At 54.4% G+C, this 115,343-nt stretch carries 105 protein-coding genes and 2 tRNA genes (2 of these 107 cut by a window edge); 39 read left to right on the forward strand and 68 right to left on the reverse strand.

What is annotated here, in order from left to right; genetic code table 11:
- Both SQ11_RS11390 and SQ11_RS11395 read left to right on the forward strand, forming a co-directional pair.
- On the forward strand, positions 1-122 hold the 3' portion of the coding sequence (locus tag SQ11_RS11390) for a hypothetical protein (protein ID WP_041514295.1). Its footprint begins 211 nt before the window's first position; 122 of the gene's 333 nt are visible here — the last part of the coding sequence; the start codon falls outside the window, past its left edge; the stop codon is at positions 120-122.
- A gap of 319 nt (positions 123-441) precedes the next feature.
- The gene (locus SQ11_RS11395) at positions 442-675 is read left to right on the forward strand and encodes a hypothetical protein (protein ID WP_041514296.1); all 234 of its coding nucleotides are present in this window, start codon (positions 442-444) and stop codon (positions 673-675) included.
- Positions 676-944: 269 nt separating this feature from the next.
- Here the strand turns inward: SQ11_RS11395 and SQ11_RS11400 are convergent, their stop codons facing one another.
- The 5 genes from SQ11_RS11400 to SQ11_RS11420 form a co-directional block, all read right to left on the reverse strand.
- On the reverse strand, positions 945-1,472 hold the full coding sequence (locus SQ11_RS11400) for a DUF4142 domain-containing protein (RefSeq protein WP_041514297.1): 528 nt from the start codon (positions 1,470-1,472) through the stop codon (positions 945-947).
- 123 nt (positions 1,473-1,595) lie between these two features.
- A complete protein-coding gene (locus tag SQ11_RS11405) occupies positions 1,596-2,150 on the reverse strand; it encodes an acyloxyacyl hydrolase (protein WP_041514298.1) in 555 nt (184 codons plus the stop codon).
- 323 nt (positions 2,151-2,473) lie between these two features.
- Positions 2,474-3,607: a PEP-CTERM sorting domain-containing protein gene (locus SQ11_RS11410; RefSeq protein WP_084226852.1), complete on the reverse strand. Its 1,134-nt coding sequence runs from the start codon at positions 3,605-3,607 to the stop codon at positions 2,474-2,476.
- Positions 3,608-4,011: 404 nt separating this feature from the next.
- On the reverse strand, positions 4,012-4,311 hold the full coding sequence (locus tag SQ11_RS11415; RefSeq protein WP_041514300.1) for a hypothetical protein: 300 nt from the start codon (positions 4,309-4,311) through the stop codon (positions 4,012-4,014).
- An 83-nt stretch (positions 4,312-4,394) separates the two neighbouring features.
- Entirely contained in the window at positions 4,395-4,613 is a 219-nt protein-coding gene (locus tag SQ11_RS11420) for a hypothetical protein (RefSeq protein ID WP_041514301.1), read from the reverse strand.
- A 332-nt stretch (positions 4,614-4,945) separates the two neighbouring features.
- On the opposite strand from SQ11_RS11420, the gene SQ11_RS11430 reads away from it, so the two are divergent.
- Positions 4,946-5,851, forward strand: coding sequence for a phage tail protein (locus tag SQ11_RS11430; protein WP_041514303.1), 906 nt, complete (start codon positions 4,946-4,948; stop codon positions 5,849-5,851).
- An 84-nt stretch (positions 5,852-5,935) separates the two neighbouring features.
- On the opposite strand, the gene SQ11_RS11435 is transcribed toward SQ11_RS11430, so the two are convergent.
- A complete protein-coding gene (locus SQ11_RS11435; protein ID WP_041514304.1) occupies positions 5,936-6,859 on the reverse strand; it encodes a mechanosensitive ion channel family protein in 924 nt (307 codons plus the stop codon).
- Between the two features lie 329 nt (positions 6,860-7,188).
- Here SQ11_RS11435 and SQ11_RS11440 point away from each other — a divergent pair, with 329 nt between their 5' ends.
- From SQ11_RS11440 to nhaA, 3 genes are all read left to right on the forward strand, one after another.
- Positions 7,189-7,455 (forward strand): hypothetical protein, encoded by a 267-nt coding sequence (locus tag SQ11_RS11440; protein WP_041514305.1) that lies wholly within the window; start codon positions 7,189-7,191, stop codon positions 7,453-7,455.
- A 203-nt stretch (positions 7,456-7,658) separates the two neighbouring features.
- Positions 7,659-7,973 (forward strand): hypothetical protein, encoded by a 315-nt coding sequence (locus SQ11_RS11445; RefSeq protein ID WP_156972479.1) that lies wholly within the window; start codon positions 7,659-7,661, stop codon positions 7,971-7,973.
- Positions 7,974-8,084: 111 nt separating this feature from the next.
- Complete coding sequence (nhaA, locus tag SQ11_RS11450; protein ID WP_041514307.1) at positions 8,085-9,929, forward strand: Na+/H+ antiporter NhaA; 1,845 nt, start codon at positions 8,085-8,087, stop codon at positions 9,927-9,929.
- A 62-nt stretch (positions 9,930-9,991) separates the two neighbouring features.
- Here the strand turns inward: nhaA and SQ11_RS11455 are convergent, their stop codons facing one another.
- Positions 9,992-10,312: a hypothetical protein gene (locus tag SQ11_RS11455; protein WP_041514308.1), complete on the reverse strand. Its 321-nt coding sequence runs from the start codon at positions 10,310-10,312 to the stop codon at positions 9,992-9,994.
- Between the two features lie 198 nt (positions 10,313-10,510).
- Between SQ11_RS11455 and SQ11_RS11460 the strand changes: the two genes are divergently transcribed.
- Positions 10,511-11,521 (forward strand): NAD(P)-dependent alcohol dehydrogenase, encoded by a 1,011-nt coding sequence (locus tag SQ11_RS11460; RefSeq protein WP_041514309.1) that lies wholly within the window; start codon positions 10,511-10,513, stop codon positions 11,519-11,521.
- Between the two features lie 113 nt (positions 11,522-11,634).
- Here the strand turns inward: SQ11_RS11460 and SQ11_RS11465 are convergent, their stop codons facing one another.
- Complete coding sequence (locus SQ11_RS11465; protein ID WP_041514310.1) at positions 11,635-11,922, reverse strand: hypothetical protein; 288 nt, start codon at positions 11,920-11,922, stop codon at positions 11,635-11,637.
- A gap of 20 nt (positions 11,923-11,942) precedes the next feature.
- Here SQ11_RS11465 and SQ11_RS11470 point away from each other — a divergent pair, with 20 nt between their 5' ends.
- From SQ11_RS11470 to SQ11_RS11485, 4 genes are all read left to right on the forward strand, one after another.
- Positions 11,943-13,214 carry an NAD(P)/FAD-dependent oxidoreductase gene (locus tag SQ11_RS11470; protein ID WP_041514311.1) on the forward strand — a complete coding sequence of 424 codons (1,272 nt, stop codon included), beginning with the start codon at positions 11,943-11,945 and terminating at the stop codon, positions 13,212-13,214.
- A 151-nt stretch (positions 13,215-13,365) separates the two neighbouring features.
- Positions 13,366-14,031, forward strand: a complete 666-nt coding sequence (locus SQ11_RS11475) for a polysaccharide deacetylase family protein (RefSeq protein ID WP_232297984.1) — start codon at positions 13,366-13,368, stop codon at positions 14,029-14,031.
- Positions 14,032-14,034: 3 nt separating this feature from the next.
- The gene (locus SQ11_RS11480) at positions 14,035-14,532 is read left to right on the forward strand and encodes a hypothetical protein (protein WP_041514313.1); all 498 of its coding nucleotides are present in this window, start codon (positions 14,035-14,037) and stop codon (positions 14,530-14,532) included.
- A 266-nt stretch (positions 14,533-14,798) separates the two neighbouring features.
- Positions 14,799-15,407, forward strand: coding sequence for a hypothetical protein (locus SQ11_RS11485; RefSeq protein ID WP_041514314.1), 609 nt, complete (start codon positions 14,799-14,801; stop codon positions 15,405-15,407).
- A 190-nt stretch (positions 15,408-15,597) separates the two neighbouring features.
- Here the strand turns inward: SQ11_RS11485 and SQ11_RS11490 are convergent, their stop codons facing one another.
- The 8 genes from SQ11_RS11490 to SQ11_RS11525 all read right to left on the reverse strand — a co-directional run bounded on the left by SQ11_RS11490 (position 15,598) and on the right by SQ11_RS11525 (position 26,108).
- Complete coding sequence (locus tag SQ11_RS11490; protein ID WP_041514315.1) at positions 15,598-16,791, reverse strand: hypothetical protein; 1,194 nt, start codon at positions 16,789-16,791, stop codon at positions 15,598-15,600.
- A 138-nt stretch (positions 16,792-16,929) separates the two neighbouring features.
- Positions 16,930-20,145 carry a hypothetical protein gene (locus SQ11_RS11495; protein WP_052494221.1) on the reverse strand — a complete coding sequence of 1,072 codons (3,216 nt, stop codon included), beginning with the start codon at positions 20,143-20,145 and terminating at the stop codon, positions 16,930-16,932.
- A 177-nt stretch (positions 20,146-20,322) separates the two neighbouring features.
- Entirely contained in the window at positions 20,323-20,973 is a 651-nt protein-coding gene (locus SQ11_RS11500) for a flavodoxin family protein (protein WP_198140859.1), read from the reverse strand.
- 187 nt (positions 20,974-21,160) lie between these two features.
- Positions 21,161-23,170, reverse strand: coding sequence for a multicopper oxidase family protein (locus SQ11_RS11505; protein ID WP_052494195.1), 2,010 nt, complete (start codon positions 23,168-23,170; stop codon positions 21,161-21,163).
- 154 nt (positions 23,171-23,324) lie between these two features.
- Complete coding sequence (locus SQ11_RS11510) at positions 23,325-23,705, reverse strand: hypothetical protein (RefSeq protein ID WP_156972480.1); 381 nt, start codon at positions 23,703-23,705, stop codon at positions 23,325-23,327.
- 48 nt (positions 23,706-23,753) lie between these two features.
- Entirely contained in the window at positions 23,754-25,466 is a 1,713-nt protein-coding gene (locus tag SQ11_RS11515) for a tyrosinase family protein (RefSeq protein ID WP_041514465.1), read from the reverse strand.
- A 96-nt stretch (positions 25,467-25,562) separates the two neighbouring features.
- Positions 25,563-25,730 (reverse strand): hypothetical protein, encoded by a 168-nt coding sequence (locus SQ11_RS11520; RefSeq protein ID WP_156972481.1) that lies wholly within the window; start codon positions 25,728-25,730, stop codon positions 25,563-25,565.
- Between the two features lie 60 nt (positions 25,731-25,790).
- On the reverse strand, positions 25,791-26,108 hold the full coding sequence (locus SQ11_RS11525; protein ID WP_041514318.1) for a DUF190 domain-containing protein: 318 nt from the start codon (positions 26,106-26,108) through the stop codon (positions 25,791-25,793).
- Positions 26,109-26,487: 379 nt separating this feature from the next.
- Here SQ11_RS11525 and atpD point away from each other — a divergent pair, with 379 nt between their 5' ends.
- The 11 genes from atpD to SQ11_RS11580 all read left to right on the forward strand — a co-directional run bounded on the left by atpD (position 26,488) and on the right by SQ11_RS11580 (position 38,404).
- Complete coding sequence (atpD, locus tag SQ11_RS11530) at positions 26,488-27,957, forward strand: F0F1 ATP synthase subunit beta (RefSeq protein WP_041514319.1); 1,470 nt, start codon at positions 26,488-26,490, stop codon at positions 27,955-27,957.
- Positions 27,954-28,343, forward strand: a complete 390-nt coding sequence (locus SQ11_RS11535) for a F0F1 ATP synthase subunit epsilon (RefSeq protein ID WP_041514320.1) — start codon at positions 27,954-27,956, stop codon at positions 28,341-28,343. The genes atpD and SQ11_RS11535 overlap by 4 nt, the downstream gene beginning before the upstream one ends.
- A complete protein-coding gene (locus tag SQ11_RS11540; protein ID WP_084226834.1) occupies positions 28,336-28,716 on the forward strand; it encodes an AtpZ/AtpI family protein in 381 nt (126 codons plus the stop codon). Before SQ11_RS11535 ends, SQ11_RS11540 begins: the two co-directional genes overlap by 8 nt.
- Entirely contained in the window at positions 28,713-29,072 is a 360-nt protein-coding gene (locus SQ11_RS11545; protein WP_232297985.1) for an ATP synthase subunit I, read from the forward strand. The genes SQ11_RS11540 and SQ11_RS11545 overlap by 4 nt, the downstream gene beginning before the upstream one ends.
- Positions 29,062-29,790: a F0F1 ATP synthase subunit A gene (locus tag SQ11_RS11550; protein ID WP_041514321.1), complete on the forward strand. Its 729-nt coding sequence runs from the start codon at positions 29,062-29,064 to the stop codon at positions 29,788-29,790. The genes SQ11_RS11545 and SQ11_RS11550 overlap by 11 nt, the downstream gene beginning before the upstream one ends.
- A 135-nt stretch (positions 29,791-29,925) precedes the next feature.
- Entirely contained in the window at positions 29,926-30,207 is a 282-nt protein-coding gene (locus tag SQ11_RS11555; protein ID WP_041514322.1) for a F0F1 ATP synthase subunit C, read from the forward strand.
- 3 nt (positions 30,208-30,210) lie between these two features.
- Entirely contained in the window at positions 30,211-31,137 is a 927-nt protein-coding gene (locus SQ11_RS11560; protein WP_052494197.1) for a F0F1 ATP synthase subunit delta, read from the forward strand.
- Positions 31,138-31,152: 15 nt separating this feature from the next.
- On the forward strand, positions 31,153-32,751 hold the full coding sequence (locus tag SQ11_RS11565) for an alternate F1F0 ATPase, F1 subunit alpha (RefSeq protein ID WP_041514323.1): 1,599 nt from the start codon (positions 31,153-31,155) through the stop codon (positions 32,749-32,751).
- Positions 32,748-33,698: a F0F1 ATP synthase subunit gamma gene (locus SQ11_RS11570; RefSeq protein WP_041514324.1), complete on the forward strand. Its 951-nt coding sequence runs from the start codon at positions 32,748-32,750 to the stop codon at positions 33,696-33,698. The genes SQ11_RS11565 and SQ11_RS11570 overlap by 4 nt, the downstream gene beginning before the upstream one ends.
- A 470-nt stretch (positions 33,699-34,168) precedes the next feature.
- Positions 34,169-37,501 carry a response regulator gene (locus SQ11_RS11575; protein ID WP_041514325.1) on the forward strand — a complete coding sequence of 1,111 codons (3,333 nt, stop codon included), beginning with the start codon at positions 34,169-34,171 and terminating at the stop codon, positions 37,499-37,501.
- Between the two features lie 9 nt (positions 37,502-37,510).
- Positions 37,511-38,404 carry a diguanylate cyclase gene (locus SQ11_RS11580; RefSeq protein WP_041514326.1) on the forward strand — a complete coding sequence of 298 codons (894 nt, stop codon included), beginning with the start codon at positions 37,511-37,513 and terminating at the stop codon, positions 38,402-38,404.
- A gap of 24 nt (positions 38,405-38,428) precedes the next feature.
- On the opposite strand, the gene SQ11_RS11585 is transcribed toward SQ11_RS11580, so the two are convergent.
- The 16 genes from SQ11_RS11585 to SQ11_RS11655 all read right to left on the reverse strand — a co-directional run bounded on the left by SQ11_RS11585 (position 38,429) and on the right by SQ11_RS11655 (position 56,652).
- Positions 38,429-39,508, reverse strand: a complete 1,080-nt coding sequence (locus SQ11_RS11585; RefSeq protein ID WP_041514327.1) for a hypothetical protein — start codon at positions 39,506-39,508, stop codon at positions 38,429-38,431.
- Between the two features lie 23 nt (positions 39,509-39,531).
- Positions 39,532-42,084, reverse strand: a complete 2,553-nt coding sequence (locus tag SQ11_RS11590) for a family 16 glycoside hydrolase (RefSeq protein WP_041514469.1) — start codon at positions 42,082-42,084, stop codon at positions 39,532-39,534.
- Between the two features lie 490 nt (positions 42,085-42,574).
- Positions 42,575-43,006: an OsmC family protein gene (locus SQ11_RS11595; RefSeq protein ID WP_368730367.1), complete on the reverse strand. Its 432-nt coding sequence runs from the start codon at positions 43,004-43,006 to the stop codon at positions 42,575-42,577.
- Between the two features lie 270 nt (positions 43,007-43,276).
- The gene (locus SQ11_RS11600) at positions 43,277-43,981 is read right to left on the reverse strand and encodes a bifunctional 2-polyprenyl-6-hydroxyphenol methylase/3-demethylubiquinol 3-O-methyltransferase UbiG (protein WP_198140860.1); all 705 of its coding nucleotides are present in this window, start codon (positions 43,979-43,981) and stop codon (positions 43,277-43,279) included.
- Positions 43,978-44,181 carry a PEP-CTERM sorting domain-containing protein gene (locus SQ11_RS18260; protein WP_084226835.1) on the reverse strand — a complete coding sequence of 68 codons (204 nt, stop codon included), beginning with the start codon at positions 44,179-44,181 and terminating at the stop codon, positions 43,978-43,980. Before SQ11_RS18260 ends, SQ11_RS11600 begins: the two co-directional genes overlap by 4 nt.
- 279 nt (positions 44,182-44,460) lie before the next feature.
- Complete coding sequence (locus SQ11_RS11605) at positions 44,461-45,666, reverse strand: HAF repeat-containing PEP-CTERM protein (RefSeq protein WP_052494200.1); 1,206 nt, start codon at positions 45,664-45,666, stop codon at positions 44,461-44,463.
- Between the two features lie 136 nt (positions 45,667-45,802).
- Entirely contained in the window at positions 45,803-46,948 is a 1,146-nt protein-coding gene (locus SQ11_RS11610) for an HAF repeat-containing PEP-CTERM protein (RefSeq protein ID WP_052494201.1), read from the reverse strand.
- 228 nt (positions 46,949-47,176) lie between these two features.
- Positions 47,177-48,814, reverse strand: coding sequence for a hypothetical protein (locus SQ11_RS11615; RefSeq protein ID WP_041514473.1), 1,638 nt, complete (start codon positions 48,812-48,814; stop codon positions 47,177-47,179).
- 427 nt (positions 48,815-49,241) lie between these two features.
- Positions 49,242-49,526 carry a DUF971 domain-containing protein gene (locus tag SQ11_RS11620; RefSeq protein WP_041514329.1) on the reverse strand — a complete coding sequence of 95 codons (285 nt, stop codon included), beginning with the start codon at positions 49,524-49,526 and terminating at the stop codon, positions 49,242-49,244.
- Positions 49,526-50,527: a HEAT repeat domain-containing protein gene (locus tag SQ11_RS11625; RefSeq protein ID WP_052494222.1), complete on the reverse strand. Its 1,002-nt coding sequence runs from the start codon at positions 50,525-50,527 to the stop codon at positions 49,526-49,528. The genes SQ11_RS11620 and SQ11_RS11625 overlap by 1 nt, the downstream gene beginning before the upstream one ends.
- Before the next feature lie 31 nt (positions 50,528-50,558).
- The gene (locus SQ11_RS11630; RefSeq protein ID WP_041514330.1) at positions 50,559-51,398 is read right to left on the reverse strand and encodes an ABC transporter ATP-binding protein; all 840 of its coding nucleotides are present in this window, start codon (positions 51,396-51,398) and stop codon (positions 50,559-50,561) included.
- Entirely contained in the window at positions 51,395-52,231 is an 837-nt protein-coding gene (locus SQ11_RS11635) for an ABC transporter permease (RefSeq protein ID WP_084226836.1), read from the reverse strand. The genes SQ11_RS11630 and SQ11_RS11635 overlap by 4 nt, the downstream gene beginning before the upstream one ends.
- Positions 52,232-52,243: 12 nt before the next feature.
- Positions 52,244-53,701 carry an ABC transporter substrate-binding protein gene (locus SQ11_RS11640; protein ID WP_084226837.1) on the reverse strand — a complete coding sequence of 486 codons (1,458 nt, stop codon included), beginning with the start codon at positions 53,699-53,701 and terminating at the stop codon, positions 52,244-52,246.
- 90 nt (positions 53,702-53,791) lie between these two features.
- Positions 53,792-54,025 carry a ferredoxin family protein gene (locus tag SQ11_RS11645; protein WP_041514331.1) on the reverse strand — a complete coding sequence of 78 codons (234 nt, stop codon included), beginning with the start codon at positions 54,023-54,025 and terminating at the stop codon, positions 53,792-53,794.
- A gap of 11 nt (positions 54,026-54,036) precedes the next feature.
- On the reverse strand, positions 54,037-55,794 hold the full coding sequence (locus SQ11_RS11650; protein WP_041514332.1) for a fumarate reductase/succinate dehydrogenase flavoprotein subunit: 1,758 nt from the start codon (positions 55,792-55,794) through the stop codon (positions 54,037-54,039).
- Between the two features lie 57 nt (positions 55,795-55,851).
- Positions 55,852-56,652, reverse strand: coding sequence for a GntR family transcriptional regulator (locus SQ11_RS11655; RefSeq protein WP_198140863.1), 801 nt, complete (start codon positions 56,650-56,652; stop codon positions 55,852-55,854).
- A gap of 845 nt (positions 56,653-57,497) precedes the next feature.
- Here SQ11_RS11655 and SQ11_RS11660 point away from each other — a divergent pair.
- From SQ11_RS11660 to SQ11_RS11685, 6 genes are all read left to right on the forward strand, one after another.
- Positions 57,498-58,001 carry a universal stress protein gene (locus tag SQ11_RS11660; RefSeq protein WP_052494202.1) on the forward strand — a complete coding sequence of 168 codons (504 nt, stop codon included), beginning with the start codon at positions 57,498-57,500 and terminating at the stop codon, positions 57,999-58,001.
- 648 nt (positions 58,002-58,649) lie between these two features.
- Complete coding sequence (locus SQ11_RS11665) at positions 58,650-59,051, forward strand: hypothetical protein (RefSeq protein ID WP_041514334.1); 402 nt, start codon at positions 58,650-58,652, stop codon at positions 59,049-59,051.
- An 811-nt stretch (positions 59,052-59,862) separates the two neighbouring features.
- Complete coding sequence (locus SQ11_RS11670) at positions 59,863-60,165, forward strand: urease subunit gamma (protein ID WP_041514335.1); 303 nt, start codon at positions 59,863-59,865, stop codon at positions 60,163-60,165.
- 236 nt (positions 60,166-60,401) lie between these two features.
- Positions 60,402-62,756, forward strand: coding sequence for a S8 family peptidase (locus tag SQ11_RS16505; protein ID WP_052494203.1), 2,355 nt, complete (start codon positions 60,402-60,404; stop codon positions 62,754-62,756).
- A gap of 183 nt (positions 62,757-62,939) precedes the next feature.
- Positions 62,940-63,398 (forward strand): PA2169 family four-helix-bundle protein, encoded by a 459-nt coding sequence (locus tag SQ11_RS11680; RefSeq protein WP_041514336.1) that lies wholly within the window; start codon positions 62,940-62,942, stop codon positions 63,396-63,398.
- A 178-nt stretch (positions 63,399-63,576) separates the two neighbouring features.
- Positions 63,577-64,122 carry a cytochrome c gene (locus tag SQ11_RS11685; protein WP_041514337.1) on the forward strand — a complete coding sequence of 182 codons (546 nt, stop codon included), beginning with the start codon at positions 63,577-63,579 and terminating at the stop codon, positions 64,120-64,122.
- Positions 64,123-64,193: 71 nt separating this feature from the next.
- On the opposite strand, the gene SQ11_RS11690 is transcribed toward SQ11_RS11685, so the two are convergent.
- The 4 genes from SQ11_RS11690 to SQ11_RS11705 all read right to left on the reverse strand — a co-directional run bounded on the left by SQ11_RS11690 (position 64,194) and on the right by SQ11_RS11705 (position 68,011).
- Entirely contained in the window at positions 64,194-65,591 is a 1,398-nt protein-coding gene (locus SQ11_RS11690; protein ID WP_041514338.1) for a hypothetical protein, read from the reverse strand.
- Positions 65,592-65,951: 360 nt separating this feature from the next.
- The gene (locus SQ11_RS11695) at positions 65,952-66,737 is read right to left on the reverse strand and encodes a M35 family metallo-endopeptidase (RefSeq protein ID WP_041514339.1); all 786 of its coding nucleotides are present in this window, start codon (positions 66,735-66,737) and stop codon (positions 65,952-65,954) included.
- A 360-nt stretch (positions 66,738-67,097) separates the two neighbouring features.
- Positions 67,098-67,298, reverse strand: coding sequence for a hypothetical protein (locus SQ11_RS11700; protein WP_041514340.1), 201 nt, complete (start codon positions 67,296-67,298; stop codon positions 67,098-67,100).
- Positions 67,298-68,011, reverse strand: a complete 714-nt coding sequence (locus SQ11_RS11705) for an NYN domain-containing protein (RefSeq protein WP_041514479.1) — start codon at positions 68,009-68,011, stop codon at positions 67,298-67,300. The genes SQ11_RS11700 and SQ11_RS11705 overlap by 1 nt, the downstream gene beginning before the upstream one ends.
- 62 nt (positions 68,012-68,073) lie before the next feature.
- Between SQ11_RS11705 and SQ11_RS17590 the strand changes: the two genes are divergently transcribed.
- Entirely contained in the window at positions 68,074-68,289 is a 216-nt protein-coding gene (locus SQ11_RS17590) for a hypothetical protein (protein WP_041514341.1), read from the forward strand.
- A 366-nt stretch (positions 68,290-68,655) separates the two neighbouring features.
- Here SQ11_RS17590 and SQ11_RS11715 read toward each other — a convergent pair whose 3' ends face one another.
- On the reverse strand, positions 68,656-69,324 hold the full coding sequence (locus tag SQ11_RS11715; RefSeq protein WP_041514342.1) for a thiopurine S-methyltransferase: 669 nt from the start codon (positions 69,322-69,324) through the stop codon (positions 68,656-68,658).
- A 276-nt stretch (positions 69,325-69,600) separates the two neighbouring features.
- On the opposite strand from SQ11_RS11715, the gene SQ11_RS11720 reads away from it, so the two are divergent.
- Positions 69,601-71,754: an N-acetyltransferase gene (locus SQ11_RS11720; protein ID WP_041514343.1), complete on the forward strand. Its 2,154-nt coding sequence runs from the start codon at positions 69,601-69,603 to the stop codon at positions 71,752-71,754.
- Between the two features lie 39 nt (positions 71,755-71,793).
- Here SQ11_RS11720 and SQ11_RS11725 read toward each other — a convergent pair whose 3' ends face one another.
- The 3 genes from SQ11_RS11725 to SQ11_RS11735 form a co-directional block, all read right to left on the reverse strand.
- A complete protein-coding gene (locus SQ11_RS11725) occupies positions 71,794-73,203 on the reverse strand; it encodes an FAD-dependent oxidoreductase (RefSeq protein WP_052494204.1) in 1,410 nt (469 codons plus the stop codon).
- A gap of 178 nt (positions 73,204-73,381) precedes the next feature.
- Positions 73,382-73,819: an SRPBCC family protein gene (locus SQ11_RS11730; protein WP_041514344.1), complete on the reverse strand. Its 438-nt coding sequence runs from the start codon at positions 73,817-73,819 to the stop codon at positions 73,382-73,384.
- A 66-nt stretch (positions 73,820-73,885) separates the two neighbouring features.
- Complete coding sequence (locus tag SQ11_RS11735) at positions 73,886-74,248, reverse strand: VOC family protein (protein WP_041514345.1); 363 nt, start codon at positions 74,246-74,248, stop codon at positions 73,886-73,888.
- A 157-nt stretch (positions 74,249-74,405) separates the two neighbouring features.
- Here SQ11_RS11735 and SQ11_RS11740 point away from each other — a divergent pair, with 157 nt between their 5' ends.
- The 3 genes from SQ11_RS11740 to SQ11_RS11750 all read left to right on the forward strand — a co-directional run bounded on the left by SQ11_RS11740 (position 74,406) and on the right by SQ11_RS11750 (position 77,550).
- Complete coding sequence (locus tag SQ11_RS11740; protein WP_041514346.1) at positions 74,406-74,852, forward strand: VOC family protein; 447 nt, start codon at positions 74,406-74,408, stop codon at positions 74,850-74,852.
- 273 nt (positions 74,853-75,125) lie between these two features.
- Positions 75,126-76,319 carry a tetratricopeptide repeat protein gene (locus SQ11_RS11745; protein ID WP_041514347.1) on the forward strand — a complete coding sequence of 398 codons (1,194 nt, stop codon included), beginning with the start codon at positions 75,126-75,128 and terminating at the stop codon, positions 76,317-76,319.
- A 166-nt stretch (positions 76,320-76,485) separates the two neighbouring features.
- The gene (locus tag SQ11_RS11750; RefSeq protein ID WP_052494205.1) at positions 76,486-77,550 is read left to right on the forward strand and encodes an alpha/beta fold hydrolase; all 1,065 of its coding nucleotides are present in this window, start codon (positions 76,486-76,488) and stop codon (positions 77,548-77,550) included.
- A 66-nt stretch (positions 77,551-77,616) separates the two neighbouring features.
- Here the strand turns inward: SQ11_RS11750 and SQ11_RS11755 are convergent, their stop codons facing one another.
- Entirely contained in the window at positions 77,617-78,393 is a 777-nt protein-coding gene (locus SQ11_RS11755) for a hypothetical protein (RefSeq protein WP_041514348.1), read from the reverse strand.
- Positions 78,394-79,666: 1,273 nt separating this feature from the next.
- On the opposite strand from SQ11_RS11755, the gene SQ11_RS11770 reads away from it, so the two are divergent.
- Both SQ11_RS11770 and SQ11_RS11775 read left to right on the forward strand, forming a co-directional pair.
- Positions 79,667-81,316 (forward strand): hypothetical protein, encoded by a 1,650-nt coding sequence (locus SQ11_RS11770; RefSeq protein ID WP_041514482.1) that lies wholly within the window; start codon positions 79,667-79,669, stop codon positions 81,314-81,316.
- A 69-nt stretch (positions 81,317-81,385) separates the two neighbouring features.
- Positions 81,386-82,633, forward strand: coding sequence for an NADH:flavin oxidoreductase/NADH oxidase (locus tag SQ11_RS11775; protein WP_232297986.1), 1,248 nt, complete (start codon positions 81,386-81,388; stop codon positions 82,631-82,633).
- Positions 82,634-83,130: 497 nt separating this feature from the next.
- Here SQ11_RS11775 and SQ11_RS11780 read toward each other — a convergent pair whose 3' ends face one another.
- The 16 genes from SQ11_RS11780 to SQ11_RS11855 form a co-directional block, all read right to left on the reverse strand.
- The gene (locus SQ11_RS11780) at positions 83,131-83,361 is read right to left on the reverse strand and encodes a hypothetical protein (RefSeq protein ID WP_232297987.1); all 231 of its coding nucleotides are present in this window, start codon (positions 83,359-83,361) and stop codon (positions 83,131-83,133) included.
- A gap of 40 nt (positions 83,362-83,401) precedes the next feature.
- Positions 83,402-83,635, reverse strand: a complete 234-nt coding sequence (locus tag SQ11_RS17310; protein ID WP_156972483.1) for a hypothetical protein — start codon at positions 83,633-83,635, stop codon at positions 83,402-83,404.
- A 176-nt stretch (positions 83,636-83,811) separates the two neighbouring features.
- Positions 83,812-84,483, reverse strand: coding sequence for an HNH endonuclease signature motif containing protein (locus tag SQ11_RS11790; protein ID WP_041514353.1), 672 nt, complete (start codon positions 84,481-84,483; stop codon positions 83,812-83,814).
- Positions 84,484-84,563: 80 nt separating this feature from the next.
- On the reverse strand, positions 84,564-86,585 hold the full coding sequence (locus SQ11_RS11795) for an AAA family ATPase (protein WP_041514354.1): 2,022 nt from the start codon (positions 86,583-86,585) through the stop codon (positions 84,564-84,566).
- A gap of 260 nt (positions 86,586-86,845) precedes the next feature.
- A complete protein-coding gene (locus tag SQ11_RS11800; RefSeq protein ID WP_041514355.1) occupies positions 86,846-89,218 on the reverse strand; it encodes a Tex family protein in 2,373 nt (790 codons plus the stop codon).
- Positions 89,219-89,464: 246 nt separating this feature from the next.
- Positions 89,465-90,031: a lipocalin family protein gene (locus SQ11_RS11805; RefSeq protein WP_041514356.1), complete on the reverse strand. Its 567-nt coding sequence runs from the start codon at positions 90,029-90,031 to the stop codon at positions 89,465-89,467.
- Between the two features lie 131 nt (positions 90,032-90,162).
- Positions 90,163-92,334 carry a transketolase gene (gene tkt, locus SQ11_RS11810; RefSeq protein ID WP_052494207.1) on the reverse strand — a complete coding sequence of 724 codons (2,172 nt, stop codon included), beginning with the start codon at positions 92,332-92,334 and terminating at the stop codon, positions 90,163-90,165.
- 78 nt (positions 92,335-92,412) lie between these two features.
- Positions 92,413-92,658 carry a hypothetical protein gene (locus SQ11_RS11815; RefSeq protein WP_156972484.1) on the reverse strand — a complete coding sequence of 82 codons (246 nt, stop codon included), beginning with the start codon at positions 92,656-92,658 and terminating at the stop codon, positions 92,413-92,415.
- A gap of 167 nt (positions 92,659-92,825) precedes the next feature.
- Entirely contained in the window at positions 92,826-93,191 is a 366-nt protein-coding gene (gene mnhG, locus SQ11_RS11820) for a monovalent cation/H(+) antiporter subunit G (RefSeq protein WP_041514357.1), read from the reverse strand.
- Positions 93,188-93,469: a K+/H+ antiporter subunit F gene (locus SQ11_RS11825; RefSeq protein ID WP_041514358.1), complete on the reverse strand. Its 282-nt coding sequence runs from the start codon at positions 93,467-93,469 to the stop codon at positions 93,188-93,190. Before SQ11_RS11825 ends, mnhG begins: the two co-directional genes overlap by 4 nt.
- Complete coding sequence (locus SQ11_RS11830; RefSeq protein WP_041514359.1) at positions 93,466-93,954, reverse strand: Na+/H+ antiporter subunit E; 489 nt, start codon at positions 93,952-93,954, stop codon at positions 93,466-93,468. The genes SQ11_RS11825 and SQ11_RS11830 overlap by 4 nt, the downstream gene beginning before the upstream one ends.
- Positions 93,951-95,657, reverse strand: coding sequence for a monovalent cation/H+ antiporter subunit D (locus tag SQ11_RS11835; protein ID WP_041514360.1), 1,707 nt, complete (start codon positions 95,655-95,657; stop codon positions 93,951-93,953). The genes SQ11_RS11830 and SQ11_RS11835 overlap by 4 nt, the downstream gene beginning before the upstream one ends.
- On the reverse strand, positions 95,654-95,998 hold the full coding sequence (locus SQ11_RS11840; RefSeq protein WP_041514361.1) for a Na+/H+ antiporter subunit C: 345 nt from the start codon (positions 95,996-95,998) through the stop codon (positions 95,654-95,656). Before SQ11_RS11840 ends, SQ11_RS11835 begins: the two co-directional genes overlap by 4 nt.
- Positions 95,998-98,988 (reverse strand): monovalent cation/H+ antiporter subunit A, encoded by a 2,991-nt coding sequence (locus tag SQ11_RS11845; protein ID WP_084226841.1) that lies wholly within the window; start codon positions 98,986-98,988, stop codon positions 95,998-96,000. The genes SQ11_RS11840 and SQ11_RS11845 overlap by 1 nt, the downstream gene beginning before the upstream one ends.
- A 432-nt stretch (positions 98,989-99,420) precedes the next feature.
- Positions 99,421-100,227: a family 1 encapsulin nanocompartment shell protein gene (locus tag SQ11_RS11850; RefSeq protein WP_041514362.1), complete on the reverse strand. Its 807-nt coding sequence runs from the start codon at positions 100,225-100,227 to the stop codon at positions 99,421-99,423.
- Positions 100,220-101,407, reverse strand: coding sequence for a Dyp-type peroxidase (locus tag SQ11_RS11855; protein WP_232297988.1), 1,188 nt, complete (start codon positions 101,405-101,407; stop codon positions 100,220-100,222). The genes SQ11_RS11850 and SQ11_RS11855 overlap by 8 nt, the downstream gene beginning before the upstream one ends.
- Positions 101,408-101,868: 461 nt before the next feature.
- On the opposite strand from SQ11_RS11855, the gene msrA reads away from it, so the two are divergent.
- Together msrA and SQ11_RS11865 are read left to right on the forward strand one after the other, a co-directional pair.
- A complete protein-coding gene (msrA, locus tag SQ11_RS11860; RefSeq protein ID WP_232297989.1) occupies positions 101,869-103,215 on the forward strand; it encodes a peptide-methionine (S)-S-oxide reductase MsrA in 1,347 nt (448 codons plus the stop codon).
- A gap of 119 nt (positions 103,216-103,334) precedes the next feature.
- Positions 103,335-103,796, forward strand: coding sequence for a universal stress protein (locus tag SQ11_RS11865; protein ID WP_041514364.1), 462 nt, complete (start codon positions 103,335-103,337; stop codon positions 103,794-103,796).
- Between the two features lie 58 nt (positions 103,797-103,854).
- Here SQ11_RS11865 and SQ11_RS11870 read toward each other — a convergent pair whose 3' ends face one another.
- The 4 genes from SQ11_RS11870 to SQ11_RS11885 all read right to left on the reverse strand — a co-directional run bounded on the left by SQ11_RS11870 (position 103,855) and on the right by SQ11_RS11885 (position 106,618).
- Complete coding sequence (locus SQ11_RS11870) at positions 103,855-104,271, reverse strand: hypothetical protein (RefSeq protein ID WP_041514365.1); 417 nt, start codon at positions 104,269-104,271, stop codon at positions 103,855-103,857.
- Between the two features lie 443 nt (positions 104,272-104,714).
- On the reverse strand, positions 104,715-105,215 hold the full coding sequence (locus tag SQ11_RS11875) for an NlpC/P60 family protein (RefSeq protein ID WP_232297990.1): 501 nt from the start codon (positions 105,213-105,215) through the stop codon (positions 104,715-104,717).
- 444 nt (positions 105,216-105,659) lie between these two features.
- On the reverse strand, positions 105,660-105,908 hold the full coding sequence (locus SQ11_RS11880) for a hypothetical protein (RefSeq protein ID WP_041514367.1): 249 nt from the start codon (positions 105,906-105,908) through the stop codon (positions 105,660-105,662).
- A 329-nt stretch (positions 105,909-106,237) separates the two neighbouring features.
- A complete protein-coding gene (locus tag SQ11_RS11885) occupies positions 106,238-106,618 on the reverse strand; it encodes a VOC family protein (protein ID WP_232297991.1) in 381 nt (126 codons plus the stop codon).
- A gap of 251 nt (positions 106,619-106,869) precedes the next feature.
- Here SQ11_RS11885 and SQ11_RS11890 point away from each other — a divergent pair, with 251 nt between their 5' ends.
- Positions 106,870-107,259, forward strand: coding sequence for a YegP family protein (locus SQ11_RS11890; protein ID WP_041514369.1), 390 nt, complete (start codon positions 106,870-106,872; stop codon positions 107,257-107,259).
- 65 nt (positions 107,260-107,324) lie between these two features.
- Here SQ11_RS11890 and SQ11_RS11895 read toward each other — a convergent pair whose 3' ends face one another.
- From SQ11_RS11895 to SQ11_RS11905, 3 genes are all read right to left on the reverse strand, one after another.
- Positions 107,325-107,645 carry a hypothetical protein gene (locus SQ11_RS11895; protein ID WP_041514370.1) on the reverse strand — a complete coding sequence of 107 codons (321 nt, stop codon included), beginning with the start codon at positions 107,643-107,645 and terminating at the stop codon, positions 107,325-107,327.
- 584 nt (positions 107,646-108,229) lie between these two features.
- The gene (locus SQ11_RS11900; protein WP_041514371.1) at positions 108,230-108,907 is read right to left on the reverse strand and encodes an HNH endonuclease signature motif containing protein; all 678 of its coding nucleotides are present in this window, start codon (positions 108,905-108,907) and stop codon (positions 108,230-108,232) included.
- Between the two features lie 344 nt (positions 108,908-109,251).
- Positions 109,252-111,036 carry an AarF/ABC1/UbiB kinase family protein gene (locus tag SQ11_RS11905; protein WP_041514372.1) on the reverse strand — a complete coding sequence of 595 codons (1,785 nt, stop codon included), beginning with the start codon at positions 111,034-111,036 and terminating at the stop codon, positions 109,252-109,254.
- Positions 111,037-112,120: 1,084 nt separating this feature from the next.
- Between SQ11_RS11905 and SQ11_RS11910 the strand changes: the two genes are divergently transcribed.
- Positions 112,121-112,321 (forward strand): hypothetical protein, encoded by a 201-nt coding sequence (locus SQ11_RS11910; RefSeq protein ID WP_041514373.1) that lies wholly within the window; start codon positions 112,121-112,123, stop codon positions 112,319-112,321.
- A gap of 246 nt (positions 112,322-112,567) precedes the next feature.
- Here the strand turns inward: SQ11_RS11910 and SQ11_RS11915 are convergent, their stop codons facing one another.
- The 4 genes from SQ11_RS11915 to gltX form a co-directional block, all read right to left on the reverse strand.
- Positions 112,568-112,768, reverse strand: a complete 201-nt coding sequence (locus SQ11_RS11915) for a hypothetical protein (RefSeq protein ID WP_041514374.1) — start codon at positions 112,766-112,768, stop codon at positions 112,568-112,570.
- A gap of 1,878 nt (positions 112,769-114,646) precedes the next feature.
- A tRNA-Glu gene (locus SQ11_RS11930) sits at positions 114,647-114,722 on the reverse strand.
- 52 nt (positions 114,723-114,774) lie between these two features.
- Positions 114,775-114,850 (reverse strand) — tRNA-Ala (locus SQ11_RS11935).
- Positions 114,851-114,937: 87 nt separating this feature from the next.
- On the reverse strand, positions 114,938-115,343 hold the 3' end of the coding sequence (gene gltX / locus SQ11_RS11940) for a glutamate--tRNA ligase (RefSeq protein WP_041514488.1). 986 nt of this gene lie beyond the right edge of the window; the window shows 406 of its 1,392 coding nt (coding positions 987-1,392); its start codon lies beyond the right edge, outside the window; the stop codon is at positions 114,938-114,940.

Consider the following 115,343-nt stretch of genomic DNA (forward strand, 5'->3'; position numbering starts at 1 on the left):
TTCATGACATTGTCGATTATTCGGTAATTTTGAAAGATGACAAGGTGATCGAATATGGTCCCGGCAGGGCGCAGCATCGGGAGTCGGGCGATATCCCGTTCAGACGGATTCCCTCCCGGTAACGCCGCACATCCCCACCCCCCCACCGTTTATGGCAGCCAGGCCCCTGTACAAGTTTTCTTGACAATTACAAGAATTACTTGTAATATTTGCCTGGTGTCGCATCCCATCGCGGCATCGGGCAACAAACCACGAAACAGACGTGCAGCCCGAACCGGCATAGCCTCGATCCAATAAGCCCCCGGTGGCATGGAAAGACAAGCGGTCGGCGACGGAAAAGCGCAAAGAAATGTCCAGGCCGTGCCTGGCGTGGAACTCGGCCCGATTTGAAAGGGCCCGGAATCACCTAAAACTTGTAATCAACATGCTGAGGACTTGACCATGGGACGCTGGGCTGAATTGTGGACTGAACACCGCCCGGCGCCCCTTTCCCTCACCGACACCGAAATACTCGACTGGCTGGGTGAATACTGCGATCAAGCCGTTTATAACCGCCCAACCCCGGAATATACCGGCGGATTCACCTTATACTGTAGCGATATCAAGACCAGCGCCGCCACCCTGCGCACCGCGGTCTGCCTGGCTGCGGCAAGGTGGAAGGAGGTGAATGAATAGCGCTCGTCGGATTACGCTGCGCTAATCCGACCTACAAATGCTGTATCTCCAAACACACTGTCTGGATCAGTTGGTATACTGATGATACTTGACACTCACCTGGCATCAAGCATAAGCAGAACCAAGAAAAAGCCCGGCACGCAGGGTCAATGCGTGCCGGGCTGGAACTCCAACTCTAATGAAGAGCAAGAGCCCCAGGTCGTATCTTACACGCTTCAGGCGGATCGGCTATTGGACTGAAGTCCACCACGATATCGTCTACACCACCGCTATTTCTTTCTGCCCAGCGAGGTTTTGATCAGCTTGGCCTGTTCAAAATGGCCGACAAGGCTCGCCCGCCACAGATTCAACAAACGCTTCAGCTCCTCATTTTTAGTGCCAGGGATCAGCTTTCCGTCCCATAAGTTAATTACCTGCTGGTGGGATTCCACTTCATGATTGATATAATCCAGATCAAATAATATGCCATGGAGCTTCTTTAGCCTCTCCAGATGTTTCTCCTCATCAGCCTTCAAGGTCTCGCTGATCGAACTGCTTCGAGGTGTTATGTTTGTTTTATTCGCCCAGTCATTGAATTGCGAGGTGGAATCATTATGCTCTTCGGTCAAGCGGTGGCCGAACGCTTTTACATCGGGGTGGGATGATGTGGATTGAGCCAGAATGCCGCCATTGATTTCAGCCTGATTCACGGCTAGGACGATACCCACGATTTCCGCGTCGCTAAGCGCTTCCATTTCAGCAGCGGCTGCAAAACCCGAGGTTATCATCGCGAGGATCAATATGAGTATTTTTTTCATGGAAAACTCCTATTTTGAATTTTGGGATTATCGAATGACTTTGAAAAGCAATCTCAGCCGGTATCTATAATTTGAACATCACTAGCCGACTCTGAGCCCACAGCGGGGATGGAACCCCGTCGCCTAAAAACGGTAGCCGTATCGCCCGCCCAGGGAATCCATGCCTTCATTGGCATCGGCAAAATTAGCATTGGAAACGTGATCAAAATATACGGATAACGAACTTCTGGCACCGACGCGATAGCCGACTTCAATTGGAATGTGGAACAAAACCCGTGATCCGAGCGCCTTGCGGTCATTGTGCAGCAAATGGAGATTGCCATTGTGGACCGCGCCACCGAAGCCAACGCCGAGAAATATGCCGCTTGCGTGATCGTATTGCCAGCGGATGCCCGAATACAGTTTGGACGTATCCCCGGCGGTACTAACCGAGCCCCCCAGTGCGGGACGTATAAATCCGCCCAGGATTTTGTATTGTGGCGAGAAAATGGCCTCGAGATTGAAATCGGCGCCGCTTTCGCGACGGAAGCCGCTCCACAAAGAGCCGGTGTCGTGGTGAAGCACGCCGAGCTTGACCTCATGCAGCCATGTTGATGCCTTCCACTCATTTGCGTGCCCATGGAATGGGGCAAGACAACCCAGGCTGAAAACCCATATCTTGATAATTTGCACGCGCATTATCAAATCCTTCGAATCAAAATCCGGCCGTTGGCAAGATAGAAAGAATGATCAGCTGCCGGTTTCATATTAAAGGCTTAACCTTCTCGCAAATCTCCCGCATTAGCTCAAGGAAGTGTGAGGGCTGTACTATGGCGTGGTCAAGCAATTTTAAATCCACCATGGGTGAATCTTTGCGATCCGCCCTGCTCGAGCAGGCAAAGTTTTGTAGATCGGATTAGCGTAGTGATCCGACGTCGTTTAGCCAACAGGAACCCCGCCATAGCGAGGCAAGGTAAAAAAAAGCCCGCCGAAGCGGGCCTGCCCTCACATATGGATAGGCTTTACGATTTCTTGCGACGGCTGAAACCCAGACCCGCCAAACCAAGGCCAAGCAGTGCAAAAGTGGTGGGCTCAGGTACCTCGCCGACCTGTGCTGCTGGATTCGGCAACTCATTTACCGTCCCAGTCAGGTTCAGGATGAGGCTATAGGCAGCCCGGCTGGATGCCGCGCCGACGTCCGCATCTGACAAGCCCAATGTGTAGCTGGCGTTGAAAATCCCGGCTGAGGAGGTGTCCAGCGTAGCCAGCCAGTCGTAGCTTGAACCCTGGCCCAGGCCGCTGAATCCCCCTAAATCGGTTAATAGCGTGCTGATATCGCCGCTGCCGGAAATACTGTCGAGATCGAGGCCGACCCGGTCGGCATTAACCATATTGAAGAGGCTGAATCCCAGGGTAGCGGCGTCGCCCACATGAAAAACACCGAAGTCCAGGTTCAGGGTTAACATCGTTGAGGAACCATCGAAGGATGGCGCGGCATGCAGCAGATAATCATAGGTGGCACCGACGTTGCCCGCCCAGTTGATGTCGTATTGCGTAGTTTCCGTGCCGGTAAAAACGCCGGCTGCCTGCGTCGCCTCCAGTACCGGAGCAGTACGTGCCAGCGTCACGTCACCGGTACCAACATAGCTATCAAGATTAGCGGAAGATACCGCTTGATGCAGGTTGGTAGAGGTCGCGGAACTTGTGGTAGCGCTGCCGGCACAGGCATCCTTAAGCTTGCCCGCGCATGTATCGCTATTGCTGATGGCGGATGCAAAGGCCCCATTTACACCGGGCGCCGAGACGCTGGCGGTGCTGCTGCCGCTACCGCTTGAGGTAACCGAGCTATTGGCACCCGTACCGCCGCCAGCGGTGGATTTAACCCAGGTACTTTGTGTCCGGGTCGAGGCGAGATCCAGGGTGGCACCCATGAGAACGCCCTGGTTCGAGTTGAACTGGCTGATGGCGCTGGTCCCAAGACTGGCGCCGTTGTTCTTGCTGGCGCCGCCGCCTTCGGTATCGGAAACGCTTGCGGAGTTGCTAAAGCTTACCGAAGAAGTGCTGATCAGAAGGGCATTGGCCGGCTGCGGCATCAATGCCAGAGCGCCCAATGCAAAAACGATCTTTTGGTTTAACGTACTGGGTGCGAGTCTCATTTCATTTCCTATCAAAGTTGTAAAAGGAGCAGTTTTAGGGGGATGTTCACAAACAATGATTTCATTCTTCCATATTCCCGGCGCATTGCCCATTGGACTGAAGTACAGCATGAAAAAACAGGGTATTTCCGGGAGTTAGCATAGATGCCGGGGTTCCTGCGAACAGTTCGCCCATCATAAAAAAAGCCCGGCTCGCAGGGTCAGTACGGCCGGGCCGGGCCGCTATCTTATGGAGGAAAGAGTAGGCACCCGAAGTTGCATCTTACAGTGTTTGAGCGTATTGCCCATTGGACCGAAGTACAGGATCGGTGTGTTATTTTGCAGGTCGGATTTATGTAATGTAATCCAGCAATGCACTTATATCATTCAATCCACCCTGACAGCCGATGCCCGGCATACCATGCCTATGATATGTCGCCATCATCATTTCTCTCCTGCCACATGAGATATAGAACCCCCATCACGATGATCGCCACCGGCATGATGACATATAAGCCAAGCGCATACCCTGCCCCATCATCATGATCATGAGGCGGCGGCGTGCTTATTATTTTATAACCATGCCCCATGCTGACGATCAGGACGAGAACAACACCTGCGATGCGGCGGTTACGGATCAGGATGCGGCCAACCGTCTGGTTGAGCAGGTGTGCCGCATAGTAGCCAATGAAATAGATTGCGATATAGAAGATCAACGCGCCCATGGGGAGCCTCTGAATAAGCCCATGCTTTTACGAGCAGAGGCACTATGGCTTTGCGGGGATAAATGGCGGGACGCGTTACTGACCTATTTGCCCTTCTTATTTTCGGAGTCTACTTTTTTCTCGGGTTTTTTGGCATCGGTCTCGCCCGGCTGCTCTATTTTTTTAGACCGCCCCGCTTTTGCATCATCCGCTTCGATACGTTTCGCGGCTTTCTCCCAAGGGTATTCCCGAGGTTCTTCTTTCCGCGCAAAAACCTGGCTGGAAAGCAATGCGGAGAATAAGATGAACAGGATTTTTCTCATGATATTTCTGGAAGTAGTCAGACTTGAATTGTCGAATAACAATAGGCGTAATTAATCGGCTGATGCGCCTTCATCGAAGTGACTGAAATAATCCCAATCTTATCCAAAATCTTTCCGTCCTTCAAGCTGCCGCAAAACGGCAATTCTGTCTGCTGAGGTGTGCAGCCAATACGAGAATTCCAAGCGAATTCCAGCTTCCGATCATAAAATGCCAGGCTGGAGAAACTCAATACCCTCAATAAGGTCATAATTTATATTGCTGCAGGTCGTTTGAATATTTCTTTATTCAACAAGAAGAACCGACCGATCATCCCTTGGTAAGGAGGCAAATCATGACTACCCATCACTTCTATGGCGCGGACCACTTCATACTCTATCTGGATGGAGGCCCCACAATCCTCAAAGACTTTGAAGGCGGCAACGTCAAGGGAGAGATTGAAACCGCCGGAACCGGTACCGGTTCTGGAGACCTGCCCAGCAAAAACATCGCGGCGTTGAAATTTGAACCCATCGTCCTCCACGCCGGCATATCCATGGGAAAAAGCCTGCGTGAATGGGTGATGGGCACGCTCGACCAGATAAACCTCCGGAAAAGCGGCTACGTCGTCGCTTGCAGCGTCGACTGCCAGGCTACGGCATTCCGGCACTTCGATAACGCGCTTATCACGGAAATCACAATCCCCAGGCTGGATGCAACCCGCAAGGATAGCGCTTTCTTTTCCATCAAGATCAACCCCGAGGAGATTACCTTCAAAGACGGTGACAAATCCGTGCTTGCTGGCGTGATAAATACCAGAAATAAGCAATGGTTATGTTCAAACTTCCGCATGCGCCTGGGCGATCTCCCCTGTGAGCGCGTGAGCAAGATCGACGCTTTCACGATAAAGCAACATGCCATGCTGGAAACAAGCGGCGATTTCCGTGTCTCGGGAAAAGAAATCACCAAGCTGGAGATCCCGAATCTTAAAGTCACATTTGCGGAGGCGGATATCAAACCATGGGCGGCCTGGTTCGATGAATTCATCGTCAAGGGGCGAAATGGCCAGGAGAATGAATTGACGGGGGTGATCGAATTCCTCGATCCAAGCCACTCGGAAGTTCTGGGCTCGGTCGACTTGCGCCAAGTCGGCATCTTCTCGCTTTCCGTAGAAAAACCCGAGGCAGGAGTCGATAAGATCTCGCACTACGTTGCCGAACTTTATGTCGAAAAGATGAGTATTAACCTCCTCAATGTGTGATTGCCAGACAACCGGCATCCTGCAGCGCCCACGCTCTGCAACGGCTAGATAACGGATTTCCTTACACCACTCATCCTGCTGCTTTCACGGCTCGTCCGCTTTCATGGCGTTTCTCTGATTGATCAGCCCCGCCATCAAGACGTTGCCGCTCTCGCCAAAGTAAATGGAATGATAAGGAAAAGGGATTTCGATATCCGCGTGCTCAAACGCAAGCTTAAGCCGGCGTCGATATTCCCGCCCCACATTCCATTGCTTGATCGGCCTGGTACGCAAACGTCCCTTGATGACCACCGCGGAATCCTGAAAGCTGTCAACACCGTATATCTCGATATCTTCCATCATTAAGGGGCCGAACGTCTCATCCTTACGTAATGCCGCGCCAACATTGCGCATGACGGTCATGACTTTATCCACATCTTCCCTGTAGGCGACGCGGATCTCAAACACATAGGCCGACCACTCCTGGGTCATATTCGCAAGTGTGGTAATGGTCCCATTGGGAAATACATGCACAGTCCCCGCTTCATCACGCAGAACGATAGTACGGAAATTAACCCGCTCCACCAGGCCACCGGTACCATTGACGATGGCCACATCACCCACCCTGATCTGGTTTTCCAGGATCATGAAAAATCCCGAAATCACATCACGCACCAGATTCTGCGCCCCAAAGCCGACGGCGAGACCGACCACACCCGCGCTCGCGAGAATGGGTGCTATCTCGACATTCAATTCCCTCAAAATCACCAGACCTACAATTACCCAGACAATAATCACCACCGCCTGGCGTAGCAGCCGGATCAGCGTTTCAATACGCTTGGCGGCTTCAGTCGCCATTTCTCCCTGCTCACTGGCCCTGCTGATGAGCGACTGTTGCAGCCGGCCCAGTAACAACTTGATGACTGCCAGCAATATCCATGCCGCCATGCTGATAAGCAGGATTCGCAGCGTTGCGAACATCAGTATTTGCCAATTGAATTGATTGAGAAACCGGGCAATCAGATCCATTTTATCCCTCCTGATTTATCAGTCCACGAAAATCCCTCTGCCCCTTACATTTTGTATACATTATTGAAAAAACTGAATAAATCCTTCCCGAGCATTATTGACCCAACTGGCAGGGTTCTTTGATAGCCGGCGGCTGCAAATATGCCGGAAACTTGATGATTCTCTGGGTTAAAAACTTGCGGGCAGGTTATTCGGATCGGTGGGGGGTGAGGAAGATGTAATTGCATTATCCAGCATAAAGACTCGCATCTATGTGCGCTAGCTAACGAAGCCGCGAATGTCTCTTTGATAAACTGAGGGCTGGTAAACTTTTTTAGTGGAGTTCTCTCATGGATAACGATCTTTTTCTGTTCCCTATTACGGGATGGGAAATAAAAACAGTACCGGTTGACGGCGTTCTTTCCGTGCGCTTTCCGTTTCTTTCTCATGATCGACAGAAACTCTCCGACGCTGACCCGGGCAGACCGTATGTGATGCACGCAGATCAGGCGCGGGAACTCCGGGACGCGCTATCGCGGGCAATCACGCAGATTGAAAATCAAAAATTCGAACCTGCCGAGTCCACCGCATTGCCAACCGGCCTGCTCATCTACTAGCCTTATGCGGCGACTGATGCTCGTGTATGAGTTCAATCCCCTGATTCGTAGGGACTTTCTATTTCATGTAAAAGCCGCTAGGCAAGCCTGCCACAGATAGGTTTAATGATACAGCCACCTTGCGTGGGGTACACTATGCAGGGAGCACAGCTTAAAGTATTTAGCTGTGTTCCACACATTTGTTTACTTCTCCACAAAAGATCATGGCCATTTATCAGCTTACGTTTTGCTACCCCTATCTAAAGGAATATGCGGTAACGATACGGCATATCCGCGATGAAGTTGAAGCCCTGTCCGGCAGCGATTGGCGGATCGTGACATCAGGCGAGCATGTATGCGCCATTGTCTTTGAGACGAATGTCGGCCCCGAACAGCTGGTAAGCACCCTTGGAAATTACGGGAGCGATAGTTTTCAATTTCTTCTCACGGAAGTTGCTGTGGCAGTGGCGGGATATTTGCCCCCGGATGTCTGGGAATGGGTGGATAGCCGTTTTCCACGAACCTTGAAACTTCTCTGAGCCGGAAATAATACGCACTGCTTGGAACACCGCGTCGATTGTCAACGCGGAATCGAACGGGGACTGAGCGCGGTCAACTGCCGGATGTAGGATAAACGCACTATGGAATAAATGACGCCCGAAACCCCCGCCAATCGGCTTGACCGGCCTGTCGACGAGGCATATGACCATATATTGGGGCCATCCGATGCCGAGATCACACTAGTCGAATACGGCAGCTATGCGGATCCCTCCTCCCGCGCCGCCCACGAGCGTGTTGCTGAAATGCGCAATCGCTTCGGCAATCGCTTACGCTACGTCTTCCGCCATCGGCCGCTGCCCGGCAGTGATATCGCCCGCCGCGCCGCCGAACTGGTGGAATCATACAGCGACCCGGCACGCTTCTGGCACGTGCATGTCTCGCTGATGACCCACGCCGCCACGCTGACCGTGGACGACCTGCACACTATCGCCGCCGACCAGATTCTTGAAGAGAAAAACGCGCCTCGGAACGAAGAGGGTACGCTGGGCGCAAAAGCACGTGTGGATGCGGATATGGAGAGCGCCGACGCCAGTGGCGTCATCGTCACACCTACATTTTTCATCAATGGCCGCCGCTACGACGGCCCCTGGGACGCCAACTCGCTTTCCGAGGCGATGCTTGGATCCCTGGGTCATGTCGTCCACGCGGCCGCGCTGGATTTCGCCAAATGGGCGCCGTCGACCGGTATTCTTCTGCTGCTGACGACCGCGATTGCCATTGCGCTGAGTAATTCCACCTTCGGTCCGGACTTTAATGAATTCTGGGACCAGCCCTTTGGAATCGCCTTTGGCAGCGCATCATTTGATCTCTCGCTGCGCCATTGGATAAATGACGGACTGCTGGTCATTTTTTTTCTGGTGGTCGGCCTGGAAATCAAGCGGGAATTCACGGTAGGCCATCTCGCCAGCCGTCAATCCGCGATGTTACCGGTCGCGGCGGCCATTGGCGGCATGGTGATGCCGGCGCTGGTATATCTGCTACTGGTGCCGGGAGGGCCAGAAGGCGCGTGGTCGCTGGGATGGGGCGTGCCGATGGCGACGGACACCGCATTCGCGGTCGCGCTGATTGCCATGATGGGCAGGCGGGTACCGGTCGAACTGCGGGTTTTTCTGACCGCGGCCGCGATTGTCGACGATATTGGTGCCATTATCGTCGTGGCGATCTTTTATACCGATGCGCTGCACGGCAATTATCTCGCCGGTGCCGCGGCTATCACGGGATTGCTGGCGCTGATCAACCGCAGCGGCATCTATCGCGCTTCACCTTATGTATTTCTGGGAATCGGCCTCTGGGCCTGTGTACATGCCAGCGGGATCCATGCGACCCTGGCGGGCGTCATTCTCGCGCTCTTTATTCCGACTCGCCCGCCGCCCAACCTCAGGGCGCTGATGCTGCAAGCCGATGCGATTCTGACGGCGGAAACCAAGCGGGGCCAGGAAGTCATGCGCCATGGGCCGTCCGAACCCTCGCTGGAAGCGTTGGACGCCATCCATGACCGGCTGGAATCCCCGGCTGAGCGCATGCTGCGTCACGTTGCGCCGAGATCGAGCTACGTAGTCCTGCCCCTCTTCGCACTGGTCAATGCCGGTGTGGCGGTAGAGATCGGTGCGCTCGGCGGCCAGATGGCGCTCATGGCCGGTACCGCGGTCGCGCTGGTGGTCGGCAAACCGCTTGGGTTCGTCGCCGCGGCGGCGCTGGCCGTCCGGCTGGGCATCGCCACCAAACCTTTGGCATACTCCTGGCGTCAACTGGGCGGTGCGGGAGCCCTGGCGGGTATCGGCTTCACCATGTCGCTTTTCATAGCGAGCCAGGCCTTTGAGGCGGAAGCCGATTTCGCCGCCGTCAAAATTGCGATCTTCGCGGGCTCCATGGTATCGGCGATCATTGGGACCGCAGTATTGTGGAATGCCAGGTCCGGTTCCAATTCAACCTAAATCCTGATGCGACCACGCGGGATGTAGGTCGGGTTAGCGCAGCGTAACCCGACAATCCAGCATCACTGACGCAGCCAGTAAATCACGCCATTGAAATCGACGGGGTTGAATGCCGCCCTGGACATATCTGTTGTATCCTGCCCTCCCGTCGATTTTATGTAGTCTTCGAAGTAGCTGTCGCGAATCAAATCCGTGCCGGGCGCGTATGTCGAGAATGAGGCAACGGGATCGATATTTCTCTCAAATGCATTCAGCGCTTTCAATTCCTCCGAATATTCTTCGGAAAACCGGTAGTTCAATTCCTGCTTGAGCCAATTGATACGCGTTAATAGATCCCTGGAATTTATTATATTGTCTGTATTGGTGATGGGTTTTGACTCCATGAATTTGTTTCCTCGTTCCTCAAAAAAGATGATTTAACCCTGAATCCGGTAGCGGTCTCACCCAAAAGCTAAGCCTCGCAAGGACCTCGCACCTCTCCAATGGAGTGGTAATATTTATACAGGCGGAGTATATACACTAAACAGCCATCCCGGTTCAACCCGGATCATCCCTTTCACATTTCCGCAAAGAGGAAAATCATGACTATCAAGGCAATGTACGTGCAGCCGGGCGGCGGATTGGATCGTGTGACGCTGGGCACGTGCGATTCATCAACGCCACAAGCCGGTGAGATTACGGTCCGGATCCGGGCGAGTTCGCTCAACTATCACGATTACGCGGTGGTCAGCGGCATGTGGGCGCCGCCGGTCCCTCGCATTCCCATGTCGGATGGCGCTGGAGAAGTCATCGCGGTGGGTGGCGGCGTGACCGGCTTTGCGATAGGCGATCATGTCGTCAGCACTTTTTTTCCCACCTGGCTGGACGGCGAACCTGAGATTGAGAGTATGGAGACCGTTCCGGGCGATGGCATCGATGGCTTCGCGCGCCAGCAGGTAACCATGCCGGCAACTGCATTCACTCGGGCACCGAAGGGTTATAGCCACGCAGAGGCGGCGACACTTACCTGCGCGGGATTGACGGCCTGGCGGGCGCTGATGGTGGACGGCCCATTGAAACCTGGCGAAACCGTGCTGGTTCAGGGAACCGGCGGCGTTTCGATATTCGCGTTGCAATTCGCCAGAATGGCGGGCGCGACAGTAATCGCCACATCGTCGAGCGACGAGAAGCTCGCCCGGCTTGAGGCGCTGGGTGCGGATCATCTTATCAACTACCGTAAAGATGAAAACTGGGGCGATTCGGTACGCCGATTGACTGGAGGACGCGGTGTCGATCATGTCATTGAAGTAGGCGGACCGTCTACGCTGGCACAATCCCTGGTGGCGGCACGTATCGGCGGACACGTCGCGGTGATCGGCATTCTCTCCGGTGTGACCGCAACACTGCCGTTGCTTTCGGCCCTGACACGGCAATTGCGCCTCCAGGGGTTGGTCGTTGGCAGCCGGCACCATCAGATGGATATGATTCGTGCAATCGACGCCACCGGGCTGCGGCCGATAATTGATCGTCACTTCATGCTGGAGGAAATCGTCCAGGCATTCCGCTATCAGGAAACCAACCGGCATTTCGGCAAGATATGCCTCGATATTTGAACCTGAACGTCCATAATCCTAAATCCGGCAGTTGACCGCTCATTTAATAGATCAGTGTTATGCGTAATATCAATATTTCGTATTACTTGACTCTCACCTTCCGGGTGAGGCTGCTACGGGGTGAATTGCAAAGTTTTTGCGGCACATGGCTGCGTTGCAACTTCTTGGAATGGCGCGCCCCGGAGCGTGGCGCGAGGGGCCCCGCGAAGTGGGGATCGGGCAGCGCAGGGGATGCCGCGACCGCGTTCCGAGGCACCCGCATCCCGCTGCGGGGTCACACCTTCCTGCGGAAAGCACTGCTCCGCCCTGCGCGGTCGCACCATTCCGCGTCGTTGCGCCTTGCCCCGCACCCCAAAAACCGCGTACCTCACCCGTTCAACTACCGGATTTAGGATAATCATTTTTCTCCATAAAGAAGAAAATGAGAAAAGAAATAGTCGTCATCGGAGGTGGTTTTGCCGGAATAAACTTGGTAAAGCATCTGGCCAATGAGGCTGGTTTTCATGTCACGCTCGTCGATATGAATAATTACAATTTCTTTCCTCCGCTTCTGTATCAAGTATCCACGGGTTTTCTGGATGTATCCAATATCTGCTACCCTTTTCGTAAGCTGTTTCATGACAAGAAGAACATAAGCTTCCGTTTGGGCAGCCTGCAAAAGGTTATTCCCGAAAAAAACAAAGTACTCCTGTCCACCGGGGAATTGGCTTACGATTACCTCGTTCTTGCCACCGGCACCGAAATCAATTACTTCGGCATGGAAAATATTCGCAAGGCCGCACTTCCCATGAAAACGGTGGATGACGCCATAGAAATACGAAATTACGTTCTGCAAAAAATGGAAGAGGCCACCCTTACGACGGATGAAGTCGAAAAGAGGATACTCACTACTGTCGTAATCGCCGGCGGCGGGCCCACCGGTGTCGAGATCGCGGGCATGCTGGCGGAGATGCGCAAAAGTATCCTGCGGAAGGATTACCCAGAATTGGCAGGCCATAAAGCACATATCTACCTGGTGGATGGCGCATCCGCGTTATTGACGTCAATGAGCGGGCGATCACAAAAATATACTTATGACACATTAATGAAAATGGGCGTAAAAGTGCGCTTGAACGCGCAGGTAAAGGATTATATAAACGATACGGTGATCTTTGCGGATGGGGAAACCATTCAAACTAAAATCCTGTTCTGGACCGCGGGCGTTACCGCAAGGGTATTCGAGGGCATGCCGCCGGAAAGCTATGGACGGGGCAACCGCTTATCTGCGGATGAATATAATAAAGTGGCTGGAACGCGGAATATCTATGCTATCGGCGATACCTGCTTACTGACTTCCGATAAGGACTTTCCCCAGGGACACCCCCAGCTGGCGCAAGTGGCGCTTCAGCAGGGTAAAAACCTGGCTGACAATTTTATCGCCTCACTGCATGACAAGCCATTAAAACCGTTTATCTATCATGACAAAGGGTCGCTTGCGATTATCGGAAGAAGCAAAGCAGTGGCGGATCTCCCTGATCCGGGAATCCACTTCAATGGATTCGTGGCGTGGGTAACGTGGCTCTTTGTCCATCTTTTTTCCTTGATTACTTACCGCAATAGACTCATGACGATGGCTAATTGGGCAGTGGCTTTTTTTACAAGAGATCAGTCCTTGAGAATGATTATCAGAGCAAACCGGGTGCGAAAAGAGTAGTCGTGGGCATGCCTTTTTTTGGCAATTCGGATGATGCAGCATGATTTCGTGCAATATTTCCCGTTGTATTATGGCGCAATTCGGACTCGTCGACGCTTTCTGCATCTTTCCAAAAAATGTTCTATATTGAAAGTAGCAAAAGGAATCAGGTTTGGAAGATGGCAATGGCGGATACGGGTGCGCGAGTCGAGGTTCGATCGTCATTTTATCCGGGGGAAAAATGGTTGGTGATGGGAAATCGGTAGTTCTATCGTTTGATGACGGCCCGGCGCCGGTGAGCGCACTGGAGAGCATCCTGCAAACGTTGAAGACGAATGAAATCAGGGCGGAGTTTTATGTTCTCGGCAGCGAGGTGAAACAGTATCCCGATGCGGCGAGGATGATTGTCCGCGAGGGACATGATATCCAGAATCATTCTTGGAGCCATCCGGATCTCGCGAGGGCGACCGAGCAGAACGTGCGATTGGAGCTGGAAGATACCCAGAATATCATCGCCAATGTCACGGGAGTGACGCCCACGAAAATCCGGCCGCCATACGGGGCGGGAGGCTTTCGTGGGAATCTCGACCCGGAACTGGTTGAAGTTGCCGATGACCTGTCACTCGCCATTGTGACCTGGGATATCGATACCGAGGACTGGAAAGCACCAAAAGGACTGGGACCCGAAAAGATAAGAAATATCGATGCGCAGTTCACGCAGCAGTGGCGCAAGGTTTCCTTCAATATACTCATGCATGTGCAGCCGGCGACGGCCAGGGATCTGCCCTCCTTTATCTCTCAGCTGGAGGAATGGGGCTTCACCATCGCGGAACCATGATTGATGGTAGCGGCATCATCGGCATTAGGCTGGCGGGTGCGGGTCGGTGTTCCATGTGGATTCGTGCCGCTATTTGCATTGTTGTGGAGCCCGGCGATGGCGTTTGCGGAGGGACACAGAGAATATCATTGCACGCCTGACACCCAGTATGAATGTATAAGCGGCCGGTGCGAAAGGGTAACCGATAGCTTCCAGCATGCCGAGTCATTCATTTACAACACCAAAAACAACGAACTCTCGGCGTGCCTGTGGACGAACTGCTATGCAGCGACTGCGGTGGTATTAAAAGATGAGGCTGCCGGAACGCTCACCGCGACCGGCAAATTGAAACCCGCCTTGCATCTTGGTAATGAATCCGTCATTGTTTCCTTGACGATCCGCGCCAACCCTACCCGTGATATCTTTGGCAAAAAAGTCGATGGCTTTACCGCTGTCTGGGGCTACGGAAATAAGGGACTGACGCTGGACACCGGCAAGTGCGAGACCCGGAAATCACCATGACATATCGATGGACGCTCGCGCAGGAGAATGCCGGACGATTGCATTGCCAAGCCCTTAGCAAGATTGCCGGGTAGCGGGAATTCTGTTATTCCATTTCCGGGCGATATTTCCTGCTGGGCGCGATTGCGTAAATTGACCCGGCACAATTAAATCTGATCGGCATTTAATGCTATGATGATTGACGGAACGGAGGACCTGAAGCTTCCCTTTGTACCATCAATAATCAGATTATTCTTATCCAGCATCGTTAGATCAGGGAGAAATACATGAAGCGATTAGTTCCAGGCATCATTATCTTACTCAGCTTGGCGGGTTGCGCTTCCGTCAATGAAAAATCAGCGGGCGACAACATGCAGGCGGCCGCCGCCGCCCGGGACCGGGGAGACTGGGACGCAGCGCGCAAAATTTACGCTCGTTCGTTCACCGATGCCAATCTGGCCCAGACCAGCCCCCGCTTCAGGGCTGTTCTCCATTATGAATATGGTCGCTCCCTCGGCGTAACGTGCCATTTTAAGGAGGCGGAGCAAGAACTTACGGCTGCTCACGACCTGGACAAGAAAAGCGGAGGGGTATTTTATATCTCGCTGACAGAGTTAGGGCGCCTCAATCTTGTTCAAAAAAAATACACTGAAGCTGTCACTTACTTTGAAGGTGTCTTAACCGAATTGGAGCCCGAAATCGCCGCCAAAAAAGCGCCCGACTTCTACGTTGCCGTACTTGACGATTATGCGTTGGCCCTTTCCGGAGCCGGGCGACCGAAGAATGCTGAAACTGCCGCGAAGCAGGCTGCGGAGATCAGAGCAACCGCACCGGCGGCGCAATCATGGGCAGGCTCCGATCGCACTCCCTACGGTACGCAATGTGCCAAAACCTGACGCGTCGCGCTACCTGAGCGGTATTGCCGAAAAGGGTCGAGGTTTTGCTATTCTGGCAGAGTCAGGCTGATAGTGTGGATATTCCCCCTGACCGGCCCAAAAATTATCGGAACCGGTCGTGAATGATGGCATGTGGAAGATTGTTGAGTTCTAGTTAGCGCCGCCCGCCTTTGCTGGCGAAATATCCGCGCTAGTCCCCTCCCGCCGCTTTCTTGCCCAGATAGGCAGCCTGGCCGAGTCCGAATATGGAAAGCAGGGTTGCATCGACATCCGGCATTGTGACCACGCGGCGGAATTCGATGTGATCCATAAACTCAACCGCTGAGATCGCATAGATAATCACCGCCAGGATGGTGATCGCCACCATCTGAAAGTCGCCCAGGTCGGTGTGATTGGAATCGTCGGTGACAAGATCCAGAACCTTGGGGGCATCGGCGCTGACTTTCATGTCTGTTCTGCCCTCCGCGGTGGCTTTTTCGACCTTACCCACGGTGATGGCTTTGGCGGCCGTAAAAGTGAGCACGCTGATTCCCGAGAGAATGAGCAGGTTCGGCGGGATATCCACCCCGCCTACATAGCTCCAGCCAGCCGCAAAGATGCGGTGGAATACAATGGCGATATAAGCACTGATGACGAGCGAGAACCAGAGCAGGGTCTGAAACTTGGAACTGCTATAGCGATTGTCCGCGCCCAGGAAAAGTGCTGTCGGATGGCCTTTGGTGAAAACGTAGGCCATAGCGAAAAGCGCCGCCATGGCGCCGAGGAGCGACCACCAGCGTGCGGCGCGACCCACCGATTTACTCTGCCATTCGAGGGATTTCACGGAGTTGGTGCCATCCGTCGCATTCATGCCGCCGCTGCGCACATAGGTGGCCATGATGCCGTCACCGGGACGCATGGCTGATACAAGCGGCTGGAACTGGGTGCTTGTCTGGAGCGGAACATTGACTTCGTTCTCGGGCTTATCCAGGTTCCGGGTCCTGACAATGAGCCACGACATATCGGCGGCGATCTCCTTGATGGTGCCGATAATGGTCGCGCCGATAATCGTGATTTCATTTTTAAGTCTATCGCCTTTGGGCGTGGGTTCGTAAGTCAGCGAAACCAGATCGCCAGGCTTAGGCTGGGTGAAGTAGGCCGGGCCCTGTTGATCGGGAGGAAGAAACGTCCGCACCTCTCCACTCACCGACTTTACCTCCAAGGGTTCCGCTTGAATGACGATGCCATCGAAGCGGGACGATGACATTTCCGGATTCCGCGCGGCCGATCCGGCCTGCGCCGCTCCGGTTGCGGTAACGCCAGCGGGCTGCGGTGAGTCTTGCGCGTAAAGCGGCGCCGCGATCAGAAGAAAGGCAAGGGCGGATATATATTTTGACTTGAGCATGACTCATCCTCGTCTGCATAGAAAACCGGTCGCCGCCAATTTCCAGGCTTATTATGCAACATAGGTTACAACCCCGTTTAATGCAAGGAAGCGCCATTCGACAGGTCTTTCCTATGCGGTATCAGGCTTTCCGGTTCCTCAGAATGCCGTCGCCAGATACTCGAACAAGAGAATAAGGCCATACCCCCCCGAGGGCAGCGCTATCGCGGCACCGAATACCGGATGCTTTGTGAACGGCAGAAAGGCGCCCTTTTGATTGTCCCTGATCGCCTCCAGTGTCCACTCGATCTCTTCCTTTTGCGATTCCTCATCCGCTGCTTGATCCGGTATTTCAATAAGCTTCTTTTCCAGCCGCTTGATGGCCTCTTGTTTGGCCATTTCGGCGGAATGCCGCAATGCCATGGCGTTGACAAAGAGAAGTGCCGCATTGACGGTGAAAATGATGCCAAGCGTGGCCGGAAAACCCCAATGGTCGAAGTAGTTGTGGCGGGCCATTGCCAGAAGAAACATGATGACAAAGGGAAAATAGATGAAATTGCCGATAACCTTTGTTCGCTCGGCAATCAATTCAATGCCGAGCCATTCATCCAGATTTTCTTTGTCCATGCCCGCGCTTGTGCCTTGCCCGCGTTCCCTGGCTATTTTTGTAAACCTGCCATGGGCCCACTGGATTCTTTTTATGGCAACACAATCAACCCATCTGCGGCACAGACGTGTCGCGTCTATCACATAGAATATCAGGATCAGCATGATGATCACGCTCAGGATTATGATGGCATCGTTAATCTCAAAGCAGCCTTCGCCTCGGCAGGGCGTGTTGGGAAAACCGAAAAGGACCGTCATCAGGAATGCAAAAAACAGCGCAAGCGCCACCTGCGGCGTGCATCGCATGGCGAGATTCCCCAATTGGCCGAGTACCGCGTATTCCTGCCAAAGATGCGCGGCATGGACATGATCAGCTTCTTGTGGCCGCCAGGCGTGTATTCCCACGCTGCGGCGAGGCGACCACGTGGATAAACCGGGGGGTTCGCAGTCCAGTTTATCCGCTGGCTTGGCGTCTTCGTCTTTGAGATTGAAGTCATGCGCGAGAATACGCTCATTATCTTTCATCTTTCGCCAGGAATAGCTGAGGAAAGCCACGCTCATCCCGATTGCGAGCAGGCAAATTGACGCTGCCGGCCATGCGCTGATTCCCTCGGTCAGCGTGAACGGCTCGTTTTCCGCCGGATTCGGCATCATCGAGGTCACCCATGCCACCACGCCGTAAGTTGCCGCACCGGCCACGGCGAGCCCCAGCCAAAACAACCTGTTCGAGGCAAGCTTGAGGCAGGCATCCGCCACCGCACTGCTGATCAGCATGGCGACGAGGCCAAGCGCAATAGCCGCAAGGGCCGCCCCGGCTATCCATTTCAGATTTCGGCCGGCGCTGGAGTCCGCCTCCAGATCCGGACGCGGCGCATGAATGCTTAAGTAATCCGAATCCTGTGAGTTGCCATTTGTACTGATATCGTCGGTGGCGCCGGTACTGATGTCAAAGGCGCCATGCCGTCCAATTTCATACAATCTTGGCGCCGCATTCCCTGAAAATATCATCGGCTCCGGCTCCTTACCCGCCATCGTGCTCAACTGGAAACAATCCGGACAATCCGCGCTTGCCGAGAAGTGCTCCAAAGCCCATAAGGCGGTATAAAACAGCGACGTCTGGTAGTTATCGCGGAATGGAGGAATGTGTGTTTGCAGCGTTCGCTGGAGCTCCAGTCCGAAGTGCGATGCGACAATGAGATTTCGGGTAAATTGCCACTGAGGAGGGTAAGCCAATCTCGCGTTAAGATCGGTAGTGAAAAAGATGGCGCGGGGGAATATCTGTCGCAGCGCCTGCAGAATCAAAAGCTTGTCATAGACATCGCTGCCCAGCACGCCGATTGCCTTGAACTCCTGTCCGCTTCGCACCTCCTCCTGTTTCAAAGCCGCCGCCAGCCTGAGGAGATAGTCCAGTTGACTGCGGCCTTCGGGGCGCTGCCCCGTGTTCTGCGGAGTATCCTGGAGCTTGCCTTCATACCATGCCTTCACCCTGGCCTGGATCCCCTCCGTTTTTTTGTCATCCTCTTTGGTCGGCAATTCACCATCCAGGCCCGCGAGGTATGAGTGCGGGGTAATCCAGCCGGGCCATTCGTCGCGGCGCAATTTATTGATTTCGGATTCCAGTGCCGGGCCGGCCTTGCCGGAGCCGTTATTCATCGCGACCGCCGCAAAAGTGCGTGGAAGCGAACGGCCATAAAGGGTATCCCATTCCGAAATCAACGCAATTTTTGGATTGCAATCCTTGTCAGGGCAAGGCTTCAAATCAACCTGGCGGCGCTTCAATTCCTGGAGAAGGTACTCCGCCAGCATGGCATCCGTTGCGATCGTCCTGATGAATTCGATTCTTGGGTACTTGAATAGCTGCTCCACGGTACTTTTCATTTCCTGGCCGCCGCTGGACGAACCGGATAAGCCGGGTGCGCCAGACTGGCCGGGCAGATCATCCAGCAAAAAGGTGTCCTCCGCCGTTACCCAGGGGGAAAAGAGTTTGAGATGTTTTAACGTGCTGAAAAGCGGCTTCGCAAGCAGATTGGATTGCATGTTGCGCAATTCCTTCAGCATGGCGCTCAAGGTCGCGGAGCTTCGTGGTCCCAGTACACTGTATACGGGCTCTATTTGCGGCAGGCTTTTGCCGAGCGCTTCATCGAGATGGGCCAGCAGATTATCCAGCCGCACGAAATCCTGGTCTTTGAGCCATACGACCAGAACGTGCTTGCCAACCTCCGTATTCCGAAGTTTCGCCTTCGGGATGAACAGCTCGACTGGGACCAGCAGGGAAGATGCATCGGTCTCCAGCGTTTTTTCCTGCTCCCACTTGAATAACCGGATGTGTTCGCCGGATTCGGGCACATAACCCGCCGCACCGAGCGCCGAAACCATGGCGTAGCGGTCCTTGAGCCGGGACTCGACACTACTGACATAGGGGCTTCCATCCACAAACACGGGCAATATGCGCAAACCGGATGAGATGCCGGATTTCTTGATGACCTTGATCAGGTTATTCAGTGTATGCGGATCGTCTTTCAACCCCGGACGTTTCGGCTGTTTCGCTTCCTGGAGCCGGTGCGTTTCGACGGCTTCGAAGGGGTCCTGCCATAGACGCGCCTGCACCAGGCCCTCCTCCAAGAATACTTTGCTTGCCGCTTCCTTGTCGATAGGCCGGGAGGTTCTCAGCGAAATTCCCTCATAGATGAGGAAACTGCTTATGATCGCCACCACCGCGAAGATCCCGGCGAGCGGCAGTTTGGATTTTTCGTCTTGTTGTTCCGCCATATAATAGGTTTTTTTGGCAGGGCCACGCACGCGTATGATGGTGCGCCGACATTACTTATAACATGAATAGCGGTAAAAGCACTTCAATGCCTATAACATAGGCTTGCGTCGGATTACGCTGCGCTGATCCGACCTGCAATAACTTGCCTTTTCATATGCAGTCTCACCATGCAGCAACTATCCCCAAACCCGCCCAGATCGGGGGGTGTCGATCTGGTAATCCGTGGCGTGGCGCTTGAAGAAATCCCGGCCAAACTGCTGGGCGCGCACGAGGGGCTGATCAGGATCCCGCGCTACATCGGCCCGAGAGTTTCCGTAGCCGTGGACCAGGCCGACGAAAGTCGACCGCGTGTAGCGGCTATATTCCTGGATCTGCTGGACGATTCCGGCCGAAACAGTCGGAAATGTCTCCTCCGAACTCAAAATCAGGCCGATTCGCTTTCCCATCATGCGCTCCACGACCGAAGGCGATTGCGGATAGGAGGCGGCAATGTAACAAAACATGCGATCGAAGAAGGCCTTGAGCTGGGACGACATGCCGTACCAGTAAATGGGTGTCGCCGCGATGAAGCCATCGGCGGGCAGGAACTCCTCCAGAAACGCAGACCGAAACCCATCCTCGATCGCGCATTCGCCGTCAACTTTCCGGCATTGTCGGCAATCCTTAAGAAAGCTGGTGACAACATCGTCGGCGAACAGGACCTTTGCCTCATGGCCGGATTCCTCCAGACCTTTCGCTGCCGCCTGTGCCAATGCGGCTGAATTGCCATTTCGCCGGGGGCTGGAGCTGAAAACCAATGCCTGCATGTATCCTCCCTGGTAGGGCATTCGGCACCCCGCGGAGATGTTACTTGCAATTGAATTAGCCAGTCAAATTATGTAGGCTGGAACAGGCAAATAAACTGTCCGGAATTACGCCCCGCTCTCATATGGGGCCTGCTTCGGCGGATTTTCATGCATATGGATTACGTTCATATCCACCCGCTCAAGTACGGTATGCCCAGTTTGAAGACTTTTAATGATGGGCCTGGCTTACGCGTCCCGCGCCATCCGGCAAGGCGATGCGGACGTTTTGCATCATTCCCTGGTCTTCATGGTCGAGGATATGGCAGTGCAGCACGAATTCGCCGATATAGCGCTGATAACGGGTGCGCACCACCAGCGTGTACTGGCCGGGCGGCTTGCCTGGCGGTACCAGGTTTTTCACCCATAGCGTATCTTTCCACACGCCCTTCAGCGCACGGTATTGCGGGTCGGGTGCATCAATGGCATCCACGGCGTCCGGTGTGCTGACGTCCTTTCCGTTGGGGTCCAGAATCTTGACGATCTGGAAAGGGTTGACATGTATATGAAAGGGGTGGCTGACGAAATCGGACTTCAACGTCCACTCGTCCACGCCGCCCAATGTAAGCACCCGGTCGATCCTGCCCGGATCATAGGGTTTGCCGTTCACCTGGAACTCCACCGGATTCTTGTTGACGTCTATATTGAAGCGGAGTTCCTGGGTGCCGGTAACCTCATCATCCTTGATGTCGGCATGCGGCACGAATTTGGTTAGCTTCAAGCCATGGCGCAGGTCGCTTGCCACCCTGGACTGGATGGGTTCAGGCATGTTGAGCCTGGCCGCAGCGACGAGCTCCCGGGTCAGATAGGCAGTGATGTCCCGAGGAACGGAGTGGCCTTGCTCGACGGTGACGAGGCCCAGCAGTTGGCGTGACGGGGGAGCCTGTTCCACACTCGCAGATGGCGGGGCGGCATCGTCAATCACGCAGTAGACGCCCGCTTGAGGAAAAACCATCAGCGTGTCCCAGCGATAGGCGGGTTGATAGACAGTGACATCGGTCTTGATCACGGCCTTTGTGGTCAGCCCGTCGGCCGCGATCAAGTGTTGTGGCAGCGCGGGACCGGTGCAGTTCTCTTGCACATACGCGTTATGTTGGGCCGCCGTCAACAGGGTGGGGCTGCGGCCGCCCGCCTTGAGTTTGCGGAACTGTAGATTGATAGTGTCGCGAACACCGCCATGGATGACTCGCCAGCGTTCAATCTGCCCCGTCCTGGCGCCGCTGAAGGTGGGGAGAATCTGGCCGTTGATACTGGTATAGCGGCCCGAAGCAGGCCACGTTCCGGGGCCGAACTGATCGTATCCCTCGACACCGCCGACATCGCCCGGATCGCATTTGTAGCTGCCATCCGCATTTGTCTTGATCTTCCCCTGCGCGTCGCGGCAAGCGTACTGGATCTGCTGCATAACCAGCAAACGCTCGGTAAAAGGCTGGGTACCGGTGGGCACGAGCAAGGTATCGATATCGCCGTTCGCCTCCTGCGACGGGAAACGCGTGCCCCGGATGATGAGTGCCCCAGCCATGCCGCTGCCCACCTGCAATGCGGTGGAGCCATGCCGATGTGTGTGATACCAGAATGTGCCCGCCGGATGGTCGGACGGTACCTTGTATTCATACTGGAAGCTGACACCAGGATTGATGGAGATAAGCACGTTGTCGCCATTGCCCGCGGGATTCACCCACAGGCCGTGCGTATGCAGGTTCGTACCGTTGAAGCAGTGGGGTATGTTGACGTCCTTGCTCTCCTTGGTGCAGCTGGGGTCCGGCGGGAGCTGATTATGCAATGTCATGCGGATCGTCTCACCAGGGAGGATGGAGATGGTGGGCGACACGTAAGGAACGTCAGGATTGACCTCCTTGCCTTGGTAGCTTCGCAATCTCACTGCGTCGTAACGTTGCTCGGCGGGATTCCAGATCTTGCCATTGGTATAGGTGACGTTCAGATCCAATGCCGCCTCCGCCGCTGGCGCGGGCATGCCCCCGGGTGCGGCCATGCGCGCTTCAGGGCGCGGTCCAGCCGGGCGGATGATCTCCAGCAATGGCGGGTTTTCAACCACGCGAGGGCTTTCCAATGGATCTTCCGGCTGGGCATTCGCCAGGGATGCCAGGGCGCACAATGCGAATGCGGACAGCGTGGAGACGCGGAACGGAATTAAACCTGAATCCGGTAGTTGATCGCTCATTTAATAGATCAGTAATAATGATTAATAAAAATATTTCATGTTATTTGACTCTCACCTTCTGGGTGAGACCGCCACAGGGTGATTAGAGCAATAGCGGATTCACAAAACCGTCGCGTACCCGGTAACGCGTGTTTCCCAAGTGCCCGCCAGGCTGCTAAAAGCTGATCGGCACATAAATCAGATTGATGCTTTCCACTTCACCCGGTTGCGGCGCGCGTGCAGGCACGCCTGGTGTATCGACGGTAAGGCGCAAATGGACGCGATTATTCGTGATAGTGTTTTGGGGAAGCGGAATGGTGTATGTGACGGCCTCCCGCCCCTGCTGCGCACCGAAGGGCGATACGGTACCGAGTAGTATTCCTTTGCGTGTGCTGACCCGTATTTCCGTCCCGCGCGGAAGCGTGCCCGCACGGATCTCCAGCCACACCGCTTCCTTCGAGGTGGCCGGCCGGGTAAGGGCCAGCTCGATAATTCCCTGATGGTGGTCATCCTCGGCTTTCGTGCAGCTTACGCACGTGGCAGAAAATACCAACACGATAATGATCCTAAATCCGACAGTTGACCGCTTATATTTCATTCCCGCTCAGTGCGCTTCCACCACGATGGAAAGGACATTGGCCTTTGCTTCCATGCCGGGCTTCGCCGCCAGTACCCGATGCGCGGCCATCTGCTCCGGCACGATCCGGATATCGAGTGGCGCATCCGCTTTCAGGAGTTTCCCCTCATGCATCGCGGCGAGCGTAGTTGACAATGGTATGGTAAAGGTGACGGGCGCATGCACCACGTGATGACCGAACATGGAGAGCGTGCCTGCATAGTGCGGGCTCGAGGGGTCGGCACCCGCCGCGCCGGCTGGCGCATTGACCAGAACGGCAAAATCGCGGCCATGCGCCAGCGGAGGCAGGGCAATCGTCACCTGCGCAAAAAGCCTTGGCGCCTCCGGTCCCGTTCCCGCCTGGAGCAGCGCTGGCGGAATCATCACGGCACCGCTCGCGGTCTCGGCCGCGCTTGCCGTCGGCCTGGTAATTTGCGCGCTGAAACGCTCTATTCGGGTAACCGCCTCCGCCCTGAGCGCTCCGGCGGCAGGGGCTGACGGCACCACTTGCTCGCCCGATCCCGGCTGATAGGCATAATTGAAATCGCCGATCGTGGCGTAGTCGCCGGCGGTCGTTTTGCTCACGGGCCGCCCCTTCGAATCGACAAAGAACAGAAACGGCTCCGCAGACCACGCCTCAAGATCCGCACCTTGCGGCAGAACGGGGTAACCACGCGCCTGTTGCTTGCGGGTCCATACGTCCCACAACCGGTCGATATTCGAGTGATGCAGGAAAAAGAGGGGATCGACGGGAGACAGGTTGGCTTGCATGAATCCGCCGCTATTGGTGGTGTTGCCGTTGGGATCGGTAAAGATACCGCCCACGCAATTATGTACTCTGTTGTGCGGTTGACCCTCCAGAACGCCGAATCCGGTCAATCCGCTGTGCCCCATTGTTTTGGGGCTCGCAAAAGTGAGGAAATCGCGCGGTGCGAGCGCATCCAGCAGTGTTTGCAGGGAAACAGCCTTCGCCGTTTTACCATCTAGTCCCGGTTTCGCTTTTGTCACGCCGCGGGCATGGGCCTGGTCAAAAAAGAACGCGCCGCGCGGGTCGTCGATGATGTCGAACCAAAGGTCGTCGGGTGTGCGGATACCGCGAGCGAGGAGCTGGCCATATTGAGTTCGATCGTCAAATTCACCACTGGGTTTATAGATACGCTTCCAATAATCCGCCTTCGCCACTATGTCCCGGTAGCGAGCCTGGAATTCCCTGTAGTGCGCGATATAGATGGGATCAGTGGGGGTAAGCACATCCTCGAACATGACAGCGGGGACGCTTGGCTGAAACGGCTTTCGCGGGTCTGCGTTCTCGCTCCAATCCCAATAGGGCAGCGCGAAGGCTGAGTCGCCGCTGAGTTCCCGGCAAATCTGCTCGAACCAGCCAATGTAGCCGCGATGCCATACCAGGAACCACCAATTGCCATGCGGACAGTCCATGGTATGTGTCAAGGCGATACGATACCAATTACGCGGATCGGACGGCGGCAGGGCGAGCATCGCGCGGATTGCCCTTTTGTAACTCTCGATGGTGCGTTTCGCCTCCGGGCTTGAGATGTTGAGGCGCCGGTACTTCGCGGATTCTTGCGCGAAGAGCTTGCCAAATGGAAGGGTGGCTGCGCCTACCGCGGTAGCGGCGGCGGCCGTTGTTTTCAGAAACTCCCGCCGGGACATGGATAATGATTGCAGTTCACTATTTTGCATGGGAAGAGCCTTATTTTGGTTGTTGTTGTATCCCATGATTAGATAATTAAACGGCATCCCCGGATAGCTGTAAGATTTTACAGGTTGAGAAAATTCTCATAGAGTGCCATGCACCTCGCTCATTGCCTGCGTTTCAATGGCTGCTAACCGGGCCTGCAGGTGCTGTTGCTGCCCGGTTGAGGTTCTCGGCGGCATCCCTAATAGCCTTGGCGCCTGCGGAGGCCCGAGACTCGCCGGGAAGGCTACAGCCATGAATTCATTCATGATTGGCTCCTGTGGAAAAATGAATGCTGAAACATGCATAACCTACGGGTCAGCTTGCGGTCACTCCGGCAAAAACCCGTACTCGACTGGAAATTTGACGTAAAACAGATCCACATTCTCGGCTTGCAATAAATTCAGAAAACGCCTGGCCTCTTCTTCATCCAGGACAAACTCCACTTCCACTGGCAGATCCGCAATCAGTTCAAGGAAAGTCTCGCCATGCAATATGCCATGCCGCCCGAAACCGGCCATGGCACGAACCGCGGTGCCTCCATGAATCCCGCATTTTTTCGCACGCTCCAGCAGCCATTCGTATAGAAGTATGCCGTTGTGTTCACGGTATTCGTTTACATAAAACTTGAGAAATGTGCCTTGCATGCATTCCTCCCATTTATTTCACTGATTGATGATAACGAACAGTCGCGCCTTGGCTGATAGCATCGTCCGCCGCATCTCCGCTGGCAAACTGAAGAATTTATTCGGACACTTCTCTGGATAAAAACGGTTTTTATTGACGGCCAGCAGCCTGTCGGACTTAAAGCACATTGGCTGCCAAAGTTTCGGGCCGGATCATATTTCGCTTTTTAACCATCGACCTGCAAAATAGTCACAACCTATCCGCACCTCGTCACTTCCTCACTTCGGTTCTTCAGGTTACTGGCACGAAATTAGTATCGTATTACCCGGATCGTGTCACCCGTGCTATACATAAAGTAGTTATAGGGTAATTATCGTTGCCTTGCTTTACGGAGGGAACATGAATACTGCAACTGCTTCCCCGGAATCCGGCTCGGTTGTTTCGGTGCGCGGAGGAATTGTGGACATACGGTTTGAGAATCGCGTGCCGCCTATCCACTCGTTGTTGCGTACCGGGAAGCAAGGGAAAATCGTTATCGAGGTTTTGTCCCAGCTTGACCGGCAAAACGTGCGGGGAATCGCGCTGACCCCAACGCAGGGTCTGGCGCGGGGCATGCCGGTCACGGATACGCACGGACCGCTGATGGCGCCGGTGGGCAGCGCCACGCTCGCGCGCGTGTTCGACGTTTTCGGCAACCCCATCGACCGTCAGCCGCTGCCCGTAAACATCCAATGGCGTAGCGTCCATCACTCGTCGCCCCCTTTGGCGCGGCGCTCCACCAAATCCGAGATCTTTGAGACGGGTATCAAAATCATTGATGTCCTGATGCCCCTGGAACGAGGGGGCAAGGCAGGCCTGCTTGGCGGCGCGGGCGTAGGCAAGACGATATTGCTCACCGAGATGATTCATAACGTGGCCGGGCACCATGAGGGGGTCAGCATTTTTTGCGGCATAGGCGAACGCTGCCGCGAAGGGGAGGAACTCTACCGCGACATGAAGGCGGCAGGCGTGCTGGAAAACATGGTGATGGTGTTCGGCCAGATGAATGAGCCTCCCGGTGCAAGGTTCCGTGTAGGTCATGCGGCGCTGACCATGGCCGAGTATTTCCGTGACGACGAGCATCGCGATGTATTGCTGCTGGTGGACAATATTTTTCGCTTCATCCAGGCGGGCATGGAAGTGTCGGGGCTGATGGGTCAGATGCCGTCGCGCCTCGGATATCAGCCGACGATGAGCACGGAACTGGCCCAACTTGAAGAACGCATCGCCAATACCGATACCGGTGCGATCACGTCGATTCAGGCAGTATATGTTCCGGCCGACGATTTTACTGACCCTGCGGCGGTTCATGCTTTTTCCCACCTTTCCGCATCCATCGTGCTCTCGCGCAAACGCGCCAGCGAGGGATTGTATCCGGCTATCGATCCATTGCAATCCAATTCCAAAATGGCCACACCGGGCATTACCGGCGAGCGGCATTACCGGATCGCGCACGAGATTCGGCATACGTTGGCGCAATATGCGGAACTCAAGGACATCATCGCCATGCTCGGACTGGAGCAGCTATCTCCGGAAGACCGTAATGTGGTTGCCCGTGCGCGTCGGCTGGAGCGTTTCTTTACCCAGCCCTTTTTCACCACCGAGCAGTTTACCGGCATCAAGGGAAGGCTCGTCAGTCTCAAAGACGCGCTGGATGGCTGCGAACGCATTCTCCAGGATGAGTTCAAGGACGTTCCGGAGCGGGCGCTATATATGATCGGGACGATTGATGAGGTGAAAATTGCAAAAGGAGGAATAAAGCCGCAGCCTGGTCCGAATTCGAGGCCAAAGCCGGATTCCGAAATAAACGTGGTGCATGAATCTTCATGAATCTTAAAATTCTTCTGCCCTACAGTATTTTCACCGACAGGACTAGCGTAACCCGCATTGTCGCCGAGACGGGTGTAGGGTCGTTCGGACTCCTGCCCAACCGGCTCGACTGCGTGGCCGCGCTGGTGCCGGGAATCCTGGTTTTCGAGACGAAGGAAGAAGGTGAAGTCTACGTGGCGGTCGACGCAGGTATCCTCATAAAAACGGGGGCGGAGGTGCTGGTTTCGGTGCGCAATGCCATAGCGGGAGCCGATCTCGCCACCTTGCGCGAGACCGTGGAAAATGAGTTTCTGAATCTTGATGAGCAGGAGTTGAGTTTGCGCCGGGTAGTGGCGAAGATGGAAAGCGGTTTCATTCGCCGCTTCGCGGAATTTCATCATGAATGAAGAAGCGGAAAAAAAAGTGGGAAGGAAAAAGACCGGGGAGATGGGCACCACAGGCGGGGGCGAGCCGGAATTAAGCCGCCGGGTGGGCGTCAGGGCGGCGCACAAGCTCATGGCGCGGCGCCGGGGTACGCAGACGGTCTGGTCGGGGCTGGGCATGATAGGGCTGGTGGGCTGGTCGGTAGTGGTACCGACGCTGGCTGGCGCGGCGCTGGGTGTGTGGCTGGATCAAAACGTCCCGATGAAGCATTCCTGGACACTGATGCTATTGTTTATTGGTCTGATCATGGGTTGTGTGAATGCCTGGTATTGGGTAGACAAGGAGGATAAAGAAACCCATGAGGAGCCGGAGCAATCCGACAAGGAGAAATTATGATGAGTGAATTATGGAGCCCGGCATTGGCGGTGGTAACGGGGATTCTTCTGGGGACGATTTTCTTCGGCGGCCTGTGGTGGACTGTGCGCCGTGGCATTTCATCCAGCCGGACGGGCCTCTGGTTCATGGGCAGCCTGCTCCTGCGGATAGGCGTCGTCATGACGGGTTTTTATTTTCTGCTGGACCTGCCGGGGGACAGCTGGAAAACCCTGCTTGCGGGGCTGTTGGGATTCACCATCGCGCGGCTGGCGGCAACGCGGCTTTTTCCGGCTCCTTTGTCCGCGCCTTTATCCACTGGATTACCCGCCGAGCCGCTGGCGGGCAAGCCTGTACGGGGGGCCGGACATGCATCTTAGTCCCGACCATATCGTTTTCTGGGAATACGGCTTCCTGAAGCTGAATGCCACGATTGTCTATACCTGGGTATTGATGTTTGTGCTGGCCGCAGGTTCAAAAGCCATTACCGGCAGGCTCTCCATCGGACTGGAACGTTCCCGCTGGCAGAACCTGCTGGAAATCATTGTTATCGCCATCCGCAACCAGATCAGGGAAGTGGGCTTGCGCCAGCCGCAAACATACTTCGGTTTTCTCGGCACGCTGTTCGTATTTATCGCGGCGGCAAGTCTATTTACCGTTATTCCCGGCTATGAACCGCCCACCGGCTCGCTCTCGACCACCACGGCGCTGGCGATCTGCGTCTTTATCGCCGTACCGATATATGGCATAAAGGAGCAAGGACTGGGCGGCTACCTGAGTTCCTATCTCAAGCCGACGCCTCTCTTGCTGCCATTCAACATCATCGGCGAGTTTTCGCGCACGCTGGCATTGGCTATCCGCCTGTTCGGCAACATGATGAGCGGAACGATGATTCTCGCGATCCTGCTGACCATCACGCCGTTTGTCTTTCCGATTGTCATGAGCGCACTCGGCCTGGTGACAGGCATGGTGCAAGCCTATATTTTCAGTATTCTGGCCACGGTCTACATCGCGGCCGCTACCTCCGACCATGCCAGCCATGGTGATCAACGCGCGGCCGCACCCCAGGAACCGGATAAGGAAAAAATCGGAAAATAAAATGATGGGGGCGAGGCTCATATATCCACGTTGGTATTTATGCAGAATAAATATGACGATCAATCATATGGAACCCGTATATCAAACCAGCGCCAAACCGATAGTCCGTAACGCAAATAAGCACAAGGAGAAGCCATGGACAGCATGACCCTCATCGCAATCGTATCGATTCTCGCGGCTGGTCTGACGATCAGCTTGGGCGTGATAGGCCCGGCGCTGGGCGAAGGCAAGGCGGTTGCCACGGCGCTAACATCTCTGGCGCAGCAACCCGATGCCTCCGCGACCATCACCCGCACGCTATTCGTCGGCCTGGCGATTATCGAGTCGCTGGCAATTTACTGTTTCGTGGTTTCCATGATCCTCATTTTTGCTAATCCGTTCTGGAATCACGTTATTGCACAGGCCGCGGGAAAATAATCCGTGCTAATCGACTGGTTCACCGTTGTTGCTCAAGCCGTCAATTTCCTCATTCTGGTGTGGTTGTTGAAACGTTTTTTCTATAAACCCATTCTCAAGGCCCTTGAGGCGAGAGAAAGGCGGATTGCAGCCGAACTTGCCAGTGCCGACGCGAAAAAAGCGGAAGCGGAAAAAGAGCGCTCCGAGTTTCAGCACAAGCTTGATGAGCTGGAGCAACAGCGGGCGGTGTTTTTGAGCAATGCCTCGGCCGAGGCGTATGCCGAACGCCAGCGGCTGATCGCCACCGCGCGAAAGGATGCGGATAATTTGCGCGCCAGACGAGAAGAGGCCTTGAGACGTGAATATCGGAGCCTGAGCGAAACACTCACACGGCGAATAGGCACGGAAGTATTTGCCATTGCCCGCAAGGTGCTGGCCGATCTCGCCAATACCACGCTCGAGGCGCATATTGCGGAAGCCTTTATCCGGCGCATGCGCGAGTTGAGTCCAAATGAAAAGGCGCGGCTGGCTTCGACAATCAAGACGCCACCCTCGCCAGCCATACCGGCGCCCGCGGTATTGGCAACGGCGGGAACGGCAGGCAGCATTTTGGTTCGCAGCGCGTTTGATTTGCCGGTGGCGCAGCAAGAGGCGATTCAAGCGGTGATCGAGGAAAGCCTGGGTGCGGATATTTCCGTCCGGTTCGCGACCGAACCGGAACTGATCAGCGGCATTGAACTCGTCACGCACGGACACAAGGTGGCCTGGAGTATCGCGGGTTATCTCGCGTCGCTGGAAAAGGAGATAGGCAAGCTGTTGAAGAACCACATTGAAGCCGGGCTGGAATCGGAATCCAGGCCTGAAGCTGAGGCTCAATCTGAAGCGGAAAGCAGCGTCAACGAAAGAAACAAAGGGCAGGAGAAGGTTACGGTACTGAAACCCCGAACCTGAAATCTTCTTAAACCCATGAACACGCCCTCCAAAAATTTGCAAAGTGTCTTCGATGGCGCATTCGCGCAATTAGCGCAGGCACGAGAATCCTGGACGCCGCAACTCGCATTGCGCGAGACAGGCCTTATCACGAGCATCGCCTCCGGCATCGCGAAAGTATCCGGTCTCCCCGGCGTGGGCTTCGATGAGGTGTTGAAGTTCCCCGGTGATTCATATGGCATCGCATTCAATGTCGAGGAGAATGAGATCGGCGTGATTCTGCTCGATGATTATTCGCAGCTGCATACCGGCGATGAAGTGGAGCGGAGAGAGCACGTGATGGATGTACCGGTGAACGACCGTCTGATCGGGCGAATCATCGATCCGCTGGGGCGTCCGCTCGATGGCAAGGCGCCGGTCATTGCCACCAGGCGTCTGCCGATCGAACGCACCGCCCCGCACATCATGGATCGCGCACCCGTCACGGCGCCGCTGCAAACCGGCATCAAGGTGATCGATGCGCTCATACCGGTGGGCCGCGGTCAGCGCGAATTGATTCTGGGCGACCGGCAGACAGGCAAGACCGCCATCGCGCTCGATACGATCCTCAACCAGCGAAACCAGAATGTACTGTGCGTTTATTGCGCTATCGGACAGCGTGCCTCGGGCGTGGCGAAGGTGGTTGCCACCCTGCGCGAAAATGGCGCGATGGAGTATACCGTCGTCGTGGTGACGGAAGGCGACGACCCTCCCGGCCTCGCTTACATCGCACCCTATGCCGCCACCAGCATAGCGGAATATTTCATGGAACAGGGCCGCGACGTGCTGATCGTATACGATGACTTGACCCACCACGCACGCGCCTATCGCGAACTCTCGCTGCTGCTACGCCGGCCGCCGGGACGCGAGGCTTATCCTGGCGACATTTTTTATATACATTCGCGTTTGCTGGAACGTGCCACGCATCTGCGCGGCCCGCTCGGTGGCGGCTCGTTGACCGCGCTGCCGATTGTGGAGACGGAGGCGCAGGATATTTCCGCCTATATTCCCACCAATCTGATTTCCATCACCGATGGTCAGATCTACCTCTCCCCGTCATTATTTGAATTAGGCGTACTGCCCGCCATCGATGTCGGCAAATCCGTTTCACGCGTTGGCGGCAAGGCACAGCGCGGCGCTTACCGCACGGCGGCGGGCGATCTGAAACTGGATTATGCGCAGTTTGAAGAACTGGAAACTTTTGCCCGTTTCGGTGCCCGGCTGGATGAGGACACCCGGGGAATTATCGAACACGGGCGGCGTATCCGCGCCTGCCTCAAGCAGCCCGAGTCCACCCCGGTTACCGTGCCTGAACAGATTGCCGTACTGCTGGCGCTGACCGCCAGACTGTTTGACGATGTGCCGCTCGACCGCATGACAGATGCCGAGCACGCTATCCAAGCGGCGGCGGCGGACATTCCACCCAGGATACGCGCGCGCGTCGAAACCGCCGCGGATCTGAGCGATGAAGATCGAGAATCCATACTGGAAATTTTACGCAAGGCACTGGCCGGATTTCAGCTCCCGCTGCAACCGGAATCCGAGGCGGACCTTGAGAACGAACCCGGGGCCGGTTCGGGGCAGGAAAAACCATGAGCCAGACCACTGCAAGTTTGCGCCGGAAAATCGAGGGTGCCAGGGATCTGCGCGCGGTGGTTAGCACCATGAAGGCGCTGGCGGCGGCGAGCATCGGACAATACGAGAAGTCGGTGCATGCGCTGGATGGCTATTACCGTACCGTGCAGCTTGGTCTGAGCGTCTGCTTCCGCACCGGCGGACCCGCGGCAGCGGCGGCGGAACGGAAAAAAGATATCGGCATGACAGGCGCGGTGGTGTTCGGTTCGGATCAGGGGCTGGTGGGGCAATTCAACGATGTCGTGGCAGATTACGCCGCCCAGACACTGGCGGCTCTGCCCGGCAACAAAAAAATCTGGGCGGTAGGCGAGCGCGTGCATGACCGGCTGGCGCTTACAGGCACGCCGTTGGCGGGACTTCTCGCTGTTCCGCTTTCGGTCAAGGCCATTGCCCCGCTGGTAGGACATATCCTGCTGCAAATGCTCGCGCCGGAACGGGTGGACGGCGATGTCCAGTGGAGAAGGGAGGATAGGGACAAGATATCGAAGCTTTATCTTTTCTACAATAACTCGAAGTCAGGAGCCGTATATGCGCCCATCCATCAGCGCCTGTTGCCCCTGGATGCTGCCTGGCGGCACGATCTGGCCAAACTCCGCTGGCCAACTAGGAACCTGCCGGAGGTAATGGGTGGCGGTCCCGCGACGCTACAGGCGCTTATCCGGGAGTACCTGTTCGTCTCGCTTTTCCGCGCCTGCGCCGAATCCCTCGCAAGCGAGAATGCAAGCCGCCTGGCGGCGATGGAACGTGCCGAAAAAAACATCGATCAATTGAGTGCGGATCTTCACCAGACGTTTTATCGCCTGCGCCAAAGCAAGATCGACGAGGAATTGTTCGATGTCATAGCAGGTGTGGAAGCGCTGGCGGGGACGCAGCAGGCAATACGGCCGGTGGATAGAGGGGATGGATGATCGATGAGGACAGGACGCGTTCCCGCGGACTGTTCGCGTGGCCCATGACACGTGGGGCACGCGGGAATGTGGCGCGCATATCCAGCGGCTTCATCCAGCAAGCTGGGTGGATGTCTTGAATACAGGGGCATCGAAGATCCCACAAACGCACCTGTAAAATGTTACAGCTATTCGTAAATAGCCGTTTGTTATTTAATGCCTGACTGCATCTCGGGCATAAGGGAACGGGTTAGTTTGCAAACCCTCTGCCAGATCTGTTTTTAGCATGGGCATTGTACGCCCAGCCTGCTGTCGCAATATCAACCTGGAATGGTAACGCGGGTGCCAGGAGCAAGCAACATCGCCCCACCCTGGCCGTACGGCACGTACCGGCGGCAGTTACGTTGATCCAGGGCGACGGAATATCGAATTAAAGCCCGGCTTGCTCCGAATTTTTTTGCGCACGGTGGATCCGCACCCAAGGAAGAATCATGACGATCCGGAAACTGAGTCATATCTTTTACCTCGTAACCGGGGTGCTTCTTTCCCTGCTCGTGTTTTTTATCGCGCTCCGTTTCTTCGGGCAGCAGGAGCTCGATGAAGTCCAAAGTGTTCGCTACACCTCTTTCCTCGTTGCTGACGAGCTGCGCCAGTCTTCGGATGATATGACCACTATGGTCCGCGCCTATGTGGATACCGGCGACCCGAGGTTTGAACGTTGTTATTGGCAAATACTTGCGATCCGCAACGGCGAGCTGGAGCAGCCCCTTCACTATGAGCGTAGTTACTGGGATCTCATAATCGGCGACCCCAAATTCCAGCCCGATACGGAAGGCCAGAAGATTTCCTTGCGAAGCCGGATGGAGGAGGCCGGATTCACCGCGGCGGAGCTTGCAAAGCTTACGGAGGCCGAAAATATTTCAAACCAGTTGGTACAGTCGGAACGCAGCGCATTCAACGCAATGAAAGGACGCTTTCAAGACCCCACCGGTCAGTTCGACACACGGGGAGCCCCTGACCCCGAGTGGGCCCGCCGCATCCTACATGGTGAGGACTATCATATCGCCAAGGCCGAAATGATGCGGCGGGTTAACGAGTTCTACGAATTGTTCGATGCGCGCACGCTCGATGCGGTCGCTGCCGCCCAGCGTCGCACCACTTTCTATGTCTACGGTGTCTTTTTCACGCTCGTTCTTGTCGCGACGTGGCTCGTGCTCTCTTACCGGGTCGTGCGGCGAAAAGTACAGAATCTCGTTCGGCTCGAAGACGAAACCAGGCATGTCGAAAAAATGGACCCCGCCCCTCAATTCGAGATCGATTCAAGTGACGAAATAGGCAGTCTTTCCCGTGCCTTTATCGCCGCGCAAACGGAACGCGATCGCTACTTTGACCAGTCCCTGAATTTTCTTGCCATCTCGGGTTCCGATGGTTATTTCAAACGGTTGAACCCTGCCTGGAAAAAGCTCCTGGGCTTCTCGCCGGAGGAGTTGCTGTCCCGGCCGTTCCTGGAATTTGTCTGGCCCGGTTCCAGTGAGAGCACTGCCCGGGAGCTGGATAAACTCGTAACGGGTACGCCCGTCTCCTTTGAGAACCAGATGTGCTGCAAGGACGGTTCTTTCCGCTGGGTTTCGTGGAATATCACCACCACACTGGAAATCCAGGAGTTTTACTTTTCCGGTCAGGACATCACCGCAAGGAAGAGTATCGAGATGGAGCTGCACAAAGCGCGGCTGGCAGCCGAGGCTGCCAGCAGTGCCAAGAGCGAGTTTCTGGCAAACATGAGCCACGAGATCCGCACGCCGATGAATGGCGTGCTGGGGACGATCGGTCTGCTTCTGAATAGTTCGTTAACCGCATCGCAGCGCGAACTGGCGGGATTGGCACGCGCAAGCGGCGAAACGTTGCTCACCATTATCAATGACATTCTTGATTTCTCCAAAATCGAGGCGGGTAAACTGGTTATCGCACCCGTTCCGTTTGACCTGCTTCAGGCTGTTGAAGAAGTGGCGGGCATGATCGCCATGCAACCTTCCAGAAAGAATGACGTGAATGTGATCGTGCGCTACCCCCCGGATGTGCCACGCCATGTCATCGGTGATATGGGACGTATCCGCCAGATATTGACGAACTTGACCAACAATGCCGTTAAGTTCACCGATAAGGGCCATGTACTCATCAATGTCGAAACCGACTCGATCGATGACGATGAGGTCGAGCTCCGCATCAGTGTCGAGGATAGCGGGCTGGGCATCACGGCGGACAAATTGGAGACGCTTTTCGACAAATTCACGCAAGCGGATACCTCCACCACGCGCCGCTATGGGGGTACAGGCTTGGGTCTTGCTATCAGCAAGCAGCTGGTGAAATTGATGAATGGAACCATCGCCGCGAAGAGTCGTGTTGGCATTGGGTCAACGTTCTGGTTTACCCTTCGCCTGCCCCTGCAGCAGAATCAGCCGGCCGCGCTGAGCCCGCATATGGAACTGGCACGTGCCCGTGTATTAATCGTGGACGATAACTCGGTCAACCGCCTCGTGCTGCAGGAGCAGATCCGCGTCTGGCGAATGCGCATCGGCAGCGCCGCAACCGGCGCGGAAGCGCTCCGGGCATTGCGTGGAGCTCATGCCGCCGGCGACCCGTATCAGATCGCAATCCTCGATTATCAAATGCCGGGGATGGATGGAGAAGGCCTGGGCCGCGCCATCAAAACAGATCCTTTGCTGCACGACACCCAGCTGGTGATGCTGAGTTCTCTGGGACAAGAGGGCGATATCAGGGAACGGCTCAAGAAAATCGGTTTTTCAGCCTATCTGGTCAAGCCGGCGCGGCAATCGGAATTATTGTCGACACTGGTGGACGTCTGGGACGCATACTGCCGCCGCCGCTCCATAGATCTCATCAGCGATCGCCAGCCTATTCCGGAAACTCGTGAGGACCAGGTAACCGAAAGTTTGAACTCCCCATTCACTGGCATGCATGTGCTTCTGGCGGAGGATAATGCCACCAATCAGATTGTCGGCGCGATGATGCTGAGAAATCTAGGCTGCCATGTGGATATCGCCGCCAATGGCCGGGAAGCCACGCAGATGGTAGAGGCGTTTCCCTATGACATGGTGTTCATGGACTGCGAGATGCCGGAAATGGATGGCTTCGAGGCCACTGCTGCGATTCGCCGCCGGCCCGGCGCAAAATCGCAGCTTCCCATCATTGCGGTAACGGCGCAGGCCATGCAGGGAGACCAGGAGTACTGTCTGCTCGCCGGCATGGATGACTACATCAGTAAACCGGTGAAACAGGAAGATTTTGCCGCCGCCTTGAAACGATGGGGGCAAAAGAGCGGCTGGGAACAGAAAAATGATGCCCAGCCATCCCGGACGGAGAATGAGAAAACGGTTCCTGTCGATCCCCCTGCCCCTTCCTCATCGCCAGGGCCTTCATCTCCCACCAATATTCCGTCCGCATTGAGTGCCGAAGTCATTGTAAATCTACGCGCCTTGGGAAACGCGACGGAGCCTTCTTTGGTTCGCCAGATATTCATGTCGTTCCTGAACGAGAGCGTTGAGCGCATCGGCATCCTGCGAACCGCCCTGAATGGGCGCGATATCGAACTTCTGCGCAAGACGGCTCACGCCCTCAGAGGCGCCAGTGGCAGTGTCGGTGCGCAGCAGATGGCGGATATTGCTCAGAAGCTGGAAGCGCTGGGTAAAGCCGGCAGCATGACCGGAGCGGTCGTATTGATGGAACGGATTGAAGACGAATTCGACCGCGTGAAGGCCGAAATTGCCGTACTGGAGGATATGCATTCCGAACCTCCCATCCCATAGGGTCCAATTATGAAGATATTAATAGCTGAAGACGATACCACCTCACGGCTTTTGTTTGGCGCGACACTCAGGAAATTAGGGTACGCGGTAACGGCCGTGGAAAATGGGCAGAAGGCTTGGGAAGCCTGGAAACAGGATGAATATTCCCTGCTCATCTCCGATTGGATGATGCCGGATATCGATGGTCCGCAATTGTGCAAAATGATTCGCGCCGAACCCAGCCTGCAATATACGTACATCATTCTTTTGACCGCGCTGGATAGCAAGGGCAGCTATCTTGAGGGCATGGACGCGGGTGCCGATGACTTCATCACCAAGCCGTTCGATGAAGAACAGCTGGCAGCCCGCTTGCGGGTAGCGGAACGAATACTTGCATTGCATAAAAAACTGCATATGCAGGCTACGTACGATCGCCTTACCGGCGTATGGAATCGGGCCGCAATCATGGATCACCTGGAGGAAGAAGTAGAACGGGCGACGTGTCAGAGCACTTCCATTGGTGTTATGGTAGCCGACCTCGATCACTTCAAGCGAATCAACGATACCTACGGACACCCCGCAGGCGACACGGTATTGCAAGAAGCAGCCCGGCGCATGCGCCTTGTGCTGCGCCCTCATGATCGGATCGGGCGTTATGGAGGAGAAGAATTCCTCATCACGATACCGGCCTGTACGGGGAATGATGTGATAACCCTGGCCGAACAAATTCGTAATTCCATTAGCATGGATCCTGTTGACAGCCAGTCCGGGGCAATTCCCATTACAGTAAGCTTGGGGGTAACGATTGGCGGCAGCCGGGTTGAGGAGGATGCGGGCACACTCATCGCAACCGCCGATAGGGCGCTTTATCGGGCAAAGATAGCAGGCCGCAATCGCGTTGAATTCTCAAATCCGAAAGTATGACTATGACTCTAGGTAAGACACCCTCTATTCAGCCGCGGCATCAATGGGAGACAGCCGGAAGAAATTGAATTTCCCGGTTTGTTTGATATCGATGGTGATCCAGGGATGCATATCGCCGTCAATTACGAGGCCTTCCGCTTTCTCGAGCCCGGCGGGAAGTTTCCAGTACGCGCCGCGATCCAGCGAGACTTTGTCTTCGTCAGGCTTCAGAATCTTTTGCAGCCGAATCAGGGTGGCGCTCTCCTGCGAGAGCAGGTAAACGCTTCCGTCCGGGCCGAGCGTGATTTCGCTTGCATCCGTGGCGAGTTCGCGCAGGCGCCCGGAGAATTCCCATGTCTTCAATGCCACCAGCCTGCGTTGAACAGGAAAAGTGGTCCGGTTTGCGCGATAGACAATCGGTTCCTCGGAATCCGTTTTCAACCCGGCGAATGCTTCGCCTTTCTCCAGGAAAGTGGACGGCCCGTAACCGATCGGAGCGTCGCCTTCCGGGCCGAATTCAACAAGCATCGCGGGCTGCTTTTCCTTGAGAATCAGAACATGGCCCTTTTTCATGAGTATCATCCCCTCGCCTCGTGAATTGGGGCGTGCCTCCCAGGCCAAGTCGAGGTAGCCGATACTTGAAACATCCAGCGTGAAACTTCCCAGGTGGCGCTCCAGGCGATGGTCGAGGCAGGTGATTTCGCCACGGTTCTCACTCAGCATGCAGACCGTGTTTCTTCCGTCCGTTGCGATCGCCTCCCACTGGGAGGTGTCCGCTTTGCGCGTGCGCATCATATCCGCGACATCCTGCGTATCAATAATGGCCGCGCCCGACGACCCATCGATATGAAATCGGGCGATCTCGTAGCTGCCATCGCCAATAGCATAAATGTTGATGCCCTCCTCGCCCGCTTCCACGCTCCGGTTTCCGTCTTTTATAGGATGCGCGATGGCGAGTCCTGATAGCTCGGCAATGGGAACGTTAAACTCCTCTATGATAGTCAGCGTTTTTTGCGGGGCTCCGGAGCTGGCTTCTGGACCGGAAAAGGCGGCATTGCCGAAGCTGCCCAGGACGCAGGTAAGACAGATGCAGGCGGCACGCGTCAGCTTTGGTAATTCACACAAGTCTCCCGCCAAGATAAACCTCACTAAAGCGCTTTTATCTGGATTTTGCGGAACGCTACCCGCCCGGTATGAGTTTGCAGGCCGATAAAACTGGGGATGCTTCCCGAACTGGGCAGGCCGCGCGCCGCATCGGGGTTGTCATACTCGGTGATTATTATGCCATTGAGAAACACCGTATAGTGTTGTCCCTGGACATGAATTTCGAATTCATTCCATTCGCCCGCCGGTTTTACCGGCAGATTATCGGGATCATTGGGCGCGGCAAAGCCGTAGATCGCGCCGGTCTTGCGAATGGTCGCACCGTCGGGACGCGCGAGCTGGTCGATCTGGATTTCGAACCCGAAATCAATCGCGACGTAGGCGGTATTGTTGTAATTTTTGCTATCCGGGTGCGGAAAGCGGATGAACACGCCGGAATTGTCATCCTCGCGCCAGCGCAACCACTCAAGTTTAAGCACGAAATCCCGAGGTGTCGGGTCGGCATGCCAGAACATGCCTACGTCATTCCCGGGCACCGCTTCCAGGGCACCGTCCATCAGCAGCAGGCCGCCGGGATTATTATTGGGCTGATTCCGGATGGTCGACATATGCCATTTGCCCACATTCACCCCATCGAACAGCATGGTGAATCCCGCATCCGGGTGAAACGGTGCGACGGTGAATTGTTCCGCCAGACGGCGTGCCAGCGCAACGCCTGTGAGCATGGGGTTGGGTGAACCGACAGTCGGGAACAGGGCTGGCCCGGCGACATAGGCATTATCGACAAAGTGGAAACGAGCATTGGCACCGGTGACGGAGGTATCGGGATTCTCGCCCATCCAGAGCGGCCCCGCCTCATGGTGGGTGGTGCCCATGCCGTCGCGGCGCCCGCCCTGCCGGCCCGGTTTATAGGGGACGAGTTGCTTCAAGTCAGCCGTCGGTGCAATGGTCTGGGGACCGGTTGCCGTGAAGACGGTAAAATCGTGACCGCCGGCGAATACCTTGGCTACGTCATCAGAGGCTTTATCCATTGCATCCCACAATTCAAAGTCGTTCACGCCAAGATTGTAAGTGACCATTGCACGCTGCACACCGACCTCGTCGGTCTCATCCGCCAATGTGACATTGCTGCCCGGATTCTGCCCCTGTGTTTCGCCGATGCCGCGAATGGTGATGACCACCGTATGGTCGTTCACTTCCTGCAAGGGAAGCACACTATCGAGGTCGGGAATCTTCTTGAAAAGCTCCGCTTCCGAGTCTGCGCTGAGCTTGTTGAGCCCCGCCGCGGTAATCTGCAAATGGAAATAGCCGTTGCCCGAGCCATCGGTGAAGGCATGCCTGCCCTTCACGAACAAGGCAGAGGCCTGTAGCGCTTTCACCGCCGGGCTGAGACTGGACAACGACGTGCGCGGGATGCTGATGGTGAGATTGGAGCGCAGGTGTGCCATCAAATTCTGGCCTATCCTGTCGTAGTTTGTGATTCCCCGGAAGGAAAGCAGGGCAAGTCGGGCGCTTTCTATGGTACCCAGCGCAATGACGACGTTGCCATTATCCGCCACGGGAATCGTCACACGCTGTTTCTGCACGTTGGCGGCATCGCCGCCAACCGGCACATAAGTCTCGCATTCCACCCCGGTTACCCGCCCATGCCCATTATCGATAGCCGTGACAAGCCGGATTACGCGGCAGTGCGGCACCGCCATGAATCGCTTCTTCACATCGTCCGGGTAGCCCACGGCATGCATCGATTCGGTGGAAGCCGCGCGTGCGGCTTTGATCAGCAGCGGCGCCGCGCTGAATTTGTTAAAGGGAAAGAGTCCGGAACCCGCGCGGCTCTGGACCGCCAAGGGCGCTTCCAGCTTGCATTGTTCCTTATGCTCGGCGGATGTGGCGGGCGGCACATGCAAATGCAGGGGTAGTTCAGCCGGCTTGATGGCCTCGGGGACCTGATTGCCGTTGATGCCGTCAAACAATTGCTTGCGCAACGCATAATGCATGGCGCCGCTGATGAAATCATTCGTCTGGTCGGTGCCGATTTGTTGTGCGGCTTCCGCAAAATATCGGGTATTCAGGTCGCTCGTTACGCTGGCGGGCCAGCGGTCCGGCGGCATTTCCGTATCGGTGGCAGTGTCGAGCAATTGTGGAGACCAGCCGCCGAAGTAGAGGGAGCGTCCACCAAAACAATAGGCCAATCCGGGGAATCCACCCGGTACCTTCGCGGGGTCCGCGCGCCACGGCAGACCCCAAACCTCGGCGCGTGGCACGAACGGATCGGTTTCGGTGGGTGGCGGCACGCCCAGTCCGATCGGAGGATAGTTTTGCACATGCTCCGTCAGCATCAGCGAACCGGCATCGAGCACCAGGATGCGGTGGCTGTGGGTCTTATCTTGCGAAAATAGGTGTTGTGCAAATACGGGCCCGAAGCTGCCGCCGCCGACCACTATCACATCAAAGGGCCTGGCATCGCTGGCGGGAGAACCATCCGGCCGCTGCCCGTTCTTATCGGTGCTATGCAGGGCCTCATCCAGCCCATTGGCGATGTAGCGGCCCAGAACGTCCTTGGTAAAGTCGGTGGTCTGGGATTTGCTTGCGGTCATATCGATACCTTCTCCATATCCGGCCATTATTGCCACTTCAGGGATCTTCGTCGGGCAGGCTGCTAGGGTCTGTTAACAGGCCCTAGTTATCTATAGACCACTTCAGAGAGTAATTCAAAAATTCTCGCAGAACCTTTATTTGAACGAACCTTCGGATTGAAGTCCGCGATCCCGCTGATTTTGTCCCCCTGTACTTCCGTCCAATAGGCAACATAATCAAAGAAGGTAAGATACGGCTTAAGGAAGATACAAAATCTTCCTTCATGGTAACGGGACGATTTGGCCCGGCGGCAGTAATCCTCCGCCGGGCATTTTTCTGACTGTTGCGACTGTTGCAACAATGATGGGAAACCAGGACGCAAACCTGGGCCAGCTATTTCGCCAAACGGGTCCGAAATGGCGCTGGAATCTGATTTCTAACCCCCCGGCTTCCGGTGAAAATATCCGGACTATCGGAGCTTGGCCATCCGGGGAACTGCAATCAGGGGAACTACGATGCCAGCTTGGCATCCATCGTGATTTTTGCCTTGAATAGCTTGGATACGGGACATCCCATTTTTGCCTTGTTGGCGATTTCCTCGAATTTCGCTTTATCCGCACCGGGAATTTTTGCCGTTACGGTAAGATGGCTTGCAGTGATCTCAAAGCCCTCGCCGACCTTGTCCAGCGTCACATCGGCGTGCGTCTCGATCTTCTCGGCGGTCAGCCCCGCCTCGCCGAGCATCAAGGATAGCGCCATCGAAAAACAGCCGGCATGCGCCGCGCCGATCAACTCTTCGGGATTGGTGCCTTTACCGTTTTCGAACCTTGACTTGAATCCATAAGGCGCTTCTTTCAACACGCCGGTTTCGGTGGAGATGGTGCCGCCGCCCTCCTTGATGCCGCCCTGCCAGACTGCCCATGCTTTCTTCGTCGTCATGATTGCTCCTGGTTGATAAAAAGCTATCAGATTGCGCCCGAAATCATCTCGGGTCTGTTCGGTGTCATACGGATCGGGAACGGAAGCTGTAGGATGGGTGAAGTAAAGCGGGATGGGTTAGATACCACCGGTGAAAAAGGATGTCGATTTCGATGGCGTAATTTACCGGCTACGCCAACGAAACTGAAGGACTGCGGGCAAGGACGTTACGATGATTCAGTTGGCGATTACCGTTTTCTTTCCGATAGAACCCGGTACACGGTATTTTGTGGGTCATTTCGCCAGAACCAGCAATGAAAAACCGCCAAGCGTCCTTACCGCCACATCCTCATCGATCAGGAACAATAGCTTCCTCGGAAGCTTCATCAAATCCGCTTTCCAGCCGCGATTGGGGAGTTCGATCGATCCGCAGGTGTAACAATAGTCCACTATTTCATAACCCGTATCTTCCAATGTGGCCAAAGCCGTTTCCTTGGTGAAATAGTGGATGTGGCCCACGGAATGCCTGCTTTTGATGATCGGCGAAACACGCAGCACCGCCTGCACCGACAAGTCAAGCGGGATATGGAATACTTTATGATCTCCCCTGGAGCGCAACTTGCGCAAGAACCCAAGGTAATCCTCCACGTGCTCGAAAACATCGATAACCATCAATACGTCGACGGCTTGTTCGGTTTCCTCCAATGGATCCATGAGAGAGAAATGAAGGTTCCGTTTTTCTTTTTTTCTGCAAAGCTCAAATGCCTGAGGAGAAATCTCATACCCATGGAACATCACGCCATTCCCGTATTGGTGCGACAGGCAGTTCAGTATTTCGCCAGCCCCGCACCCGAATTCCGCCACGGTCGAAGGGGAGACCCCGTTTTTCTGCAGCATCTTGGCGATCTGTGCGGCCTTCCACCCTGAATCCTCCGCATGCCACATCGGGCGATTGGCAAGGTAGGTCCCATCCTCATAAATGCTATCGTTAGTAGTCACGTTTCGAAGACTCCTTCAGTCCCGGGCAAGTCAGAAATCCCGAGGAGGTCAGAAAATATCGTTGACGGCAAACAAAGTATCCACCGGTTCGACTTCTTGCGTCTTGCCATGAAACCGACCAGACCAAATCCGGCAGGCATCAAAACATAGGATGAAGGTTCAGGGATAGGCAAGCAGCCCTCCCTGATTATTGATTTCATAGGTTTTCGTTAGAACAACCCAGCCGGTGCACTACCGGCGAATTTAGGTTCGCCATGCCCTCGCCATTGGAATTCATGACGTATGAGGGACGAATTGGCCGAAAGCCGGAGATACGAAACTTAGACCAGTACTCAAAACTGCGGCCAAAACAACATTGCGGCCTTTGAAAAAACTGGTGATTTTATGATGCGCTGTTCCCGCCAGCGATGCCGTTGAAAAAATTCAGTTCACTGCCAAGGTAAATGACAGATTCGAAATTGTCAAGGCTGAAAAGAGATTTAATCTTTGACAGGAACGCGGAAAATAGCGCCACCATCAGCCTGCTTCGCCGACTTCTCGCGCCTTGCCATGAACCCGACCAAGCCCAGACCGGCAAGCATCAAGGCATAGGCTGCGGGTTCGGGGATGGGGGCAATGGCGACGATCTGCCCGTGGTTATTTATTGCCAACGCCTCGGTTAGAACAATTCCGGTTGGCAAACTCACTAGCGAATTGAGGTCCGTCATGCCCTCACCATTGGGGCCGGTGATGAAAGCATGTTGACTTCCGTCCGCAGTGTCGGAATGTCCAACCACCTGCCCAGCGTCGTTGATGCCCCGAGCGAAACTTTGACTTCCACCCAGCGTATCCAGATCGGTCATGCCTACACCATTGAGGCCGGTGATAAAAGCGTGGACGTCGCCTCCGGAGGTGCCAGATTCTCCCACCACCCGTCCGGCAGCGTTAATGCCCCAGGCGAAACTGAAATCACCGCCCAACGTACCGAGATCGGTCATGCCCACACCATCGGGGCCAGTGATAAAAGCATGATAATGACCACTAGTGGTAGAATTTCCTGCTACCTGCCCGGCATCATTGACGCCGCCCAGAGCGTCACTCGCATCAGCGGAGCTGGGATTGGTGCTTCCGCCCAGCGTACCGAGGTCAGTCATATTTACGCCATTGGGGCCGGTGATAAAAGCATGAGTTGTACCACCTCCGGGCAGGTCGGCGCTGGTCGCGCCCGCCACCTGCCCGGCAGCGTTGATGTCATAAGCGATACTGAAAGCTAGATCGTCCGTCCCCAGCGTACCAAGATCGGTCATACCCGTGCCATTGGCGCCGGTGATAAAAGCATGCTGATTGCCTATGGACGTCCGAGCCGCACCTACTACCTGACCGGCAGCGTTGATGCCATAAGCTGCACTGAAATCACCACCCAGTGTACCAAGGTCGGTTATGCCCACACCGTTGGGGCCGGTGATAAAAGCATGTCTACTTCCTTCAGCGGTGTCGGAATATCCCACCACCTGCCCAGGATCGTTGATCGCCTGGGCGAAAGTATCAGATCCACCCAAGGTTCCCAGTTTGATGAGCCCCGCGCCGTTGAGATCCACGATATATGATATGTTTTGGCCGAAAACTGGGGACACCAAACTTAGACCAGTGCCCAAGACTGCGGCCAAAACAAAATTGCGTACTTGGAAGCAATCGGTGATTTTCATGACGGGCGCGCTCCTGCAATAGACGCTACCTAAAAAGTTTAGCCATGCTATCAAAGTTAGATGATAGATTTGATGTCAAGGCAGAGAAGAGATTTCATTTTTGGCAGGAGCACGGAAAATAAAGTCGCCCGTCATCCTATTTCGCTGACTTCTCGCGCCTTGCCTTGAAGCCGACCAGGCCCAGGCCGGCAAGCATCAAGGCATAGGCTGCGGGTTCGGGAACAACGCCAATAACGATAACCTGTCCCGAATTATTAATGGCAAGCGCCTGCGTTAGAACATACCCATCCGGCAGACTCACCAGCGAATTCAAGTCCGTCATGCCCTCGCCATTGGGTCCGGTGATAAAAGCATGTAGGGAGTGTTTGCTTTCAGCAGTGTCGGAATATCCTACTACCTGCCCGGCATCATTGATGTCAAGAGCGCTACTGTAATCACCACCACCCAGAGTACCAAGATCTGTTATGCCTACACCGTTGAGGCCGGTAATAAAAGCATGAGGGTTGCCTTCGGTTGGGTAGAAATTCCCCACTACCTGCCCAGTGGCATTGATGCCTGAAGGTGCGCTGTTGCCTTCACCCAGAGAGCCGAGAATGGTCATGCCCGCGCCATTGGGGCCGGTGATAAAAGCCTGATAGTTTTCTGTCCCGGTGTTGACAGTTCCCACCACCTGCCCGGCATCGTTGATACTAGAGGCTCCACCCTGATATGCTCCATCTGGAACACCAAGATCGATCATGCCGACGCCATTGGGACCGGTGATGAAAGGATGATAATCACCTCCAGCGGTGGCGGAAAATCCGACCACCTGCCCGGCATCGTTGATGTCCTGAGCATTACTGTAATCACCGCCCAAAGTGCCGAGATCGGTCATGCCTACGCCGTTGGGGCCGGTGATAAAAGCATGTGTAAAAAATGTGGAGCCTATGAGTACGGGGGAATAGCCCACTACCTGACCGGCAGCATTGACGCCACGGGCATAACTCTCACCTCCGCCAAGCTCACCGAGATCTGTCATGCCTATACCGTTGGGGCCGGTGATAAAAGCATGAACGCGATTTCCCTCCGTCAGGGATTCTCCCACTACCTGACCGGCATCGTTAATGTCGCTTAAGCTAAAGTAAGATCCATCCAGGCTTCCCAGCCGGGTTAGTTCCCCGCTGTTGGAATCGACGATGTATGATATTTGTTGGCCGAAAGCCAGGGGCATGAAACTTAATCCAGCGCTCAAGGTTGCCGCCAGGACCAAATTGCGGATTGGGAAACCATAGGTAACGTTCATGTTGAAAATTCTCCCCGTAAAGACGCCGTATAGAATCGTTTGGCCGTATTGTCAGGGTAGATTACAAATTCGGGTTGTCAAGGAAGAACCAAAGCTTGGAGAAATGGGGTCAGCCTATTGTTCTCCGTCACAACGTTGTTGGGGGCGAGATTTGGAAGAAATCCTATCGTATCGATCATTCTCCGTGAATTTTATGTGGCGGTTTTCGCAGCCATGCACACCACCCGCTTAGAAGGCAATTTGATATTGCAATACAAATTGACCTTTGCTGGAGGTTCTCAGTATTTCACCGGAGCTGGTAGTGTTGAATACGGGTCTATTCTGATAATCAAAGGTAATTTTGCTGTTGTGTCCTTTTATAAGCCAATTGATGCCCACGTTGAAAACATTCATTTGGTTGTCCAGGCGTTCATAATTGGCGCTCATCAGCGAGACATAGGGCATCAGCTGGCCATTATTCGAACCGAGCAAATCCTTGTCCATGAGATACCCGATCTGGCCGTACCAGACATCTCCCGTGCCGAACATGGGAAAGGCATTGCCCGGGCCGTTGAAACTTCCTCCCGTGGGACTCGTGCCGCTGGCGGGATTCATTGCGCCATTGTTGCGAATATAACCCGGGCCATAGTCCAGGTTAAAATAGCCAAGATATGCGGAGATAGCCGTTTCCTTTATCCGGTCGACCGGTGCATCCAGATAGGCAGCGACCGACCAGAAGTTGATGTCGTGAAATCTTAGGTTATCCGGAGTGCCCGTCGAGGTGGCATTCTTTTGCGTGATGAAACCTGCTTCGAGATTCAATACGCTCTTCTTCCCGAGATAGGTTCCCTGCATAAAGGTATTGGTCATGGGTTCCGTATCCCAGAAATTCCAAACAAAGAATCCCTGGTATTGCTTTGTATTGTTATTTGCAAAGGTTGCATTATCTGGAGAGAGAGGAGCGGGGGGCTGACCGGTAGTCGATATGGAGAAAGGATCGCTTGCAATCACACGGTAATTTAATTTTCCCACTTGCCCCCTTAAATAGAGGCTCAGTTTTCGGCTGAACAGGTCAGTCTGGTCTACCGTGGCCTGGGCAAAAATAGGAAGATCCATTGTCATGCTTGTCGCAGCGCTCGGATTGCTAAACCGGGAAAGCCCGTTGGCGATGGTAAGCCCGCCCCCTAGAATGGCTTGGTGACCTTCTGTCAGCCGCAATTCACCAAAAGCGTCATGAAAGTAGGCTGAGATATGTCTATTGCCATTCATTTGAGACAGGAAGTTGAAATTATTCATGCCGTACTGGGTATAAAAATATACACGATCGGTAAGCTGGCCCTGCAAGACGAAGCGGGTCCGGCGAAGCCCGATATCGGTGGTATCGTCCACCGGTTTGTCGAGCACCAATGATCCGGGATTATTTTGTTCATACCGAAGCCATGTTTGATTTAACAGCCCGAACTTGATGTATTGGCTCCCATCCTCGTTCAAATTGAATTTAAAAGGATCCCTCTCCTTCCAGTTTGCATAAGCAAATCCCTTTGGAGATTCGTCGGTTTTTTGATTGCCTGGTGTCGATACCGTCGTCTGCTTGCTTTCCCGGCTTTGCTTGAGTGCGGCACCGCTGTCTGTCGCAGAGGTTACGCCTGAAGCCGCAGGGGGCGCCTGTTGCACGGGAACATCGGCGATCTTCTGAAAAGATCCCATGCGAACCCTGCCTGTGCCCGGTTCCGAATAAATTTGCTTGGTCTGGGTATCGACATATAAATCGATGGCTGCCTCTTGAAGGGATCCGACGGCAGGATTTGCGGGCTCCCTGCTATGCGCAGGGTGAGGGGATAGGATGATGAAGAGAAGAAACGAAACCAGCGGAAGATTTAATTTCATGAAACGGCCTTTGAAAAAAGAGAGAGCAGTAATATCCATATGGTATAATGCATGTGGATATTATGCGCGTACTATCCCCGATAGTTAAACAATAAAAATTCATTTGTTTATCTTTTTTCAAGGTAACCATGGCAAGCCAATTAATTATTTAATTATTTGATTATCAATGATATTTCTGATAGTTACAGGCGAGCGAATTTTATCAAGAATGGATATTCTGTCGTCTATCCATTACATGACATATAAGTATAATATAAGGCTGATCGCCAGGACGTCTCGCCAGCGGATGGATCTGGCACGGCTTCACGGAATGCGCCCGGGGCAATGGGCAGTTGAAACGTAAAATGTAATTTTTGATTGTTAATCCATAAAAGGCCTCCTTACACCGAAACAAGTGGTTAAAACAGCATGCGGGTTTACCGGGCCATCATGGCGCTAGGTCGCGCAGGTATGTCCAGGGATAAATCCCGCGATCATGCCCGTCATTGAAAATAAACTGCACGCCATACATTCCGGCGGGATGAATTCCACTGATGCGCAACTGGGGTGATACCACGTCAGTCGCCTTTCCTTGCAAGCGATATGATTTGCAGTGCGCACACTGACACCGGGTACGTAAAAAAGCATGAGTGAAAAGTTGCCGTTTGCCGTCATTCCACAGAATCTCCAGCGTGCCATTTGGAATATTGCTGGAAATGGTTTTGACCTGCATCACAAATTCGTCCTTGATCTTTCACGTGCATGCCTTGCTGCTTCGCGATCGGTTGCCCGGATTTGGGCAATGGAAAGGCGGACGGATTTGCGTACTTCCGGATCCGGGTCGGTTTCAATTTGCTCAAGCGCAGGCAGGGCACCCGCAAAGCCTATCTCCCCCAGCGCCAGGGCTGCCTCCTTGCGCAAATTGCTGATCGGGTGGTTTAGTGTTTCGATCAACGCAGGCACTGACCGAGGATCCCCAAGGCGGCCCAGCGCACGCGCTGCACATAACCGGACTTGCCAATAGTTGTCGCTTAAAGCGCCAATCAATTGTTCGACAGCATCCTTCAATCGAAGCTTGCCAATGGTTGCTGCTGCTTCTTCGCGCACTTGCCATGCCGAATCGGATAAGCCGCTCAGTAATGCTGGCAATGCTGCATCCCCGGATGCAAACCCTATGGCGCCTATGGCGGCTCGCCGTACTTCGGCTTCAGTATCGTTCGCAGCGAGGGCTGCTAAAGCGGGCAATGCCTGCGGCTGTTTCAGATAACCCAGCACCGCCACCGCCTCTCGCCTGACTGTCGCATCTTCATCAATCAGCCCAGTCAACGCAGGCTCGAAACTATTCATAACTCGTAGTTCGCGCAGTGCGCGAAATAGTGCGGCACGTACGGATGCCTCCGGGTTTGCGAGATGGGGAAATATGAACTGTGCCGATTCCTGGTTTTTAAGGTCATGCAGGCTACGGGCTGCGGCTTGCCTGACGGAAGGATCGGGGTCATCCAGAACGGCGATCAACGCGGCAACACTCATACTATTTTCAAACGCCTCAAGCGCCTTGGCCGCCTCGGCACGGACCGCAGCCACGGGGTCCTGTAAACTGGCGACGATAAAAGGGACGTGGTCATCGCCTTCAAAGTCGGCAATGTCCAGCAATGCAATGCGGCGCACCTCGCTATCGGCTGCGTTTAGCCGCATCTGAATATCCTGTAGTTCCGGGTTGTCCTGGGGATTCATATCCTCTCGCATGAAAATAGGGGTACGGGTATCAGGAGATCACTCCAAGGGGAGTAAGGCGTTGCAACGGAAAGTCGGCACTTTGCGTATGCAACAATTCGAGGCAATGACGCTTGAGTTGGATGAAACGATCCGACGTCAGCAATTCGGGCTTGCGCGGGCGCACAAATTCAAGAACGGTTTGCTCGATGATCCGGCCGGGACGAGGGCTCATTATCAGAATCCGGTCGGCCAGGAACAGCGCCTCGTCAATGTCATGCGTGATGAACACAATAGTGGTCTTGATGCTTTCCCATACATCCAGCAACAGCTGTTGCATCATCATGCGCGTTTGCGCATCCAGCGCACCGAAAGGTTCATCCATCAACATTACCTTCGGATGATTAATCAGTACACGCGCGATCTCCACCCGCTGCTGCATTCCACCTGACAGCTGGAAAGGATAGTGTTGCTCGAAGCCTGCAAGCCCCACGAGTTCCAATAGCTCACCTGCGCGTTTATGGCGTTCGGCACGCAATATCCCCTTCATTTTGAGACCGAAAGCAACATTGTCCATGACGGTTTTCCACGGAAACAACGTGTGTTGCTGAAAAACCAAACCGCGTTCCGGATGCGGGCCATTGAGCGGCAGCGAATCAACGTGAATACTGCCGTCACTAGGCTGCAAATGGCCGGCGAGCGCGCCTAGCAGCGTCGATTTGCCGCAACCGGAAGGGCCAAGCAGGCAAACAAACTCCCCGGGCTTGATTGAAACCGACACGTTTTGTACCGCCTCAAACGCCTGGTCGCCAGAGCCCAGCTGGATATAGAGGTTTTTAATTTCTATATGGCCTTGTATGCCTGGAGAGGCATGATTTGCGACCGGGCTCATGATTTCCTTATTTCGGAGGCGTGCCAGGGCATCAACCTATTTCCCAGTTTCTTGACCAATACGCTGCTGCCCATGCCCAGCAAACCGATCAGCAACATGCCAACCACTATATCTGCATAATTTTGGATCGTATAAGAAGCCCAGGTGTAGTAACCAATACCGAACTGGCCCGCTATCATTTCCGCCGTTACGAGACAAAACCACGCCGTTCCCATGCCGATGGATAATCCGGTAAAAATGCTGGGTGCCGCCGCGGGCAGAATCACCTCGGTAAATACCGCGCGCCGGCCACTTCCAAGACTGCGGGCGGATGCAATCAGTCTTGCATCGACCGCTTCAACGCCATGGATAGTACTGAGCAGAATGGGAAACAGTGCGCCGGTAAAAGTGATGAATATCATCGACAATTCGGAAGACGGAAACATGAGAATCGATAGCGGAATCCAGGCGACTGCAGGGATCGGTCTTAGCATTTCCAGAGGCGGAAGCAAAGTATCTTCTGCAAAACGTGAACGGCCGATCATTAATCCTAGTCCGATGCCAATGACCGCGGCCCCCAGAAAACCGCTAAAAACGCGTGACATGCTGGCCGTCAGGTGGGATAGCATTTTCTGGGATTCAAGCAGCTCCCGGGCAGCCGCCAATACTTCCGCGGGTGAGGGTACATTCTGAAAAGTTATTACCCCCAGATCCATATGTCTGGTGGAGGCCAGATGCCATAACAGAACGCAAATAGCAATCGATGACACGCGCCGCAGCCTACGGCCAGCTTCGCGCCGGTTGAGATCTATTCTTTCAGCAGGGATGGAGTCAGCTTCCGTGATGCTACCCATGAGTGCGCTCCTTTATTGGGCAATGACAGGCGCCAGGGACGACTTGGCGAGAGGCCCGGCGATCCCGGATGCAAAGACCGCCGTAATGTTTTTTGCGGCGCCGAAATTAAGCACCTTGCCTCCGTTTGCCCGAGCCCAGGCATCCGCATCGTTTTTGAGCAAGAACCCATTCACCGCATTGTTGCCGTGAACAAACCAGGCATCGTTCGCGAGCAACTTGATGCCGCTATTGCCATCCTGCACATATACCACCCGGATCTGCTTACCTGCTTTCTCGAGTGCGTTCAGATCGGCAAAGGCGGATTCCGGCGATGCATAGTGCCGTACTAGGGGCTCGCCTTTAACCCAGATTTGTGCGGCGCGTTTGCTGTCGACGACAGGTTTTCCGGTATGGGCGTCTTTCGTGACAAGCGGTAGCTGGGCATAATTCTTCAGCTGTGCTTCATAATCGAGTCCGGCATGTCTGAAAGCGGCACGGATATATTGATCGTCAATGAATTTCTCTATATCGAGGTCCGCGGTCGTGCGCTTCATCAACCGCAAGGTCTCGATTGAGGTCTTTACCGCCTTCCGGTATTCTGGTTTCCAGGTGAAATCACGTGTTTGCAGCCCGAGTGGGCCATGAAACAGATAAATAACTTCGGCCTCGATACCGGTCACCTTGGAGATAAGTTCGCTGTATTTCTCCGGTTCTGCCGCAAGCAGCCTATCTGCTTCGATTGCTGCGCGCAGGAAGGCGATGACGATTTCGGGATGTTTTCTTGCATATTCAGCATCCACCAGGGTGCCATGCATGGTGGGCGCGTTGGCCTGCGATCCATCATAGACTTTTCTGGCAAAACCCCGATAAGGGTACAGTTCGGCGAAAGGCACAAAATCGGCATGCGCATCGATCTTATTGGCTTGGAGCGCGGAGCCCGCAATTTCCGGCGACTGCGTGATGATCGTTACATCTTTATCCGGATCCCACCCCTGTTGCGCGACTGCTCGAAGCAGCATGCCATGCGAGGTTGAAGCAAATGGGACTGAAATAGTTTTGCCTTTCAACTCAGCCAGAGACTGGACAGGAGAAGATTTGGGCACCACGATGCCGTTGCCGCTGCCTGTGATACTGCCGGACAGGACGCTAATAAAAATGCTCTGTTTGCCTGCTTTCTGAAATGCAACGCCATTGAACGAACCTGGGAAATCGGCCATCGAGCCGATATCGAGCTTTCCCGCCACCATTTCGTTGGTTAGCGGGGCACCGGAGGTAAAGTTTTTCCATTGGATATCGTATTGGGTATCCTTGTATTTGCCGTCATGGGGCAAATACTTTTCCAACAGCTTCAATTCACGGATCAGTGTGCCCCCGGCGGCGCAATTTATGGTGGTGTCTTGGGTGCCGATAGCGATGCGGAGAATTTCGGCGTGGACAGGACCGGCGAATAGGATGCTTAACCCCAAACCGATCAACCTCTGTAATTTCATATTTCCCTCCAGAATTATTGACTTCAGTCCACAGCACAATGTTTCGCTACGTGGCGAGATACGAATGAAATAGAACTTAAGACCTCCGTGCTAGCGAAGCAGATAGGGAATATCGACCGTCACCGCACCGGTGGGACAATCCTTCTCACACGGCATGCAATACCAGCATTCGTCGAATTTCATATAGGCCTTCCCCTTGGTAAAATCGATCGCCAGTACGTCGAGTGGGCAGACATCTACGCATACGGTGCAACCTTTGTCCGCGATGCATAACTCTTCATCGATCCGTACGGGAAGACTGGCAGGAATAAAAGCTGTTGGCATATTCTTTCTCCTTAAATCGCGGCGGTGCTCGCTTCTGTCATTTTCTCGGCGGGAGCATTTTTTTGGATACGCATTCCCTGGTACGCCGCTTTCTCGTATTCATCCAGGTCGATGATGTAAGGGTCTATGGGGCGCTTAAAACAGGCCATCTTGTTGTCAATCTTTTTCAGTTGAACATGCACAAACCACTCGCGATCGTCCCGCTCGGGATAATCGATGCGGTTGTGATAAAGACCCCATCGGCTTTCGGTTCGATACAGCGATGCGCGCGCCGCCATTTCAGCGCAGTCGCGGATGGCATGCACCTCCAGCGCACGCATCAGTTCGTGCGGATCGCGCGCCCACAACATTTCGAGATCCCCTCTGATTTCTTCGAATCGAGTCAGGCCAATTTCCATCTTCCGGGTGACTTTGGGAGGTTGCAGGTAGTCGTTGACCATGCGGCGCAATTTGTATTCGACTTGCGATGGCGGCAGCCCGTCGCTCCGCAGCAAGGGTGCTCGCACTCTTGCGGATTCCGCATCCACCTGCATTTGATCAACATCTGCAAGGGGGGTATCGGCGCAATAGCGGGCGGCGCTTTCGCCTGCGATTTTTCCGTAGACAAAGGCTCCCAGCATGTAATTGTGCGGCACGCATGCCAGATCGCCGGCGGCATACAATCCTGGAACCGTGGTTTCGCCATGTTCGTTGATCCAGACCCCCGATGCGGAATGGCCACTGCATAGACCAATTTCCGAAATATGCATTTCAACCATTTGCTTGCGGTAATCGGTTCCACGCCCCTCATGAAAACGGCCACGACTCGGCCGTTCATTGGTATGCAGAATAGTTTCGATGGTACCGATGGTCTCGTCCGCGAGATGGTTCAACTTCAAGAATACCGGTCCATCGCCCCCTTCCAGTTCACGATAGAACTCCATCATCATTTGTCCGCTCCAGTAATCGCATTCGATAAAGCGTTCACCTTTGCTGTTGGTGGTATAACCGCCCATTGGGCCCGTGACATAAGCGCAGGCGGGTCCGTTGTAATCCTTGATCAAAGGGTTTATCTGAAAGCATTCGATACCGCTCAGTTCGGCTCCGGCGTGATAGGCCATGCTGTAGCCGTCCCCTGCATTGGTCGGATTCTCATACGTGCCGAACAGATAACCCGATGCGGGTAGACCCAGTCGTCCCGCCGCTCCGGTGCAAAGAATTACCGCCTTTGCGCGGATGATATGAAATATGCCAGTGCGGCAATCGAATGCCATGGCCCCGGCAACGCGTCCATCGGTTGCCATCAGCAGGCGCGTGGCCACCAGGCGATTGGTAATACCAACGCGGGTGCGCTTCAACCGCCTGTACAACACTTTTTTAATATCATGGCCTTCCGGCATGGGCAGTACATACGTTCCCATGTGGTGCACTTTGCGCATTGCATAATCTCCGGTCTCATCCTTTTCAAATTTCACTCCCCACCGATCCAGTTCTTCAATCATGAGAAAACTGTTTTGCGCATAGGCCATTACGGTTTTCTGGTTAACGATTCCGTCATTGGCGATAGTGATTTCCTTCACGTACTGTTCCGGCGTGGCATGGCCCGGGACCACCGCGTTGTTCAAGCCATCCATACCCATAGAGATAGCGCCGCTACGTTTCACGTTGGCTTTTTCCAGCAGCAGTACATGCAATGCCGGATTGGCCTCCTTGGCCTTGACAGCCGCCATGGGACCAGCGGTGCCGCCTCCGATGATTAATATGTCTACCGTGCGAGTTTCAGATTGCATGAATAGCCTGGTTTGAGATCAATGTATCCAGAGAGATTGCGCCTGAAGCAGGAGAAGCTACCGCAGCGGATCGTTGGCCTGGCTCTGGGGCGCGGCAGTCGCATCGACCGCGCGCCGCGCGATTTGCAAGCGATATTGAAATGCATCTCCGCGAAAATAAAGGTATTCAAAATCCAGCGGCTTACCCGACGCCGTATGGGTAAGCCGTTCCATGCGCAATACAGCGGAGCCTTCTTCTATCTTTAACTGGTGCGCCAAGTCATCGTCAGCCAGCATCGCGTCAATCTGCAAGTCCGCATATCCCAATGCGATGCCGAAATCATTTTCAAGCACCAGGAATATATCGCGCGTGGGAAGATCGAAGCTACGCAAACGTTCGCCAATATCCTCCATCAGGTAAGTGACCTCCATTGATAAGGGTTCACGGTTGAGATAGCGCACGCGCCTGATTTCACTTACAGGTGTACCGGTTTCGAGCTTCAGTTTCTTTGCGACGATGGCCGAAGCAGGAACCGACTTATGGCTGATTACTTTGTTGTAAATCTCATAGCCCATACGCAGCATCGCCTCGGCAAATCCCTCGAGTTGCGTCAATTCCTGAAAGGCCTTGGGTTTGGCGACAAACGTTCCTTTACCGGGAATCCTGAAAATCAGCCCTTCATTTTGAAGATCACTCAAAGCCTGGCGAACGGTGATTCGGCTTACATCGAATAAGTTGCTCATCTCGCTCTCGGATGGCAATTTTTGGTGCGCCTTGTACGTACCTTCCAGGATTCGTTCCCTCAAGATATCTTTAATCTGCGTATATAAGGGAAGGGGCGACGGTATGAGGGTTAAAGAACTGATCAATGGTTTCACCTATTAATATAACTTGTCATTACAGGTAATGCTGCGTTGCTACAGCATAGTAGTGCGGGATCAAATGGATTGAAACCAACATAAAGTGATTTAGTTATTACTAAAACAGATATTGGACTGACCTGCCCTACAAAATAGGAGTCCTTCGGAATTGCGGCGGTTACGCCAACTGCAGGAAGAAACGGAAGAAGAAAACGGCAAATTGAAGCGGCTGGTCGCAGGCTCGAAGCCTGGACTAGCCCATGCTGCAGGATGTGCGGTCAGAAAAGCGCTGAAGCCTTTCCGCTGTGTGGCTAAAGTTAATTTAAATAATTTTTGAGCTTTAGTGGAATTTCTTTATTATAGGGCTGGCAATTTATCATTTTTTTGTGAAATAATTGCAACTGAGGGTTGATACGCCATTCCCGGCTGCATTACCCTCCTCATGTCGTCTTAGGACTCTGACCATCCGTCCAGCAGCAGGACTCTGAATACCTGTCCATCGGCGCAACGCCGGTTTACACCAAGGACTCTGACCATCCATACAGCAGTTATCGTTTCACTAAAGGAATAGCAGGAATTCAAATGTCAATAGCATTGAGCGGTGCGAAAGCAGCGGAAAGCGCGTTGGATCGCGGGGACAGCATGTCGCAATAATACTCTTTTCCGGCATTCTATTTTTTGCTGGACCAGGGTCCGGTCCATACCTTCGTCTTCAGCTTAATCTTCGATCGCTGGTTTTGCCTGCCCTGGGTAGTGCTTTCACATAGGAAATGAACTTACGGAAAAGAGGCTGCGTCGACTTGTTCAGAGTGCATTGTCTTCAACCACCATGGAATCTGACTTTTCACAAAAAGGAAGTACGTATGAATTCACTCATTCAAAAAATCATTCTAGCTACTGACTTCTCAGAGGCTTCTCAGGACGCCATCAAGTATGCTAAGTGGATTTCCGCATCACTTGCCGCGGAACTCAAGATTCTGCATGTATTTGAACCTAGCGGCTGGATGGTTCCTTCACCCTATTATTACACGCCTGGATTCGAAGAATGGGTGGAGACAAGTATTGAAAACACCCGGCAAAAAGGAAGGGAAGCACTCGAAACACTCGCGGAATCGTTTGGCGAACACACCGAAACCATCTTTATAGAAGGCGACCCCAGTAAAGAAATCGTACGAGTGGCTGCCGAACAAAATATCGATCTTCTAATTCTCGGCACGCATGGTTATACGGGGTGGAACCATTTAACTTTGGGAAGCATAGCGGAATATGTTGTCAGGCACGCTCCCTGCCCGGTGCTCACCATCAAGCCCAGCGGATCAAATGAATTGGGGACTCGCACTTTGCCTGTTCCGCCAAGAAACGATTAAGGCGATGTGGAGAAAGAACGAAATGCAGTCTTTCCCCAGGCAAGCAAAGCAAGAATCGATCTCGAAGAAATAGGAAATGCAACGGCGGAGCGAAGAAAGGTTCTAGCAGCAGAGGAATATCTGCAGCTCCGTAAAATGTTGGGACTCTCCCACCCGATTATTGGGTTTTCTGCCAGACATACTCCTTAATTGATTGATTCCCCCCCGGACTGGTGTGCAGTTTGCACCAGTCCGGTTTTTTTTATTGAAAATCGCTTAACAAGAGGGAAACTGCCGGACACGTAAATGCGGAGTACTCGTCAGCTGATAATTCGCTATAGCGCTGGCAACTTCGATCGCTGCTTTGGCCTACCCATCTCGCATTGTGCTTTGACCACGGCTTTTCATTGGATTCATGCAACTTGCCTAATCGAAAATCCCTGCCATTCAAATCAAATCGATATAACCCTTTCTACCTAAGGGTTTCCCCTAGAACAAAATCAGGGTTTCCCCAATATCATTTCAATGATGAAGAAATTAATATGGATTCACATCTTAGGACTCTGACCACCCGTCCAGTGTAAGGACTCTGACCATTCGTCCGGCAGTAAAAAGGACTCTGACTATCCGTCCGATATTGACCTCATCAATTGGAATAGGAGAATCAAAATGGCAACGACACTCGGCACAAAAGCAAAAGATACTTTTGCGATTTTTTCCCTGCTTGGTTTATTGGTTGTTGGCGCGCCCATAAGTACCGTAAAAGCAGAAAATCTTCCCGATGAATCAGCTACCCAGACTGTAGTATCCCCAAGTGAGCATAACGTTTTGGCGAGACGCTTTGAAGATACCGCCAGGGAAATGCAGGCAAAGGCGGATGAGCAGAAGGCGCTGCTTGCCCAGTATGAGCAGACACATCTGTATGGCTGGCAATCCCACAATTTGAAATCGCGTACCGCAGCTTTGATACGCAAGTATGAACAAGCCGCGCGGGAAAGCATGAAGGAAGCCATGGATCATCGGCATATGGCGCAGCAACCCAGGCTCGATGGCACGATTCACGGCGGCTGAAATGCCGCAAACAGGAAGTAACTGACACAGGCTGTACCTGGCAGAATAAACCCGCATGCAGCAGGAAGCATGCGGGTTTATCTTCTTAAGACTCTGCCCCTCCGTCCCCAGCAGGACTCCGAACACTTGTCCATCGGCGCAATGCCGGTTCATCCGGACTCCAACCACTCCTCTGGCAACAAAAACGGACTCCGACGATCCACTCGAAGACCCGTTGACCATGCTACAAGCTTTTCGATAATCTGGATTTGTCATTTTCTGTGACATAACTATAATAGTCATCGATAAATCCTTCCGGATATGCCAATTGCTTTCCTGTTGGCTGTCGTATTTGGACGCTGCTCTTCGTCCAACCTTAGGACTCTGAATACCTGTCCATCGGCGCAATGCCGGTTTATATCAAGGACTCTGACCACCCGTCCAATGTAAGAACCCCGACTCTCGTTTCATATTGATCCAATGCAGGCACGGTTAAATATGGAGAAAACGGTCACGCATCGCCAACTGTCGCAGAGCGGCAATTTACCGGGATGGGCATCGGGTTGGCGCCCGTCGCATGCTCCCATAAGAACAAACCGGACCTCGCAAATTGCTATACTGAGATAAGCTCATCGTTTTACGGGAGTGCTTTCTGTTTCGTCCGGCTAGCTTCGGCCGTGAAGCAATGGTTCCGCGCAGGTGGAATAGGCGATGTATTCAGTGTAGCGGCGCGGCTCTTGGCTTCAGGCAAGAGAGGCATCGGTGGGTCGCGGTGCCAAAGGGATGGAAGAAGAGGAAAAAGTAAACAATTATTAATTTAACGGAGGAAATAATGGACCTTACACCAAGAGAAAAAGACAAGCTGCAGATATTCACCGCCGGATTGCTGGCGGAACGGCGCAAGGCGCGGGGCCTGAAACTCAATTATCCGGAAGCGGTGGCATTGATCACCTGCGCGGTACTGGAGGGTGCGCGCGATGGCCGCTCCGTGGCGGAATTGATGGCCGAGGGTACGAAAATACTGACCCGCGCCGACGTAATGGAAGGGATTCCCGAGATGATTCCCGACATTCAGGTGGAGGCGACATTTCCCGACGGCACCAAGCTGGTGACGGTTCACAATCCCATTCCCTGATATCAGGCGGTCACCAGATTGTTCCGTATATGTTAACGGCCCATTTATTTCGTAAAATCCGAAATACATGCCGCCACGCTCCCATGATTGCGATGTATGGAAGCCGCCATGGAGGGTAACTGCCGTAACATTGATCTTGCTGGCTGGAGTGGCGAGATTCAGCCCGCCTTGCATTTCCGTCAATACATGCTATTCATTATTGACGGCAAATGCCCACGCATCCCAGGAGGCAATCAATGGCAAACAACAATAACGGAAACCCGGCTACGCCCGCAGGTTTACCCCAACCCGGCACGGGCTACCGCCGTAGGGTAATCGTAAAATTCAAGGATCATGTCCAGCTGCCACGCGAAAACGCGGCGCGCATGGTGATGACGGGCGGCGCCGGGCCTTGGGAGGCGCTGGCGGCACAGTTCCAGGGCATCAAGCTGGAACCGCTTCTGACTTTCAATCAGCCGGAGCAGCTCGGGGTACTGACGGAACGTGCCCGGGCGCTCGATCCCTCCTTCCGGCCCGCCAACCTGAGGGCCTACTTCGCCGTCCAGCCGCCACTCGGGGCGGATGCCGAAGCGCTCGCGAAAGCGCTCTCCAGTTGGGAATCCGTAGCCACGGCTTATGTAGAGCCGCCCCCGGTCGAGCCACCCTTCGTCAATGCGGCGGACGATCCGCGCAGCGTCAATCAGGGCTATCTCGACCCGGCACCCGACGGCATCGATGCCGAATACGCATGGAATTTTCCCGGCGGGGATGGTGCGGGGCAAGCACTGGTGGATATGGAATGGGGATGGACTTTCAACCACGAGGATCTCGCGGCGCACGGCATCGCCCTTATCTCCGGCCTGAATCACTCCTTCTTCTTCCACGGCAGCGGCGTGCTGGGAGAGATCGCCGCGGTGGACAATAACGTGGGTTGCGTCGGCATCACGCCCGCGCTGGCTTCCATTCGCTGTGTCGGCCAGCATCTGCCGGGGGGCGGATACAGTACGGCGCAACCGATCCTCGACGCCATTGCGGTCATGAGCTTCGGCGATGTGCTGCTGCTGGAAGCCCAAACCAATCTCTTCGGCTACAACCTTGTGCCCGTCGAGATCGAACCAGCTGTTTTCGATGTCATCCGCCTTGCGACATCGCTGGGCATCGTGGTGGTCGAAGCGGCGGGCAACGGTGGCGTTGATCTCGATACCGTGGTCAACCCCGCAGGCCAGCAGATATTCAACCGCTCAAGTCCCGATTTTCTGGACTCCGGCGCAATTCTCGTGGGCGCGGCGAGTTCCACCGCGCCGCACGCGCGGCTTGGCTTTTCCTGCCACGGCAGCCGTATCGACTGCTACGGCTGGGGCGAGAACGTGGATACGCTCTCTTCGGACGGCACCAATACCGCGACGGATCTCTATACGACAGGTTTCAGCGGCACGTCGAGTGCCTCGCCCATTGTTACCGGGGCAGCGCTCGCGGTGCAGGGCCTGTTCCAGGCGAGCCCGGCCGGCGACCGCCTTGATCCGGCGCAAATGCGCGCCTTGCTATCGGATCCCGCGAACGGAACTCCGTCGCAGAATCCGGCGGCTGATCGCATCGGCGTCATGCCCAATCTGCGCGCCATCATTGACGGCATGATGCTCAACCTGCCACCCGACGTCTACCTGCGGGACTTCGTTGGCGATAATGGCGACCCTCATCTTGGCGCCATCTCGTCCAGCCCGGACATCATCCTGCGGCAAACGGCCGTGGCGGACCCGCAGGGCACTTTCGGCGCGAGCAGCGGCACGGAGAATGACATGACGCTGGGTTACGAAGCGGAAGCCGGACAGGATAACTTTGTCTATGTACGCATACGCAACCGGGGCGGCTCCGACGCCGCCAACGTGATAACCACCGTCTATTGGGCGCCGCCTTCCACCCTCCTCACGCCCGATCTCTGGACCCTGCTGGGAGCAACCACCCTGCCAAGCGTGCCGATGGGGGACCTTCTGACCGTCTCGGACGGCATTATCTGGCCCTCGGCGGCCATTCCCGCGCCGGGACACTATTGCTTTGTGGGCATCCTCAGCACGGCGCGCGATCTCGGCCCCGCCCCGGCTGATTTTCTTGACTGGGATAACTTCACCACCTTTATCCGCAATAACAATAACGTCACTTGGCGCAATTTCAATATCGTCGATAATGTACCGCCGCCGCGCGTCAATCCGCCGGACTATGTACCCCTGTCCTTCCTTGCGGCAGGCGCGCCAGACAAGGCGCGCAGGATGCGCCTTGAAATCGTGGCGCGGCTTCCCGCCCGCGCCGAAGCCGTGCTGGAACTCCCTTCCGAATTCGCCGAGATCATTCGCGCGCGCCCCCGTCTTATGCCCTATACGCCGTTCACGAATGCCGATGGATGCCGCGCCGTCCACCTCCCCATCAACCACTGTGGCAGCACGCGATTCCCCGAAGTGGTATTTCCCGCCAAAGCACGCATCCCGCTGCGATTGCTCGTGAAAATACCCAAGGAGCAACGCCGGCATGCATTCGAGCTTTTCGCGCGCCAGGTTTACCAGGGAGAGGAAGTCGGACGGGTCACATGGAGACTGGTGCCGCACAGGAAACCACAATAACCGCCGGAACAGGCGCACCCAAGGCTCCATGGCTGGCGCCATTTTCAGCGCCTGATACGGCAAATGTGCCTCAACGTACAGACGAAAAAGACGGGTGCTCTTTATCCTATCGGTGTATGGATCTATTCAATTCAAAATGCAAAATGACTTATGGACCCAAACTCTTATCGTCAGGAGAATGAGATGGATAACGATAAAATCGTAAGCGTGCTGAATGGCCTGATCGAGATTTCACGCGATGGCGCCGAGGGCTTCAGGACTTGCGCGGAGGATGTGGACGATGCGGCGTTGAAGCTATATTTTCGGAATCGCGCCGAGAGTTGTGAAAAAGCCATTCACGAATTAAACGCCGAGGTCAGGCGGCATGGTGGCGACCCCGATGCAGGCGGTACTTTAACCGGCACATTGCATCGCGCCTGGGTTAATCTGAGAACGGCGATCATAAGCCAGGACAATCTTACCGTACTTGAAGAATGTGAACGAGGCGAAGCCGCCGCCGTGCTGGCCTATGAAAGCGCGCTGAGGGAAGAATTACCGGGCGAGCTGCGCGCGCTCCTTGACAAACAGTTGGACGGCGCGAAAAGAAATCACGACCGTGTGCGCCAGCTGCGTGATGCGGCCAGGCATTCCAAAGTGACTTGAACGTTATCGGAACGCCTGATATCGGGTCGTTCCCTCAATGCCGGAATCTTTGAACCCATCGCGTATGCGGGACACCGCTTGGGCGGCGTACCAGCGCGGGTGATGGGCCGGACACCGCCTAGCCTGACGACGCCTTGTTACCGGCTGAGTCAACCTGCCGAAGACGCCAAGCTAAAACATGAAAATATCGACTATTGCAATCATATTGTCGTCATCCCTGGTGATCGGAATCATTGCGCTGGGCCTGGGGGCTTACAATATTCTTGCTACCGATAAACACTGGCCCGTAACGGAAGCACTCATCGAATGGATTCGCGAAAGTTCGATCAAGGCACGCGCGAAAGATGTGGAAGCGCCCGCGCTGGATGACCGGAGCCGTCTGTCGATAGGAGCGGGAAACTACGATGCGATGTGTACCGCATGCCATTCGGCACCGGGCCGCAAACCCACCGAATTAGCCCAAGGGCTCTACCCGCAGGCACCCGTGTTTCATGAGCGCAGGCCCGAGGCCAACGACGACGAGCAAGCGCTGTATCGCGCCAAGGGATACTTCCTGGTGATCAAGCATGGCATCAAGATGACCGCCATGCCCGCCTGGGGTCTTACCCACGATGATGAAACCATTTGGGCGATGGTTGCATTCATCCGCAAGCTGGGCGGCATGACGGCGGAGCAATACAGGGAACTCACCGCATCGAGTCAAGGCCATCACCACAAACACTAGCGAACAAGCAGCCGGGATTGGCATGGAGCACAGCGCAACCCATTCCGCCCTATACGGATCCGTCGGCCCCGCTATTTCGAAATCCGGTGCAACGTCAATGGGGCGCCTTCCTTCACCGCCAGCGTTGCGGTATTCCCGTCGGCCGCCAGCTTGAATGAGCTCGTCTCCTTGCCGGAAAAACCCGCGCAGCCATTGGTATCATAGGTAAATCCTTTTATGGCTAAGGACCCCCCGGCATCGTAAGTGTAGGAAGCGAATTCCACTCCGGGATCACCGCAACTTTCGTGGCCGGGACTGGCGGGATCCCCAATGGGATCGATCATCATGTACTTGCCGTTGGAAAAGAATACATAGGTGGGTGTCTTGATGGCGCCCGGCTCGGCTGCCCAGGCTCCGATGATGCCCTTAGGATCATTCTCCAACTTGAAATAACGGCTTTCCTTGACCTCGGTCTTGATAGGCTCCTTTGAGGAACTGATCTCCAGCGTGCCGGCGATATGAAAGAGCTCACCGAAAAGACTCTTTTGCTCCCGCTTCCTTTGCACCGTGAAAATATCCGAGGTAATCAAATCGGAGCCATCGCTGCGAATTCTCCAGTTCGGCCGCGGGTGCGACAACCCGGCGTGGAGATTGGTATCGATTACCGGTTGTGCCGCGAACTTGAATCCGCGGGTATCCACCTCGGAAAACTTTGCCGTGCCGAATTCCACGCCTGCTCTACTGACCAGATTACCGCCGCATACACGGTTGGTGTCGCACGAGTCATCCGGCGTGGCCTCCCCTACCAGGTACTCACCTGAACCGTCCGCTGAAAAACGGATAACGGAAGCTGCCGCTCCATCTTGTCTGACCCAGATATTCGTGTTGAGCAGATTGACGCCCTGCGAAAGAAAATGGGCATTGGCCTGTGCCGCGGTCTTGGCCGGGCCGGCGATGCCGCCCGCCTCTCTTGCCTTCTGTAATTCGGGGGATGCGGCGAATGCGGCGGGCTCACTGTCCAGATTGAGAGAAGCGCTCACAGCGGAGGCAGCATTGGCGGGAATGGAAATACCATTCTCGGGATTGCCGTCCCCATCCAGGGATTGAAACAGGATAAGCAGGTTCTTCAATCGCTTATCGCTGTCTCCAGCCAGTTCAATCGGCGTAACGATAATCGCGCCTTTTACTTTCCCCAGGCTCAGCGCTCCCAGCTTAAACTCAACGGTATCGCCATGAGTAAACTTGAAGGTACCCTTTTCATCCGTGGTGCCCGATCCGGAGGGCGCAACGTAAGCAACACCGCCCACCGCGGCATCCAGCAACCTTCCCGTAGCAGGGCCTGTTTGCGGCTTGCCGGCGCTGCCACTCTTATCGCCGCCGCTATCGCCTTCGGGTTTGCTTCCATCGCCACAGGCGGCGAGACCCAGGGCAAATGCCAAAGGCATCAAGCGCGCCCACGCGATTTCTCTTTTTTTCTGATTGAATTTCATCCAGGTAGTCCGATTTAATTAAGAATTATCAAGAATTATTATTTTAAACTATAACGCCATGGTCTAGCAGCCTACCCTATGCATGGAATGATGGGACCGGCCACGCATTATTCCTCCCACCAGGCTTTTTTGATTGTCCGGCATTGACATATTTTCTTTCGGTGAATTAAGAAATGGCGGGCGGATAGGTTGATAGCCGATCCGCCATTACTTATAAAAAACCGCGCAATTTTTGGCGAACAACACTATACCAAATGTAATGATTGATGCAGCCTTTTTAGTGTGAATAAGGATTCATACTGGCCGAAGATTGCCGTGAGAATTGAAGGAAGAATAGCGCCTATGGGGCCTATGAACCCTTCAAATCGTATACGCCACTTCCTCAATGAAGTGAGACCAGGCATCCACATTATGCAGGGCATCGGGAACCGGGCACTTTTCTTCCTTTGTCGCCCCCTGAAAGCAGTAGAATTCCTCGCGAAGATCCGTATTTTCATCTAATTGCGCCAAATGCGCGGCTTCGTGTATCAGGATTCTGGGAGTCAAATATACTTTGTTTATCTCGCCATTGAAGAATTGCGGACATACAACCAGGAATGTTCTTGCTTCATCAACATGCGCTATAGCCCCGCCGTTGCAATGTTTATCCTGACAAGTCCCGCATTCGATGGCCGAATTTCCTAATTTATCCGCCACGGCCTTGATGGTGCTGATAAATTTCCGTTTAGTCCTTTCAGTCAATCTGATATGGATATTGAAATAGTCTTTCGCGATTCTTTTTACCTGACCCTCGTTACCCGGCATGTTGATTGCCGCGATTGACCGGGTACACGTGCGTAAAGCGTGTTCCTTGATAATTCTAACCATGTTTAATTGAGCGCTGGAAAACTGGCAGCGCGCTTTTGTATCATCGACGGATTCATTGACACATAGATCCTTCGATATCTGTTTCAGGTCCTTGGGTTTGTTTCCAGACCCCTGCGGGTTGCCGGATGTTTCGTCAGAGCCGTTTTTTTGACGATTGATGATAGCTGATGGCCCCATCAAGCGAGTTGACAGGAGTCCGTGAACAAGACGTCGCCTGCCTTCCATTGTTGAAGTATCGACCAATCCGGCTTTGAGTTCTCCCGCGCGCGATTGCAACATCCGTTGCACTGCTTGATTTCCTATCGTGCGTTGCAAATGCAGGACAGGATCTGAACAATGATTCACATCTGATGTTGCCGTGAAAGGCAGAGTCCATTTCAAGGGCGCTTGCTTTTGAGATTGCTTCTGCTTTCTGATTATTTTAAAAGAACTCATGTTGTGTAGCAAAATGATTCAAAAAATAAGGATGCTAACGCATTGTTTTTTTATGATCTCTCTCCAGACTGACTGCTAAAAGGACAAAAAGATGAAGACTCCGTCACCGCCTCTTTCGGTTCTGAGTTGGCATGATTGGTCATGAGATCGGTGACGCGCCACTCGGCCTCTTGGGTCACGGCGGCATAGCTCCAGGTATTCATGTTACGCATGAGTGGCCTCTGCCTTGATATCTTTTAGGGTCAGAACCTTGGCCAGCGTATTTTCAGGCTCCGTCTCGGCCATAACAAGGTCATAGTGCGTTTGAAGATTCAGCCAGTAAGTCGGTAGCATGTCAAAGAAGCGGGCCAGGCGCAGGGCTGTAGCAAAATAATAGGGGAATCCTCGATATGTCGACCCATCCATTATTCCTCCCGCTCGGCCCTTCCCTTTAGCTGAACCCAGTGACTGGCCCCATCCTTGCGGGTCACGAGCTCCGGGTAAGTCCGAATCATTTCCAGCAATCCAGAATAGCCAAATTGCTGGGGTGAAAATCCCGGATTGGTTCTGCGCATATACTGCCCCAATACCGGTAGCCCGACCCAGTCTTCCGAGGCATCCGCCGCCAGCAATGAAACCGCATCGACAAGCGCCTTGGGACGCTGTTTTTTGACTTTGGAGGGCTGGGCCTTGATGCTTTCGGATTCCGGCGGTTGATATTCAAAAAACTGGTCGCTGGCATTTCGCAGCGCATCGGGCGTCTTCTTCTCCCCCACGATGTACACCATGGAACCCCGCTCCCTCAGCTTGCGGCATAGGTAAGCGAAGTCGGAATCGCTGGTGACCAGGCAGTAAGTCTCGGCCCTGTGATCGAATAAATCCTCCAGAGCATCCAGCGCAAGCGCGATATCCGACGTATTCTTTCCCGATGCATATTGATATTGGAGGCAGGGCGTAAACGCCAGCCGCACCAGCGCCTCTTGCCATTTATTGGCAAGTGTTGCGTGATTTCCATAACCACGGCGCACCACCACGCGGCCAAACTGAGCGACGACACGCAGCGCATACTCAAGAATCTCGGGCGAGGTGTTATCGCAGTCGACCAGCACCGCGACACGATCCTCCTGGTTATCCAGCACTGATACAGTCCCTTTCGGCAAATTAGATGAATCGGTGGAAATAGCCTGCAACCCCTTCGCCAATGCTTGAACAGCGCCACGCCATTGTTGGCGAACGACACTATACCAAATGTAATGGCCGATGCAGACTTTTTAGTGCCAATAAGGGTTTCGGTGTCGAGGCCAAACGTTTTTTTGAGAAGAAAGCGAAAACGAACGCCGTGGCTGCCACCAAAGCACCGGCGCATAAACTGGCGTGGGCGAGCCGCCACATCCTGAAACAAGAAACAGCCATTTGACGTAAGGCGCTGTTTCGCCTGTAGCGGTTAAAGGTTGACAGGTCAGCCGGTATTGGGGCCGGATGTGAGTCAGCGGGTCTGAATGAATGGTGCTGGCTGGTTCGAGTATTAATGAGTGAAGAACTGATCCTGAACAGGCCGGTCATGACCAGACTCAGCCGCCCGCGTACAGGCGGCTGAGTGCCAGGTTAGAGTGAAAAAATGGGGACAGACCACGGTTTCCTTGTTCTCTCTGGTTGCTCAGCATTGGCACAAATTGCCTTGCGGATCGCAGGCTACCGCCCCGCAATCGCTTGCATAACTGATAACATCGTCATTTTCAAAGGACAGATATCCATACGAGGCCGCATCTCATCCAGATCCGCTTTACATCCGCGAGTTGCGCAATGTCAGCAGGAAGATGCTTTCGTGCAACCGGCTCAAGCCACGTTCCTGAAAGCGCGGCTCTTGCGCAAGTATGTCCAGTTGCGCTAGCAACCGTATCTCGGCGTGCTCGCGGTAAAGCGCCTCCACCTCGCCTGGAGAAATCGCAAACGGCGGCCCTTCCATTTCCGATTGGGGATAGTCGAGCGTAACGAGCAGGATTTGCGTTGCGGGGGGCAGAATGTTCAACAGGTGGCGTGCATAACGTTCGCGCATTTCCGGCGGCAGCGCGACCAGTGACGCGCGGTCGTATACCGCACTCGTTTTCATCAGATCTTCCTTGCCCAGATCGAAAAAATCACCGCAGAGGATGCGAATGCCCTCCGCTTCGTAGCAACTGAATTTTTCGCCGGTAACGCGATGCGGGGAAAAACCATTTTCCTTGAAGAATGCTTGCACCGCCATGGCACTGAATTCCACCCCCAGTACCGGATGCCCCTGCTCGCGCAGCCATAGCATGTCGCAGCTTTTGCCGCACAGCGGCACGAAAACTTCGCTACCGTGGGCAAGATTTAATTCCTGCCAATACTGGCGCAAATAGGGATTAATCTCGTTCTGATGAAAACCGGTTTCTTCCCGCTCCCAACGCCCCAGCCAGTAATCTTTTTTCATTTTTGCGCCCTGATATGGATGCCTCGGATTTAATTGGATTTAGTTATCGTTTTGTAGCGTAGATATTTCATGCCCGGCCCGGTACTTTCAACTAACGGGCAAATGGTTATTTTATTGAAAAAGAACGAGACTTAAAATCTGTAGATAATTCGATAGGGATTATGTAGGCTGAAATACGATTCCAGCAGCATAACAATAATATGTGCGATCTTATTCACCAGAATATGCAGGAAGGGTATCATTTGCAAGATCGTCCCATTTATTCAGGCACACATCATGGACCACGAAAAAATAGAAATCATCGACTTACGTTCTGTTCATCGAGATATTGCCTGTTCCTACTTGGATGCGTTCATTCAGATCCATGAATATGAATCTGTTTTTCCGGATTCCATTGGGGGTAAGGACGCAGAACAATGGCGGCAATCATTTTCAGAGTTTTCACCCTCGGTTGCCCAGATGAATATCGCGCTTGCCCTCAATCGGGAACCAAATCGAGAACCACATGTAATAGGCGGACTTGTATTTAAGCACTACCGGAAAAGTGGCTGTGGATTATGGACTTACTTTGCCGTGAAGCCATCTCATCAAGAAAAAGATATCGCCACACGCTTAATTAAGCATGTCACCGATTCACTAGAGATACTCCTTCTTGCCGAAGCAGGAGATCCAGAAAAATATTTCGATGCGGATCAAAGAAAAAAAATCGTGGAACAAATCGGTTTTTTTGCAAAGTTGGGTGCCAGGAAAATTGACATTCCTTGGCTGGAATTGAGGCATGCACGGGAAGGATATGACCATTTACTGTGTTTTCCGGCAAATCAGGACCTGGAATCCATTGATAGGGACCGTATCGCGCCGTTTTTGCTTGAATTCCATGAAACCTCCAGCATTGAAGAGCCTAATCCGCGTGCCGATATCATCCCAACAACGCAGGATTTGCCAAAGCAAATCAAGCTGGCAAAACTGCCCGCGAAAGAAGAACCCGCGCTACCTTTAAAAGCCGCATCTGTTTGCCTCCATTTTGTTGAGAGAGGGGCAAAATGTAGGGATTCGGAGCCTGATATGGTCTTCGGATCAATGGAATTGGATTTATTGAATTACCAGTTTCAAGTGAAACCGCCGCTGATCAGTAGACATCTACTCGGAGAAGGGAATCTCGTTAAAATAATATTTCCGCTATCATTCCAATATACCTCTGAAGGGCGAGCTGAAGCGCTTATTTGCGATCAAAGAGAAAAAATCGTCGATTGCATGCTTAGCATGACTGAGTTTAAGCATAGCAAGATAAGAATATGGCATTTGACGCTATCAGCCCAACATTCTCCGCTCAACGAATTTGAAATCATCAAGCTTATCAGTCTCTATGATGGACGATCCGAAGACACGGGTCCATACGAGGAACCCTCCGGAAAGAATACTGCTTCCGCAAAAAAGAAACTTGCCAATGAAATAAGGTTTATCCACGGCAACGAGGAGCTTTCGATAATTGGATTGATTAGCAAGTTGGCTGCTAATTCCCCTAATTGTGCAAGCTCTTCATCCCAACATGAAAAGCTCGCACTTAAAAGTGGAACGATCCAGCTTCTGCTAAAAAATGAAGAGACAAAAACATTGTTATGGAATGCTATCAGGGCACGTTCAAAAATTGAAGGCAGTAAAAATGGACAAGGTGCGGGGAATAATCCTCATGAGGCAACTCGCGCTGTAATGGCCGAAAGTGGCCTTTCAGCAAGAATCCTTCGGGCATTGTCGGGAATAACCATCGGAATTTTTGATTTTTGTGAAACAGATTTTGAAGAAATTGTGGATACATTTGAACCATCGTTCGAAGATGGCAGCGTATTTATAAAATTCAATCGATGCACGCTTTTATCCATAGCACAGGACGACCGTGCCTTTGAAGCCTGCAGGAAAACGATTGGTATCAGCCCCTATCTGATTATTCCTCACGCGGTTCTTATCCATAATGAAGAATTGGTACTGATGGCGGAGGAAACAATACAATCAGTGCAAGAGAAGGAGTCTTCTATTCGACGAGTCCTTAAGCTGGGCAAGCTGGAGACAGCATATAACGCCGCCGCCGAATATTTGCATAGCTGGTATTTACCGATAATTTTTAATTATCCAACCGAAACGATTTTATTCAAGCAGGGTAAGAAGAAACGCGGTTCCACTCAAAAACACAAGATGGTTCAATCACAATTATTGGAACTTCAAAAGCAGATTGAAGAAACCTGGCTGTTGCGCCGCGGGATTGTGGGCGGGGTTATTGCGAGCCTACTGGCGTTTATTACCGCAACACAAGCTACTAAAACCATACTTGCCATACTTGATATAAGGGATACAGGCATTCACCATGTGTTCGGATTTTTTTTCTTCGCTCTAGTACTGGTATTGTCACTGATAGGGCTGAAATTTAAGAAATAAATATCCAGATTTCAAGTGGCGCTCTTTTAAAATTTGAGTTTACCGAAGTGTATCAATAATCGTCTGAGCGGCAATGCGGCCGGTTTCAGCGGCGCCGTTCATATATCCTTGAAATTTGCTGCTGCAATGCTCGCCTGCAAATAACAGGTTGCCAATCCGGCGACCAATTTCGCCGTTAAATTGCGTCCACTGGCCAGGCCGAAAGCAGGAGTATGCCCCCAGCGAGAAAGGCTCCGAGGGCCAATGGATGCGAAGGCTGGCGTCTGTACGATTTAAGTTAAACCCCGGATATACCTGATCAAGGGCTGCGGATAATTCTTGCGAGCGCTTTTCAACGGTGCCGCCCCCTATCTCTATTCCGGCTTTACCCCCCAAGTAGAACGTATACATGCCGCCCGGCCTTGCTTGAAGCCGGCTGGCGTCCCAACCCGTTTGAAACGCCTTGTCGGAATAGCATTCGCCGCTATACCCCTGCTCCCGCCAAATTCTCTTATCGACGCCTACCACGAGTTTTGCATTGGTTCCATAACCGAGAGTACGGACCGCACTCCGCTTTATGGGCGGCAGCATGTCCCCCATCTCAACCTCTCGCAACAACGTAAAGGGTAGCGTCAGGATTACCCAATCGGGATCAACAGAAATGGTTTTGGGCGGGGTAGCAAAGGCCAGACGAAATCCCTTGCCATTCGGCCGTATTGAAACCAACCGATGCTCGAACTGAATATATTGCTCTATGGGCCGCGCAAGCTCCTCCGTGATTCGATTATTGCCACCTTGAATTTTATAGCGCTCGTCGCTTTCACCAAAAATCTTAAATTCATCCTTCGCGGTTGCGTCGATCATGGATAACAGGTTGACACAGGAAAGCTCGCTCGCATCCAGGCCATACTCGGTTACATAGGCGACATTGATTAAATCGAGAATCCAGCCGGTAGCGCCTATCCGGTGAAGATATTCCGATAAGGAAATTGCATCAAATTCTGCGTCGATGTTGCTATGCGCTCTTGCGGTGATATTCGGGGATAGGCGCGCCGCATCACGGGCGATTGCTGCTGCAAGCGGTTTGAATTCGGCAATTACCTGCTCTTCGCTATAGCGGCGTTCGTTGAAAAAGAACATCGTCTTCAGGCTGCGCTCATTTTCGATTTCGGTATCGAGCAAAGGGAGGCCGAATGCTTTAGCAAGGGCGAGCATGTCAAAGTGCGTTGAGTCGATGAACTCACCACCCAGTTCAGTTATCAGGCCCGGACCCATATCGCCGTGGGATGTGCGTATTCGCCCTCCAATCCGTTTCGACGCTTCGTATACGGTGGCCTGATATCCCGCTTGGCGCAATATGTACGCCGCGTTGAGTCCGGCAATGCCCGCCCCTACGATGGCGATGCGCGGATTTTCTTTTTTTACGTTGGCCAGTATCGGCGCTGCATAGGCGGCAGTCAAGGCAGCCACCGAGCGGAGAAAATTCCTTCGCGACCCTACGCTATTAGCGCTGGCCAACACCTTATGCCCTGGATAAGAACTATTTAACGCTTTTGCAACCAACCGGAACAATTGGCTTCGTCCGGGCCTGCAGGCGGGTTTCGGATAATTTGGTGTTATCACCCTGATTCCTGGATCGTCTGGTCCATCAGTCAAGCTGGGCACCAAATTCCACGGCAAGATCGCGGAGAAGGGAGCGGTATACCTTATTCATATATTCTACTGCGGCGGGAGTCCCAGATTCCCACGAGCCGGACCATTCCACAAACGTTGTGTCATCGGCCGTCAACGGCAGCAGATGCAGATTCCCCACATACTCATGAATCTCTCGCGATGAAACGGGAGACGGCCCTTCATCCATGGAATACATCATCCGCTTCTCGATGGCGCTGTAGGCAATCAACGTATCCAGAAACAGCCCGTTCAGTAGCCGCCTGGCGCCTACCGTATAGCCATCGCCCTTCCCCACCTTCTCGCACGAAATAATCACGGACGGTGCCCAGGAAAAATCATGAAAATCGCATACTCGCGACCAGACCCGGTCTATCGGGGCGGAAACAATGATCGAATTATAGACTTTAGACATTATGCGTATACTTCCAGCGGCGCAACCATATACCCGCTCACATAACAGGCAATCAAACCGTTGGCTTCATGCCCGTTCACCAAACTTCAGCAAGTTACCATGTGTATCAATCACATATAGCTCCTTCATGCCCCAAGGCCGAACGGCCGGCGGCCGTATCGCCAGCCCCCTGGCCTTGAAATCCTCAAACAGCCTGTCCGTATCCGCGACGCGAACGTAACAGCTGGTATTCTCCGCTATGTGCCTATCGGAGCAGAGCCAGAAATGAATCTCGGCACCGTCACGGCTTACGATAGCATAATCGTCCATTCTCAACGCTTCGACAAACCCTAGGCGTTCCGTATAAAAAGCAATCGTCTCGTTTATATCAAGCGACGCGAGGACCGGAACTGTGGATTGGATAAGATGCAGTTCATCAAGTAGCGACATGAGCGTGATCCGGATTTCTGGCGCATGAGTGGAATGCTGGGCAGTAATTCAGTACCCCTTGGCAGGCTATACTATCGGCAATCGCCGGACAAGCCAATCCTTGGTGGCATAATGCGACAAACCAATTCTCAGCAATAAAATTTTTGGAGGAAACAGCATGGAAGAGAAAACGAAGCCGCACCTGGTCGGTGTCAATCACATCGCGCTTGAGGTCGGAAATATCGAGGAGGCGTTGGCCTTCTATGCCCGCATCTTCACGTTCGAATTGCGTGGCCGCGGCCGGGGCGCCGCCTTTATCGACATGGGCGACCAATTCATCGCGCTGACGGAAGGGCGGTCGCAGAGCGCGGATGACGACAGGCATTTCGGCCTCGTCGTCGATGATCGTTCCCGCGTGCGGGAGCTCGCCACAGCAGCGGGAGCGAAGATTCTGGAAGGCAATACCCTGGACTTTCTCGACCCGTGGGGCAACCGCATTCAAGTGGTCGAATACCGCGATCTGCAATTCACGAAGACGCCCGCCGTGCTGAAGTTCATGGGGCTGGATCTGGACAAGAGCGAAGAAGCCAAAGCGGAGTTGCGCAAGAAGGGAATCGAGCCGTAAGAGGCAAACGAGGTTAAGCGGGGCGCCACACGATGCGTTATAAGTTTTTGCAGTCATCGTCAGCGAGAGAAGCAAGCGGGGAAGTGGTTTTTTTGTTGCATGCCGGGAGTTCGGGATATCAAAAACCTGATTCTTGTGCGATACTACGCGCGCGCCAGGCTCGGTTTGTGAGAAAATTGGCGACCCGCAATGTGTACGCGGTTAATCGGCTTGACGTTGTTTGGTTTGCTTTTCCGTTCCACATTCACCTGCGGCCTGCTCGTAAGGAAATCCATGAAAGCACTCCCGATCGCCCTCCTCTTCTGCCTCGTGCTGGGTGCGGCGGCATCCGCTCATGCGCAAGAGACAAAGTGGCGGATGATCAGTGAGGAAGCAATATCTCTTTATGAGAAGGGCCAGTACGACCGCGCGGTAACCGCTATCAAAAAGTCGCTTGCCGTGGCCGAAAAAGCGGTTGGGCCCCACCACCCTAATACGGCAACCAGCCTGAACAACCTCGCGGAGCTCTACCGCGACCACGGTCAGTTCGCGCAAGCGGAGCCGCTCTATAAGCGCGCGCTGGCGATTCGGGAAAAATACTTTGGCTCCAGCCATGCCCTTGTGGCAACAAGCTTGAATGGCCATGCGGAACTCTATCGCGCCCAAGGCCGATATGCGGAGGCCGAGCCGCTCTATAAGCGTGCGCTGGCGATTCGGGAGAAAGTCCTTCGCCCCGGCCATCCCGATGTGGCCCAAACCCTGAATAATCTTGCGGAACTCTATTGCATCCAGGGCCAGTATGCATCGGCCCAACCCCTCTATGAACGTTCGCTGTCAATCCGGGAAAAAGCGCTCGGTCCCGATCACCCCACCATGGCAACAGGCCTGAACAATCTGGCGTTGATCTATCACACGCAGGGCCAGTATGCGCAAGCCGAGCCGTTCTATAAACGCGCCTTGGGAATCTACGAAAAGACCCTCGGCCCCGACCACTCCAATGTGGGAACAAGCCTGAACAATCTTGCGGGGATCTACCACCATCAGGGCCAATACGCGCAAGCCGAGCCGCTCTACCGGCGTGCCTTGGCGATACGGGAGAAAACGCTGGGCCTTGACCACCCCGATGTGGGGAGGGATTTGAGCAGCCTTGCGGAGCTCTATCGTATCCAGGGCCAGTATGCGCAAGCCGAGCCATTCTATGAGCGTTCGCTGGCGATCTTCGAGAAAACCCCTGGCCCCTACCACCTCGACATGGCAACAAACCTGAACAACCTGGCACTGATCTATCACACCCAAGGCCGCTATGCTCAGGCCGAGCCATTCTACCAGCGCGCGCTGGCAATTTTCGAGAACACTCTCGGCCCTGACCACCCCAACGTGGAAAGAAGCCTGGACAATCTTGCAAAACTTTACCGGGCAACGGACCAGACCAGCGCAGCCGAGAAACTGGGCCTGCGGCTGGCGAGCTTTCGAAGCGCCCAGCGATAACGTCAAGGGTGACGACGCCATACTGCTGCCCCCGGCCGGGATGAATTGTTCCGGGCTTTCAGATCCCCTATACTGATGTTAGCGGAAAGCAATCACTGATTGCCTTCCTTCCCGTACCCATCGCGGCCTGTCCAATGGCCCCGTAATCATCAAACACAAAAAACTGATGCGCTTTGTTGTTACCGGCCGTGCAGCCATCCTGGCATTGCTGCTGTCGATGATCACCGCTTGTGTTCATACCGTGCCATTCAAGGACGCGGCGGGCCGCATCATACCCGGCAGCATCGCGAGCATGGAAACCGTGCCCATTGGCGGCGTATCCCAAAGCATCTGGTTACGCGGGGTATCCCAATCCAATCCGGCGCTGATCATTCTGCACGGTGGGCCCGGCACCAGCGAATCGGCGCTCTTTCGTCACTACAATTCCATCCTCGAGCAATATTTCCTGGTTATTTACTGGGAACAACGTGGAACCGGGCGCTCATTCCATTCCGATATCTCGCCCGCGTCCATGAACATCGCCCAGTTCGTGCACGATCTCGACGAAGTCGTGGAATGGGTGAAACGGCGTTTCGACAAGGATAAGGTCGTGCTGCTGGGTCACTCCTGGGGCACGGTACTGGGTACGATCTACGCTTCCCGATACCCGGAGAAAGTCTCGGCTTATGTAGGCGTTGCGCAAATCGCCGATGTGCCGCGGACTCGCCAGCTATCCTACGAATTCGCTTTTACGGAAGCAAGAAAGCGGAACAACGCCAGCGCGGTCTCCGAATTGAAGGCCATCGGCCCGCCCCCCTATGATTCGGTGGATGAGAAGTTGGCAACCGGCAAATGGGTGGAGCGCTTTGGTGGCATGTTCCATGCCAACCTTTCGACAGGGAAGCTTATCTGGGCGGCCCTCAATACCGATGAGGCCAACCTGATCGACCTCGTCAAATTCGGACAGGGCAACCGCTTTTCCCTGATACAACTGGAGAATGAAATCTCGCGCCTTAATCTGAGCGAATACTACCAGTCCTTCGATGTGCCCATATTTTTTCTGCTTGGGCGGCATGACCGGCATACCCCCGCTGCCCTGGCCGAGCAATATTTCGGGATGATCAGGGCACCGTACAAACGCCTCTTCTGGTTCGAACAGTCGGCGCACAACCCGCCCTTCGAAGAACCGGCGCAGTTCAATCGGGTATTGATCGAAGAAGTATTGCCATTCCTCAAATCAAAGAACCGATAGGGCGAATGCCGACTCGACGGGGGCGGCAGCCGTCCCAAATGGCCGCGAGCGGGTTCGAGCCTAGAGTCAGGCGAGAGAGCCGTTATTGGAGTATCTGGCGCCCTGTCTGCCAGCCCGGTGCTTTCCGAGCCAGAAGAGAACAAGCAGGCCCAAGCTTAGCTGCCATATGGCGCCAGGCTCCGGCACCGTACTGACGGTAAATTCAGACAAATGGAAATTACCGTTTGAAGCTTGTCTTCCGGGCCCATTAAAGGGCAGCGACGGATCTTCCAGCGCTTCAAGCCGGAATCCGGTTATTCCATCGGCCGCTATTGCCGCACCAACCGTGTAGGTTGAATTTGTATTGGTCCCACCTGAAACCAGAAGCGATAAATCGCCCAGTTTGGTGAACGTTTCGCCGGTTGACGAGCTGAAAGAGTCGGGATCGATCACTACCCAGTTGGCGGAAACATCGCCTCCGGTGTTGAGCCCATCCGCAAACAGGGCCCGGTCATCCGTCGTGTACGACAGGCGGAATTTTCCCAGATTATGATCCGCAACGGGCACAAGATCGCCGTGGAAAAGCGTGAAATTAAGCGGTGTTGCGGGATTCACCGATAAATCACCTCGCGTTTCCCAGACTATCGTTTCAGCGAGCGACGTGCCATCCGGTCGATTAACGGCCCATGATGTCACGGCACCGACGGCTACCCCATCAATCGTATTTTGCGCGCCCCAAAAATCCGCTTGTGAAAAGGTAGCCGTCGCATTTTGAAGAAGGACATCTGCTGCTTGGGAAACCGGAGCAAACCCTATACTCAGAAACAATATTGACGACATGGCGCCAATCCGATGTATGTTCATGACGTGTTCCCCCTAGTAATATCACTGATCATTATTTAAGCAGATGACTTCTTTTCGGATGATGCTGATGTTCCACGAACCTGTCGATAGTCTCATTAGACTAGTCCAAAAGAATAGAGCTGGCTCTGGCTTTTTCACTGAAATAATTAACGGGTTCAGGTCCGGCACCTTCCGCGATCATCCTGATTTTCCAACCCTTATCCGCTTCCTGTGGACAAAGGTATTCGGCACAAATACCAAATTCGGCAGGGTAAAAGGCCTGCAACAAACTTTCAGTACAATTCAGTGCGCAAGCGACTTCGGATTTTGTATTTATTCTCACTGTGCGAACCATGAATAACAACCTATTTTCACGCGACATAAAGAGAGAGATGACGGAATACGTCCTTTATATCAGAAGCAAGGCTGGCACTATCGAGCGTAAAAGCAGCCATCCCATCTTCTGGTGTTACGAGTGGCTCGTCCCTTATAAGCATGAAGAACCGCTTGTCGGATGGCCTGAAGCCAAAGTGTTCTGGGCAAGGGAAATCGGGCCTAGGGCCTGTTAACACTTATTTCGCACCCGCGTTGCTACACAAAAAACGCGGAGGCAAGGCACGAAGTGCAGGCCATAGTAAGCCTATGGCCAAGCTTCGTAACGTGGTATCCGTGTTTTTTGGGCGCAACCCGAAGGGACGGGACGGATTTCATCCAGCCCTTCGTTACTCGCCGCTTACGGAGGCCTGCTCCGCCGCGCGACTCACGCCTCGTCCTGGATGAAATCCGTCGCCGTCGCGAGTGCAAAATAAGTGTTAACAGGCCCTAGCGTCGGCATAGCCCCGATTTACGCCGCGCCGGATTGATTTTATGGGCGCGTCGATACCGAAAAATCGTTCTCATTCCTGCACCGACAGCGCCAGCTCATCCGCGCATCGCTGATGCGCCACGAGTTATCGGGTGGGCGCTCCACGATCACCTCAAGACGATGGTTGCGTACCGAATCGTCCAGCAAATTGTCGTTGATGGCCACGAATTTGATAGCGGCTGGGTACCTCCATTCATGGAATCCAGGGTACTCCGCTATTTGCCTTCAACAGGCTGAACGGAGCCCGCGCTGACAAGCTTGCGTTTAGGATAAACTATACAAAAATGCATGGGCTAGTATAGTTGCATGACATGCGCTGATGCGGATGTGAGAGATCCATCGGATGGGTTGCGATCCATCGATTGGATGATCCATTGGATTGGATGCACGGCTGCCCGCATGGGCTCTCTTCGATACTGGAGCGGAGATATGACTTTGGCAAAAACCGCATCATGGATGCTGACGATATCGCTCTGCATAGGGGTATCCGCAGCCTGGGGACATGAGGAACACGGCGCCATGGAAACCGCCCCACGCGAAAAACTGGGCGAGGTGAATTTCCCGGTCACCTGCACCACCGAGGCGCAGAAGGAATTTAATCGGGGAATGGCGCTATTTCATTCCTTCTGGTTCCACCCGGCTATCCAGTCGTTTGATAAGGTGCTCCAACACGACCCTCGATGCGGCATGGCTTACTGGGGCATTGCGATCATGTCCATAGGCAATCCGTTCACGTGGCCGCCCACGCCAAAGGCATGGAAGGAAGGAGCCTCGGCCGTGAGCAGCGCCCAGCGCGTGGGTGCCGGCAGCGAACGGGAACGCGACTATATTACCGCGTTAGCCGCGTTCTTCAAGGATTGGGAAACAACCGATTACCGGCCACGGCTAGTGGCCTTCGAGGAAGCGATGAAAGGCGTGGCGGAACGCTACCCGGACGATATCGAAGCACAAATCCTTTACGCCCTCGTGCTCAATGCCACGGCGCTGCCCGCCGATAAAACGTTCGCCAAGCAGCTCGCGGCGGCTAACATCCTGGAACCGTTATTCAAGAAATATCCGGATCATCCGGGAGTCGCCCACTATCTGATCCACACTTATGATTATGCACAGTTGGCGCAAAAGGGCCTTCCCGCAGCCAGGGCCTATGCCAAGGTCGCGCCTTCGGTGCCGCACGCACTGCACATGCCGTCGCACATCTTCAGCCGGGTAGGCCTCTGGCAGGAGATGGTGGAGAGTAATCGTGCCTCTTATCTTGCGGCCAAGGGCGAACTCAAGGAAGCAACCCTCGGCATTGGGGCGTATGATGCCCTGCACGCCATGGACTACATGGTTTTCGCCCACCTCCAGCAAGCGCAGGATAAGGCAGCCAAACGCCTCGTGGATGAAGCCGCGTCCATCCGCAAGGTCAACGTGGAAAATTTTCCGGCCGCTTACGCCTTCGCCGCCATTCCTGCCCGCTTTGCGCTGGAACGCGGCGACTGGAAAAGCGCCGCCGCGCTCGAGCTGTCCCCTGCCGGGCTGGCCTGGGGCAAATTCCCGCAGGCTGAAGCAGTCTTTGTCTTTGCCCACGGCCTGGGCGCTGCGCGCAGCGGAGATATCGCGGCCGCGCACAAGGATATCGCACGACTGCAGGCGCTCAAGGAAGCGATGACGGCAGCCAAACTGGATTATTGGGCGGGGCAGACGGATTTTCAAATCAAGGCAGTCAATGCCTGGCTTGCTCTCGCGGAGAATCGCAATGAGGAGGCGGTGCGGTTGATGCATGCCGCCGCGGAAGCCGAGGAGGCAAGCGACAAGCACCCGGTGACTCCGGGGAATGTCGCTTCTTCTCGCGAACTGCTGGGGGAAATGCTGCTTGAGCTCGGCCGTCCCGCACAGGCCTTTGCCGAGTTCGAGCGTTCCTTGAAGCGCGATCCCAATCGCTTCCGCAGCATTTACGGCGCTGCTCGCGCAGCGGAGGCGTCAGATAACCGGAAGGAAGCCCGCGACTATTACGCCAAACTCCAGATCCTGGCGGCCGATCATGATACCGCTCGTGGTGAACTGGCGCAGGCCAAGGCCTTTCTCGGGAAACCCTGACCGCCAGCTCTCGCGCAGGCTCGAAGAGCTGCCTAGTAAGATTATCCGGGTTTGGATTCCCATGCCAGATTGATTGGCAGGTATTTTTCAAGAAAGGAAAAAATCATGTCCCAATATGACGCCGACAAACTCGAACACCCCTCTCTTCTCCCGGCAAATGACCCGCTTGCCAGCGGAAACGTGATGCAAAACGCTTTCCAAAGTCAGTGCCAGTGCGAGCATGACCGCGAAGTACCCGAAGTGGATCTGCTGTCTCCATTGACCATTCGCGGCATTACCTTCCCCAACCGCATCGCGATGTCGCCGATGTGCATGTACTCGGCGGAGGACGGTTTTGCCAATGACTTCCATCTGGTCCACCTCGGCAGCCGGGCGATGGGCGGCGTGGGGCTGGTGATTGTCGAGGCGACGGCAGTCTCCGCCGAGGGGCGCATCTCCCCCGCCGACATGGGCATCTGGAAAGACGAGCATATCGAGCCGCTGGCCCGCATCGCGCGCTTCGTGGAGACGCAAGGCGCCATTCCCGGCATCCAGCTCGCACACGCCGGGCGCAAGGCCAGTTGCGATAAGCCTTGGAGCGGCGGACGCAGCCTTAAAACCGCCGCCGAAGGCGGCTGGCCGGTCATCGGCCCCAGTCCCCTGCCCTTCGATGCGGGAGACCCGGTTCCGGCCGCCATGTCGGAAGCGGATATCGAACAATGCATCGACGCCTGGGAAACCGCCACCCAACGCGCGCTGGCGGCAGGCTTCAAACTCATCGAGCTTCATGCCGCCCACGGCTACCTGATGCACGAGTTTCTCTCGCCCATCAGCAACCAGCGCACCGACGAATATGGCGGCAGCCTCGAAAACCGCATGCGGCTGTTGCTGCGCCTCGCCGGACGATTGCGCGCGATCATCCCCCAGGAGTTGCCTTTCCTCGTGCGAATCTCCGCAACCGATTGGACCGAAGGAGGCTGGGATATCGAGCAATCGATCGCGCTTTGCAGGGAGCTGAAGGCGCTCGGCGTGGACCTGATCGATGTCTCCTCCGGCGGTGCGACACCCGATGCGAAGATTCCCGTATCGAGGGGCTACCAGATTCCTCTTGCCCGGCGCATCCGCGAGGAAGCCAAAATCCGTACCGGCGGCCTGGGCCTGATTACCGATTCGCAGTATGCGGACGAGATCATCACCAGCGGCCAGGCGGACCTCGTATTCATCGGGCGGGAATTGCTGCGGGAGCCCTACTGGGCCATCAAGGCGCAACACTCCATGGGAGAGGAACCGGCATGGCCGATTCAATATGGCTATGCGGTGAAACGGCGAGCGAAATAAGGGCTAGGATACAAGAAGTATCTGATGGAAGAAAAGCTTGAACAGCTGGCGTTACCTGCGACCTAATGAATTTCACTCAAAAAGCTATTCTATTTACAATGGTAGAGATCGCCATTAGCAGAAACTCTTTATCTGTCCCCACTTGCACGTGATTAGTATCAATCGAGTCTGACCCAATCGATTCACTGTGTTGCGCTGGATGATGTGCAAGGGAATATTGGAAAAAACAAAACGGACGCGAAGCGGTATTTTATGGTATTCGGTGAGAAACACTTATAGAGTCTAACAGAAAACCGTGATCTGTCCCCAGTTTCCTTACATGACTACTAGGCTATCAGACTTGCGCGTAATCTTCCACCGTCAGACAGATTCGGGATGACCGGAGGATCGTAAATGGGGATATCCGTTAGCTAACCCGGTTGATTGCTTAGAGGACTATCCGTTTGACATAAACAACATGAACTGAATTGCCGGGGGCACATCAACTTAGTAGAGAATTAGATCTCTTCATACTCATTGGCTTGACGGCGATAAAGCTCGGTAAGAGTATCCATTTCCAGCAGTGGACGTTCCCGATACTCGCGCGCGGTGAGAAACGTAATGTCGATCGGAACACCTATTTTACTGCCAATACGAGCGGCGCCTTGCTGGAAATCATAGTAAACTTGGAGATGGTTCCTGCACTCCCTGGTTGAGACGACGAGGATGTCAATATCCCGGTAGGTCATCCTTCGGAAGAAGGAGCCGAAACCATAGATAGCGGCAAGATCACGGTTCGCGGATGCTATAGACCGGATTTCCATCTTTATCTTTTCGATGGTAAGTCCAGAAATTGTCTCGCCAAAGAGCACCGGACATATCATCGGTGACGTAGAGACCAATCTTGGCCTCAAGGCAGAAGTCTTTTGCTTCATTCGTATAGCCACACCAACCTCCACCAATGTAAATGATGTTCAAAGTTCCGAATTCATGCAGCGCTCGTTGCACCATGGTAAGGCCCATCGTGTACTCATTGCAGCAGAAAACAATGATGTGATCTTCTTGCCTCTTTCGGTCGACTTCGAAGACCAAGTCATGGTGTCGTGAAACAGCTGTGACGTTCTGATGATTCTGTAGGAGATGCTCAAACCACAATATGTGGGATAATCGCACGCCCCATTCGTTGAATCCATTGCTTGTCATGGGGTAAATAGGTCGGTAAATGTTGATGGGAATAGCGGATAACTATCAAGTCGTTGATATTGGTGCGCTTCAAAAGCCTGCGCGTGAACCTTGAACGCAAGAAAGGCCTCGAATTCTGTCACCCCAAGTAGTGCGGAATTCGCCTCAATGGCATTGATGATCTTCCGATTATTCGGAATAACCGCATCTAGCTTTCGAAGATGCCAGACAAGGTGCAGGTTCGAACCGGGATCGGACAACGCAACGGGTGACTGTGGACCGAGTTGCTGCCAAAGGACTCTGTTTTCGGCAAGCAGTCGTGAGACAAATTCCTTCATCTCGGCGCTGGTACCAAACTTTTGGCTAGAGCCAAGCTGCCTGATTGTAGCTTCGTGTTCGCGCTTCCATGAGTGAAGCATCTGCTCAGAGTGTACGCCCGGTGGAGCCTTATCAATCTTTCGATGACAGGTGGGGCAGAGTAAGATAAGGTTTTCGTATCCATCGGAGCCTCCTTCAGGAACACCTCTTGGACCACCTGTGTGTTTTGCAATAACGTGGGCCATCTCTCCAATGTTGTAACTCTTCGCACCTTGCAGCATGACGGTCAGATCCTCGCGGCAAGCGGAATTGGAGCAGATGCCAGCGGCTCGGCCCCACAAGAGCTTGTAGTCACTGTCTGAGATGCCCATGGAGGATAACTTTGAACGTAAATAATAGGATCTTTATTATCTTAAAAAACCTATAAGAACAGGTTCCAAATTCTCCCGCATCACTTAAGTACCTTATTTATGGCATTTATAAGATTTCGCCACTGAATTGTCTCTGCGGGTACAAGATCAGCCGCCGCATGATCACGGCTCCATCGAACAAACGCCTTTGCAAGTTTATATTTCGAGAAGCCACTAATTTCCCTAACAAAAATGTCTACAATTGACCTTGCGATTTGCTGTTCCGCAATACTCGAAACATCCCAAGCGAGATCGGTTTTCGCTATCTGTACTAAAGTATCTCTAAGTAACTCCTCAATCTCAGGCTTAGCAACACTGCCGGTGTATACATCCTTCGTTCGAAGAATTGCTGTGTTTCCCAGGCGGTAGACGAGGATTTCTTGCTGCGCAGCTTGATCTCCGGCGCTGTCTGAGTCAAGAAGTGCCGCCACTTTCAATTTGTGAGCATGGAGAATCGTAGCAAAATAGACAACTTTACCTGCACTCTGAGCAGGTACGAGCGCAATTTTATCGTTTAAACCTGACTCACCTGCTTCGCGAAGAAGTTGAGAAACCGCTTCGAGATACCAATAGTCAGTTAATCCTTCCAAAATAAAATTACGCTGCTGAGTAAAAAGACTCTGAGCCAAATCGTACCCAAGCGCTTCTTGAAGTGGCAAAAGTGCTGCGGGATCGTTCGAGGCTACTTCTGAATGAATTTTGGTTCCGGCGGTTCGATCTGGCATCTCAACTACGCGCACAAGATCTAGTTCGTCTGGTCCCACCAGAAATGGCGAGTGAGTACTGTAAACGGTTTGATTCTTCTCCGCTAACCGCGAAAGAGTCTTTCGAAAATCTCGCTGCTTGAGTCCATGCAGGCTCAATCCAGGCTCGTCAAGTAGAAGAACTGCATTCTCATGCTTCCCCAGCGCTTCCGCAAAAAAAACCACAAAAAATGAGACAAGCCACTGGAAACCCTCGGACCGCTGATTTAACTCGATATTTACTCCCAGAGAGTCTTCTACGACTACTTTTAGATATTGCCCGTCGGCAACCACACGTAGGCGATCTGCCTCGCCGCGAGTTGCATCTGGCAACCAAACAGCGCAAATGTCTTTTGAAAGTTGGACCTCAGCCGCATTTAGCTGATATGAACGCCTATCAAGCTGATCTCGGCAGGCTTGTAGAGTCTCTGGACTGTTAGCAGAGGGTTCGACTACCCTTCCCAGATTTGATAATTCGCGAGCAGTAAATCCTAAGAGTTTTAACAAGCATTGATTGCCGTAGTCATATTGTTCATCATCTAAATTTCCGGTTTCGAGACGGTTCGCTAGATGCTCAAGATGAATTAAAGGGCGAACACGGAAGTAATTACTGAATAGAACAAAGATGGGCATACGGTCGTTGAGAATTGCCAACGCATCTTTCCTTGCTTGAGCTACCTCACACGAATAAAGCAGTCGCTCATAACGTTCCTCCTCTTTTGAGTTGCCTTCCTCCACATGGTGAAAAATATTTGAAAGCCATTGTTTTAGTTTCTTTGCAGGCTCAACATCAATTAGCGTTGTGTTGGTCCAATCGTTAATTATATCTTTTAGAGTCGAACCTGGCGTGGGCCGCGACGGATCAGCCTCTTCTGCTGGCACTCTAGAATCTATATGTGAGCAGAGTCGCGCTAGATCTTTAGTAATGTCTCCATATTTCTTAATTTCGGGCGCTCCGATGAGCTTGTGCCACAGTTTGTTATCAAGCTTTCTTCCAATAACATAGGTGCAAGACTTGAATTCATCTTGAAGGAATGCCTGATCTTCCGCTTCAAGAGCAAAATGCCCCTCAACAATCGTCACTGTGGCTGGATTAACTTTCCCAGTTGTGATGTCGTTATATTCGGATCGTGGATAATCCCGTAATACGTCGAATCCTCTTATCTCGTCTGGAGGATTTAACTGTTGAAGCGCACGAAGTACGGCCGATTTCCCAGCTTCATTTGGTCCCACTAATATTGTCTTTTCGGATTCAACATCGAAGAACCCTGTGTCACGTATGCTGCGATATTTTTGTATTCGCGCCTTTTTTAATCGCATGCAGATGTCTCCATTATTGCTGCTCAAGATAAATAAGTGGAGTCTGCCTCCTTACTTCTTTGGTCGGCACACTACCAGCATGAAAAGTACTAGTTTCTAAAGAGTAAGCCCATGCTACTAATGCAATATCGCTGGTACAATTGGACTTAAGTTCAATTGTTTTCAGGGATCAGATCATGATGAAAAAATCAAGTTTAGCGTTTTCATTTATAACGCCGGCGCCCCGCCAGCGTGATTTATTTATTTAGAATTTAGAGGTTCTAACCCTTCAATCTTGCAAAAGCCGCAGCCATAGCATTATTATTAAGGTCCGATTTCTGCTGCTGTCGTTGTTGCTGCCCGTGCCGCGATGAATCGTCCCTTCTGCCATCCCGATGTTCGGCTTTGTCGCTACGCTGCTCAACTTTGCCTTCCCGCTGTCCTGCGGCATCCGCCAACCGCATCGTGAGCGCAATCCGCTTGCGCTTTTCGTCAATCTCCACCACCTTGACCTTGACCACCTGCCCCACCTTGACCACGGTATGCGGGTCTTTCACGAATTTATCGGCAAGCGCGGAAATATGCACCAGCCCATCCTGATGTACGCCGATATCCACGAATGCACCGAAAGCGGCAACGTTGGTTACCACTCCCTCCAGGATCATATCCGGGCATAAATCCTTCATCTCGTTCACGCCTTCCTTGAAGGTGGCGGTGGTGAACTCCGGGCGCGGGTCGCGGCCCGGCTTTTCCAGTTCACCGAGAATGTCGCTGATGGTCGGTATCCCGTACTTGCCGTCGGCATACTTCGCCGGATTCAGCGACTTCAATAGCTGGCCGTTGCCGATAATCGTCCTGATATCCTGCTTGAGGTCGGCGATGATTTTCTCCACCAGCGGATACGACTCGGGATGCACGGCCGAGGCATCCAGCGGGTTGTCGCCGTTCATGATGCGCAGGAACCCCGCCGCCTGCTCGAAGGTTTTGTCGCCCAGGCGTGGCACCTCGCGCAGAGCCGCGCGCGAAGTAAACATGCCTTTTTTGTCGCGGTAAGTAACGATGCTTTGCGCCACGGTGCTGTTGAGTCCAGACACCCGTTCCAGCAAAAGCGGCGAGGCCGTGTTGACATCCACGCCCACGGCATTGACGCAATCCTCCACCACGGCATCAAGCGAGCGTGCGAGCTGGGTTTGGGCCACATCATGCTGGTATTGGCCGACGCCGATGGACTTGGGATCGACCTTCACCAGTTCCGCCAGCGGGTCCTGTAAACGCCGCGCGATGGATACCGCGCCGCGCAGCGATACATCCATATCCGGCAATTCGCGCGAAGCAAATTCGGAGGCGGAATAGACCGACGCGCCCGCTTCCGACACCACGATCGAGGTCAGCTTGAGCGCGGGGCGCAGCTTGATCAGGTCTCTTGCCAGCTTGTCGGTTTCCCGCGAGGCGGTGCCATTGCCGATGGAAATCAGCGATACCCCATGTTTTTCGGCCAGCTTTCCCAGCGCATGCAGCGATCCATCCCAATCGTTTCTGGGCTGGTGGGGATAAATCACGGCGGTTTCCATGACCTTACCGGTGGCATCCACCACCGCCACCTTCACGCCGGTGCGCATGCCGGGGTCGAGGCCCATGGTGACGCGCGGCCCGGCGGGCGCTGCCAGCAACAGGGCCTTCAGGTTGCGCGCGAAGACATGGATGGCTTCGGTTTCCGCACGCTTGCGCAGTGCACTCATCAGCTCATTTTCCAGATGCGGGAAACTTTTTACCCGCCAGGTCCAGCGCACCGTATCGCTTAGCCAAGCGTCAGCTGGCCTGCCCTGGTCTTTGATGCGGAAACGGGCGGCAATATGCGCTTCGCATGGGTTGAGCGGCGCATCCCATTTGGGTTTTTCCGCTTCGGAATCGAGCCGCAAGCCGACATGCAGGATTTCCTCGCGGCGGCCGCGCAGCATTGCCAGGGCGCGGTGCGAGGGAATGGTGTTGATCGTTTCGGAATAGTCGAAATAATCGGCGAATTTGGCGCCCGCCTCTTCCTTGCCCTTGGCGATCTTCGATTCCACTACGCCATGCGCCAGCAGGTATTCGCGCAGCCATTGAAGCAGCGTCGCATCCTCGGCAAAGCGCTCCATCAGGATGTGGCGCGCGCCTTCGAGCGCCGCTTGGGCGTCTTCCACACCGGGATTGTCGCCCTGGTCGGTGATAAAAGCGGGTTTCAGGTATTTACCGGCCTCTTCCTCGGGCTGCAATGTTGGGTTGGCGAGCAGCGTATCTGCCAACGGTTCCAACCCCGCCTCCAGCGCGATTTGCGCCTTGGTGCGGCGTTTTTTCTTGAAGGGCAGATACAGGTCTTCGAGCCGCGTCTTGTCTTCCGCCTGGTTGATCGAAGCCAGCAATGCCGGCGTCATTTTGCCCTGTTCCTCGATGGAAGCGATGATCGCAATGCGCCTGTCCTCCAGTTCGCGCAGATAGGTCAGCCGCTCTTCCAGCAGGCGCAACTGGATATCGTCCAGCCCGCCGGTAGCCTCCTTGCGATAGCGGGCGATAAACGGTACCGTCGCCCCCTCATCGAGCAGAGCAATGGCGGCGGCGACTTGCGCGGGTTTGGCGACGAGTTCGAGAGACAGGCGTTGCTCGATGGATGGCAGCATGGATTTGATGGAGGAATAATATTTGTGAATATGGCGGATCTGGCGTGACGACCCAGGTCCGGGATAAGACCGCGCCCATCATATCATCCGACGGATGGGGTGGGTAATCTGGAGGCGGTGCCACGCAGGCAGGGTGCAATAGACGGGGCGGTCAAATCGATGGCATTGATCTCCCGATCACGCTGCATTCAGGCTGCGAAACAGATAAGGAGAATCTTTTCTATCGGACGCTTCAGGTGCAACCGCTTAATCCTTGGCGCCCATCGCCTGGGTTTTCGGGGCCTCTATTCCCCCCTGGTCGACATAAATAAGCTTCTTCGTGTCGAACCCCAGTTCATCGGCCTTTTTAATGAACCTTTTCAACGCTTCGTCGTCGACGTGCGCCGTTCTGGAAAGAAACCATAAGTACTTGCGATCCGGTCCGGTGACGTAAGAATACCGGTAGGCTTCGTCCAGGTCGAACACCACGTACGAACCGTAAAAGGGGCCCAAGAACGACACTTTGAGATAGCCGATATCAGGGCTCTCCACGAAATAGGCCTTGCCCTCCGCCGTGCGCCACTCTTTTTTCTCCGCATCATATCCACGATTCAGGACCCGGATCCCGCCATCCTCGCGGAGACTGTAATTAGCCGTGATGTTGCTCAATCCCTTTTCATGCGAATGCTCCAGTCGCGCAATCTCGAACCAGTCTCCGAGATATCGTTGGGTATCGAAATTCTTCACCGGAGTAATGCCCTTGGGAATCCCGATTTCGCATCCCGCCAGCATGAACGAGCTCGCTGCAGCCAGCATAAGCAATAATTTCCGCATCTGGATTCCTTTAATAGTCGTGTTAAAAAACGATATGCCTTAACGTTGCCAGGCGGCTCCCCCAGCAGCCGATTTGCTGAACATACGCAATGCGAATAGTCCTATCAGTATTGAAACTGTAACTGCGCGTGTCAGGAATGCCCTTCGGAAGGCGCCGTCGCCGCCACGGCGGTTTCGCCCTGTTCATCTGTGCCTGCGCCTTCCCGTGCCGCTTCCTCCTCGCGCCCAAGCAGCCTGAGTGCAGCGGCGGTAACACGCTCGGCTGTAAAACCAAACCGCTTCATGACTTCCTCTCCTGGGGCCGAGGCGCCGAAGTGGTCGATACCGATAACCGTTCCCTCTGCCCCTGCAAATCTTTCCCATCCGAGAGAAGCCGCGGCTTCGATGGTAACGCGCTTTTGCACAGCGGTCGGCAGGACACGCTCCCGATAGCTGTTGTCCTGCTCGGCGAACAACTCCCAGCTCGGTAGGCTAACCACTCGGGCGCGCACCTTCAGCTCCTTTAACCGTAGCTGAGCCTTGACGCATAGGTCAACCTCGGATCCTGTTCCAATAAGCAACACCTTGGGCGCGCCTCCTTCCGCCTCCGCAAGAATATACGCGCCACGCGCAACCCCCGCCTCCTGCGAGAAGGAACGATCCAGAATGGAAAGATTCTGCCGGGACAATACCAGCAAGGTCGGGGTGGGCCGCTGCACCGCAACCGTCCAAGCCTCCGCGGCCTCGTTGGCATCAGCCGGTCGAATGACAGTCAGGCCGGGAATCGCCCGCACCCCGGCCAAATGCTCGATCGGCTCATGAGTCGGGCCATCCTCGCCAACGGCAACACTGTCGTGCGTGAATACATACACCACCCGCAGTCCCATGAGTGCGCCAAGGCGTATGGCTGGCTTCATATAATCGGAAAAGACGAAAAACGTTGCACTGAACGGGAGTATGCCTCCATGTGCAGCCATGCCGTTGACTATCGCACCCATCCCATGCTCGCGAACGCCAAAGGCAAGGTTGCGCCCTGCATGGCCCCACTTGCCGCCTACTGCCCCGGAGATGCCCGGCGTGTCATCCGGTGGCTGAAAATCGCCTTGCTCTTTCAACGCCGTGTTGGTGGATGGATTCAAATCCGCCGAACCGCCAATAATATTCGGGATGCGCTGTGCCAAGGCGTTCAAGACTTGCCCTGCCGCCACGCGCGTCGATACCGGTTTATCACCGGGCTTCCACGCCGGCACGCCTGCCGCAAAATCCGGGGGCAAATGGCCACCCATTACTTGATCCCATTCGGCAGCTTCCGTCGGGTACGCAGACCGGTACGCATCCAGACGTCGTTGCCACGCCTGCTGACCCGCGGCCCCTTGGGTAACAGCCTGGCGGAAATGCGATACGGCGGCGGGCGGCAGAAAAAACGCATCAGTCGTAGGCCAACCCAGCGCCTTTTTCGTGGCGGCCACTTCCTCCTCGCCCAGGGGCGCCCCGTGGGCGTGAAACGTGTCCTGTTTTTTGGGGCTTCCGTAACCTATATGCGTTCGCACCAGCAGCAAGGATGGGCGCTCCGTCTCGGCCTGCGCTTCCCGCAAGGCAGCGTCAATATCGTCCGTGTCGTTGCCGTCCGCCACGCCCCGGGTATGCCATCCATAAGCCTCAAACCGCCGGGCCACATCTTCGGTAAATGTGAGATCCGTTGCGCCGGAGAGGGTAATGTGGTTCTGATCGTAAAGATAGATCAGCTTGCCCAGGCGAAGATGTCCGGCGAGGGATGCCGCTTCCGCTGCGACGCCTTCCATGAGGTCGCCATCGGAAACAAGCACATAGGTTCGGTGATTCACCAGCGTGTGGCCGGGACGGTTAAAGCGGTCTGCCAGCCACTCCTCGGCAATGGCCATGCCCACGCCGTTGCCGAACCCCTGTCCAAGGGGACCGGTCGAAACCTCCACCCCGGGTGTATGAAGGCTGCGCTCGGGATGGCCGGGAGTTCGGCTACCCCACTGACGGAAGCGTTTGATCTCATCCAGGGGCAGATCGTAGCCTGTCAGGTGCAACAGGCTATAGAGGAGCATCGAGCCATGCCCGGCGGATAAGACGAAGCGATCACGGTCCGGCCACAGCGGATCGTGCGGGTTGAACTTGAGGAAACGCGTCCAGAGAACATAGGCCATGGCTGCCGCACCCATGGGCAGGCCAGGATGGCCTGAGTTGGCCTTCTGCACAGCGTCCATGGACAGTACGCGTATGGTATTGATGCACAGATCATCCAAGACTGCATCGTTTGTTGCACCCTTATAGCCCTCATTCGGCTGCTCTGACATTTCTATCCTCCACACCGGTACCGGCGAGTTGATTCGACGCTCCTGTGAATATTACTGGGAAGTAGCAGGAAATGAAACTCAATGAACCAGTTTCGGATATGCAACCGGGTCGAAGTCCACCCATTCTCCGTTTTCCCACACGCCCTGAGCACTTTCGATATCTTTCGCGCCGAAATGTTTCAGGCTATCGATGATACCTTGCCTCAGTTCTGGTTTGGCTACTCGAACCGCCACCATCATTCCCGCCGATCTCGGCCGAGGCTTCTGGTTCGTGGCTTCGCCTTCTTCCGGAAGGCCGCCCGCCGCGCCATCCATTGTCCGCACATACTCGCCGCTTTAACGTACTCGAATTTTCAATTAAACTTATTTTTCAATAGATTAGACGGTAGTATGCCTTTGCCGGATTCAAGGTATCGTATGAGTGAGGGCATAGCAAGAGGCGGATCAGCGTTATCGTTAGCATATCGCAACCCACCGCACCGTGAAAAACTTTATTCAGAGGCGCCTTCAGCGCCATCCGGAGGGGGCGCGGCTTTTTTGCCGGCACCCTCGCGCCTGCGGTATATTCCAGCGCGCATGAGCAGCATCGCCGTCACGGGCGATGTGGCGATCACAAATAGCGTAATCAGCGTCTCCTGGAAAATGAACCGGTGTGCCTGCACGGAAGCGATCAATATCGATGCCAGCAACACGCAGCCCAGGCCGAGCGTATTGCCCATGGTAGGCCCGTGCATGCGCGCGAACAAATCAGGCAATCTCAGCAAGCCAAGAGAGCCGATCAATGCCAACACACCACCCGATATGAGCAGCAATGATGCCAGCCAGTCCACCCACTGGGGAGTATCCATTATGCTCATGGCTCGATCACTTCCCCGCGCAGCAGAAACTTTGCCATCGCGGCTGAACCGACGAAACCGAACAACGCGATCAGCAGGGCGATATCGAAGTAGATTCGAGAGCCGAACTGGATACCCAGCGTCAATACCATCAACATGCCATTAACATATAATGTATCGAGCGCCAGCACGCGGTCTTCGGCGGCTGGTCCCCGCAACAGGCGAATCGCCGCGCATATCATGGCCAGCCCGAAAGCGATCAGCGCGAAGGATAGTGCCCAGGGCAGCAGTGGTGTCATTCGAAAATCTCCATTAGTGGACGTTCGTAACGGTGCTTGATCGTGCGAATCCAAGTTTCCTCATCCTGCAGATCCAGCACATGAAGCGTCAGGTCGCTCCCATCCGCCGACAGGCCGGCCCAGACGGTGCCCGGCGTCGCGGTAATGATACAGGCCAGCGCCGCCAGCCCGTACGGATCGCGCAGATCGATGGGTATCTTCATGAAACCTGAATTGGAACGCCGCTGCAGAGGGCCGAGGATTACGCCCGCGACGGCAATATTGGAACGGGCGATATCAAGCAATACAACGAAAATGAGCCTCACCGCGACCAGCAGATGATGGGGGCGCGCGCGCAATGGCCGCATGGCAGCCGTCCCGAGGGTGATGGCAACCGTCAGTACCAGGCCCAGCAGCAAATGGCCGGGCGCCAACGTATCGTTAAGCAGGAACCATAATGCAAGCAGCATCACTGTGAACAATGTCAGGGATGGCCAGCGCTTCATTGCCTTATTCCTCCTATTCCCTCAATGATCTCGCTTGCTTCTGTTTCGGGTAAGGAATGCGGCAGCAACCCAGCCCCCAATACCGCATCGATGTATGTCTGCGGCGAAGAAAGCGAATGCCCGGCGAGACCCAGGTAATCCGCCGCCGGACCCGCCCCCACCGCCAGCGCCGCACTCAGCAGCAGCAGCACGGCGACAGGGGCCGCTTCAATCAGGTGCAACTGGGGCGTCACGATCTCGTCCGAGCTCCAGAACAAGCGCACGCCCATTTTGCACAGCGCGATGACGCCAATCAGACCCGACCCCAGCACCGCTGCCCACAACACCCATACCGATACCGGCACCGCCTCAAGCGGCACGCCGGAAGGCACGGTATCCAGCGCCGCGGAAAGAATCAGGAATTTGGCGACAAAACCCGATAACGGCGGCAGCCCGGTTACCAGCAGCGCGCACGCGATGAAGCTCATACCCAGAAATGCCATTGCCGCCGGTATGACGATACCCACAACCTCATCGGGATGACCGGGATCGAGCGGCTCCTCATGATCGAATGATTCAGCCGTATCCTCCATAATGCGCTCGCCGAATCGCTGGGTCCGTTCGATCATCTCGCTCAGCATGAAAAAAGCGCCCGTAGCCAGCACCGAGCTGACCAGATAAAACAATGCCGCGCTTTTCATCCCGGCACCGCCCAGGCCGAGCGCCGTCAGCAGGGTGCCGGCCGATGCGATGACGCAGTAGGCTGCCAGCCGCTGTGGCTGATGAGCGGTCAGCATGCCGGCAGTGCCCAGTACAAGGGTGGCCAGTCCTATGCCGAACAGCCAGCCGTCGCCGAATGGAGCCGGGGCACCCAGGTCGCCGGGTGAAATGGATGAGTCGGATAACAGCGAGCCCAATCGCAGCAACGCGTAAATTCCTACCTTTGTCATGATCGAGAATATGGCCGCTACCGGCGGTGCGGCGGCGCTATAAGTAGCCGGCAGCCAGAAGTTCAGCGGCCACGCTCCCGCCTTGAGGAGGAAAGCCACGCCCAGGATCGCCGCCCCTGTTTCAAACAGGATACGGTCGCCATCCGGCAGTGCCGGGATGCGTGCCGCAAGATCCGCCATGTTCAGCGTTCCACTTGCGCCGTAGATCAATGAAACGCCGATCAGGAAAACAAACGATCCCGCCAGATTGACGGCGATGTAATGCAGTCCTGCCTTGACCCTGGCCGCACCCAGGCCATGCAGCGCCAGGCCATAGGAAGCGGCCAGCAGAACCTCAACAAATACAAATAGATTGAACAGATCGCCGGTCAGGAATGCGCCGTTTATTCCCATGACGACAAACTGGAATAGCGACTGAAAATGCGGCCCCATCCGCTTCCAGCGGGCGAGCGCATACACCAGCGATGCCAGAGCCAGCACCGCGTTCAGCAGCACCATCACCACGGACAGCCGGTCCACCACCAGCACAATGCCGAATGGCGCCTGCCACTCGCCCAGCCGATAGACAGCGATGCCGTCCGGCCAGGTCTCCGGCATTGCGTCGCTGACCACATAAGTCAGGGCAACCGCGACCGCCAGATTCGCCAGTGAGGCGCAAAGGGCGACAATCGTGCGTTCCGTGCGCCGGACTTCGGCGAACAGCAGCATGCCCGCACCCGCCACCAGCGGGATGACTATCGGAAATATGGGAAGATGCTGTATCCAGGTATTCATGGCTCCAGTTCTTCGCCTTCGACATGGTCGGTGCCCGTCAAGCCTCGGGAGGCAAGCAGCACGACCAGAAACAGCGCCGTAGTGGCAAAACCGATCACGATCGCCGTCAGAACCAGCGCCTGCGGCACGGGATCATCGTAGAGCGATGGATCGGCTTGCCTGAGGGTATCGATGATGGGAACGAGTCCCACGGTTAGCCGCCCCATCCCGAAAATGAATAGATTGACCGCATATGACAGCAAAGTGAGGCCCATGATCACCTGGAAAGTGCGCGGACGCAGCAGCAACCATACGCCCGATCCGGTCAGTACGCCAATTGCCAGGGAATAGACGATTTCCATCAATTTTCTCCGGACGGGACTTGGGCAGCCTGCGGATTGAGTCCCATTGCCGGCACGATTCCCGGTTCCCCAGTCCGCCCGCCCTCAGGTTCCACATGAGCGGCGCCGTGCTTGCGATGTCCGCGCCGCGATTGGTGCGCCAGGGCCACCAGGATCAGCACCGTGGCGCCAATCACCAGCAGGAATACGCCGATATCGAATAGCAGCACGGTGGAAAGATGCAACTCGCCAATTACCGGCAAGGCCGTATGCCATGTCAGGGCCGAGAGGAATGGCCGCCCCGCCAGCCAAGCTGCCAAGCCGGCCCCCGAGGCACACAGGAGGCCCAGCGCAATCCAGTACTGCGGAAAGATCCGGGTGCGCGATTCCGCCCAGGCGGTACCTCCCACCAGATATTGCAGGATGACCGCCGTCGCCACGATCAGCCCTGCCACAAATCCGCCACCGGGTTCATTATGCCCGCGCAGGAGGAAAAAAACCGCCACCATGCCCGCAACCGGCAGCAGCAATTGCACGATTACGCCAGGCAGCTTCATCGGCCCGGCTGGCAGCAACGCATGCGGGTCCGGGGGCAGCCCGCCGGTTTGCGCATCCTGCTCCTGTTGCTGGATTGGCACGCCCATGCTTTCGGGCGCGGGACGAAACCGCCGCAACAGGGCGAATACTGTCAGCGCCACGATACCCAGCACGGTAATCTCGCCCAGCGTATCGAAACCGCGGAAGTCGACCAGGATTACATTGATGATATTGGTGCCTCCCGCGAGCGGCAGGGAATTCTCGATAAAGAACGGCGAAATACCTTCCACCGCCCGTCGTGTCAGTACCGCATAACTCAATGCAGCCAGGCCGGAACCGGCAATGATCGCTAGCACCAGGTCCCGCAGCCGCCGGGTCCGGGCCCGCAGGCGCACCCGGAGCGGGACTCGCTTATCGTCCACTGACTTATAGCGCGGAGGAAGCCAGCGCAAACCCAGCAGGAGCAGGACAAGTGTCACCACCTCCACGATGAGCTGTGTCAGCGCCAGGTCGGGCGCGGAAAACCAGACGAAAGTCATGCAGGTGGCCAGTCCTGCCGCGCCCGCCAGACTCAGCGCCGCAAGACGATGATATTTGGCCTGGGTGGCGGCACCGATTGCGCAGGCCGCCCCGGCCAGCCACATCAATGCGAAAGCCGGTTCAACCGGTGCCACGGACATATTGCCCGCAGGCAGCCCTCCATTTGACAATGGTATCAGCGCACATGCGAATGCGGCACAGATCAGAAGCAGCAATTGCACCTGCAGCCGTTCTGTCGACAGCCATCGCGTCAGTCCATTGGCCAGCGAATCCAGTTTTACCAGCAGGAATTCAAAAATGAGCTTGCCGTCCAGGTGAAAGCGGTCTATCAACGGCACCACCGCGGTGCCCTGTTGGTATTTTCCAAGCATCCGGTACAGCACGACACCGCCCGCCATTGCCGCCAGGCTCATGATCAGGGGCAGATTCCAGCCATGCCACACCGCCAGGCTGTGAAAAGGCATGTCCGGCCCCAGCACGGATCGCGCTGCCATATCCAGGTAGGGTCCGATGGTTTGCGCGGGGATCATGCCGACCACAAGACAGGTCATCACCAGCAGCGCACTCGGAAACAGCATCCAGAGCGGGGGCTCGTGCGGCTTTCTTGGCAGGTCCCCCGCTGGTGGCCCAAAAAATACCTGCAAGATGAAACGCAACGAATAGGCAACGCTGAATATTCCCCAGATCACGGCCATCGCCGGCATGCCGATGCGTGTGATTGCATTACCGCTGATGAATATCGTCTCGGTGAAAAACATCTCTTTCGAGATGAAACCATTGAGCAAAGGCACCCCCGCCATCGCCGCGGCTCCAACCGTGGCGAGCGTGGCGGTAAGGGGCATCGCGCGGTACAAACCGCTCAGCCGCGACAGGTCGCGCGTGCCCGTCTCGTGATCGACCATGCCGGCCGCCATGAACAGTGATGCCTTGAATGTTGCATGGTTCATGATATGGAAAATGGCCGCGATCAATGCGAGCGAACTATTAAGTCCGAGCAGCAGCGTAATCAGCCCCAGATGGCTGATGGTCGAATAGGCTAGCACGCCCTTCATGTCACGTTGAAAAATTGCCATGTATGCGCCCAGCCCCAGCGAGCAAAGACCCGCGCTGCCGATGATCCAGAACCACTCATCGGTGCCGGCAAGCACGGGCCAGAGCCGCACCAGCAGAAATACGCCTGCTTTGACCATCGTCGCCGAATGCAGATAAACGGACACAGGCGTGGGCGCCGCCATCGCATGCGGCAGCCAGAAATGAAACGGAAACTGGGCGCTCTTGGTCAGCGCTCCCAGTGCGACCAGGATCAGCGCCGGCAGATACCATGAATGCGCCCGAATCAGATCGCCCGAAACCAGCACCGCATCCAGATCGTAACTGCCCGCGATGCGTCCCAGTATCAGCACGCCCGCAAGCAGGCACAACCCGCCGGCCGCCGTCACGGTCAGCGCCATGCGGGCTCCGCGGCGCGCGTCGGCACGGTGATACCAGTATGCAATAAGCATGAATGATGTCAGGCTGGTCAACTCCCAGAACACCACCAGCTGAATCAGGTTGCCCGACAGTACCACCCCGAGCATGGCTCCCATGAAAGCCAGGAAGAATGAGAAGAAACGCGGCACCGGATCCTGCGGGGACATATAGTAGCGCGCATACAGCACCACCAGCGCGCCCATCACTGTCACCAGCATGGCAAACAGCCATGCGAAGCCATCCATGCGGAACACCAGATCCAGACCCAGCCCCGGCGCCCATTGCAACGTCTCCCGCAGCACCTCCCCCTCGACTATCTGCTGATAGTGCTGCAACGTCAGGGCGACGCAGGCAACCGCCACTGCACCCGCGAGCCAGGCTTCGGCATTGCGGGCGTGGGAAGGCACAAACGCGGCACAGAGACTGCCCACGAATGGCAGGGCGACAATCCAGATTAGCGACATGACATGTTGATTCAACCTAAATCCGGCGGATGGACTGGCAGAGCAAGTTCACCAAAAAAAATCAAGCTACCCAAAAAATATTCCTAAATCATAATACGAGAAGCGGTCAGCCGCCGGAATCAGGGTCGGTTCTCCGAGTCTCCCAGGAAGGGGCGGACCCTGACCAGTCCGCCCGAGCCGGCGAATATATCCACCTGCGGGCAAGAACATCCGATATACATTGAGATGAAAACAGAACGGGCGGAAGCGAGCGATGCGCCGCAACCCGGGCCAAGCAGTTTACATGCCAGCCCCAATAATATCATTATCTGATGAGACGCTCGCCCCGGAGAACTGGTTCCCGTGAGGGTATGGGCAAATGAAGAAATTGCGCATCCACGGGCGGAATGGAGATTAATGCTGAATGATGGTTACCATTGACCTGCTCAATGCCTACTTTTCTCCCCGGGTGAGCACGACGACAGCCTCCGTTGTCAACAGCTGGAAGGTGAAGGTCTCCAGAAAATACAGTTCGACGACAGTACCGGAATGGCTTGCGTAACCAATGGAGATATCCTGGCCGATATCCAGTTCAAAATCACCGCTGCGGATCGTGAGTACAAACCCGCCTTCAATGGCGGGCGCCCAGATGATTCCTCCGTCCACCACGCGCTCAATATGGTGAAAGACCGGGTAACCCTCGTTGCTCCCTCCACTCGCGGCGGTATACGCGTCTGCGCCAAGTACGAGCGCGTACGGTCCATTGACGCCGGCAAGCCGCAATTGATTCACCGCCTGTGCAACTGCATCCGGATAATCCCTCACGTTGGAAGGGAGCACGACTCCCGGATTGCTGCTGCCTTCACGAATGCCCTGAATTCCAGCAGCGGCGTATCCATCGAAGATAGCGCGATCTTCGGCAAAGGCGATTTTGCGCGCGGCTTCCTTCACCGGCCACCAGTCCGAATCCATTGCGCCGCGCTCCACGTCGTCAATCGCCTGCCGCGTGAGTTCGAACGGAACGCGCAGTTCAACGATGGCTTTTATATCGCGTTGAGCGGCCTGGATCCCGTCGCCGGGGGCTTCGATCTGATGAAGATGCCCGGTGCCGACAGCCGAGAGTTCAAGGCCTTTCGGCTCCGGAACATCCACGACCCGCCGTGCCGCGAGATGGCGCCTGAGGGTGCGGGACGCCTCCTCCTCGATCTGGGCCCAGGCCTTGCCGGAAATAGGGGCGAGCTCCCGATGGAGATTATTCATTTCCTGCCTCCTTTTTTAGAGAACCGATACCAAGTGACCCATCGCCTGGAGACGAGTGCGATTGACCCTTGCCAGGTGCCTCCGGGTCTTTCGAAGTTTGAACACCCATTGATGGAGATCCGCTCTCCGGCGCAACGTTTTCGAGAAACGTCGCGGATGGCACGAAAAACAACGTGCCAGTCACGGCGCGGCTGAAGTCGAGCAGCCGATCATAATTTCCCGGTGGCCGGCCAATGAACATATTCTCGAGCATCTGCTCTATTCTACCTGGCGAGCGAGCGTATCCGATGAAATAGGTGCCGAATTCGCCCTTCCCGATCTCGCCGAACGGCATGTTGTCGCGCACGATCTCCAATTGCTCTCCGTCCTCGATAATCGTCGTCAAGGCGTTGTGCGCCGAGGTTGGCTTTACTGCATCGTCCAACTCGATGTCGGAAAGCTTCGTCCTGCCGATGATTTTCTCTTGTTCCTCGATGGGCAGCGCGTTCCACCCGTTCAGGTCATGCAGGTACTTCTGTACGATCACGTAGCTTCCGCCGGCGAAGGCGGCATCCTCCCCGCCGATGATGGTGGCATTGAGAGCGGCCTGGTCCACGGGGTTCTCCGTGCCGTCGACGAAACCGATCAGGTCGCGATCATCGAAATAATTGAAACCATGCACCTCATCCACCGTGGAAACAGCACCGCCGAGCCGTGACAAGAGCTGTGTCGCGAGTTCAAAGCACAGATCCATGCGTGTGGCGCGGATATGGAAGAGGATATCACCCGGCGTTGAGACCGCGTGATGCCGTCCATGAATTTCACGGAAGGGATGCAAGTCTTTCGGCTTCGGCGTGCCGAAGAGCCGATCCCATGCATTGGAACCGAAGGCCATGACACATGACAGCCTACCCTCGAGATCGCGGAAGCCCACTGCGCGCTGAAGTGCTGCCAGATCGCCACACAAGGCCCGCACGGCGGCCTCGCTCGCTTTTCCGGAATTGATTGTCGCGACGAGAAAAATGGCTGCCCGGGTGAGCGGGGCAGTGACTGGTTGCGAAACAGCGGATGGCAAGCCTGACTCCTTGCTGATCTGTTCAGAACTCCTTATGTGAAGCGCGGCAGGCCCGGCTGGTGAAGTCTGCCGATTGACCGACTTGTATCGGGGCTCGTCAATGCGCGATACTAGCATCTCGTTCATATTCGGATCGGGTCAGCTTGTAGGACTTGGCGCTCGTGTCAACTGGCGTCCCGCTGTCAACGCCGCGTTTTCCGTAGTATAACGTGCCTTCTTCATCGTAGCGCCTGCTTAAGTAAGAAATTATACTTCTGAGTGCGGCGAATTCAACCGGTCAGTGCAACATCCTATTGACTCCTGATCTGTAGAGATATGCAATGGCTAGCGTATCGGGTGCCATGACCGATGAACGCAAGGTGTGTATTGGGCAGCTATGCAAACAGGTTTCTGTTCACTGTTCAGGGACTTGGAAACTCGCATAGATCATAGATACTAGAGGGATATCCCTCTCTGACAGCTAAAAAGGTCACCTTTGGGTGCTTTCTTATCGATAAAATCAGCGCTGCATCCAGCAATCCCTTTCACGGCTTTTAATGAAAGAACCAACGCCGCTTTGGGAATGTCAAATTCACCATGATTAAACAATGGAATCAGTGTTCAAAATGAAAGCTGCGATTGCCGTGGCAACAGCTTTAAGCATTATCATCACCGCTTATGCAATGGAGAAAACCGTGACGCCCGCTCAGAAAACAGATTTGAAAACCGATTTTATCGTCCTGGGCATGGGTTGCTTTTGGGGCGCCGAAAAACGCATGGGGGAAATTCCTGGAGTCATGGACGTGGAAAGCGGCTATGCGGGGGGCGACTTGCCCGGCGCTGGCTATCAGGATATTCTCAATCATGAAAGAGCGCTTCGTATCGGTAAGACAACCGCGCGCAATCACGCGGAAGTCGTCAAAGTGACTTTCGATCCCGCCAAAGTAACGCTGGAAACGGTTCTAGGTAAATTCTGGGAAAATCATAATCCCACCCAAGGCGATCGCCAGGGAAACGATGTCGGCAGCAATTACCGCAGCGCTATTTATTATCATGACCCCGCCCAGAAGGCCATGGCCCTGGATACCCAGTCAGCATATCAGCGGGCGCTTGACGCCGCGGGTATTGGCCGCATCACCACTGAAGTTCTGCCGCTAAAAAATTACATCACGGCTGAGGAATATCATCAGAACTATCTGAAGAAGAATCCCGATGGATACTGCGGTCTGGGAGGCACCGGCGTGAAGTATCCCAAGCCGGCTGAAAAAGTTGCACGGAATGGTATTCCTGCCAATGCTGCAGGCATATCTTCCGCACCGCTGGATGGCGGTAATCTGAATTTTGCTCAGCAGTTGGTTGTGTTCAAGACTGAGAATTGTGAATTTTGCAAGCTCTTCGACAAAGACATACTGAACCACTGGCAAGCCGAAGTTCCCGTTGCTGCGACCATGAGTGCCGACCCGCCTGCTGGCTGGGAGCTGGAAAAACCCTTGTTCGCCGCCCCTACCATTGTGCTGTTTAGGGATGGCAAGGAGGTGACCCGTTACACCGGCTACAATGGTGAGAAATCCAATTTCTGGAAATGGCTGGGCTTCCAGCTGTTATCGCCTGAACAGCGGAAAATAGCCTTCCAGCAAGGCACCGAACCTCCCTTCACCGCCACCAACCTGGATGAGAAACGCCCCGGAAAATTCGTTGACCCCATCACCGGCACAACCCTTTTTCTCAGCAATGCCAAATTCGAGAGCGGGACAGGCTGGCCGAGTTTTTTCGATCCAATTGAAGGGGCCATTACGGAGCACGAAGACAAGACGCATGGCATGAGACGGGTCGAGGTGCGCAGCGCAAGCTCCGGCATCCACCTCGGGCACGTATTCAACGATGGGCCCGCTCCCACCTTCAAGCGCTATTGCATCAACGGCGCTGTTCTGAAATTTGTCCCGGACAAGGAATGACCATTCCTCTATAAGGATTTTTAGGATGGTGGAGCAAAGCGCACCCATCGACCATTTACGCCACCCAAATTATGACCCGGATCACGGGATCAAATTCTTGTTGAATAAGGAACGCACCCATGGAACCACTCATCCGGAAAATCATTCTGGCCACCGATTTTTCAGAGGCTTCTCAAGGCGCCATTGGCCATGCCGTATGGCTGGCTAAGTCGCTTCAGGCGGAACTCAAGGTCTTGCATGTGTTTGAACCGAGCGGATGGATGGTTCCCTCGCCCTACTACTACACGCCAGGATTCGAACAATGGGTGGATGCCAGCCTGGATAAAACCCGACAGGCAGGAAAAGAATCCCTCGAAGCCCTGGCGGAGTCGCTGGACATGCAAGCCGAAAGCATTTTTGTTGAAGGCCCCACGGCCAAGGAGATCGTCCGCGTCGCCGCCGAACATCATGCCGATCTGCTCATCCTTGGCACGCATGGATATACCGGATGGAATCATTTAACCTTGGGGAGTATCGCGGAATACGTGGTCAGGCACGCCAACTGCCCGGTTCTTACGGTCAAGCCGCGTCAGATTTCCTGAAAGCAAGGACGGATATAAAAATCGAGCCGTCGCGCACCCCGGCCCAGCCAGGGGAAGATTACCTAGTGATGCCTACATCCCTGTCTTTTGCGTCCTTTGCGTTACCTTTAAGGACGAGCACCATCGCTTCGGTTTTTGCATTTTTTACTATTGTGTCCACATAGGACTGCGCGAAAATCGGATCCGTCTTTTCGGCGACTAGTGCCAACTGTAATCGCTGAACACTTTTCTTGCATGAATTCTCTGCGGTATCCACGACTAGACGGGCATCCGACGAACCCGCTCTCATCTTTTCAGCATTCGACCAGACACAGACCGAATACTCCTTCGCCGCCTTCTTGGTGATATCTCCCACAGCTGTCCTTAATGGAGGCGCCGAGGTTTGTGGCAATGGTACTGAAGGAGGCGTGTTTTTGCATCCCGTGAATAAAAAGACGCACACACCTACAACGGTAATGACTTGTCGCTTCCGCATGATTATTTCTCCGCCACAAGGCCTTAGTTGATGCCCGGTTTTACCGCCACGGTGAGCGGCATGAGCCGTCCGGTGCCGGCTGCCAGCACCCAAGAATCTCATGCTTCCTCTCTTCCAACCACCGGCTTAGTTAAAACCATACCTATACCGCGAACTGAAGCAACTTGTATGCCATAATCTCATCATCATAACTAACTCTTTAAAAATAATGAGTTATGAGAATCAAGCAAGTTCGCTCAGGTAACCATGTCATAATTTCCGGCAACCGCATCGCGTACGGTAGCGCGCGTGCAAATAACCCGGACCAGGCAAAAGGAATAAAGAATCAGAAGATCGCTGCGCCGGGAATTGAACGAAAAATATATAGCGCGGGCACTTTGAAGCTACAGTTATCATTCACGCTACCGGCCTTCCGGAAGCCGGGGAATTTATTCAGGAGTTTCTTAAGTATCCAGCCGTTTCGCTTTCCAATAGGCGGATTTCCAATAGGTTTCGCTCAAACGGGAAATGGTGACGCCCTGCTTTGTCGAGGCATGCAGAAACCTGTCATCCTCCAGATAGACGCCCACATGCCGGACCGATATACCGGTCTTGAAAAATACCAGATCACCGGCCCGTAGCTGGTTCCTGTCGATGTCCTGCCCCAACCCCACCTGAAATTCCGTCGATCTCGGCAGTACAATGCCCAGCTTTGTCTTGAAAGTTACATGCATGAAGCCGGAACAATCAATGCCATTTCTGCTCAAGCCGCCGATCTGGTATTTTGTATTTTTCCATTGATGGTACTGCGCGTAAAGACTCTCCTTCACCCGCGCAGTATTGTCCATATCGACCTTTACGCCCGGCACGTAGGCGACTCTGGGCGCTCCCCTTTCCGGAACGCTGCTGCAACCGGCAAGAGCAACAACGAGGAAGACGCCCGTCATCCACCGCAGTTTATTCACAAGCGACGATTTCCATATGGAATAAATGGTTTCTCAGGCACGATAATAATCTCAATAATATATTGAGCCGGATGTACGGCAGATTCGAGATCCAACGAATTCTAAAGGATTATGCACGAGCTCAGCAATAGGAAAATCCTCCTGCCGGAAATCCATTGCGGTAAATAACGTTATGCCGGAGTCAATACGTATTGCTGCTGGGCCCTGTTAACACTTATTTCGCACCCGCGTTGCTACACAAAAAATGCGGAGGCAAGGCGCGAAGCGCAGGCCATAGTGGGCCTATGGCCAAGCTTTGCAACGCGGGTGCGAAATAAGTGTTAACAGGGCCCTGGATCAAACGAGAGGGATAGAGCATGAAAAAGCGCCCCGGTACCGCATGCCCGGTAGGGGCGCCGCGAAACGAACCAGCTGTTGACCATCAAGACAACTGATGGCCGCCCGTCACTCTTTTAGAACTCCGGTATGCTGCGGCCCACGATGCCGCGCTCCAGTCGAGTGCGCATCTCTTTCATGAGTCATTTCCGGAGGGCAATCACGGCTCGGCATAGGCTGTGAACTCACGTTCTTATCGATCTTTTTCATTTTGGACGGCTCGATAGCAGCGGGATTAGGTTCTCCCGCCAATACGGCGGGAGAAAACAAGCCCATGGTAATCAGCAAGGAAAAAAGCAGGGAATGTAGGGTTTTCATATGAACCTCCTTCAATATGCGTAAAACGGGTCCTTACGCACAACCAGCGTTATCCCATGGCTGGACAGCGATTCATAATGCTCACAGCGCTCCAACTGCTGGAAAACCATCCACCGGCTGCCGTATTTCTTTATAGCATAAAAACCACTTTTTGTAAATGGTTATACGCGCAGATGATTGAATCTCTTCAATAAAAACAGCTAGCGGAAGGAATCAGCCGGACGGAAACGTTGCACGAAGGGAATGATGGCACCTTGGCCGGGAAGGAACGTCAATGGACGTTTTGTGCATGTTGTGCGCAAACCGGTTGGCAACATACCCGACGGGATTCATGGCATCTTATAATCAACCGTTAGCATTTCCAGGAGATGCCCGCCGGGATCGCGAAAATAAACACCACGTCCGCCATCGTTGTGATTGATCCTCATATTTTCCGGCTCGAAGGGACCGCTACCGTAAGGAATATTCTCCGCCTTCAGGCGTTCGAATACTCCGTCGAATTCCCCCTCGGGTACTTTAAACGCATAGTGATGAGGCCCATAATTTTCGTTATTGTCGAAATCCAGAGAAAGCGTATCGTTTACCTTCACCACGATAAAATGGTGAAACTCACCTATGTAATCGAAACCGAATACCCTCGCATAGAACCTGGCTGATTCCACCTTGTTGTGTGAAGGCACAATGGTGTGATTTAGCGTAATAGTCATCATTTTTCTCCGTTGATGGGAAGACTGCCTTACATGCCATCATAGGGAACCTTCGTCCGCATTTCAACGATCTGCTTTTCAGATCATAATCTCTGTCACATAATAGTAACGTCAACCCATGGCTATTCGCTCTGCGTTGATTCTTCTGTCTTACGGTTATTTAAACACAAGTCAGAAGGTGACTCGGTTGGATCAAGGAGTGAAAAACAATGTAGTTTTTTTCAGGCTGATAACAATAAGAGGGAGATTTCAAAATGGCTGGAAAATTCGAAATTTATAAAGATAAAGCAGGAGAATTCAGATTCAGATTAAAAGCAAGCAACGGACAGTCTATTCTTGCAAGCGAGGGGTACAAGGCTAAATCCGGCTGTACCAACGGCATTGCATCCGTCAGGAAAAATGCCCCTGACGATTCGCGCTATGAACGTAGAACAACCGAAAGCGGTAAATTCAGGTTCAACCTTAAATCAGGCAATCATCAGGTAATCGGTACGAGCGAGTCTTATGAATCGGAATCCGCTCGGAATATCGGCATAGAGTCGGTCAAGAAAAATGCGCCGGATGCCTCGATAAACGACACTACGGACCTTCGAAAACCACCAGGAAGTCCCTTCTTGTTTGCTTCCGAACGTTTCATGATTTAAAGGCATCAAAAAACCCGCTTGAAGCGGGTTTTTCATTTGAAACGGGAATGAATGGGATTCCGGTTTCAGGTGATGCCGCGGCGGACGCGAGATTTCTGAGTTTTGCGCTGGGGCGCCCAGATCAGACCGGACAGGGCAACACCAAGAAGCAGGAGGGTTCCAAGTTCAGAGACTCCCTTTATCTCCATGAGATGCGCAGGGCCCTGGTTCCGGCTTCCCTTCTCGACGGCATCCGTATCCAGCGTGGTGGCTGCCACGGTGAAATCCTGAATGGACGTTTCACTTGACGGCAGGGCATGAACAGGCGCTGTCCCGGCTTCTTGCACTGCATCCATCATCAACGACATCAAACCTATCAGTGCAATGATTACGATTGTGCTGCGCATACCACTCTCCTTATATAAAGGGCTGCATGTTTATCAGCCAAACTGAAACAAACCTTTGGCAGAGATCACCCGCCGCCATATTCAGGCATGACGCCTTTTGTTACATCTTACTCGTTTCGATACCGCTTCCCATCGGACTTCGGTACACCTGCCCATAAAACCCTGACATCAATGTGACTATAAACCTACGGAAGAGTTCCCGTTACCGTATGCCCTCTGGCCAACCATGGGCCGATCCTGTGAACTGATTTCTACTTTTGGATAACTGCTTGAAATAACGAGCTTCTAATCGCTTCGTTAGGGTGGTGGAGTATGTACCATGCCTTTTGGGAACCGGCTCATGCCGGTAACAGCCTCGAATACCGGGATGCCAAGTAGAGCAAGCACATCCATAGTGGAATGCACCGGCATCGATAGCAGCCAGACTCTATTGGATAAATACCGCTTCCTGGGGTTGGAGCTGACTGGTAGGTGCGTTCTCCGCGGCTGAGACATTTCCCGCCTCCTCTTCAGCCGCGTTCACGCAGGTAGCAGTTGCTTTAAAATGCTTGATCTATCATGCACCATCGCCCGCCGTAGCGCGCCTATTCCGGAATCAGCCTGCCGACGTTATCGTATAACCAGGCCACCAGCGCATGAGCGCTGGCTCCATGATGGATTTCGCGATGACAGTTGGGACAAAGTGCCACGGCATTGGAGATGACGTCCTGTCCCCCATCAACCAGTTGCCGCATGTAATGCAACTCAAGATGGGGCAGCCCATCGACATTCTTGAAAGGCGCGGCTTTCTCGCAGCATTCGCAGGTTCCCTCCGCCTGCTGTAATACCCACGCTGCTACCGGCGCATTCCGTCGAAATTGCGTAACCGTCACACGCCGGGATTTCGGCTTGGGGTTGCCTCGTGGAATGACGGGATTCTTTTGCTTGAGCTCATCCCGCACCGCGATCTTGAAAGCGGCAACGGGCGTCGCCTTTTGCCCCTGGGTTTCCCACAGGAATTTCTCAATCTTTGCCGCGATGGCGGCCTCGATGTTCCGTGCAGGCTTGAGGCCCGTTACCCAGCTGCGCCCCATGAGCGCAAGCACATACGAAATATTTTGCATCCGGTATTCGTACGCCTTTTCACCTCGGCCAAATACCTCCGCAAGCCGCTTATAGTAATGCTTCTTTATGAAAGGCTGGCCTAAACGCTCGTCGCGCTGCATCTCCACGTAGGCTTCCACGGTAGCCTTCAATTCCTCGTCGTCCCACTCTTCATTCATTCTGATATCCTCTTAGGGCCTGTTAACACTTATTTCGCACCCGCGACGTCGACGGATTTCATCCAGGACGAGGCGTGAGTCGCGCAGCGGAGCAGGCCTCCGTAAGCGGCGAGTAACGAAGGGCTGGATGAAATCCGTCCCCGTCCCTTCGGGTTGCGCCCAAAAAACGCGGATACCGCGTTACGAAGCTTGGTCATAGGCCTACTATGGCCTGCACTTCGCGCCTTGCCTCCGCGTTTTTTGTGTAGCAACGCGGGTGCGAAATAAGAGTTGACAGGCCCTAACATAATGGAGTTATTCGTTCGGAATGGGGCATCCATACGCTTTGCAAAAAAACATCGCAATTAAGGTTTTTTGTCCCGGTCCGCCTTGTTGCTGCGCGAAATGGAGAGCAGCAGCCATATTCCACCGATTGTTGCGCATAAGAAACCGAGCAGCCCGATGAGAGGCAGCCCCAGCAAGGTGGGGCCGCCGGATACAGTCATGACAATGGATGACCCCACGATGATCGCCGCGACAATGATACCGGCGACCATGCGGTTGGCCGCACCATCCACCTGGTCACCCAGGTGCTTGAGATGCGTGACGTCAATATGAATGTCCAGTTTGCCACGCCGGGCCGCGCGCAGCAACCGAGCAAGATCGCGTGGCAGGTCGGCAATGAGGGCGGTCATTGTGGAGGCCCCGCGCCAACCCCGCTTGATCATGGCCGAAGGCGCGTAGCGGGCGGCTAACGTATCCTGCAGCATCGGCAACGCTTCCCCGGCCAGGTCCAGATCCGGATCGAGTTCGCGCCCCGTGCCTTCCAGCGTAATAAAAGCCTTGATGAACAACGCCAGATCGGGCGGCAATAAGAGACGGTGGCCGCGCAGGATAGCCACGAGATCGAAAAGTATATTACCCAGCTTGAGCTGCTTCAACGGCACGCCGAGATGCTGATCGACAAACGTCTCGATTTCGCTCGTCAGGGCATCCTCATTGATGTCGCCATCCATCCCGCCGCTACCGCTTGTCCAATCGAGCAGCACATCGGCGACATGCATGGGTTCATGTTGAACCAGTCCCAGCAGGAGACGGGCCAGCTGGTCGCGGCGTTCTTCGGTAAGCCGCCCGACCATGCCAAAATCAATAAACGCAATACGATTGCCGGGCAGATAAAAGAGGTTGCCGGGATGCGGGTCGGCGTGGAACAAGCCATCCTCGACGATCATTTTTATCACCGCATGCACACCGCGGCGGGCGAGAATCTTGCGATCAAGACCGGCTTGATCGACAGCGGCAAGATCGCGGCCGGGAATGCCATTGATATATTCCTGCACGCATACCCGCTCGCCCGTCCATTGCCAATGGACGCGAGGGATGACAATGGACGGAAGCATGGAACCGTGCTCCGCCGGCACGATGTCGTGGCCAGCAGGCAGATCGCGCGGAATATCCGGACCGGAATAGCCCGAGAAATTGGCCGCGATGCGTTCAGCATTACGGCATTCAGCGCCAAAATCAAGTTCACGCCGAAGCGATCGGGTAAATTGCCTGACGACTTCCTGCCAGTGGAAATGGCGCAGTTCCGAATTTCCCGCTTCCATGGCTTCCGCCAGCCTGGAGAACCAGCGCAGATCCGCCTCGATGATCAACCGAATGCCGGGCCGCCGCACCTTTACCACCACCTCCCCCCCATCGTCCAGGCGGGCACGATGCACCTGCGCAATGGAGCCGGTTGCCAGCGGCTGGGGATCGAACTCAGCGAATACTTCTTCCGGCGGAGCGCCGAGATCTTCGGTTAGCTGCTGATGAACCTGGGGGTATGGAGAAGGGGGCGTGCTATCCTGCAGCTTGCTGAATTCAGCGATCCACTCAGGTTCGAAGAGATCGACACGGGTAGCGAGAATCTGGCCAAGCTTGACGAAGGTTGGCCCCATCTCCTCCAGTGCCCGCCTCACCCGCGCATGAGGCGCAAGGTGGGCCAGTTCTTCGGCTTCATGCCAATGCAGCACCCGGCCGGTCCGTTCGAGCGCATTGGCGAGGCCCATCCGGCGCACCATGTCGCCGAAACCATAACGAATCAGGATTGATGCGATCTCTTGCAAGCGCCCGAGATCGCGGGCCGCCACGAGGGCCTGCCAAAGCATCAGATATCCCTCAGGAATCTATGCGTCGACCGATAGGAATGGGAACGGATCATAAAAAGGCTCATCTAATATGATGATTAGAAATCATATTATAACCGTCATGCGCCTTATTGTCCTATCGCAAAACGTACAAAGTTCTTTGGGCCTTAATCCCTTGATACGCAGCTACTTTGTGGCAAGCCGCTTGAAAAGTGGGCAACTGCCCAGACCCAGGCAGGCTTATCCGTTAATGTAATGCGGCCTAAAATGATGATGATGGGCTCGTTCACATCTACTTACCTTTTTATCGTTTCTTCCAATCGGAGGTAACTGTGAAACGTCGCACCTTATCGCGCTGATTGCTATTTGGTTTAGGCGAAATGGCCCCTGCGTCAACTGCATGGGTATCTGCGTAGCCGACGCACCGGTGAGCAAGGTAAACAACCGTGCGGCGGACCCAGCGGAATTGGGTGCACCCCGGCGGAATGGTCTGGGTGGATGATATTCGGATAACTGCAATCCGACCAAGGATGGATCAACTGTATCGGCCTTTGTATAAACCGACAATAGCGAGACACCAGTCAATTGCGCCCCTCACCCGGAGAGTTCTTTCCGGAAACCACAGTGAGTAGCCGCGTAGTCCTTGTTGCCTAACTTATGGCTCTCCATGGGCGGCAGCTGATGAAAACGCTGGCGCACTCATGCAGCATCCAATGCACCGCCTGCGGCGGCGCCATAACCGGTCAGTGTACCAAAGCTCCCGAACCAGCCAGGAGAATCAGAATAAAGGCGCCCCAATAAATCAGGTTGTCCATGGCATTACCTTCCCGTGTAGTTTAGATAACGTCCTCATCATGATCCTCGTCAATTGTTACATCTGTTCGTTAGGCATGGATTGAAAAACTTTAAACGACCCGGAATGTCAAATCGAAAAACCCGTACTCAGACATGGGTATTTTTAGTGACATTTATTTATTTTGTACTAGTATGGAAGTGATATCCAAAGACGCGGGCACGGTGCAACCTGAACACAAACCGAGACCCGTCGCCAAACAAAAACGTCAGCTCACAGGAGGGGCTTAAATTCATCATAGGAGCCGAAAAAATGAGCAAATATGTCACCTATATACGGACTGACGAAGGCATAATCGAGCGCAAGCCCGCCGCTATCGTTACCCATTCCGATGAGTCGCTGGATCCCTACACACATGAAGAACCACTCGTGGGATGGCCTGAATCCAGAGTGTACTGGGCAAACAAGGTGGGGCCGAGCGTAGGCATCGCGCCCCTCAACTCCACGGCTTGACCAGGCGGCGGTCCTGATGTCAGGGAACCTTTGAATAACCCCCGGGTTCGGAGGTTCCCATCTCCCGCTTTTTCAAGCGGAGCCGTTGCATTATTTTGCGGCTTGGCATTTCTGGGGAAGCGCGGTGCGGCGAAAGGGGCTTTCATGCCGCATGAGCTGGCAGGTCGCGTGCAGCCGTTGTTCGTTCCGGGGCCACGGCGACCACCCATCACCCTAAAAATCAGGCGATGTCCCGCCCCAAAAGTTTCAGGAGAATTGCGCGGTGCGTACCCGACGCCGCGGAATGGTCTTTCCCCCCACCCGTGGAGAAGCTGTTAGCTCACTCATGGGCTCATGGGGCGCTTTCCTCCGCTGGGCGCGCTTGAGCATCTTGGTTGTGCTGATTTCCAGCCAATCATCAAACTGATCAGGGTTATAGTCCGATAAATCGTATTTCTGCTTTCTCATCGTCTGCTCCTTGAAGCAAGAATCGGCAAAAAGACTGGGATGGATATGATTTCCGCCGTCACCGTTATCCACATAAATTCACATTTTTATCGTTGGAAAGTGTGAGCGCGAAACTCAACGTCCCGCGGCAGATTCTCTGCTGTTCTCCATACGCGATCTGTTCGGTTCCCCACTTAAGGAGGTTTTTCCTGTTTGTCTTTCGCTCGGTGGTACTGGCCGGTATTCCATCGGACTCGGAATGGCGGCGAGGATGCTTGGTGAGTCAATGATGCATTGTGCTGGAGCCGATAACCAACCTATGAGGCGCCGAGCAGGGCGCAAACCCGATGTAAGGATCGCCATCAATTCTCGACAAGGCGATCAAAATAGATTGAGGAAGAAAACGCTTTCGAATGAGAGACAGTAGGAAGCCCGGTGAAGATCACCGGGCTAAGACATCTATCAAGGGGGTAATAGATGACAGTCGGTATCTCCAGAATAGGGAATAGCCGCCTGAACAAATAATCTCACAATGAGATTGCATTTTTGTGACAAGAAACCCACTGACCGCAAATGGAGTTATAGGTTTGCGTTCATGACTCTGCTTTCATAGCCTTTATTCGAGTTCCACTATATGAAGAACGGGGCCACCCCATTCTTTAGTCAGGTTTATTCCCTCGCGAGGGCATCCGGTCGCCAGCGCCTGGACTAAGCGAGCCTGATCTTCAGGATCGTAACGCCCGCACATTTCCGCGAGCATTATTCGAAGCTTTAGTGGATCTAAAGTCGCGTGCACGTCTTCGGGACCGCGCTCTTCATGGAATGACAGAATATAAACTTTCAATTTCTAAAGTACATGCCAATAAATTCCGCCAAGCAGCAGGTTCGGAGTTGCGCATTTCTCACTCTATAGAACATTTCTATCAGCCCGTCAGATTAAAATCATCCAATTCGGCGGAAGCGATCAATATGACAATTAAATATCGCCGCTCCGCTGCCAGACTGGTACTCTCTCTTTTCGTTCATGCACATGACTAATCAGGATTTTGTCTTAGAAGATGTGCTCTTTACGCCAGCCCTGAGAATTACCGATGGCTGTGCCCTCCACCAGCGTAGTACACCGCCTCTCCCACCCGTGTCAGATGTCTATCCGGACGGGGCTATTCTTAATATAGTAGCACGGACAATGCAGAGCTCCCAGGCGGCAAAGGTGTAGGGGTGCGCGCGGATTAAATGGTATCAAGAGCTGTCGTAAAATCACTCATAGCATCCTCCAGATTTTTGAAAAAATAAAGGCCATGCCAGCCTTTGCGGGCAGCAAGCCAGTAATAGACCGATTGAAATTAAGGAAATGTGCCGTCCCTGCTGCCGACAGCAACATCGATCGAATACATGTGGAATTGAGGAAAAACGAATGTACGCCGGGATTCCACGAGGTTCTGTTCGCTACTTCACATACGCCCTCGCCTGCCCACTTGCAGATACATAATAGGTTAAATGGCCGCCAGTCCGAATATGATCGCGCGGTCATTGTCCCAATTCATTCGCATCTTAACCAACCACACGGGGAGAATCGACCACAGAGAGAATGGGCAGATGCTCGCGCTTGAACAAACTGACGAGCCCGCCCCATTACTGCGGAGAATTGAGGAACTCGAACGAGAAAAATCAAATATTGAGGATTGCCTGAACCGGCTGAATGACGAGGGCTTTACAAACCAAGGAGGGGGCGGTAAAAAAATCAGATGCAAGAAAATGCTTGGTGCGCTCGCAGAGGATATGGCCTCGCTTGACCATGAGCATCTAAAAGATTTCCTGCGAAGCAGGATCGGGCGCTTGGCGCTGAATCCCGTCACTCGTATCAGCGAAATCCTCTCCCGGATACAAAGTGGGTAAAGCTGGCGTCCCCAGGGGGATTCGAACCCCCGTACTCACCGTGAAAGGGTGATGTCCTAGGCCTCTAGACGATGGGGACTAAAGGACTTTTTGAAACGGTTTACGGCCGGATTGCCTCTATTGCCGGAACTTGGTGGAGGTAAGCGGGATCGAACCGCTGACCTCTTGCATGCCATGCAAGCGCTCTCCCAGCTGAGCTATACCCCCGGCTATACCCCGACAAAAGGAAGGCGAATTATACTGAGGCGCCTCTTGCCAGTCAATGGATTAGCGGCGTATGCCAGGAATGCCTGCTCAAGCGGAAAAACCATCCAGCCGCTCATCCATGCGCCGGAGGGTTTCCTCCCTGCCGAGCAATTCCAGCACCGCGTTGATGGAGGGCGTCTGCGCTTCGCCTGTCACCATCACCCGTAGCGGCATGGCCACTTTGGGCATCTTCAACCCATGCGCCGTGGCGGCGGCCTTGATCGCATCGTGAATGGCGTGGCTATCCCACTCGATAACGGCGAGTTTCTCCTTCAGATGCACAATCGCCGGTTGCACCTCAGCGGTGAAATGTTGAGCTTTCAGTTCCCCGGAAGGTTCCAGAAAACGGTAGAAATAGACGGCGGCATCGGCCAGTTCTGCCACGGTATTGACTCTTTCCTTGAGAAGATTCGTCACTTGCGCCAGATCGGGGCCCCCAGCAATATCGCAGCCA

It is taken from the genome of Nitrosospira sp. NpAV, assembly GCF_000832065.1.
In the GTDB taxonomy this organism is placed as follows: Bacteria; Pseudomonadota; Gammaproteobacteria; order Burkholderiales; family Nitrosomonadaceae; genus Nitrosospira.

Bases quoted from the DNA above. Each gene is read 5' to 3' on its own strand.
- SQ11_RS11465 (WP_041514310.1), bottom strand. From the start codon at position 11,922: ATGATTATCCTAAATCCGGTAGTTGAACGGGTGAGGTACGCGGTTTTT.
- SQ11_RS11435 (WP_041514304.1), bottom strand. From the start codon at position 6,859: ATGGATCTGATTGCCCGGTTTCTCAATCAATTCAATTGGCAAATACTG.
- SQ11_RS11520 (WP_156972481.1), bottom strand. From the start codon at position 25,730: ATGAATGAATTCATGGCTGTAGCCTTCCCGGCGAGTCTCGGGCCTCCG.
- SQ11_RS11895 (WP_041514370.1), bottom strand. From the start codon at position 107,645: ATGCGCAGCACAATCGTAATCATTGCACTGATAGGTTTGATGTCGTTG.
- SQ11_RS17590 (WP_041514341.1), top strand. From the start codon at position 68,074: ATGCTTGAACAGCGCCACGCCATTGTTGGCGAACGACACTATACCAAA.
- SQ11_RS11720 (WP_041514343.1), top strand. From the start codon at position 69,601: ATGGACCACGAAAAAATAGAAATCATCGACTTACGTTCTGTTCATCGA.
- SQ11_RS11615 (WP_041514473.1), bottom strand. From the start codon at position 48,814: ATGAAATTAAATCTTCCGCTGGTTTCGTTTCTTCTCTTCATCATCCTA.
- SQ11_RS11665 (WP_041514334.1), top strand. From the start codon at position 58,650: ATGGCAACGACACTCGGCACAAAAGCAAAAGATACTTTTGCGATTTTT.
- msrA (WP_232297989.1), top strand. From the start codon at position 101,869: ATGGAATCAGTGTTCAAAATGAAAGCTGCGATTGCCGTGGCAACAGCT.
- SQ11_RS11575 (WP_041514325.1), top strand. From the start codon at position 34,169: ATGACGATCCGGAAACTGAGTCATATCTTTTACCTCGTAACCGGGGTG.
- SQ11_RS11905 (WP_041514372.1), bottom strand. From the start codon at position 111,036: ATGCTTTGGCAGGCCCTCGTGGCGGCCCGCGATCTCGGGCGCTTGCAA.
- SQ11_RS11660 (WP_052494202.1), top strand. From the start codon at position 57,498: ATGAATTCACTCATTCAAAAAATCATTCTAGCTACTGACTTCTCAGAG.
- SQ11_RS11395 (WP_041514296.1), top strand. From the start codon at position 442: ATGGGACGCTGGGCTGAATTGTGGACTGAACACCGCCCGGCGCCCCTT.
- SQ11_RS11855 (WP_232297988.1), bottom strand. From the start codon at position 101,407: ATGAACGAGATGCTAGTATCGCGCATTGACGAGCCCCGATACAAGTCG.
- SQ11_RS11805 (WP_041514356.1), bottom strand. From the start codon at position 90,031: ATGCGGAAATTATTGCTTATGCTGGCTGCAGCGAGCTCGTTCATGCTG.
- SQ11_RS11625 (WP_052494222.1), bottom strand. From the start codon at position 50,527: ATGAATCCCCAGGACAACCCGGAACTACAGGATATTCAGATGCGGCTA.
- SQ11_RS11840 (WP_041514361.1), bottom strand. From the start codon at position 95,998: ATGGAAATCGTCTATTCCCTGGCAATTGGCGTACTGACCGGATCGGGC.
- SQ11_RS11485 (WP_041514314.1), top strand. From the start codon at position 14,799: ATGAAGCGATTAGTTCCAGGCATCATTATCTTACTCAGCTTGGCGGGT.
- SQ11_RS11605 (WP_052494200.1), bottom strand. From the start codon at position 45,666: ATGAAAATCACCGATTGCTTCCAAGTACGCAATTTTGTTTTGGCCGCA.
- SQ11_RS11640 (WP_084226837.1), bottom strand. From the start codon at position 53,701: ATGAAATTACAGAGGTTGATCGGTTTGGGGTTAAGCATCCTATTCGCC.
- SQ11_RS11430 (WP_041514303.1), top strand. From the start codon at position 4,946: ATGACTACCCATCACTTCTATGGCGCGGACCACTTCATACTCTATCTG.
- tkt (WP_052494207.1), bottom strand. From the start codon at position 92,334: ATGTCAGAGCAGCCGAATGAGGGCTATAAGGGTGCAACAAACGATGCA.
- SQ11_RS11755 (WP_041514348.1), bottom strand. From the start codon at position 78,393: ATGAACATACATCGGATTGGCGCCATGTCGTCAATATTGTTTCTGAGT.
- SQ11_RS11825 (WP_041514358.1), bottom strand. From the start codon at position 93,469: ATGACACCACTGCTGCCCTGGGCACTATCCTTCGCGCTGATCGCTTTC.
- SQ11_RS11900 (WP_041514371.1), bottom strand. From the start codon at position 108,907: ATGAATGAAGAGTGGGACGACGAGGAATTGAAGGCTACCGTGGAAGCC.
- SQ11_RS11685 (WP_041514337.1), top strand. From the start codon at position 63,577: ATGAAAATATCGACTATTGCAATCATATTGTCGTCATCCCTGGTGATC.
- SQ11_RS11480 (WP_041514313.1), top strand. From the start codon at position 14,035: ATGGTAGCGGCATCATCGGCATTAGGCTGGCGGGTGCGGGTCGGTGTT.
- SQ11_RS11735 (WP_041514345.1), bottom strand. From the start codon at position 74,248: ATGTCGCTACTTGATGAACTGCATCTTATCCAATCCACAGTTCCGGTC.
- SQ11_RS11910 (WP_041514373.1), top strand. From the start codon at position 112,121: ATGAGCAAATATGTCACCTATATACGGACTGACGAAGGCATAATCGAG.
- SQ11_RS11695 (WP_041514339.1), bottom strand. From the start codon at position 66,737: ATGTTGCAATCGCGCGCGGGAGAACTCAAAGCCGGATTGGTCGATACT.
- SQ11_RS11400 (WP_041514297.1), bottom strand. From the start codon at position 1,472: ATGAAAAAAATACTCATATTGATCCTCGCGATGATAACCTCGGGTTTT.
- SQ11_RS11845 (WP_084226841.1), bottom strand. From the start codon at position 98,988: ATGTCGCTAATCTGGATTGTCGCCCTGCCATTCGTGGGCAGTCTCTGT.
- SQ11_RS11420 (WP_041514301.1), bottom strand. From the start codon at position 4,613: ATGAGAAAAATCCTGTTCATCTTATTCTCCGCATTGCTTTCCAGCCAG.
- SQ11_RS11565 (WP_041514323.1), top strand. From the start codon at position 31,153: ATGAACACGCCCTCCAAAAATTTGCAAAGTGTCTTCGATGGCGCATTC.
- SQ11_RS11670 (WP_041514335.1), top strand. From the start codon at position 59,863: ATGGACCTTACACCAAGAGAAAAAGACAAGCTGCAGATATTCACCGCC.
- SQ11_RS11835 (WP_041514360.1), bottom strand. From the start codon at position 95,657: ATGAATACCTGGATACAGCATCTTCCCATATTTCCGATAGTCATCCCG.
- SQ11_RS11445 (WP_156972479.1), top strand. From the start codon at position 7,659: ATGGCCATTTATCAGCTTACGTTTTGCTACCCCTATCTAAAGGAATAT.
- SQ11_RS11795 (WP_041514354.1), bottom strand. From the start codon at position 86,585: ATGCGATTAAAAAAGGCGCGAATACAAAAATATCGCAGCATACGTGAC.
- SQ11_RS11415 (WP_041514300.1), bottom strand. From the start codon at position 4,311: ATGGGCGCGTTGATCTTCTATATCGCAATCTATTTCATTGGCTACTAT.
- SQ11_RS11680 (WP_041514336.1), top strand. From the start codon at position 62,940: ATGGATAACGATAAAATCGTAAGCGTGCTGAATGGCCTGATCGAGATT.
- SQ11_RS11495 (WP_052494221.1), bottom strand. From the start codon at position 20,145: ATGGCGGAACAACAAGACGAAAAATCCAAACTGCCGCTCGCCGGGATC.
- SQ11_RS11590 (WP_041514469.1), bottom strand. From the start codon at position 42,084: ATGACCGCAAGCAAATCCCAGACCACCGACTTTACCAAGGACGTTCTG.
- SQ11_RS11690 (WP_041514338.1), bottom strand. From the start codon at position 65,591: ATGAAATTCAATCAGAAAAAAAGAGAAATCGCGTGGGCGCGCTTGATG.
- SQ11_RS11405 (WP_041514298.1), bottom strand. From the start codon at position 2,150: ATGCGCGTGCAAATTATCAAGATATGGGTTTTCAGCCTGGGTTGTCTT.
- SQ11_RS11580 (WP_041514326.1), top strand. From the start codon at position 37,511: ATGAAGATATTAATAGCTGAAGACGATACCACCTCACGGCTTTTGTTT.
- SQ11_RS11915 (WP_041514374.1), bottom strand. From the start codon at position 112,768: ATGAGAAAGCAGAAATACGATTTATCGGACTATAACCCTGATCAGTTT.
- SQ11_RS11830 (WP_041514359.1), bottom strand. From the start codon at position 93,954: ATGAAGCGCTGGCCATCCCTGACATTGTTCACAGTGATGCTGCTTGCA.
- SQ11_RS11570 (WP_041514324.1), top strand. From the start codon at position 32,748: ATGAGCCAGACCACTGCAAGTTTGCGCCGGAAAATCGAGGGTGCCAGG.
- SQ11_RS11460 (WP_041514309.1), top strand. From the start codon at position 10,511: ATGACTATCAAGGCAATGTACGTGCAGCCGGGCGGCGGATTGGATCGT.
- SQ11_RS11505 (WP_052494195.1), bottom strand. From the start codon at position 23,170: ATGAGCGATCAACTACCGGATTCAGGTTTAATTCCGTTCCGCGTCTCC.
- SQ11_RS11865 (WP_041514364.1), top strand. From the start codon at position 103,335: ATGGAACCACTCATCCGGAAAATCATTCTGGCCACCGATTTTTCAGAG.
- SQ11_RS11630 (WP_041514330.1), bottom strand. From the start codon at position 51,398: ATGAGCCCGGTCGCAAATCATGCCTCTCCAGGCATACAAGGCCATATA.
- SQ11_RS11750 (WP_052494205.1), top strand. From the start codon at position 76,486: ATGCGCTTTGTTGTTACCGGCCGTGCAGCCATCCTGGCATTGCTGCTG.
- SQ11_RS11555 (WP_041514322.1), top strand. From the start codon at position 29,926: ATGGACAGCATGACCCTCATCGCAATCGTATCGATTCTCGCGGCTGGT.
- nhaA (WP_041514307.1), top strand. From the start codon at position 8,085: ATGACGCCCGAAACCCCCGCCAATCGGCTTGACCGGCCTGTCGACGAG.
- SQ11_RS11635 (WP_084226836.1), bottom strand. From the start codon at position 52,231: ATGGGTAGCATCACGGAAGCTGACTCCATCCCTGCTGAAAGAATAGAT.
- atpD (WP_041514319.1), top strand. From the start codon at position 26,488: ATGAATACTGCAACTGCTTCCCCGGAATCCGGCTCGGTTGTTTCGGTG.
- SQ11_RS11440 (WP_041514305.1), top strand. From the start codon at position 7,189: ATGGATAACGATCTTTTTCTGTTCCCTATTACGGGATGGGAAATAAAA.
- SQ11_RS11650 (WP_041514332.1), bottom strand. From the start codon at position 55,794: ATGCAATCTGAAACTCGCACGGTAGACATATTAATCATCGGAGGCGGC.
- SQ11_RS11880 (WP_041514367.1), bottom strand. From the start codon at position 105,908: ATGAAAACCCTACATTCCCTGCTTTTTTCCTTGCTGATTACCATGGGC.
- SQ11_RS11715 (WP_041514342.1), bottom strand. From the start codon at position 69,324: ATGAAAAAAGATTACTGGCTGGGGCGTTGGGAGCGGGAAGAAACCGGT.
- SQ11_RS11730 (WP_041514344.1), bottom strand. From the start codon at position 73,819: ATGTCTAAAGTCTATAATTCGATCATTGTTTCCGCCCCGATAGACCGG.
- SQ11_RS11610 (WP_052494201.1), bottom strand. From the start codon at position 46,948: ATGAACGTTACCTATGGTTTCCCAATCCGCAATTTGGTCCTGGCGGCA.
- SQ11_RS11850 (WP_041514362.1), bottom strand. From the start codon at position 100,227: ATGAATAATCTCCATCGGGAGCTCGCCCCTATTTCCGGCAAGGCCTGG.
- SQ11_RS17310 (WP_156972483.1), bottom strand. From the start codon at position 83,635: ATGGGCCTTACCATGGTGCAACGAGCGCTGCATGAATTCGGAACTTTG.
- SQ11_RS11550 (WP_041514321.1), top strand. From the start codon at position 29,062: ATGCATCTTAGTCCCGACCATATCGTTTTCTGGGAATACGGCTTCCTG.
- SQ11_RS11745 (WP_041514347.1), top strand. From the start codon at position 75,126: ATGAAAGCACTCCCGATCGCCCTCCTCTTCTGCCTCGTGCTGGGTGCG.
- SQ11_RS11540 (WP_084226834.1), top strand. From the start codon at position 28,336: ATGAATGAAGAAGCGGAAAAAAAAGTGGGAAGGAAAAAGACCGGGGAG.
- SQ11_RS11620 (WP_041514329.1), bottom strand. From the start codon at position 49,526: ATGCAGGTCAAAACCATTTCCAGCAATATTCCAAATGGCACGCTGGAG.
- SQ11_RS11410 (WP_084226852.1), bottom strand. From the start codon at position 3,607: ATGAGACTCGCACCCAGTACGTTAAACCAAAAGATCGTTTTTGCATTG.
- SQ11_RS11740 (WP_041514346.1), top strand. From the start codon at position 74,406: ATGGAAGAGAAAACGAAGCCGCACCTGGTCGGTGTCAATCACATCGCG.
- SQ11_RS11885 (WP_232297991.1), bottom strand. From the start codon at position 106,618: ATGATGACTATTACGCTAAATCACACCATTGTGCCTTCACACAACAAG.
- SQ11_RS11545 (WP_232297985.1), top strand. From the start codon at position 28,713: ATGATGAGTGAATTATGGAGCCCGGCATTGGCGGTGGTAACGGGGATT.
- SQ11_RS11890 (WP_041514369.1), top strand. From the start codon at position 106,870: ATGGCTGGAAAATTCGAAATTTATAAAGATAAAGCAGGAGAATTCAGA.
- SQ11_RS11790 (WP_041514353.1), bottom strand. From the start codon at position 84,483: ATGGGCATCTCAGACAGTGACTACAAGCTCTTGTGGGGCCGAGCCGCT.
- SQ11_RS11525 (WP_041514318.1), bottom strand. From the start codon at position 26,108: ATGCAAGGCACATTTCTCAAGTTTTATGTAAACGAATACCGTGAACAC.
- SQ11_RS11455 (WP_041514308.1), bottom strand. From the start codon at position 10,312: ATGGAGTCAAAACCCATCACCAATACAGACAATATAATAAATTCCAGG.
- SQ11_RS11770 (WP_041514482.1), top strand. From the start codon at position 79,667: ATGACTTTGGCAAAAACCGCATCATGGATGCTGACGATATCGCTCTGC.
- SQ11_RS11490 (WP_041514315.1), bottom strand. From the start codon at position 16,791: ATGCTCAAGTCAAAATATATATCCGCCCTTGCCTTTCTTCTGATCGCG.
- SQ11_RS11800 (WP_041514355.1), bottom strand. From the start codon at position 89,218: ATGCTGCCATCCATCGAGCAACGCCTGTCTCTCGAACTCGTCGCCAAA.
- mnhG (WP_041514357.1), bottom strand. From the start codon at position 93,191: ATGAGCATAATGGATACTCCCCAGTGGGTGGACTGGCTGGCATCATTG.
- SQ11_RS16505 (WP_052494203.1), top strand. From the start codon at position 60,402: ATGGCAAACAACAATAACGGAAACCCGGCTACGCCCGCAGGTTTACCC.
- SQ11_RS11870 (WP_041514365.1), bottom strand. From the start codon at position 104,271: ATGCGGAAGCGACAAGTCATTACCGTTGTAGGTGTGTGCGTCTTTTTA.
- SQ11_RS11515 (WP_041514465.1), bottom strand. From the start codon at position 25,466: ATGCAAAATAGTGAACTGCAATCATTATCCATGTCCCGGCGGGAGTTT.
- SQ11_RS11780 (WP_232297987.1), bottom strand. From the start codon at position 83,361: ATGACCTACCGGGATATTGACATCCTCGTCGTCTCAACCAGGGAGTGC.
- SQ11_RS11700 (WP_041514340.1), bottom strand. From the start codon at position 67,298: ATGGATGGGTCGACATATCGAGGATTCCCCTATTATTTTGCTACAGCC.
- SQ11_RS11645 (WP_041514331.1), bottom strand. From the start codon at position 54,025: ATGCCAACAGCTTTTATTCCTGCCAGTCTTCCCGTACGGATCGATGAA.
- SQ11_RS11535 (WP_041514320.1), top strand. From the start codon at position 27,954: ATGAATCTTAAAATTCTTCTGCCCTACAGTATTTTCACCGACAGGACT.
- SQ11_RS18260 (WP_084226835.1), bottom strand. From the start codon at position 44,181: ATGAAATCAATAATCAGGGAGGGCTGCTTGCCTATCCCTGAACCTTCA.
- SQ11_RS11500 (WP_198140859.1), bottom strand. From the start codon at position 20,973: ATGCCCTACCAGGGAGGATACATGCAGGCATTGGTTTTCAGCTCCAGC.
- SQ11_RS11470 (WP_041514311.1), top strand. From the start codon at position 11,943: ATGAGAAAAGAAATAGTCGTCATCGGAGGTGGTTTTGCCGGAATAAAC.